The sequence below is a fragment of the Borborobacter xinjiangensis genome (assembly GCF_047739745.1).
Taxonomy (GTDB): Bacteria; Pseudomonadota; Alphaproteobacteria; order Rhizobiales; family Rhizobiaceae; genus Pseudaminobacter.
Genome location: NZ_JBLLVA010000012.1, coordinates 1 through 114,603 on the forward strand (window position 1 = coordinate 1; position 114,603 = coordinate 114,603).

The 114,603-nt window shown below is 58.6% G+C and carries 105 protein-coding genes and 2 pseudogenes (1 of these 107 only partly in view); 49 read left to right on the top strand and 58 right to left on the bottom strand.

Translation table 11 applies throughout. The annotated features are described in order from the left end of the window. Positions 1–640 (top strand): site-specific integrase (locus tag ACLKMW_RS14060; RefSeq protein WP_415725086.1); only part of this gene is annotated, 640 nt, incomplete at its 5' end. A 468-nt stretch (positions 641–1,108) separates the two neighbouring features. On the opposite strand, the gene repB (ACLKMW_RS14065) is transcribed toward ACLKMW_RS14060, so the two are convergent. From repB (ACLKMW_RS14065) to ACLKMW_RS14080, 4 genes are all read right to left on the bottom strand, one after another. Then, the gene (repB, locus tag ACLKMW_RS14065) at positions 1,109–2,134 is read right to left on the bottom strand and encodes a plasmid partitioning protein RepB (protein ID WP_415725087.1); all 1,026 of its coding nucleotides are present in this window, start codon (positions 2,132–2,134) and stop codon (positions 1,109–1,111) included. Then, on the bottom strand, positions 2,131–3,345 hold the full coding sequence (gene repA / locus ACLKMW_RS14070; protein ID WP_415725088.1) for a plasmid partitioning protein RepA: 1,215 nt from the start codon (positions 3,343–3,345) through the stop codon (positions 2,131–2,133). The genes repB (ACLKMW_RS14065) and repA (ACLKMW_RS14070) overlap by 4 nt, the downstream gene beginning before the upstream one ends. Positions 3,346–3,774: 429 nt before the next feature. Continuing rightward, positions 3,775–5,097: an MmgE/PrpD family protein gene (locus ACLKMW_RS14075; protein ID WP_415725089.1), complete on the bottom strand. Its 1,323-nt coding sequence runs from the start codon at positions 5,095–5,097 to the stop codon at positions 3,775–3,777. A gap of 16 nt (positions 5,098–5,113) precedes the next feature. Beyond that, on the bottom strand, positions 5,114–7,507 hold the full coding sequence (locus tag ACLKMW_RS14080) for a transketolase (RefSeq protein WP_415725222.1): 2,394 nt from the start codon (positions 7,505–7,507) through the stop codon (positions 5,114–5,116). 122 nt (positions 7,508–7,629) lie between these two features. Here ACLKMW_RS14080 and ACLKMW_RS14085 point away from each other — a divergent pair, with 122 nt between their 5' ends. The 3 genes from ACLKMW_RS14085 (at position 7,630) to ACLKMW_RS14095 (ending at position 10,230) form a co-directional block, all read left to right on the top strand. Then, a complete protein-coding gene (locus tag ACLKMW_RS14085) occupies positions 7,630–8,112 on the top strand; it encodes an Lrp/AsnC family transcriptional regulator (RefSeq protein WP_415725090.1) in 483 nt (160 codons plus the stop codon). 127 nt (positions 8,113–8,239) lie between these two features. Further along, positions 8,240–9,214 carry a GHMP family kinase ATP-binding protein gene (locus tag ACLKMW_RS14090; RefSeq protein WP_415725091.1) on the top strand — a complete coding sequence of 325 codons (975 nt, stop codon included), beginning with the start codon at positions 8,240–8,242 and terminating at the stop codon, positions 9,212–9,214. Beyond that, a complete protein-coding gene (locus tag ACLKMW_RS14095) occupies positions 9,211–10,230 on the top strand; it encodes a cysteine synthase family protein (RefSeq protein ID WP_415725092.1) in 1,020 nt (339 codons plus the stop codon). The genes ACLKMW_RS14090 and ACLKMW_RS14095 overlap by 4 nt, the downstream gene beginning before the upstream one ends. On the opposite strand, the gene ACLKMW_RS14100 is transcribed toward ACLKMW_RS14095, so the two are convergent. Beyond that, the gene (locus ACLKMW_RS14100) at positions 10,227–11,525 is read right to left on the bottom strand and encodes a threonine synthase (RefSeq protein ID WP_415725093.1); all 1,299 of its coding nucleotides are present in this window, start codon (positions 11,523–11,525) and stop codon (positions 10,227–10,229) included. The two genes, ACLKMW_RS14095 and ACLKMW_RS14100, sit on opposite strands and share 4 nt — an antisense overlap. A gap of 173 nt (positions 11,526–11,698) precedes the next feature. On the opposite strand from ACLKMW_RS14100, the gene ACLKMW_RS14105 reads away from it, so the two are divergent. Beyond that, positions 11,699–11,950, top strand: a complete 252-nt coding sequence (locus tag ACLKMW_RS14105) for a helix-turn-helix domain-containing protein (protein WP_415725094.1) — start codon at positions 11,699–11,701, stop codon at positions 11,948–11,950. On the opposite strand, the gene ACLKMW_RS14110 is transcribed toward ACLKMW_RS14105, so the two are convergent. Continuing rightward, positions 11,947–12,189: a helix-turn-helix domain-containing protein gene (locus tag ACLKMW_RS14110; RefSeq protein WP_415725095.1), complete on the bottom strand. Its 243-nt coding sequence runs from the start codon at positions 12,187–12,189 to the stop codon at positions 11,947–11,949. The two genes, ACLKMW_RS14105 and ACLKMW_RS14110, sit on opposite strands and share 4 nt — an antisense overlap. Before the next feature lie 67 nt (positions 12,190–12,256). Between ACLKMW_RS14110 and ACLKMW_RS14115 the strand changes: the two genes are divergently transcribed. From ACLKMW_RS14115 to ACLKMW_RS14130, 4 genes are all read left to right on the top strand, one after another. Beyond that, on the top strand, positions 12,257–13,045 hold the full coding sequence (locus tag ACLKMW_RS14115) for an autoinducer binding domain-containing protein (RefSeq protein ID WP_415725096.1): 789 nt from the start codon (positions 12,257–12,259) through the stop codon (positions 13,043–13,045). 256 nt (positions 13,046–13,301) lie between these two features. Then, entirely contained in the window at positions 13,302–13,985 is a 684-nt protein-coding gene (locus tag ACLKMW_RS14120) for an acyl-homoserine-lactone synthase (RefSeq protein WP_415725097.1), read from the top strand. Positions 13,986–14,681: 696 nt separating this feature from the next. Next, the gene (locus ACLKMW_RS14125) at positions 14,682–15,374 is read left to right on the top strand and encodes a winged helix-turn-helix transcriptional regulator (protein WP_415725098.1); all 693 of its coding nucleotides are present in this window, start codon (positions 14,682–14,684) and stop codon (positions 15,372–15,374) included. A 67-nt stretch (positions 15,375–15,441) separates the two neighbouring features. After that, the gene (locus tag ACLKMW_RS14130) at positions 15,442–15,996 is read left to right on the top strand and encodes a GNAT family N-acetyltransferase (protein WP_415725099.1); all 555 of its coding nucleotides are present in this window, start codon (positions 15,442–15,444) and stop codon (positions 15,994–15,996) included. Between the two features lie 32 nt (positions 15,997–16,028). Here ACLKMW_RS14130 and ACLKMW_RS14135 read toward each other — a convergent pair whose 3' ends face one another. From ACLKMW_RS14135 to ehuB, 5 genes are read right to left on the bottom strand one after another with little or no spacing between them, the layout of a single operon-like run. Next, complete coding sequence (locus ACLKMW_RS14135) at positions 16,029–17,036, bottom strand: succinylglutamate desuccinylase/aspartoacylase family protein (RefSeq protein ID WP_415725100.1); 1,008 nt, start codon at positions 17,034–17,036, stop codon at positions 16,029–16,031. A 22-nt stretch (positions 17,037–17,058) separates the two neighbouring features. Further along, entirely contained in the window at positions 17,059–17,802 is a 744-nt protein-coding gene (locus ACLKMW_RS14140) for an amino acid ABC transporter ATP-binding protein (RefSeq protein WP_415725101.1), read from the bottom strand. A gap of 24 nt (positions 17,803–17,826) precedes the next feature. Further along, the gene (locus tag ACLKMW_RS14145) at positions 17,827–18,486 is read right to left on the bottom strand and encodes an amino acid ABC transporter permease (RefSeq protein ID WP_415725102.1); all 660 of its coding nucleotides are present in this window, start codon (positions 18,484–18,486) and stop codon (positions 17,827–17,829) included. Next, positions 18,476–19,135: an amino acid ABC transporter permease gene (locus ACLKMW_RS14150; protein WP_415725103.1), complete on the bottom strand. Its 660-nt coding sequence runs from the start codon at positions 19,133–19,135 to the stop codon at positions 18,476–18,478. The genes ACLKMW_RS14145 and ACLKMW_RS14150 overlap by 11 nt, the downstream gene beginning before the upstream one ends. 13 nt (positions 19,136–19,148) lie before the next feature. Then, complete coding sequence (gene ehuB / locus ACLKMW_RS14155; protein WP_415725104.1) at positions 19,149–20,033, bottom strand: ectoine/hydroxyectoine ABC transporter substrate-binding protein EhuB; 885 nt, start codon at positions 20,031–20,033, stop codon at positions 19,149–19,151. Positions 20,034–20,267: 234 nt separating this feature from the next. On the opposite strand from ehuB, the gene ACLKMW_RS14160 reads away from it, so the two are divergent. From ACLKMW_RS14160 to ACLKMW_RS14170, 3 genes are all read left to right on the top strand, one after another. After that, positions 20,268–21,041 carry a GntR family transcriptional regulator gene (locus ACLKMW_RS14160; RefSeq protein WP_415725105.1) on the top strand — a complete coding sequence of 258 codons (774 nt, stop codon included), beginning with the start codon at positions 20,268–20,270 and terminating at the stop codon, positions 21,039–21,041. Positions 21,042–21,055: 14 nt separating this feature from the next. Then, positions 21,056–22,234 (top strand): M24 family metallopeptidase, encoded by a 1,179-nt coding sequence (locus tag ACLKMW_RS14165; protein ID WP_415725106.1) that lies wholly within the window; start codon positions 21,056–21,058, stop codon positions 22,232–22,234. A 344-nt stretch (positions 22,235–22,578) separates the two neighbouring features. After that, positions 22,579–22,902, top strand: coding sequence for a hypothetical protein (locus ACLKMW_RS14170; protein WP_415725107.1), 324 nt, complete (start codon positions 22,579–22,581; stop codon positions 22,900–22,902). A 1,171-nt stretch (positions 22,903–24,073) separates the two neighbouring features. On the opposite strand, the gene ACLKMW_RS14175 is transcribed toward ACLKMW_RS14170, so the two are convergent. Beyond that, positions 24,074–25,366: an Nramp family divalent metal transporter gene (locus tag ACLKMW_RS14175; RefSeq protein ID WP_415725108.1), complete on the bottom strand. Its 1,293-nt coding sequence runs from the start codon at positions 25,364–25,366 to the stop codon at positions 24,074–24,076. Positions 25,367–25,740: 374 nt separating this feature from the next. Between ACLKMW_RS14175 and ACLKMW_RS14180 the strand changes: the two are divergent. Continuing rightward, positions 25,741–26,277 (top strand): annotated as a pseudogene (locus ACLKMW_RS14180) (AAA family ATPase). Positions 26,278–26,422: 145 nt separating this feature from the next. Then, complete coding sequence (locus ACLKMW_RS14185) at positions 26,423–27,403, top strand: DUF5996 family protein (protein WP_415725109.1); 981 nt, start codon at positions 26,423–26,425, stop codon at positions 27,401–27,403. Here the strand turns inward: ACLKMW_RS14185 and ACLKMW_RS14190 are convergent, their stop codons facing one another. Beyond that, the gene (locus ACLKMW_RS14190; protein WP_415725110.1) at positions 27,404–29,959 is read right to left on the bottom strand and encodes a putative bifunctional diguanylate cyclase/phosphodiesterase; all 2,556 of its coding nucleotides are present in this window, start codon (positions 29,957–29,959) and stop codon (positions 27,404–27,406) included. 304 nt (positions 29,960–30,263) lie between these two features. On the opposite strand from ACLKMW_RS14190, the gene ACLKMW_RS14195 reads away from it, so the two are divergent. From ACLKMW_RS14195 to ACLKMW_RS14205, 3 genes are all read left to right on the top strand, one after another. Further along, positions 30,264–30,548: a GrpB family protein gene (locus ACLKMW_RS14195; RefSeq protein WP_415725224.1), complete on the top strand. Its 285-nt coding sequence runs from the start codon at positions 30,264–30,266 to the stop codon at positions 30,546–30,548. A gap of 374 nt (positions 30,549–30,922) precedes the next feature. Next, entirely contained in the window at positions 30,923–32,089 is a 1,167-nt protein-coding gene (locus tag ACLKMW_RS14200; protein WP_415725111.1) for an adenylate/guanylate cyclase domain-containing protein, read from the top strand. Next, positions 31,975–34,221: an ATP-binding protein gene (locus ACLKMW_RS14205; protein WP_415725112.1), complete on the top strand. Its 2,247-nt coding sequence runs from the start codon at positions 31,975–31,977 to the stop codon at positions 34,219–34,221. Before ACLKMW_RS14200 ends, ACLKMW_RS14205 begins: the two co-directional genes overlap by 115 nt. A gap of 201 nt (positions 34,222–34,422) precedes the next feature. On the opposite strand, the gene ACLKMW_RS14210 is transcribed toward ACLKMW_RS14205, so the two are convergent. Continuing rightward, the gene (locus ACLKMW_RS14210; RefSeq protein ID WP_415725113.1) at positions 34,423–35,574 is read right to left on the bottom strand and encodes an ABC transporter substrate-binding protein; all 1,152 of its coding nucleotides are present in this window, start codon (positions 35,572–35,574) and stop codon (positions 34,423–34,425) included. A 447-nt stretch (positions 35,575–36,021) separates the two neighbouring features. On the opposite strand from ACLKMW_RS14210, the gene ACLKMW_RS14215 reads away from it, so the two are divergent. The 3 genes from ACLKMW_RS14215 to ACLKMW_RS14225 are packed head-to-tail and all read left to right on the top strand — an operon-like array spanning position 36,022 to position 39,966. Next, positions 36,022–38,454, top strand: coding sequence for an ATP-binding protein (locus ACLKMW_RS14215; protein WP_415725114.1), 2,433 nt, complete (start codon positions 36,022–36,024; stop codon positions 38,452–38,454). After that, positions 38,451–38,816: a response regulator gene (locus ACLKMW_RS14220; RefSeq protein ID WP_415725115.1), complete on the top strand. Its 366-nt coding sequence runs from the start codon at positions 38,451–38,453 to the stop codon at positions 38,814–38,816. Before ACLKMW_RS14215 ends, ACLKMW_RS14220 begins: the two co-directional genes overlap by 4 nt. Positions 38,817–38,826: 10 nt before the next feature. Then, positions 38,827–39,966, top strand: coding sequence for an adenylate/guanylate cyclase domain-containing protein (locus ACLKMW_RS14225; protein ID WP_415725116.1), 1,140 nt, complete (start codon positions 38,827–38,829; stop codon positions 39,964–39,966). Positions 39,967–40,056: 90 nt separating this feature from the next. On the opposite strand, the gene ACLKMW_RS14230 is transcribed toward ACLKMW_RS14225, so the two are convergent. The 4 genes from ACLKMW_RS14230 to ACLKMW_RS14245 all read right to left on the bottom strand — a co-directional run bounded on the left by ACLKMW_RS14230 (position 40,057) and on the right by ACLKMW_RS14245 (position 43,748). Next, positions 40,057–40,428: a low affinity iron permease family protein gene (locus tag ACLKMW_RS14230; RefSeq protein WP_415725117.1), complete on the bottom strand. Its 372-nt coding sequence runs from the start codon at positions 40,426–40,428 to the stop codon at positions 40,057–40,059. Positions 40,429–40,448: 20 nt separating this feature from the next. After that, a complete protein-coding gene (locus tag ACLKMW_RS14235; protein ID WP_415725118.1) occupies positions 40,449–40,952 on the bottom strand; it encodes a YciE/YciF ferroxidase family protein in 504 nt (167 codons plus the stop codon). A 251-nt stretch (positions 40,953–41,203) separates the two neighbouring features. Then, on the bottom strand, positions 41,204–41,665 hold the full coding sequence (locus ACLKMW_RS14240; protein ID WP_415725119.1) for a DUF421 domain-containing protein: 462 nt from the start codon (positions 41,663–41,665) through the stop codon (positions 41,204–41,206). A 1,105-nt stretch (positions 41,666–42,770) separates the two neighbouring features. Continuing rightward, on the bottom strand, positions 42,771–43,748 hold the full coding sequence (locus ACLKMW_RS14245; RefSeq protein WP_415725120.1) for a GlxA family transcriptional regulator: 978 nt from the start codon (positions 43,746–43,748) through the stop codon (positions 42,771–42,773). 97 nt (positions 43,749–43,845) lie between these two features. Here ACLKMW_RS14245 and ACLKMW_RS14250 point away from each other — a divergent pair, with 97 nt between their 5' ends. Then, positions 43,846–44,394: a cysteine hydrolase family protein gene (locus ACLKMW_RS14250; RefSeq protein ID WP_415725121.1), complete on the top strand. Its 549-nt coding sequence runs from the start codon at positions 43,846–43,848 to the stop codon at positions 44,392–44,394. A gap of 553 nt (positions 44,395–44,947) precedes the next feature. Here the strand turns inward: ACLKMW_RS14250 and ACLKMW_RS14255 are convergent. The 4 genes from ACLKMW_RS14255 to ACLKMW_RS14270 all read right to left on the bottom strand — a co-directional run bounded on the left by ACLKMW_RS14255 (position 44,948) and on the right by ACLKMW_RS14270 (position 47,196). Continuing rightward, positions 44,948–45,220: a type II toxin -antitoxin system TacA 1-like antitoxin gene (locus ACLKMW_RS14255; RefSeq protein ID WP_415725122.1), complete on the bottom strand. Its 273-nt coding sequence runs from the start codon at positions 45,218–45,220 to the stop codon at positions 44,948–44,950. Further along, on the bottom strand, positions 45,217–45,702 hold the full coding sequence (locus tag ACLKMW_RS14260; protein WP_415725123.1) for a hypothetical protein: 486 nt from the start codon (positions 45,700–45,702) through the stop codon (positions 45,217–45,219). Before ACLKMW_RS14260 ends, ACLKMW_RS14255 begins: the two co-directional genes overlap by 4 nt. Before the next feature lie 19 nt (positions 45,703–45,721). Further along, positions 45,722–46,423 (bottom strand): thermonuclease family protein, encoded by a 702-nt coding sequence (locus ACLKMW_RS14265; protein ID WP_415725124.1) that lies wholly within the window; start codon positions 46,421–46,423, stop codon positions 45,722–45,724. Positions 46,424–46,626: 203 nt separating this feature from the next. Continuing rightward, the gene (locus tag ACLKMW_RS14270) at positions 46,627–47,196 is read right to left on the bottom strand and encodes a hypothetical protein (protein ID WP_415725225.1); all 570 of its coding nucleotides are present in this window, start codon (positions 47,194–47,196) and stop codon (positions 46,627–46,629) included. 211 nt (positions 47,197–47,407) lie between these two features. On the opposite strand from ACLKMW_RS14270, the gene ACLKMW_RS14275 reads away from it, so the two are divergent. From ACLKMW_RS14275 to ACLKMW_RS14335, 13 genes and pseudogenes are all read left to right on the top strand, one after another. Continuing rightward, complete coding sequence (locus ACLKMW_RS14275) at positions 47,408–48,289, top strand: lytic transglycosylase domain-containing protein (protein WP_415725125.1); 882 nt, start codon at positions 47,408–47,410, stop codon at positions 48,287–48,289. A 41-nt stretch (positions 48,290–48,330) separates the two neighbouring features. Further along, entirely contained in the window at positions 48,331–48,645 is a 315-nt protein-coding gene (locus ACLKMW_RS14280) for a TrbC/VirB2 family type IV secretion system protein (RefSeq protein ID WP_415725226.1), read from the top strand. Between the two features lie 4 nt (positions 48,646–48,649). Beyond that, positions 48,650–48,949 (top strand): VirB3 family type IV secretion system protein, encoded by a 300-nt coding sequence (locus ACLKMW_RS14285; RefSeq protein ID WP_415725126.1) that lies wholly within the window; start codon positions 48,650–48,652, stop codon positions 48,947–48,949. Positions 48,950–48,951: 2 nt separating this feature from the next. Beyond that, positions 48,952–51,366, top strand: a complete 2,415-nt coding sequence (locus tag ACLKMW_RS14290; protein ID WP_415725227.1) for a VirB4 family type IV secretion/conjugal transfer ATPase — start codon at positions 48,952–48,954, stop codon at positions 51,364–51,366. After that, a complete protein-coding gene (locus tag ACLKMW_RS14295) occupies positions 51,363–52,427 on the top strand; it encodes a transglycosylase SLT domain-containing protein (protein WP_415725127.1) in 1,065 nt (354 codons plus the stop codon). The genes ACLKMW_RS14290 and ACLKMW_RS14295 overlap by 4 nt, the downstream gene beginning before the upstream one ends. 11 nt (positions 52,428–52,438) lie before the next feature. Then, a complete protein-coding gene (locus ACLKMW_RS14300; protein WP_415725228.1) occupies positions 52,439–53,137 on the top strand; it encodes a type IV secretion system protein in 699 nt (232 codons plus the stop codon). Further along, positions 53,134–53,373 carry a hypothetical protein gene (locus tag ACLKMW_RS14305; protein WP_415725128.1) on the top strand — a complete coding sequence of 80 codons (240 nt, stop codon included), beginning with the start codon at positions 53,134–53,136 and terminating at the stop codon, positions 53,371–53,373. The genes ACLKMW_RS14300 and ACLKMW_RS14305 overlap by 4 nt, the downstream gene beginning before the upstream one ends. Beyond that, complete coding sequence (locus ACLKMW_RS14310) at positions 53,366–54,364, top strand: TrbL/VirB6 family protein (RefSeq protein WP_415725129.1); 999 nt, start codon at positions 53,366–53,368, stop codon at positions 54,362–54,364. The genes ACLKMW_RS14305 and ACLKMW_RS14310 overlap by 8 nt, the downstream gene beginning before the upstream one ends. A gap of 41 nt (positions 54,365–54,405) precedes the next feature. Next, positions 54,406–55,101, top strand: coding sequence for a VirB8 family type IV secretion system protein (locus ACLKMW_RS14315; protein ID WP_415725130.1), 696 nt, complete (start codon positions 54,406–54,408; stop codon positions 55,099–55,101). Next, on the top strand, positions 55,098–55,904 hold the full coding sequence (virB9, locus tag ACLKMW_RS14320; protein ID WP_415725131.1) for a P-type conjugative transfer protein VirB9: 807 nt from the start codon (positions 55,098–55,100) through the stop codon (positions 55,902–55,904). Before ACLKMW_RS14315 ends, virB9 begins: the two co-directional genes overlap by 4 nt. Further along, positions 55,904–57,121, top strand: coding sequence for a type IV secretion system protein VirB10 (gene virB10 / locus ACLKMW_RS14325; protein WP_415725229.1), 1,218 nt, complete (start codon positions 55,904–55,906; stop codon positions 57,119–57,121). Before virB9 ends, virB10 begins: the two co-directional genes overlap by 1 nt. After that, the gene (virB11, locus tag ACLKMW_RS14330; RefSeq protein ID WP_415725132.1) at positions 57,102–58,133 is read left to right on the top strand and encodes a P-type DNA transfer ATPase VirB11; all 1,032 of its coding nucleotides are present in this window, start codon (positions 57,102–57,104) and stop codon (positions 58,131–58,133) included. Before virB10 ends, virB11 begins: the two co-directional genes overlap by 20 nt. Beyond that, positions 58,130–60,198, top strand: a pseudogene (locus ACLKMW_RS14335) (type IV secretory system conjugative DNA transfer family protein). The gene virB11 and the pseudogene ACLKMW_RS14335 overlap by 4 nt, the downstream one beginning before the upstream one ends. 34 nt (positions 60,199–60,232) lie before the next feature. Here ACLKMW_RS14335 and ACLKMW_RS14340 read toward each other — a convergent pair. Next, positions 60,233–60,547 carry a hypothetical protein gene (locus tag ACLKMW_RS14340; protein ID WP_415725133.1) on the bottom strand — a complete coding sequence of 105 codons (315 nt, stop codon included), beginning with the start codon at positions 60,545–60,547 and terminating at the stop codon, positions 60,233–60,235. Positions 60,548–60,780: 233 nt separating this feature from the next. Between ACLKMW_RS14340 and ACLKMW_RS14345 the strand changes: the two genes are divergently transcribed. Then, positions 60,781–61,020: a hypothetical protein gene (locus ACLKMW_RS14345; RefSeq protein ID WP_415725134.1), complete on the top strand. Its 240-nt coding sequence runs from the start codon at positions 60,781–60,783 to the stop codon at positions 61,018–61,020. Positions 61,021–61,339: 319 nt separating this feature from the next. Here the strand turns inward: ACLKMW_RS14345 and ACLKMW_RS14350 are convergent, their stop codons facing one another. Next, on the bottom strand, positions 61,340–62,431 hold the full coding sequence (locus ACLKMW_RS14350; RefSeq protein ID WP_415725135.1) for a hypothetical protein: 1,092 nt from the start codon (positions 62,429–62,431) through the stop codon (positions 61,340–61,342). Here ACLKMW_RS14350 and ACLKMW_RS14355 point away from each other — a divergent pair. Both ACLKMW_RS14355 and ACLKMW_RS14360 read left to right on the top strand, forming a co-directional pair. Then, positions 62,408–62,920: a hypothetical protein gene (locus tag ACLKMW_RS14355; protein ID WP_415725136.1), complete on the top strand. Its 513-nt coding sequence runs from the start codon at positions 62,408–62,410 to the stop codon at positions 62,918–62,920. The two genes, ACLKMW_RS14350 and ACLKMW_RS14355, sit on opposite strands and share 24 nt — an antisense overlap. 63 nt (positions 62,921–62,983) lie before the next feature. Continuing rightward, the gene (locus tag ACLKMW_RS14360) at positions 62,984–63,160 is read left to right on the top strand and encodes a hypothetical protein (RefSeq protein WP_415725137.1); all 177 of its coding nucleotides are present in this window, start codon (positions 62,984–62,986) and stop codon (positions 63,158–63,160) included. A gap of 218 nt (positions 63,161–63,378) precedes the next feature. Here ACLKMW_RS14360 and ACLKMW_RS14365 read toward each other — a convergent pair whose 3' ends face one another. Then, the gene (locus ACLKMW_RS14365; RefSeq protein WP_415725138.1) at positions 63,379–63,783 is read right to left on the bottom strand and encodes a plasmid mobilization protein; all 405 of its coding nucleotides are present in this window, start codon (positions 63,781–63,783) and stop codon (positions 63,379–63,381) included. A gap of 346 nt (positions 63,784–64,129) precedes the next feature. Between ACLKMW_RS14365 and ACLKMW_RS14370 the strand changes: the two genes are divergently transcribed. Together ACLKMW_RS14370 and ACLKMW_RS14375 are read left to right on the top strand one after the other, a co-directional pair. Beyond that, positions 64,130–64,609 carry a helix-turn-helix transcriptional regulator gene (locus tag ACLKMW_RS14370; RefSeq protein WP_415725139.1) on the top strand — a complete coding sequence of 160 codons (480 nt, stop codon included), beginning with the start codon at positions 64,130–64,132 and terminating at the stop codon, positions 64,607–64,609. Positions 64,610–64,881: 272 nt separating this feature from the next. Beyond that, entirely contained in the window at positions 64,882–65,136 is a 255-nt protein-coding gene (locus ACLKMW_RS14375) for a WGR domain-containing protein (protein ID WP_415725140.1), read from the top strand. A 163-nt stretch (positions 65,137–65,299) separates the two neighbouring features. Here the strand turns inward: ACLKMW_RS14375 and ACLKMW_RS14380 are convergent, their stop codons facing one another. The 4 genes from ACLKMW_RS14380 to ACLKMW_RS14395 all read right to left on the bottom strand — a co-directional run bounded on the left by ACLKMW_RS14380 (position 65,300) and on the right by ACLKMW_RS14395 (position 67,561). After that, positions 65,300–65,428, bottom strand: a complete 129-nt coding sequence (locus tag ACLKMW_RS14380) for a hypothetical protein (protein WP_415725141.1) — start codon at positions 65,426–65,428, stop codon at positions 65,300–65,302. Continuing rightward, a complete protein-coding gene (locus ACLKMW_RS14385) occupies positions 65,425–66,324 on the bottom strand; it encodes an NAD(P)/FAD-dependent oxidoreductase (protein ID WP_415725142.1) in 900 nt (299 codons plus the stop codon). The genes ACLKMW_RS14380 and ACLKMW_RS14385 overlap by 4 nt, the downstream gene beginning before the upstream one ends. A gap of 341 nt (positions 66,325–66,665) precedes the next feature. Continuing rightward, positions 66,666–67,022 carry a hypothetical protein gene (locus ACLKMW_RS14390; protein ID WP_415725143.1) on the bottom strand — a complete coding sequence of 119 codons (357 nt, stop codon included), beginning with the start codon at positions 67,020–67,022 and terminating at the stop codon, positions 66,666–66,668. A 299-nt stretch (positions 67,023–67,321) separates the two neighbouring features. Continuing rightward, complete coding sequence (locus ACLKMW_RS14395) at positions 67,322–67,561, bottom strand: hypothetical protein (RefSeq protein WP_415725144.1); 240 nt, start codon at positions 67,559–67,561, stop codon at positions 67,322–67,324. A gap of 575 nt (positions 67,562–68,136) precedes the next feature. Between ACLKMW_RS14395 and ACLKMW_RS14400 the strand changes: the two genes are divergently transcribed. Then, on the top strand, positions 68,137–68,712 hold the full coding sequence (locus tag ACLKMW_RS14400) for a cytochrome c oxidase assembly protein (protein ID WP_415725145.1): 576 nt from the start codon (positions 68,137–68,139) through the stop codon (positions 68,710–68,712). Positions 68,713–69,382: 670 nt separating this feature from the next. Here the strand turns inward: ACLKMW_RS14400 and scpB are convergent. From scpB to ACLKMW_RS14430, 6 genes are all read right to left on the bottom strand, one after another. Further along, on the bottom strand, positions 69,383–70,063 hold the full coding sequence (gene scpB / locus ACLKMW_RS14405) for an SMC-Scp complex subunit ScpB (protein WP_415725146.1): 681 nt from the start codon (positions 70,061–70,063) through the stop codon (positions 69,383–69,385). Between the two features lie 3 nt (positions 70,064–70,066). After that, entirely contained in the window at positions 70,067–71,032 is a 966-nt protein-coding gene (locus ACLKMW_RS14410) for a DUF1403 family protein (protein ID WP_415725230.1), read from the bottom strand. A gap of 563 nt (positions 71,033–71,595) precedes the next feature. Further along, complete coding sequence (gene repC / locus ACLKMW_RS14415; protein WP_415725147.1) at positions 71,596–72,795, bottom strand: plasmid replication protein RepC; 1,200 nt, start codon at positions 72,793–72,795, stop codon at positions 71,596–71,598. Positions 72,796–72,951: 156 nt separating this feature from the next. After that, a complete protein-coding gene (repB, locus tag ACLKMW_RS14420; RefSeq protein WP_415725148.1) occupies positions 72,952–73,923 on the bottom strand; it encodes a plasmid partitioning protein RepB in 972 nt (323 codons plus the stop codon). 70 nt (positions 73,924–73,993) lie between these two features. Further along, positions 73,994–75,202, bottom strand: coding sequence for a plasmid partitioning protein RepA (gene repA, locus ACLKMW_RS14425; RefSeq protein WP_415725149.1), 1,209 nt, complete (start codon positions 75,200–75,202; stop codon positions 73,994–73,996). Between the two features lie 728 nt (positions 75,203–75,930). Next, on the bottom strand, positions 75,931–77,184 hold the full coding sequence (locus ACLKMW_RS14430) for a TadE/TadG family type IV pilus assembly protein (RefSeq protein ID WP_415725151.1): 1,254 nt from the start codon (positions 77,182–77,184) through the stop codon (positions 75,931–75,933). 199 nt (positions 77,185–77,383) lie between these two features. Here ACLKMW_RS14430 and ACLKMW_RS14435 point away from each other — a divergent pair, with 199 nt between their 5' ends. From ACLKMW_RS14435 to ACLKMW_RS14450, 4 genes are all read left to right on the top strand, one after another. Beyond that, on the top strand, positions 77,384–78,445 hold the full coding sequence (locus tag ACLKMW_RS14435; protein WP_415725152.1) for a hypothetical protein: 1,062 nt from the start codon (positions 77,384–77,386) through the stop codon (positions 78,443–78,445). A 582-nt stretch (positions 78,446–79,027) separates the two neighbouring features. Beyond that, positions 79,028–79,243, top strand: coding sequence for a hypothetical protein (locus tag ACLKMW_RS14440; RefSeq protein ID WP_415725153.1), 216 nt, complete (start codon positions 79,028–79,030; stop codon positions 79,241–79,243). Between the two features lie 768 nt (positions 79,244–80,011). Continuing rightward, a complete protein-coding gene (locus ACLKMW_RS14445) occupies positions 80,012–80,221 on the top strand; it encodes a cold-shock protein (protein WP_415725231.1) in 210 nt (69 codons plus the stop codon). A gap of 104 nt (positions 80,222–80,325) precedes the next feature. Then, positions 80,326–80,550: a hypothetical protein gene (locus tag ACLKMW_RS14450; RefSeq protein WP_415725154.1), complete on the top strand. Its 225-nt coding sequence runs from the start codon at positions 80,326–80,328 to the stop codon at positions 80,548–80,550. 655 nt (positions 80,551–81,205) lie between these two features. Here ACLKMW_RS14450 and ACLKMW_RS14455 read toward each other — a convergent pair. The 7 genes from ACLKMW_RS14455 to ACLKMW_RS14485 all read right to left on the bottom strand — a co-directional run bounded on the left by ACLKMW_RS14455 (position 81,206) and on the right by ACLKMW_RS14485 (position 90,950). Then, complete coding sequence (locus tag ACLKMW_RS14455) at positions 81,206–82,405, bottom strand: alpha/beta hydrolase (protein ID WP_415725232.1); 1,200 nt, start codon at positions 82,403–82,405, stop codon at positions 81,206–81,208. Between the two features lie 231 nt (positions 82,406–82,636). Next, a complete protein-coding gene (locus ACLKMW_RS14460; protein ID WP_415725233.1) occupies positions 82,637–82,906 on the bottom strand; it encodes a hypothetical protein in 270 nt (89 codons plus the stop codon). Between the two features lie 56 nt (positions 82,907–82,962). Further along, on the bottom strand, positions 82,963–83,760 hold the full coding sequence (locus tag ACLKMW_RS14465; RefSeq protein ID WP_415725155.1) for a DUF2092 domain-containing protein: 798 nt from the start codon (positions 83,758–83,760) through the stop codon (positions 82,963–82,965). Positions 83,761–83,960: 200 nt separating this feature from the next. Further along, on the bottom strand, positions 83,961–86,165 hold the full coding sequence (locus ACLKMW_RS14470) for a mechanosensitive ion channel family protein (protein WP_415725156.1): 2,205 nt from the start codon (positions 86,163–86,165) through the stop codon (positions 83,961–83,963). 421 nt (positions 86,166–86,586) lie between these two features. After that, on the bottom strand, positions 86,587–87,372 hold the full coding sequence (locus ACLKMW_RS14475; protein ID WP_415725157.1) for an outer membrane protein: 786 nt from the start codon (positions 87,370–87,372) through the stop codon (positions 86,587–86,589). Between the two features lie 280 nt (positions 87,373–87,652). After that, positions 87,653–90,031, bottom strand: a complete 2,379-nt coding sequence (locus ACLKMW_RS14480; protein ID WP_415725158.1) for an arylsulfatase — start codon at positions 90,029–90,031, stop codon at positions 87,653–87,655. Continuing rightward, positions 90,018–90,950, bottom strand: coding sequence for a formylglycine-generating enzyme family protein (locus ACLKMW_RS14485; protein WP_415725159.1), 933 nt, complete (start codon positions 90,948–90,950; stop codon positions 90,018–90,020). Before ACLKMW_RS14485 ends, ACLKMW_RS14480 begins: the two co-directional genes overlap by 14 nt. 523 nt (positions 90,951–91,473) lie before the next feature. Between ACLKMW_RS14485 and ACLKMW_RS14490 the strand changes: the two genes are divergently transcribed. Further along, the gene (locus ACLKMW_RS14490; protein ID WP_415725160.1) at positions 91,474–92,403 is read left to right on the top strand and encodes a helix-turn-helix transcriptional regulator; all 930 of its coding nucleotides are present in this window, start codon (positions 91,474–91,476) and stop codon (positions 92,401–92,403) included. Positions 92,404–92,856: 453 nt separating this feature from the next. On the opposite strand, the gene chrA is transcribed toward ACLKMW_RS14490, so the two are convergent. The 10 genes from chrA to ACLKMW_RS14540 form a co-directional block, all read right to left on the bottom strand. Beyond that, on the bottom strand, positions 92,857–94,257 hold the full coding sequence (gene chrA / locus ACLKMW_RS14495; RefSeq protein WP_415725161.1) for a chromate efflux transporter: 1,401 nt from the start codon (positions 94,255–94,257) through the stop codon (positions 92,857–92,859). Position 94,258: 1 nt separating this feature from the next. After that, a complete protein-coding gene (locus tag ACLKMW_RS14500; RefSeq protein WP_415725162.1) occupies positions 94,259–95,077 on the bottom strand; it encodes a chromate resistance protein ChrB domain-containing protein in 819 nt (272 codons plus the stop codon). Positions 95,078–95,614: 537 nt separating this feature from the next. Continuing rightward, positions 95,615–96,829, bottom strand: a complete 1,215-nt coding sequence (locus ACLKMW_RS14505) for an MFS transporter (RefSeq protein WP_415725163.1) — start codon at positions 96,827–96,829, stop codon at positions 95,615–95,617. Continuing rightward, positions 96,826–98,250 carry an NAD(P)-binding domain-containing protein gene (locus ACLKMW_RS14510; RefSeq protein WP_415725164.1) on the bottom strand — a complete coding sequence of 475 codons (1,425 nt, stop codon included), beginning with the start codon at positions 98,248–98,250 and terminating at the stop codon, positions 96,826–96,828. The genes ACLKMW_RS14505 and ACLKMW_RS14510 overlap by 4 nt, the downstream gene beginning before the upstream one ends. Continuing rightward, complete coding sequence (locus tag ACLKMW_RS14515) at positions 98,247–98,600, bottom strand: ArsR/SmtB family transcription factor (RefSeq protein ID WP_415725165.1); 354 nt, start codon at positions 98,598–98,600, stop codon at positions 98,247–98,249. Before ACLKMW_RS14515 ends, ACLKMW_RS14510 begins: the two co-directional genes overlap by 4 nt. 78 nt (positions 98,601–98,678) lie before the next feature. Continuing rightward, positions 98,679–99,101 carry an arsenate reductase (glutaredoxin) gene (arsC, locus tag ACLKMW_RS14520; protein WP_415725166.1) on the bottom strand — a complete coding sequence of 141 codons (423 nt, stop codon included), beginning with the start codon at positions 99,099–99,101 and terminating at the stop codon, positions 98,679–98,681. A gap of 20 nt (positions 99,102–99,121) precedes the next feature. After that, the gene (gene arsB / locus ACLKMW_RS14525; protein ID WP_415725167.1) at positions 99,122–100,210 is read right to left on the bottom strand and encodes an ACR3 family arsenite efflux transporter; all 1,089 of its coding nucleotides are present in this window, start codon (positions 100,208–100,210) and stop codon (positions 99,122–99,124) included. Positions 100,211–100,220: 10 nt separating this feature from the next. Further along, positions 100,221–100,727: an arsenate reductase ArsC gene (locus ACLKMW_RS14530; protein ID WP_415725168.1), complete on the bottom strand. Its 507-nt coding sequence runs from the start codon at positions 100,725–100,727 to the stop codon at positions 100,221–100,223. Positions 100,728–100,736: 9 nt separating this feature from the next. Beyond that, positions 100,737–101,069: an ArsR/SmtB family transcription factor gene (locus ACLKMW_RS14535; protein WP_415725169.1), complete on the bottom strand. Its 333-nt coding sequence runs from the start codon at positions 101,067–101,069 to the stop codon at positions 100,737–100,739. A 290-nt stretch (positions 101,070–101,359) separates the two neighbouring features. After that, positions 101,360–101,788 carry a helix-turn-helix domain-containing protein gene (locus ACLKMW_RS14540; protein WP_415725170.1) on the bottom strand — a complete coding sequence of 143 codons (429 nt, stop codon included), beginning with the start codon at positions 101,786–101,788 and terminating at the stop codon, positions 101,360–101,362. A gap of 66 nt (positions 101,789–101,854) precedes the next feature. On the opposite strand from ACLKMW_RS14540, the gene ACLKMW_RS14545 reads away from it, so the two are divergent. Then, complete coding sequence (locus tag ACLKMW_RS14545) at positions 101,855–103,072, top strand: MFS transporter (protein WP_415725171.1); 1,218 nt, start codon at positions 101,855–101,857, stop codon at positions 103,070–103,072. Positions 103,073–103,325: 253 nt separating this feature from the next. On the opposite strand, the gene ACLKMW_RS14550 is transcribed toward ACLKMW_RS14545, so the two are convergent. The 5 genes from ACLKMW_RS14550 to ACLKMW_RS14570 form a co-directional block, all read right to left on the bottom strand. Continuing rightward, positions 103,326–103,955 (bottom strand): RES family NAD+ phosphorylase, encoded by a 630-nt coding sequence (locus ACLKMW_RS14550; RefSeq protein WP_415725172.1) that lies wholly within the window; start codon positions 103,953–103,955, stop codon positions 103,326–103,328. Beyond that, positions 103,952–104,734 (bottom strand): hypothetical protein, encoded by a 783-nt coding sequence (locus ACLKMW_RS14555; protein ID WP_415725173.1) that lies wholly within the window; start codon positions 104,732–104,734, stop codon positions 103,952–103,954. The genes ACLKMW_RS14550 and ACLKMW_RS14555 overlap by 4 nt, the downstream gene beginning before the upstream one ends. Before the next feature lie 365 nt (positions 104,735–105,099). Then, entirely contained in the window at positions 105,100–107,235 is a 2,136-nt protein-coding gene (locus ACLKMW_RS14560) for a xanthine dehydrogenase family protein molybdopterin-binding subunit (protein ID WP_415725174.1), read from the bottom strand. Beyond that, on the bottom strand, positions 107,232–108,230 hold the full coding sequence (locus ACLKMW_RS14565) for an FAD binding domain-containing protein (protein ID WP_415725175.1): 999 nt from the start codon (positions 108,228–108,230) through the stop codon (positions 107,232–107,234). The genes ACLKMW_RS14560 and ACLKMW_RS14565 overlap by 4 nt, the downstream gene beginning before the upstream one ends. Positions 108,231–108,233: 3 nt before the next feature. Next, positions 108,234–108,848, bottom strand: a complete 615-nt coding sequence (locus ACLKMW_RS14570) for a (2Fe-2S)-binding protein (RefSeq protein ID WP_415725176.1) — start codon at positions 108,846–108,848, stop codon at positions 108,234–108,236. Positions 108,849–109,863: 1,015 nt separating this feature from the next. Between ACLKMW_RS14570 and katE the strand changes: the two genes are divergently transcribed. Together katE and ACLKMW_RS14580 are read left to right on the top strand one after the other, a co-directional pair. After that, on the top strand, positions 109,864–111,975 hold the full coding sequence (gene katE / locus ACLKMW_RS14575; RefSeq protein ID WP_415725177.1) for a catalase: 2,112 nt from the start codon (positions 109,864–109,866) through the stop codon (positions 111,973–111,975). A 29-nt stretch (positions 111,976–112,004) separates the two neighbouring features. Further along, positions 112,005–112,514, top strand: a complete 510-nt coding sequence (locus tag ACLKMW_RS14580; RefSeq protein WP_415725178.1) for a DUF6894 family protein — start codon at positions 112,005–112,007, stop codon at positions 112,512–112,514. 180 nt (positions 112,515–112,694) lie between these two features. Here ACLKMW_RS14580 and ACLKMW_RS14585 read toward each other — a convergent pair whose 3' ends face one another. Then, positions 112,695–113,816: an extracellular catalytic domain type 1 short-chain-length polyhydroxyalkanoate depolymerase gene (locus tag ACLKMW_RS14585; RefSeq protein ID WP_415725179.1), complete on the bottom strand. Its 1,122-nt coding sequence runs from the start codon at positions 113,814–113,816 to the stop codon at positions 112,695–112,697. A gap of 571 nt (positions 113,817–114,387) precedes the next feature. Between ACLKMW_RS14585 and ACLKMW_RS14590 the strand changes: the two genes are divergently transcribed. Continuing rightward, positions 114,388–114,603: the 5' portion of a SemiSWEET family sugar transporter gene (locus ACLKMW_RS14590; RefSeq protein WP_415725180.1), read on the top strand. It continues 105 nt past the right edge of the window; only the first 216 of its 321 coding nucleotides appear in the window; the start codon lies at positions 114,388–114,390; its stop codon lies off the right edge, out of view.

The following is a 114,603-nucleotide window of genomic DNA, read 5'->3' on the forward strand; positions in this document are numbered from 1 at the left end:
GCCCCTGCAGAAGGAGGCGATCCTGCCGGAGGATCTGATCGCCATGCTGGAAACGCTCGACCGGGGCTCGCTGCGCGGCCTGCGCGATCGCGCCATGCTGCTCGTCGGCTTTGCCGGGGCCTTGCGCCGCTCCGAGATTGTCGGGCTGGACGTCGGCCGCGACCAGACCGAGGACGGAAGCGGCTGGGTCGAAATCCTCGACAAGGGCATGCTGGTGACGCTGCGCGGCAAGACCGGCTGGCGCGAGGTCGAGATCGGCCGCGGCTCAACGGATGCGACCTGCCCGGTCGTGGCGCTTCAGACCTGGCTCTCGCTGGCCCGCATCGCCCATGGCCCGCTGTTCCGCCGCGTCACCGGACAGGGCAGGAAGACGGGCGCCGAGCGCCTCAATGCCCAGGAGGTCGCCCGCCTGGTAAAGCGCGCCGCGCTTGCCGCCGGTGTGCGTGGCGATCTTGCCCAGGGCGAGCGGGCGCAGAGTTTTGCCGGCCACTCGTTGCGCGCCGGCCTCGCCTCCTCGGCCGAGGTCGACGAGCGTTACGTGCAAAAGCAGCTCGGCCATGCCTCGGCCGAAATGACCCGCCGCTACCAGCGCCGCCGCGACCGCTTCCGTGTCAATCTCACCAAAGCAAGCGGGTTGTAGGTTGCGGCCAAAATCACGACAACGCCCCTCCTCTGCACCCAGGCGCTAAGTGTCATCAGTCTCAATATCGAGAACAGCTTACGATAGCGGCTGATAACGCGAGCGAACAGCAGCAAACGGTTTTAGGCTGCATGAGCACCGATGAGAATGTGGGAGCACGCCGGTACGCGCTTTATCCGCCAAGTAGAGAAATTGCCCGGCTGGGCCTGCGCAGGCTGCGCACATACCCGCCGGCATTGTCTGGTCTGTTCAGCCCTCCAATATGTTGCGGCTGAAATGATGGCCGCTGGGTGTCCGCCGAGGACGCGCATACTCTCGAAGTGAATTTCTCTAGCTATCCACTTGAGAAGGGCTTCCGTACCCTCGCTCGGGAGTTTTTTTCACATCGGTCTTGCCGAGTTAGCAGTTGTTTGTTTCACTCAGCCCTCGGAAACCTTGTCAGCTGACAAGGTTTCGCCGACATTCGAATTATTCCTGGCCTTCCTGAGCGAAGAATTTTTCCACCAGTGCCGGAAGTTCACCTTCTAGAAAGTGGGCAAACGCAGCGGCGTGCGGCTTCGATATCTTCAACTGCACCGCCGTTCCTGAATACAGCATCTTGCCAAAAGCCTCGCCTGACGGTGCCTTTATGAGCTGGGCTTCGGCAGATCCAGCCTGTGACGGTGATTGGGCCGCCGAGAACGCCAGACGAAACCGTTGATCCGACGGCTGAGCCAAAACCTTGTCAGCTGACAAGGTTTTGGTAATGCGCTCCACCGATTGCTTGTCGTCGTCTATGGCCCTGGCAAGTGCGACCCAGCGCGGACGACCGACCTTTTCTGCCCGGCCTATAATCTGGATGATCTCCAGAGGAACTGTCCGCATGACGTTCCTCATACGCGCCAGCTCAGGATCATCAATCGAGAGTGCGGCTCGAATGTCCTTCGCCTTGATGCCCGCCCCATCCATGCGCCATGCGAACAATGCCCTCTCGATCCAGCTCAAATCGACGCGAGCGGAGTTTTCGATACCCTGGACGACAACCAGTTCAGCATCAGTCAAATCTGCGAGGACAGCGCGAACCTTGATGCCCAGTTCGCGCGCGGCACGATGGCGCCTATGTCCGTAGACAACCTGATAACGGCCGTCCACTTGAGGGTGTCTCCGAACAGAGATCGGAACTTTCTGTCCGTCTTCGCCAAAACGTTTTTTGAACTCTAAAAACTGGAAATCGTCCGCATCCGGTAGGCGATCGGGAAACGGGGAGGGGTCCACCAGCTCCGGATCTAGTTCGAGAATGCCTCCGGCATCGACCAAAGCCTGTAGCCGGTTGTGCTCAAGTCGAAGCTCGTTCAAAGAACGCTGTGTCGCCCCGATTACGCCTGCGCCCACACGGGGGAGGTGCTGCTGCTGGGTGTCCGAGCGAGCCGATATGGCGTCCTCGGTCATGGGGGCAGGATCGGCGAAAGCGCCAAAGCTTGCCAGGATGGACTTACCGGCTCGTCTAGAACTCATTTTCGCCCCCAGCTACGGACAATCAGGTCCATGACCTGAGAATTTACCGCATCGATTGACTCGCGGGCACGCTTTACGGTTGCTGCCGAAACGTTGCCAGACTCGAGCTCATAGAGTGTGCGTTTGGCCAAGCCCGCCGTCTCGATCGCGGCACTTTCCACCGCTGTCGAAGTCAGAACGTCATTGCCAAAAAGGTGACGCAGCATCGAGACGACATGTACCTGGGAATGATCCATGGGATCGTGACGCGTCACGACATAGCGCAAGAAATCCTGATGCATATCGGCGCCCGCATCTCTGATGACCGAAATCAGATCTCCCATCATCAACAGGAACTGGCTCATCGACATTACATCGAGCATTGCCGGATGCACCGTGACCAACAGGCCTGTCGCGGCATAGATCGCACCCAATGTTAGAAATCCGAGGGAAGGGGGGGTGTCGAGGATCACGATGTCATAATTGTCTTCCACTTCGGACAATACGAGACGTAGCCGTTCGAAGAAAAGACTATCCGGGTCCGTCCGCCGGGACGCCAGCATTCGTGGCGTCTCGTGTTCATATTCCATCACCTCAATGTTTCCCGGAATCAGGTCTATTCCAGTGAAATAGGTCGTGCGGACGATTTCCTTGATTGGGCGTCTTTCTTCATCGTAGCGAAGCGCGGCATAGATGGTTTCGTTGTGGCGAACATCAATTTCCGGCTGTGCCCCGAACATCGCTGACAGCGATGCCTGAGGATCAAGGTCGATGGCAAGCACTCGATATCCATATAGTGCCAGATAGTGCGCCAGATGCGCACTGGTCGTCGTCTTCGCACTACCGCCCTTGAAATTTGCCACTGCGAGAATTTGCAAGTGCTCACCTTGCCTGCGATGAGGCAGGTACCTGAGCGCGTCGCCGGGTCTTTGCTCGGCAAAAAGCTTTCGCAGCTCATTTATCTGGGCCAAGGTGTAGGCGCGATGATTGTTTTCCAGCCGCGCGGGGAGGGGACCCTTTCCTTCGTTGGACATAAGCTTAAGCGTCGATTCCGGAATCAACGTCAACTTCGACACTTCGTGCGTCATGAAGTGTCGAAGGCCTTTTTGCGCATTTGGGGGATACATCTGCTCACGGCGCGCCTGAAGATGCTCAGACAGCGTCGTAGCGTGCCGCACAATCTTTTCGGCTGGATGTTCGTCCTGCGCCTTTGCCGCTGTGTACGCATTCATTATCGTCACTGTCCCTCTTTGTCGGCCTATCGGCGTTTTGTCGGCAAATAGCCGACAACGGGACACATTCTCGTTCAACATCCATTGCTTAATGGTTAACGGCCGGTTGCCTTCTTCCCGTGATGGCCGTCAAACAACAAGGTCGGGCGCTTCATGCATGTTTTCCGGCACTTAGAGGAGGCAGGCTCGGAACCTAACGAGTTGGGTCTCAAACAACGAACGTCTCAAGACAAAGTTGGGAGGCCACGAACCGCCGCCACGGACCGATATTGGCGTAAATTCGCGACTCAGCCGGACCCGGACAGCGCATGCGACTCAGCTGACCTTCTTCAGCCAGAATCCAGGTCCGGACAGATTGTTCGCCCAAACGAACGGACGCACTGCTGTCACGCAGTCGACGGACGCCTGGCCACCTCGCTTCTCGGAACGTTACACTAACAGATCCAGCAGCTGCTTGCTGTCCGACCGCCGTAGATTCTTCACGGCGGCCAGGAGGTCCCCGGTTCTGGAGCTGGCGTGGCAATCAAGATCGGCAAGCTTGGAGGCGATAGCTTCCGTACTCATTGGATTTGCCACATCTCCAACGGGGTAGTCGACCTGAACGCTTTGGTGCTTGCCATCGATCACCAGCGTGACCCGCGCGGGGGTGCGAGCAGGAAAGATGTTGTGAAAATCGGTAGATGAATAGTCGAGCCGTATCTTCTGGGCCAAGCCAAGAATACGCGAATCCTCAAGGCTATCTGGCTGAAGCGGTCGGAACCCGGAAGCTCCCGTTACGATTGCGAGAGCGGCCGCAAAGGGGATAGAAAACTGCGCATCCTCCAGGGAAGTAGGGGCTACGTTGTTGGGCAGCTTCTCCGCCTCCGGGAAGATTTCGACCGTAATGGATTGGAGTTGCGCCAAATTCCATCCACCTGCAGGTCTCAACTGCAAGATGGCATCGATCACGGGGTGCGTATATCGGCACGACGCATATGGTTTTTGGTAGGTTTCCGTGATCAGCCAGCGCACCGACAGGTCCTGGCAGATGGCTGCGACGTTATATGCCGCGGGTCTGTCGAGAAGATCGATCGACCCTGATGCACCTGCAGCCGCACGGGCTACCGCCACTGCAGCAGTAACCGTCGACCACGGGCTGCTACCCTTAACGGAACTGGCCAAGCAAGCACCCTGAGGCAGGTTCTGGGGTGCCTCCGCGCCAGCAATCGCAATCGCGTGCGCCATGCTGCTGTCCGATAAGCCATTCAACCTTCCAAGCGCAGCCGCGACGCCATAACAAGTCCAGATGCCGCTCGCGTAGCTGACTTGTTCGTATCGATGCCGACTTTGCCCAATCCTGAGTGCGACGTCATATCCAATGGCAATGGCTGCTAGGATGTCTTTTCCGGGCAGAGGCGGCGCTTTTTGACATTGCATCAGAACGGCTGGAACAATGGCGGCTCCCGGATGACCAGCCGCACCGCGATGCCCGTCGTCGATATCAAGAGCGCTAGCTGCTGCGCAATTTGCCAGAAGGGCGCCTAGAAAATGCATGGGATCGCTGTCGCAGAACCATGCCTTAAAGGCACCCTCACCAAAAATGTTGAGACCTGCACTTCGCATGCAGTGCGCGTTTTTTGTGCCGGCCCCACCAATAATGGCAGCGATCGTGTCGAGCAGCGCCCGCTCGGCTGCATCGAGGACCTGTTCTGGAACATCGTCAGTGGAAACACTCGAACAGAAATGCGCCAAGGTCTGCGATGTGTATTCCATAGGTGCTTTACCTTCTTCACGCTGCGAGATGACGTAGCGGACGCCCCGGTGCGATCGCTTCGGCCGCGCGGAGAATGGCGGCAGTATCCAGGCCATAGTGCCGGTATAATTCGCCTATCGTTCCCGTCTGCCCGAAGTGTTCTACCCCAAGTGAGCGAGTCCGATGGCCATGGACAGAACCTAGCCACGCAAGAGTGGCTGGGTGTCCATCCAGAATGGTGACAATTCCACAATGTGTCGGAACGCCCGCCAAAAGCCTTTCGACATGAGATTGGACCTCGCGGTTGCCCGCCTCTCTTTCCCGCCCTGCCGCTGTCCAGCCGGAATAGAGTCGGTCGGCAGATGTGATTGCGAGCAGCCCGATATCACGCCTGTCCTCGGCCAGTAGGCCAGCCGCACGGATCGCTTCCTGCGCTACAACTCCGGTGTAGGCGATGATGACCTCGGCATTGGGTCCCGGTCGCCTCAACCAGTAGCCGCCGCTCACGATATTCTTCTCGTCCCCCTCTGACAATTGACGCACCGGCTGTTCGAGTGGACGGGTCGACAGGCGCAGGTATACTGAACCGCCTGCATCATCTAAGAGCCAGGTTTCGGCGTTTCTGCTGGTTCCGCCAGAGCATTGCATGTAGTCGAAGCCGAACCGCATGATGACAGCCAGCTCATCAACGAAGGATGGCTCGAAGGAAGCGAGCCCGTCCTGTGCCAATCCTATCAGCGGCGTCGAGATCGATTGGTGCGCGCCTCCTTCGGGAGCGAGGGTTATGCCTGAGGGCGTCGCGGCGAGCATGAAGCGTGCATCCTGATAACAGGCGTAGTTCAATCCATCCAGAGAACGCTGGATGAAGGGATCATAGAGCGTGCCTACCGGAAACAGACGTTCACCAAACAACGAGTGCGACAAGCCGAATGCCGACAAAAGGGTCATAAGGTTCATTTCGGCAATGCCGAGTTCAACATGTTGACCGGCCGGGGACCCTTCCCACACAAAGGGCGATGCAATGCGTTCCTTTCGGAAGATGTCGTCTTCGTGTTGGCGGGCAAAAAGTCCACGCTTGTTGATCCATGGGCCTAGATTGGTAGACACGCTGACATCCGGCGATGTGGTCACGACACGCCGCGCGAAGTCCGTTTCCTGTCTGCCAATCTCGTTGAGGATCGAGCCAAAGGCTGCCTGGGTTGACTGAACGCGTTGTTGCGGAGCCGTAAGCCGCTGCGGAATAGCGATGGCATCTGCCTTACGATGCGAGCTTGCCTCGCAGCGCGCCGAAACTTCCTTGAGAAAAGCTTTCACCTCGGCTGCTGGCAGCGATAGACCCTCGAAGAGATCCCATTCGTGACCCTTCCTGATGTTCATGGAGGCCTGCAGTCCGCCGATCTGAGCGGGCGTTAACAAGCCGGCATGGTTATCCTTGTGACCGGCGAGGGGAAGCCCAAACCCCTTTATCGTATACGCAATGAAGCAGACGGGTCTGTCGCTGTCTCGATGCTTTCTGAACGTGTCAAGCAACGTCGCCAGATCATGGCCTGCAAGGTTTGTCATAAGGCAGGCCAGTTCATCGTCGGATCGGCGGTTGATGATATCGATCGCGCTGTTGCTGCCTTCCAGATCCTGGAGCAAACGCGAGCGCCAGGCTCCGCCTCCCTGGTAGGTCAGAGCAGAATAGACCTGATTTGGACATTCATCGATCCACTGGCGCAACCTGTCGCCGCCAGGTTCCAGAAATGCCTGCTGAAGCAGTGAGCCATACTTGAGCAGTTCCACCTGCCATCCGAAAGAGGTGAAGACCGCTTGCAATCTTTCGCAAAGCCCCTCCTGGATAACTGCATCGAGGCTTTGACGATTGTAATCTATGATCCACCAGGTATTTCTCAGGCCGTGTTTGCGTCCTTCGACCAAGGCTTCAAAGACGTTTCCCTCGTCCATTTCAGCGTCGCCGAGAAGCGCGATCATCCGCCCTTCCGGTCGGGAGACTGCCCAGTCCTTCGCCTGAACATAGTCCTGGGCGATGGAAGCAAAAAGCGTCTGTGCCACACCAAGCCCTACCGAACCGGTGGAAAAGTCGACTCCTGTCGTGTCCTTGGTTCGCGACGGATAGGACTGCGCGCCTTTATAGCCTCGAAAGTTTTCGAGCTTTTCGCGCGTCTGGCTCCCAAGCAGATACTTGATCGCATGATATGCAGGGCTGGCATGGGGTTTGACTGCAACGCGATCCTGCGCACGAAGGATGTCGAAATAGAGCGCTGTCATGATTGTAACCAGGGATGCCGAGGAAGCCTGGTGCCCTCCGACCTTGATCCCGTCCTCGTGGGGTCGAATATGGTTGGCGTGGTGGACCATCCAGGCGGCGAGCCACAGCACCTTGCGTTCAAGCTGTTCCAGGATTGTCAATTCATTCATTTCAGTCATCCTCCTCAACAACGCCGAGGCTAGCGTGACTGCATTGGAGAGCGGTGCTAAAGTTGAGCGGAAAAAGCCACCCAATTGGCGACTCCTGCCAATTGCGATAGAAAAATTGGTGAAATCTGCTAATGCACGATTTGGACGACATAGACCGAAAAATCATTTCCGCACTGCAGTCGGATGGCAGGCTGTCGATCCTTGCCCTCTCGGAAATTGTCAGCCTGTCGGCATCGCCATGCGCGCGACGTGTCCGATTGCTTGAAGAGGCAGGTGTCATCAGCGGTTACGTCGCAGTGGTCGATCAGGCGAAAGTCGGCCTGCCCATCAGCGTATTTGCATCGATCAAACTTGAGCGCCAACGGGAAGAAGAACTGGACAGGTTTTCGCAAGCTGTTTGCCGATGGCCGGAAGTGGTCGACTGCTTTTTGATGACGGGACAAAGAGACTATCTCTTGCGCGTCGTCGTTAAGGATCTTGAAGCTTACGAGCGCTTTCTGAAGGACAAGCTTACGCGGCTCGATGGTGTTGCATCCATTGAATCGAGCTTCGCCCTGGGTCACGTGAAAAGGTCCAATATGTTGCCGATCGTTGCCGATGGCAGGCGCGCCTAGAGAAGGCATTAGAGCGGCCCGCCGCACATTACGGCATCACACATTCAGCTCCAGTACCAGAATTCAGCGAGTGAAATCGCACTGCCTCTCTGTTCGAATGAATCAATCGTTGCGACAGGCAGATGCAATGAAGAAGCCGCTCTCACACACCAGCCTTGCAGCGTCTTCCGTTCCGGATGCCGCAGACAGGGTCGTCCAATCGGGACCGGGAATAGGCGAGGGCTGGGCTATCGCCCACCACGGCGAATTGCTGCAAGGCGTGTTCGAGAGTCACGATGGTCGACTTCATCGTGGTCTTGTCACTTTGCCGATGCCGGCCTTGCAAACCCACGCAGTAGCGCACCTGGATGGCGCCTCCGATATCTACGTCGAGCCCCCCGATCGCCACAAGGCTGCCCATGCTGCTTCAATTGTACTCGGCCATCTCGGTTGTCATGAAGGAGGGCGCCTCACGCTCGACAGCAGGATAGCTGTTGGGCACGGCTATGGGTCCTCTACCGCCGATGTGGTGGCCACGATCCGCGCGGTTGCTGCGGCCAAGGACGTAGCTTTGCCACGGCAGACAATTGCCGAGCTCGCAGTCCAGGCAGAAGGCGCCAGTGATGCCATTGTCTACGACGACCAAGCGATCTTGTTTGCCCACCGAGAGGGCTCGATACTCGAACATTTCGGGCCATCCCTCCCGCCGCTGCTCGTCGTTGGCTTAACAGAGCCGGGCGTAAAAGAAGTCAACACCTTGCGTTTTCCCCGTGCCCGCTATGGCAGTGAAGAAATACAGGTTTTCAAGGTGCTTAGGGGATTGATGCGGCGCGCTGTCGACCAACAGAACCCATGGCTTGCCGGGCGGGTAGCGACAGTAAGTGCGCATATCAATCAGCGCTACCTTCCCAAACCACAGCTGGCAGCGGTGCAGGAGATTGCTGAGCACCATCGCGCTTGCGGTGTCCAGGTTGCCCACAGCGGTACGGCAATGGGTATCCTGCTGGACCCGGCAATGAGAAACGCGGCGCGGCGTGCTCGCGAAATTGCCCAAGCGGCAACAGCTATAGGACTTGAAGCTCATCAAATCTTCCTGATCAATGCCGAGAAGCCGAGCCGATGAGCTCTAACACTGAATACCTGCGCGCTTGCGAGAGTCCGCGGTTTGCCAAACTGGCGCCCAACCTGCATGCTGCCTGCTTTCATCTCATGAAGCTTCAGCCTGCTCGCTACATTATCGAGCGGGCAGCCGCCTCGGGTCAGCTTGTACCGAGAGGGCGCATTGTCGAGACGACGTCGGGAACATTCGGGCTAGCCCTTGCCATGGTGGCTGCAACATTTGGCTACGATCTTACCCTGATCACTGCCTCAAGTTTGGTCGGTCCTTCCTTCATTCATCGCCTGGAAAAACTTGGCGTCGAGGTAATCGTCACGAACGATATCCGAGGCGACGGCAATCAAGTTGGTCGCCTTGAGCGGCTTCGCGAAGTAATGGCCGCTCATCCGCAATCCTACTGGCCGCAGCAGTATCACAATCCGGAGAACGCTTTGGCCTATGCGTCGTTTGCTGAGGAAATTGCGCGATCAATCGGCAGGGTAGACTACCTTGTCGGCTGCGTAGGATCAGGTGGGTCGCTGTGCGGTACGGGAGGATTTCTGCGGCACCTCTTTCCCACCTTGCAGGTAGTAGCAGTCGACACGCAGGGAAGCGTTCTTTTCGGGCAACGTGCACGCAAGCGCTTGTTGCGAGGGCTGGGCAACTCCATCCTACCCGCCAATCTCCGTCATCAGATCGTGGACGAGGTTCATTGGGTCGGTGCGCTTCCTGCTTTTTGTGAGACCCATGCGCTCTATCGGACGCATGGCATCTTCATGGGCCCGACCAGTGGGGCGGCAGTCTTGGTCGCAAGGTGGGTTTCGGCAAGCCATCCCGAAGCCGTCACGCTGGCGATCCTTCCTGATGAAGGCCACCGCTACCTGGAGACAGTCTACAATGATGACTGGCTGGCCCGGGTGCCCGGCTGGCCGATGCGGCCACCGAAAAATCCTGTGACTCTCACGCGCATCCAGAACACTGGAGAAACGGATTGGACACGCTTTTTGTGGCGACGTCGTTCACTGGGAAAGCTTGCACCTTAGACAGGGTTCTCAAAGTGATTTCGTCGGTAAAGGCTCTCAAGCCAAGCCATGGCATCATGAACTGAAACAAATGGCTTGGGGTCTGCCGCAGCTGCCTCAGCTGACCTATCAAGATCCTTCAACCCACTCGCAGTGACAATAGCAACCACCTTGTTCTCTCGTGCAATTATTCCCCGCTGTTTTAAGGATGCGATAGCTGACAAGGGCGTTACAGATGCCAGTTCCGCCAGGATACCCTCGCGCCGAGCCAGCTCCTCTTGCAGGGCGATGAGGTGATTGTTGTCGACGCTCACTGCGACACCATTGGATGCCCGCAAGGCAGCTAAAGCCTGGTAGGTGCTACGTTTGGCACCAATCGATACGGCGAGCGTTTCGAATTTTGCCGGCGCCTCGACGATAACATCGGAGTCCACTTTCAGTGTCGCCCCTAGGGACCCATGCACCTCGGCAGCGACAAAGCGCGGCAAGGCGCTGATTTCACCCGCCTTCAGCAATTCAGCAAACCCTTGCCAGAGGCCGACGAGCGCGTCTCCATAACAAACCGGAAGCGCGCACCAATCGGGAGCAATACCGCCAAGTTGCGCAACAAGTTCATAGGCAATGGTTTTGTAACCGGCGATGCCTGCGGGATGACTGCCGACTACCGGTTCGTGGAAAGGCGACGTGACGAACCAGCCCAATTCCTGGCTGGCTTTTTGCAGCAGGGGCCATCTGTCGGCCTTGTTGGCGAGCGTCAGGACGGTTGCGCCGTATTTCCGGACCTGCGCCAGCATAGGGGTCCCGATGCCAGCAAAGGTGACGACGACGCAGTCGAGCCCTCCCTTGGCCGCGTAGGCCGCGAGCGAGGCACCCGCATTGCCCGACGAGGCCGTTGCAACAACCCGGGCACCAGACAGGCGCGCCATTGAGACGGCGACTGTCGAAAAACGATCCTTGTGAGACCACGTCGGATTCCTGCCCTCGTCCTTGATGTAAAGCTGGTCCAGTCCGAATTCCTGCCCCAGTTGATCTGCTCTCAGCAGGGGTGTCAGTCCTTCGCCGAGGGAGATTGCCTTTTCGATCTCGCAGGGGAGCCTGTCGGCGTATCGCCAGAGCGAAGGCGTGTCGCCTCCCGGCAACCTCGTATCATCTGTCGAAATGACCTGCAGGTTTGATGCTGCGTCAGCAAAACAATGTGGACAGCCGCGGGAATCGATGTGCACATCAAACGGGAACGACGTTCCACAGCGGATACAGACGTATAGATGGGCACGGCCGATTGCTACGCCTTCACAGGCTTTCCCAATTGCTGTCATGGATTGATTAACTTCCCCCGCTGGTCGGGATTCGCGTGTTGCGAACCAGCAGAGATCCTTGCTGCACGTTACGTTTAAACGTCTGCAATGAACCAGTCGCGGCTGGGCATGTCAATGTAAAATGTTCACTATAGTGTGTCGCATTAAAGTGTACACGCCGCTGATTTGCCCTGATGGGCATTCGCGCGATTGTAGGCTTCAACGTACCGAGATTGCGGCGTGAGCGGGGACTGTCCCAAGAGGAACTCTCCTTCCGTTCCGGCTTCACACGAGCATATCTAAGTGGTCTTGAAGCTGGCCGTCGAAACCCGACGATCGATTCGCTTTCGAAACTAGCCCAGGCGCTGGACACCGAGATCGAAGAACTTATCCGACCCCCGTTTGCCGAAGCGAACCAGAAAACGCGCAACGGAAACGGCGGTTAGTCCGCGCGCTTTTCACCTTTTACTTGCGTCGGAGGGTTGGCAATCAGGCGTTGGAAGTCGACTCCTAACGCCACTGCCAGGACTTCCACGGTGTCGATGGTTGGGGAATTCTGTTCTCTTTCCAGCTTGCCGACGTAGTTCCGATCAAGGCCAGCCAATCTTGCCAGCTTTTCCTGAGACAAGGCGGAGCGTTGGCGTAATAACCGAAGGTTTCGGGCGAATACGGATCTCATTTTCATGAGATAAGGCCGCCCAACGAATACTGTTTTCGCCACCTACTTTAGTAATCATTCGGATGCGGAACCCTTGTCCGACAAACAGGCACGGACCTATTGCTATCAGGATACAAAATGGCCCGGCTCCGCATTGATGAACGAGAATGAACTGCTTGGCATCCTGAAGACGGTTCGAGAGATCGACGACGCGACGGATATCGACAACATAGTCGCTACGTTCTGTAATGCTTTGAAACGTTTTGGCCTTACCGCCTGCCTTGTCACCAACCTACCGCGCCCGTCTGATCGACGCTGGTACGAGCGGGTTATTTTCAATGGTTGGCCAATCGATTGGTATGATCGTTACACATCACGCCAACACTACCGCTTCGACCCATGCGCGGCCAAATCCCGGAACACGGCTTATCCGTTCGTCTGGAATGACATCGTGCACTGTGATCTTGCACCGCCAGCCCGCCGCGTGATGGACGAGGCGGCCGAACTTGGCCTTCGCAACGGCATTTGCGTTCCCATCCACGCTCCTTTCAGGGAACCGGCGGTCGTAACGGCAGCGGGATTGTCTCCCGAACTCTCACCATCGTGCGTTCGGATGATAGCATTGCTTGCAAGGGAGGCGTTCCGGGCCGTCTCGCGGGTCGGCGAAGACACAGAAGACAACGCATCAATACTGTCAAAACGCGAGTGTGAAATCCTGCAGTGGACGGTTCTCGGCAAGACTGCCTGGGAAATTTCATGCATCTTGAACGTGTCCGAGCACACGATCGCCACTCACCTGCGCAATATACGGCGGAAGCTCGATACAGCCAATATTGCGCATGCTGTCGTCGAGGCGCTACGCCGGCAGTTGATACAGCTTTAGGCTCGCCGGAGATTGGACGGACGCCCGCTGGCGATCCGGCCCTGCAACGCATATGCTTCTCACCGACAAGGCGGCCGCCAAAATGGCGTTGCGTTAGCCCGGTGTGATCCAGAGCGATCGCCCTGAGCACGCTTCGGATAAGGTAGCGCTGAACTTCGATCGCAAGTCTTGGGCGGGGTGGACGCGCCCAACTTAGGAGGGAGAAGATCTGTAATTCTGTTCTCCGATTTGCGACGGACAATCCCAGAATCTCGGTATGGCCAACACGCTGCCCAGACAAGAAACATGGCTGCAGGAGCTTGCTATGTTTCAAGTGCACATTGTCGACCAAAGCAACCAGACTGCTTACGCATCCTATATCGAGCAAATGTACCGGCTGCGATATGAGATTTATGTCAAGGAACGAGGCTGGCAGGAACTTGATCGCCCGGACAAACGGGAGATTGACGCCTTCGACACCTCAGATGCTGTCTATCTTCTGGGAATTTTGCCTGGCAGAGGTGTGGTGGCAGGATCTCGTTTAGTCCCCACGATCAGTCCACATCTCCTGAATGACGTTTTTCCGATGCTTGTCGAAGGAGAGGTTCCGCGCGCTTCGGATATCTTCGAATGGACCCGCATCTTTGTCGCGAAGGATTTTCGCGAACGAGGTCGGCCCAGCAAGGCGGCCGGAATGATGTATTGCGCCATTCTCGAGCACTGCTTGCGCAATAGCATTAGCCACGTGACGATTGTGTGCGAGCAATTCTGGGTAGCACGCCTGAGCGAACTCGGCTGGCGTCCTAAGCAACTTGGAAGGGCAGTCGAACGAGGCGGTGAGTCGTTAGTGGGGCTGATGGTAGAGATGTCTACTCACGCGCTCGTCACGACCCGCAAGTTCTACACGATCAACCAATCCTGTCTGGCGGATCCAACAAACCCGTTCGCGTCAAAACCATAGAGTATGGAGACCTGCTCGACAATGCAGTGTGCGGATACTTCAGTGTCCGCGGCAATGAGTTACGCGATAGAACGGCACCAGCGCTGCTCCTTGCGGCTCCATTCGCTGATGACCGGACCTGGCGTCGGGACTTCTTCCTTGAAGCGTTCGAGTATTCAAGTGGCCCGTGCATTTGAATACATGGCGCGCCGGCGCTTTGTGCGGCAGAAGGCGCTGGGATCGGCGGATGCGCTGCAGAAGGTCCTTTATTGCATGGCCTTGTCCATAGGAAGAGGCCAGATATTCACCTCTAGGGAGGTCGCAATTATTCAGCGCTCACTCGAAGGATTTGAGTGGTCTCTTAAGATTGATTTCAACGCTGACCGGCCCTCATATGTAAGCGTTCAACAGGTTGTCCATCCGAACTCTCCGTGATTCTCGGCGGCTTGGGTGTGCGGCAGGTGATCAGTCGACAGAGGCCGATGGCGGCGCGCAAGCCGCAGCCCCTATGCGCAAACGGTGCGCAAACGTGGCGCCGTATGCCACTTCTCTCAAAATCAGGCCGTCGTCCGATGGTTCGGCAAGGACGGCGGGCTCGCCCGCGGGTAGCGCGACAACTCCGTAAATGCGAGTGTAGGTTCTAATTGGCGAGTGGACGTGAGCTGTGCACTGTGCATTTCGCTAGTTTTGGCCCATGAATCCGGAGATGGTCAATCAATGAAACCGCTGATCCTGATCGTCTCTCAGGATCCGGAGTTTTTCCTGATCTTCAGCCACATACTGGATGCAGACGGTTTTTCATGCGAACTGGCTGCACGATCAGCTGCCGGTCGGCTGTGTGCTGACAAAAAGCCTGTTGCGGTCATTGTGGATTGCCAAGCGGATGACGAGTCCGCCCCTGCGCTTTGCAAGCAATTGAAGCATGGCGAAGCAACTCGACACATATCGATTGCCGCATTGGTTGCGCCAAAAGCAGACATCCAACACCTTGAACTCCTCAAGGCCGGGATCGACGAATGCTTCATCCGGCCGTTCGCGCCGGCAAATTTGCTTTCCTATCTGCGAACAGCGAGGGCAACGAGCCGCAGCCAGACCGATGGCCCGGAAAGTCTCAATCACGACGGGCTTCAACTCGATCTTGAAACCTATCGTGTCCGCTATGGCGATCGCGACATCCATCTGGCTCCAATCGAATTCAGGCTCTTGCGGCACTTGATGCGCTCACCGGGGAAAGTCTTCCACAGACAGGAACTGGTACAGGCTGCGTGGCCGGACAACCGGCAAGTGGACGCGCGCAGCGTCGATGTGCATGTCGCCAAACTGCGAAAGATGCTGAAGCAAGCCATGAATAAGGACCTGATCCGCACCGTGCGTTCAGCCGGATATGCTCTCGCCACAACTGACATGTGAAAAAGCGATCCCCGGTTATGGAGGCGCACCGTCCTGTGACAGTCCGGGCACTACCGAAATTGCGTGATTGCGATCGCTGCAAGCCGCGCAATCATGGCTGCCGATCAAAGAGGGGCTTGTGCCGCTTCAACTTAAATCGCTTACGATATGGGACAGCGCCGTCATAGCGGGGCTCATGTTGGACCATGTGCAAAGCCAGTTCGCTGGAGGGCCGCCAGCATCTGTTTTTCGGTCCCTTCAAAATGCCCGCTATCCTGACATGCAACATGCCTTTGCAATCGTGGAAGACGAGCAAGCTGTTGGCTTCTTCATTCTCAAGGAGCGCCTTGCCTTACCCGTTTGGGCAAGCGACGGTGCAATCACCATTCACAACTTCTCGATAGGCCAGCAATTCCAAGGCAACGGCTACGGTCGGCATGGATTGATCTTGGCAACACAATGGTGCGCAGAAAACCGGCCGCGAGCAAATTATATGGAACTCGCGGTCAACCTGCGAAACGCTGCAGCCATCCGGCTTTATATGAGCGTTGGGTACGTGGACAGTGGCAGGCGCATTGAAGGGCCTTTGGGCGAGCTGGAGGTGTTAACGTACCCCTTGTATCGTGTCCGGACACCACAATAGACGTGAATCCAAAATCCAGTGCGATCGTTGAATCAACCGGCGTCTGCCATCACCTTGAAAAGACAATCTCCTGGATTGGTAAGCGATGGTGCGCGCCGGCAGGCAACCACTCCCGACGCTTCGAAATGCAATGTTTCAGGCGGCCTCATTGGCCAATCGAAGTGATGTATTGAGCCGGCTACTTGCCCTGCCTGAACTTCCTCACCGAGTTTTGCTGCAGGCTCGAAGATCCCACGCGAGCGGGCGTAGACGAAAGCGCTTCGCCCGGCAACTTTCATCACGCGTGTCGCTCGCGCTTTTTCGATCACAATACGGGGCAGTATGCCGCAATGCTTGAGCACGCGTCTAATTCCCTGCTCGGCGAGCTCCAGGCCATTTCTGGACAGTGTGGAACCGCCGCCAAGTTCTGTGGTCAGGGCTGGAATGTTTTTATCTTGCGCCGCCGCTGCAAGCGTCGTCAGACCACCTCCACCAGCGCCATCGGTGACGAAGCTTATCGGTGCGCCGAAGACTTCCAGCAATTTGCGAAGCCGTGCGCTTTCTTCATCGGTCCGGCCGGGGCGCACAAGTGCACTGGGGACATACTGAAGCGAACGTCCGCCAGAATGCAGATCAATAACGACATCGGCCAGCGGAAACAGCACCTCGCTTACGTAGTGAGCGATCATCTGCGTTGGCGATCCGAACGCTCCTCCAGGGAACATCCGGTTGAGGTTACCTTCATCAATTGGCGAAACCCTGCGGCCCGCAACCACAGCTGGGTAGTTGAGGGCGGGCAGTATGATCAGTCGCCCGCGCAGGTCGCTTGGGCTGATCATCCTGGCCAGGTTGAGCAAAGCGACCTGGCCTTCGTATTCATCGCCGTGATTGCCTGAAACCAGCAGCGCCGTTGGGCCCTCACCATTGCGAATGCAAACCAGAGGGATGGGAATCCAACCGTAGGCCGAAACGTCGGTCGAATGGGGGAGCCTGAGGCAGTCGGTTTGCTTGCCCTCGGCGTTGAAGTCGACGGGCGTCCAGATCCTGGTTATGGCTTGCATGATGCTCGTTCCCAAGTAGATATCAGTGGAGAATTTTGTCGAGGAAATGTCTCGTCCGCTCGTTCTCAGGCGAAGAGAAAAACTTCTCAGGAGTCGCTTGCTCTACAATGCGACCCTGGTCCATGAAGATCACCTGATCGGCTACTTCGCGGGCGAAACCCATTTCATGAGTGACGCACAGCATTGTCATGCCGGTCTGAGCGAGATCGGCCATGACGTCCAGGACTTCCTTGATCATCTCAGGATCTAGCGACGACGTCGGTTCGTCAAACAGCATGAGCTGGGGGTTCATGCATAGCGCCCTCGCAATCGCGACTCGCTGTTGCTGACCACCGGACAGTTGGGCCGGATACTTCGAAGCCTGATCGGGAATTTTAACCCGTGTCAGATAATGTAGGGCAATTTCGTTTGCTTCACCTTTTGATTTTCCTCTGACCCGCCTCAACGCAAGTGTGCAGTTGGCGAGGACAGTAAGATGCGGGAAGAGATTAAAACTCTGGAACACCATGCCGGTCGTGCGTCGCAACTGTGCACTCTGTCCCGGATTCAAGCCCAGCTGACAGCCGTGCAGGGAAATGGAACCTTCCTGATAGGCTTCCAGCCCATTTATGCAGCGGATCAATGTCGATTTGCCGGATCCTGATGGGCCACAGATAATGACGCGGGATCCTGTGTTTATGCGAAGCTCTACGTCTTTCAACACGTGATAATTCCCATACCACTTGTTAAGCGCGGTGATCTCGACAGCATGAGGGGTGGAGTGCAATTTCGTGTGTCCTTGTAAAGTGGTCTAGCGGCGCGAGGACCGAAACATCCTGTCCTCAAGCCGTTTCACCGCGTGTGCGGCAACGAGAGCCAGGGCCAGGAACAGGAGACCGGCAACGGTCAGAGGTTCGGCGTAGCGATAGGTGTCCGAGGCGATGTCAAATGCGCGGCCCAGCATTTCAGGGACGGCAATGACGGCCAGGTAGGGCGTGGCTTTCAAGATGGAAACAAAATAGTTTCCAAGCGGCGCAGCTATGTTGCGCAGCATTTGCGGAGCCAGGACGAAAGCAACGGTGTCGAGGCGACTCAAGCCAAGGGCGACGGCTGCTTCCTGCTGTCCTTTCGGAATCGCATCGATGCCGGCCTTGAAGACCTCGGCCAGGTAACCACTGAAATAAACGCTGAGGCCAAGAACTCCCACCACAAGGGCAGGCAGCCGAATTCCATAGAATGGCAGGATAAAATAAAGCACATAGAGCCAGGCCAAGACCGGTGTCGAACGGATGAAGTCCACAATAAAGCGGCTTACCCAGCCGAGAGCGCGCCCGGTTCGGCGAGTGATTTCTAAGGTAAAGCCAAGCGCCACGGCGCCGACGCAACTTGCCAGAGCAACGCCCAAGGTTGTGCCGATCACACCCGTTATGATCGGAATGGTGGTCAGGGCAAATGCGAAATCATAGCTCACTTGGAAGCCTCCCGGCTATACCGATCCGCACCTCCACCCAGCGGCCAATCAAAGCTATCGGGTAACAAACCACGAAATAGGCGAGCAGTAGGGAGGTATAAATGCCTGCAGGATTGTACTCGAGTTGGGAAATTTCCTTGGCGCGGAAGGTCATATCGGTGAGTGTTACGAGCGATACCAGCGACGTTCCTTTCACCAGTTGGATGAGAAGGTTCATGAACGTGGGCGCCATCGCGACGAGGGCTTGGGGCAATTCCACCAGCATAAGTATCTTGCGTCGGGAAAGACCGAGCGCGCGGCCAGCTTCGACTTGACCGCGATCTATGGCCTGCAATCCCGCCCGCACCGCCTGGCTGGCATAGCCGCCAATGTTGAGCCCGAGTACCATGGCGCTTACCGTCATGGCAGATAGCTCGATGCCGAAAACGGGCAGAGCATAGAAGAATACAAACAACAGGATTATTACCGCGGAGCTGCGCCAGAACTCGATGATCGCAGTCACGAGCATGCGCAGCAGCCCGTTTGCAAGAAATTGCGCGATGCCGAAGACCAGTGCGAAGGGAATAGCGAAAACTAGGCCGTACAAGGTCACAAGTGCCGTGACACGAAACCCTTCGAAGATTCCGAGCCATATTTGAAAGACTGTCATCTGCGGGCCCAACTCAGTTGCTGTTGCCGCAGAGCTGGTCTGCGGTAAGGCCGGGTGGCACCGCTTCAGGATCGCCGAAACCATATTTGTTCATGAGCCCTCCCAGGGTTCCATCGGCTTTCAGCGTCTCCAGTCTCCTGTTGTAGATGTCGCGCAGCTCGCGATCTTCCAGACGGAAGGCAATGGCGGCGTAGTTCGCCGAACTCTCAGGCACGGTGAAAGGGCTTGCCCGCTCAAGGTCAGTGGCGCTGCCTTGCGAAAGAAGGCCGATAACCGTCGGCGAAGAGAACAATGTGACATCAATTCTGCCTGCTCGAAGCGCGGAAAGATTGGACTCCACATCCGGGAAAAGCAGCATGCGCTCTTCAGGGACACCGGCGGCGGCCGCGTGCTTGGCGGTGGTGCTGCCTCTTCCTGCCCCCATCACAATGTCTTGTCGGGACGCGATATCGCTGTAGCTGTGGATCGCTTTCGGATTCCCCGTCAAAACGATCGCGGCGTCCGGCACCTTGAGGTCAGGCGTGCCGAAGGCGACTTGTTTGCATCTTTCGGGCGTGATGGCGAGACCCGAGGCAATAGCATCGAACCTTCCCGCAAGCAGCCCGGGAATGAGGGCACCGAATTCCGTAACGCGCAATTCGATTTCCTTGACGCCTAGATCGGCGAATGCCGCCTTCATGAGGTCAGGGTGCCATCCGGAGAGCTCGTTAGTCTTTTCATCCCGATAACCCCACGGTGCGCGGTTGTGGATGCCGATGATCAACGTACCGTTTTGAAGAACGCGCTCCTTCGTACTCTGCGTCGCAGATGCCGGCGTGGGGTGTGCGCCCAGAACCAGCAGCAACGCAAACAGAAAGCCTGTTAGATTTGATAGGTGCGGGATGCTGTTTCTCATCATTTCTTCCTCCCGTTCAATGAGCCGGTATTGCGAATGTCGCCGGCTTAATGGGTGTCGCCGGGTCCGAAGCGATAATCAGCTCTGCTCCATTGTGGCGACGATGCGATTAAAGGTAGACTAGGTATACCAAGTGTGTCAATGTTTATGAACTCTAGATGAACTTTTTATGTCCTGCCGCAGATAGAGCGCTACGCGCGGTCGTCTGCAAAAGGGATCGCGAACAAAGGAAAAACGATGAGTGGCGTGCTACATGAAAAGATCCGCCGAGAGATTCTGCGGCGCGTCGATGACGGCACTTACCCTGCAGGAAAGCCGCTGCCGTCAACTGCGCAACTCGCCGAAGCCTTCGGGGTGAGCGCGATCACGGTCAAGCGAGCCTTGCGAGACCTCCAAACAACTGGCGTCTTGCGTGCAGTTGCGGGGCTTGGGACTTTTGTGCGCGAACGCAGCCGGTTCATCCGCGACCTCGGCTTCTCCTTCAACTCGCTTGAAGACGCCAGACGCCTCGGGCTCGATGTGACGATACAATTGCTCTCGATATCGAATGAAAAGGCCAAAGATCCCGCCTTTGCTATTTTCGACCCGCCGGATCGGCCCATGCTCTGCATTCGCAGAGTCATCAGCATCGGCGAAACGGCGGTGATGCACGATACGTCGTATTTGCCCGTTCAGTTCGACGAGGCTGTCATGGCCGTATTCGCCTCCAAACTCATCATGGAGGCGCTGGAGGAGCGTGACGTCCACTTTACCACGAGCAAGCTCCTGATAGACGCGGCGCCGGCGTCGCGAGATGCCCAGGAAGTCTTTGAGATCCCCAACGGCTATCCCATGCTGCGCAGGCTTTATAGGCTGGCGACAGAAGATCCGGCCCTTTTCGTGCTCGGCATCGCAGCCTCACCATTCGACCGATTGGCCTGCACTGTGGACCTGGACCTTAGCAAACGAGGACGGACTGGCCCCTCTCGCGCCGAGCGCAAGCGCAACAAACCAGATCGCTCACCCTCATAACGAAAGGAAACATAATGGAAAACCCAGTTGTGCCGGCGTCGCCGGTACCGGCGACGGATCCTGCTGAGCTGGACAACAGGCTGAACACCATCCGGCGAGAAATGGTTGTGGAAGGAATTGATGTTCTTCTTCTTACCGGGCAGAAGAACATTGAATATTTCACGGACTACAGGACGTTGTCCTGGGCATACAATGCCCGACCGCTGTTTGGTTTGATTGATGAACAAAGGTTTATAATCTGCGCCAATCGGATCGAGGCGAGGAATCTCGAATCGCAGGTGCGCCGTTTTTCAACGGTCTACTATCAGGGCTATCTCGCCGAAGGCGCGCAGACGTTGCTGGCCACACTCCCGGCCTACCGAGGCCCGGGGAAGCTGGGAATTGCCATTGATTGGGGCCAAGACATGTTCGGACGCGGATGTGTCGAGATCGTCGCAGACATGGCAGCACGCAGCGACGTGACCTTGAAAAGCGGCGCCACTGCATTGTGGCGCACACGTATGCAGAAGACACCGTTCGAGGCCGCGCTGAAAAGACAATCCTTTGCGATCGTAAACGAAGCATTCGACCGTGTTATCGCAGGGGCCCGCCTCGGTGTCTCGGAAGCAGATTTGTGCCGGACCCTCCAGGCACATATCATGGACAACGGAGCAGATCGTGCAGATCAGATTGCCATGATTTTCGGGCGAGGGGACTTCATCTACAGCAGGCTGCCGTCGCAGCGGCGCCTGGAAGTCGGGCATTATCTATGGACAGATTTTCGGGCTCCTTATGGCGGCTATCCAGCCGATCGCAACAGGATCGCCAGGGGTGGAGATCCAGAAAGTTGGGAGATGAAAGCCTATGAGACGACACGAAACCTGACGATTGCGCTTGCCCGAAGCGCCAAGTCAGGCATGACGTGCGGCGATCTTTTCGATGTCTTTGAAGATTTATGGCGATCTGCAGATTTGCCGCCGGCCTACGGCATGGTGTCGCGTATCGGGCACGGAGGTGGGCTGGAAGTGACAGAGCCGCCCTCAATCAGCAAAAATAATCCGCAAGTCATCAAGGAGGGAATGATTTTGCATTTGGAGCCTAAACTCGAACTCGATGGTGCGGTTTTTCAGTTCGAGGAGGTGATTTACGTTGGTGAGCAGGGAGTAGAATTTCTAAGCGAGATTTCTCCAGCAGAGCTTCCCGTCATTAGGTGAAGTGTGCCAATCGGCATCAATCTCGAGCACCCACGGTCAATCATGTCGGTTTGATTGTCCGGAGTATCCAGCAATCCAATAACCGCTTGCAACTGAGCAAATATCCACGGAACTCACCTACATTCAGCCGCGTCGGCTCCAGCCGCACGGCAAGCGCATCGACCGGCTGTTCGATGATTGGCGTGAAAGCGGAAAGCGCCGTAAAGGCAGGGCAAGAAAACCCCGCCGAAGAACTGCGTGGTTCGATTTCAACCCTGACAGCATTCTACGAAAGTTGAATACCTTCCATCTATTTCAAGGATACACCGTATAGCGCAGTCCGAACCGAAAGTCTGGAGATTGAGGTGAAGAAGAAGCATTTGTTCAGCAGCGGTGGTAAGCACATTGCGAGTTTGGTGGAAGGCTACCTGTATAGCCCAAGCGGAAGGAACATCGGTCGATACCTGGAGAAGGAACAAATATTCGTCGACAGAGGTGGAAAGTACCTTGGCGAGCTATTTGGTGAACATCGGCTGTTGAGAAGGTTAGCTTCGCCATATGAGGGTATCGTGTTTGACGGCTACGATGCACCCGGTGGGGTCGCAGACCCTGAGGCTCCTGGTTACTTTGGTAACATAGGTAAGATCACTGGATTTGATGACATTCCGCAGGAAGAGCTAGAGGCCTAGATGCCGTAATGGGACCGCGCTGCTCCAATAGCCAAGAAGGCGGCTGTCCCTCAGAGTGATGATGTTGAACGGGTCTGATTATGTCCGCCCCAAGCATCAAGCGAGGGACAACCATGGACTATCCTGCAAGAATTGATGTCTCGCTGGAACAGAGCAGCGTTTGCGTGGTGGATTTATCAGGCAAGATCGTGCGAGAGGCGACGCGGTCGCCGCCATGGTGGTAACAAGAAACCCGAGCGGCGACTATTGATGACCCCGCGCGGGAGCCTAAGGAACGGTTTAACGCTGTTTTCCGCATCGCGAGTGGCTTGAACGTCTCTAGAACAACGATACCCCTACGCCTGGTAGGCCTATCAAGGTTTGTGGTTTAAGAGGAAGCGCACTTTCCACTCGTTTCCACGGGCACTGGGAGGTCTAAACCATCCACCGAAATCAGGCAGTACGCGCTCGTAGACGCGCCATTCTGCCGATGCAGCTTAACAGTTCCGTAGCCCGGGTGCCCCATCAGGCTCGGCAACTTGGCTCAGGGCCGCAAATACTGCCGACCAGAATCTATAATCACCTAGTCGATCATCGCAGTGTGCCGTAAAAGCACCCCATGCAGCAGTCGTCAGGGCGGATGCCCCCAAAAGCCTGAGAGTCATTTCCGCCGCGGCTGCTGGATCGGCAAAATCCCACAACCCGGTCTCTTCAGATATTTTCCATGATTCCATGCCAGAACCTCCCGCGTCCGGCGCAGGAAGAGCTATGCATTACCGCCGGACGTTGTTGGGAACCCGCGTACGGGCCACGGTAAGAGGCTGGCGCCCAACTCCGTGCCGTCCCTGGCAGTGAAGCCATACATTGCAAAAACTGACACCTGATGCAATCTCGCTCTCATCGAACGAGTGGTCCGCTTCCCTCTAGAAGCTGAGATTGGCATGACATAAGGGCTGGGCTGCCAGTTTCCCTCCAACGGGCGGGCGCCAGCCTGCAACACATCTGATCACTTTGCGCTTCTACAATGGGGGTGAGAAGCCCCGAACAGCAGAACTGGCGCCGATTTAGCCGGTAAAGGAATGCCTTCTGCCCTCCGGCACCCAACGCACCCCATAACATTGCGCCCCCACGCTGTTGACTCGCGTCTAAATGCTCGCAGGTTTTTGAGGTGGAGCGTGAGCATCGCGACGGCCTAAATAAACCATGTCGCCACAAGCCCCAATGAGGCCGAAAAGATCGCGACCGTAGTAATCCATCCCAGAGCGTTGGTGGTGCGGCTGTTGACCTTGTCTCCCATGACCCTGGGATTGTTCGTCATAAGCATGATAAGAAGAAGTAGCGGCGGCGTGGAAAAGCCCTGCACGATGCCGGACCAGACGAGCGCTTTCATTGGATTAAAGCCCAGAAAGTTCAGCCCTACCGCGATTAATGTGAAAACGCCGATCGCGGCATAGAACTTTGGCGCCTCACGCGGCCTAGCATGGAGACTGTGCTCCCATCCAAGCGCCTGCGCCAAATCGTATGCGGCACCCGTCGTCATGACGGGAACTGCAAGGAAGCCGACCCCGATCACGCCTGCCGCGAACAGCACACCCGCGGCTGCACCTGCGAGTGGCTTCAGAGCTTCCGCTGCCTGAGCGGCGGTCTCGATGTCGTGCTCACCGGCCTCATAGAGTGTAGACCCGGTCGAAAGGATAATGAAGTACATGATCAGATTGGAAAAGGTCATGCCGATCAGAATGTCGCGCCGGGAGCGGCGCAGTTCACCTTCGGTGGCGCCCTTGCGCTCCTTCAATGCCGTTCTGCCTTCGGCAATCTCTTCCTCCACCTCCTCATTCGACTGCCAGGTGTAGAGATATGCTGAAAGGGTGGTGCCGATGATAGCGACCAAGATGGACAGGAACTCGCGGCTGAACTCGACCTTAGGAGCAATAGTGCCCCACAACACCGCTGCCATATCCGGTTTAGCCATGACGGCCGAGCCGACATAGGCAAGCAGGGCCAGTGCAAGCCAGCGGAAGATGTTGCGTATGAGTGTGTAAGAGCCCCAAAGCTGGAGAGCGAAAATCACGGCCGCAACGACGATTACGATGAGGTGAATTGGAACAGGAAGGAAGATGTTGATGGATGCAGCCATGCCGCCGAGATCGGCGGCTGCTTCAATCGTGTTGCCGATCAGCACGCCGAGGAGGACGGCCCAGAGCAGCCAGCGTGGGTAGAAGTCTTTGATGACATGAAAAAGGCCTCGGCCAGAAACCTGCCCGAGCTTCGACGAGAGATACACGACAGTGTACATCATCGGGAGCGTTACAGGAGCGGTCCAAAGCAGGTCCGGGCCGAAGCGCGCGCCGGCACTCGCATAGGTACCGATCGCCGAGCAATCGTCGTCAGCGGCACCCGTGATGAGGCCGAGCCCAAGTGCTCGCCCTATCCCGTCTTTCTTGTGTTCCTTTTTTGGACTGGCGTTACGATCGCGTTGCGTCATTGCGCCCACGCACTAAGAGCGTAATGCATAAGGACGACGAGAGGTCGAGAGCGATTATCCAATAGATGCACCGCAGAACGGGAGTGAAACCTGTTCGGAGAACGCCTGGCGGCACTTGAAACCTCGCAACGGGCCACTTTGTTCCAAGTTCCAGGCACGCGCACCAACCGCGCATTCGTCACGTCGCCAGATGAAGCTTGGCTTGAACGCTTGAGCTGTGTCTCGGTAAGCCGGAATCGATCAAACATCGACAAATCCGCCTGTCGCCACTTGAATCGCGACGAATGTCAGATGAAATCGGGTCCGCGAGGTCGCTACGCGCACCGCCGCGTGCCGCGAGAGCAACCGGCGAACGACCAGACCAAAAGCGCAAGATGTTCAAGCCCAAAGAAATCCTTATCCTGACAGGAACACCTGGTTCAGGCAAAACGACGGCCGCGAACAGCATCGCGCAACTGCCCGGCAGCCCGAAGGTCCACCTCCATTCGGATGACTTTTGGCATTTCATCAAAGCAGGTTCGATTCCGCCGTGGCAAACCGAAGTCCACAACCAGAATGCAACAGTAATCGACTTGGTGGCCGGGGCTGCGGCCCGCTATGCAAGGGCGGCTACTTCGTGCTGGTGGATGGCTTCATTGGAACTTGGTTTCTGGACGCGTTCCGAAACTTGGGATTGGCTCTGCACTGTGTCGTCCTTCGTCCAGATCTGGAAGAGGCAATCAGACGATGCCGCAAGCGAGGCGGCCATACCCTTTCCGATTCCATTCAATTTCTGCCCCGCACCAGCAATTGGGGGATCTGGCGCATAGGAAGGCCATGCGCTGTCGGTAGCGGGCCTGAGCGCTGACGAAACCTGCGACGCAATCGGCAAGGCGGTGGAAAGCGGGCGTTTGCGTCTGAGGTGCACCTGAGAGTGTTTGAAAGGGAATGTCCGTGCGGGCCAACAGCAGCTGGAACGCGGACTAAAAATCAGCTCGAATCCGGCTCACATAGTTTGGACATTGCTCTTTGCCAGCCTTCGGAACCTCTATCAGTGTTGGCCAACCTGGGAGTTGAATGGTGAAGCGTTTCCAAAAGGCCAAGGGCGTGCTACGTCACGCCATGCGCGACCAGTGGCCTTCAATCCGTTACGCGGAGTGGCGCGAGACCTGCACGGCGCTGCACCTATGGTGCCAGATCATAGGCAAGTATCGGCTCGCCCACACGCCATGGCTAAACCATTCCTGGCATGCCACTCTGTACGTCACGCCGCGCGGCCTCACCACAGGGCCTGTTCCGGATCGTGACGCGTTGGTGACCGTCAGCCTAGACTTCTGCGACTACGCTTTGGTGGTTGAGGCAGAAGGAGGCGCGCGCGAATCCTTTCCGCTTCAACCCATGAGCGTCGCCGACTTCTTCGCCGCGACCAAGGCTGCCATCCGGACGGTAGGCGGCCAGCCGACAATGCATGATTTCCCGAACGAAGTGGCTGACGCGGTGCCGTTCGCGGACGACGCTGCAGCAAGGCCCTATGACGCGGAGGCCGTTCGCCGCTTCCACCAGGCGCTGGTCAGCGTATCGCGGGTGTTTGAACAGTTCCGCACCGGCTTTGTCGGCAAGGTATCGCCTGTGCATCTCTTCTGGGGTTCCTTCGATCTTGCAGTCACTCGCTTTTCCGGGCGGAAAGCTCCGCTGCATCCGGGCGGGGTGCCGAACCTGCCAGACAGCGTATCGCGGGAGGCCTACAGCCACGAAGTGTCTTCGGCGGGGTTCTGGCCAGGAGGCTTAGGCGCGGAGGACGCGATGTTCTACTCCTATGCCTATCCTGTACCCGACGGCTTTGTGGAACGGAAGGTGGAGCCTGACGAAGCGTGGTTCGACCGCGAGTTGGGCGAGTTCCTCCTTCCTTATGAGACTGTGCGCCAGAGCAGCGATCCCGTAGGGACGCTGCTGCGCTTTCTGGAGTCCACCTACCGCGCGGCCGCGGATGCAGGGGAGTGGCCGCGAACCGAACTGGAATGTGAGCAAGGCAAACCGGGATCACCGCGGCGTGTATAGCTACGTAGCGGATGGCTTTGAAGCGGAAATGGGAGCAACGCGGTCCTCTCGAAATCCCGTTGAAGTCTTGTGTCCTGCAGCCCGAGAATCGGCTATCAGGGCCGCAACGTCGGCCGCCGGCCTGGGCCTGCTGAACAGATAGCCCTGAACCTCTGTGCATCCCTCCGCCCGCAGGCGCTCGAGTTGGTCATGGGTCTCCACGCCTTCTGCGGTGGTGGAAATACCAAGACTGACGCCAAGACTGGTCACGGCTCTTATGATTGCCACCGCTTCCTTTCTTTCTGAGAGCTCGCGTACAAAAGACTGATCGATCTTAATCTTGTCGAAGGGGAATTTATGCAGGTAGCCGAGTGACGAGTAGCCAGTGCCGAAATCGTCCATCGAAATCCGTACGCCCAAGCTTCTGAACTGGTGAAGGGTGGCAAGGTTGTCGTCATTGTCCTGCAACAGGACGGATTCGGTGATTTCCAGTTCAAGTCGGCTTGCATCCAACCCCGAGGAGGCCAGAGCGCTTACGACTGCGGAGAGGAGATTGCGGCTTCTGAACTGTGCCGGCGAGAGATTTACGGCAACATGCAAATGTTCTGGCCAAGTCGCTGCCTCCTTGCAGGCCTGACGCAGCACCCACTCACCGATCTGGACAATAAGCCCGATCTCTTCCGCCAGCGTGATGAACTCCGCCGGCGAGACCATGCCCCGCTCAGGGTGATGCCAACGCAGCAGCGCCTCGAAGCCGGTGATCGCGTTCGACCGGACATTCACCAGTGGTTGATAGAACAGCTCGAACTCGCCGCTGGCGAGCGCCTTGCGCAGATCGAGCTCGAGCAAACGGCGCGCCTGCAACCGCGCGTCCATCTCATGTTCGAAGAAGCGAAACGTATTGCGGCCGTCCGACTTGGCCCGGTAAAGCGCCATGTCAGCGTTCTTCAGCAGTATGTCCGGTTCGAGGCCATTTTCCGGCGCCACAGCGACACCGATGCTGGTGCCGATTACTATTTGCTGCCCGTCGATTTCGTAGGGCTTGCTGAGGGCCTCAATCAAGCAAACCGCGATGTCGCTGGCGGCGGTGGGGCCGGGGATGGAGGATCCAATTACCGCGAACTCGTCGCCACCTAGACGGGCGGCAAAGTCGGCTTCGCGCAAGCTGCCCTGGAGACGTCCGGCCACCGCCTGCAGCAGCTTGTCGCCGACCGGATGCCCTAGCGTGTCGTTCACGCTCTTGAAATGATCCAGGTCGAGGCACAGAACTGCAAGGGCCTCGCCGTTTCGCTGTGCGCGAACCAAGGCCTCCTCCAGGCGCTCGCGGAAGAGAACCCGATTTGGAAGGTTCGTCAGCGCATCATGATGCGCCATATGGACGATGCGGGCTTCCGCCTTGCGTTGCTCGGTCACGTCGATGACTGCAGCAAGGATTGCCCGACGTCCCTCGATGGTGAGCACACGCAGATAAGGATACACATCGATTGTGGTGCCGTCCGCCTTCAAATGGTGCCACGCACGACCGGGCTCATAGGCTTCGGCGACATTCTCGAGCACACGGCGAGCTGCGTCCCGTTCGTTGGCCGGCCGAATATCGAAGACTGACATGTCGAGAAATCGTTCGCGGCTGTAGCCGTAGTGCTGCACCGCTGCGTCATTGACCTGCAGGAAGCGGAAGGTATCGGCATCGAACAGCCACATCGGCACCGGATTGCCTTCGAACAGCAACCGAAACGATTCCTCCTTCGCCTTGATGTCACCAATGTCGGTCAAGGTGATTGAAAGCAGATCACCGATCGGCACCACGCCGACCTTGAAATGGCGCAGCTCACCTTCGACCGGATAGGTTGTCTCGAAGGATTTGCGCGCGCCCGTAGCCAGGGCAACCGACAAATGCTCTCTGATCCCGTATTGCTCAGGCCACAGATTGGTCTCGGTGAGCCGTTTCCACTGCAGCGCTTCGCGTGGCATGCCCATCAACCGCGTGGCGCCGTCGTTCAAGGCGATGATTTGAAAATCAATCGGCTCTCCGCTGGCGTCGCGAACCGCTGCAAGCGCCAGCATCCCCTCGTCTGTCGAGGCAAAGATCGTGTCGACGAGGCTGTAGCGGGACACATGTTCCTTGATGCAGACGAGGAGGATCGGCCGTCCCCACCTGCTTGCCAGTGGCAGCGCCATGACGTCGAACGTTACCACGGCGCCATCGAGCACCTTGTGCGCGACCGACCGCGCCGGCGCTTGCTGTCGCAATGCGGGCTCGATGACGCTGGTCAACGCAAGTGCGCAGTCGGGCTGGATTTGGCACAGCCATTGACGCTTGGCTGTGATGCCAAGCCATTTCTGGAAGATTTCGCCGATCCTGATAACTTCAAAGCCATCATCGCCGTCCTGTCGGACAACAGCGATCTGCTCATTTATGCGGCCGAGACCACCGAGTGCGACGTCCTCATAGGCCGGCAGCGTCTCTCCGTCCTTGAGCGCCGACCGCCATCGGCGTAGCAAAAGCTCGACTTCGAGGGTTTCAACCGATCCGAAGGGAGCTTCATGATCACGAAGTCGCGCCGAAACAGCGAGCATGAACCTGGCCTTTCGCAAGAGTGTCAGGCCCGACCTGTATCGAAAAATCGCCGCGCCAAACCGCTCCTTACCAACGCCGTTGCTAACAAAATCTAACCTGTGATGCCGAAGATGCAGCGCGACGTGTTCCGTGCTAAGCATTAGCTGATTTCGGCATTTTGAACCTTTCCAGGTGGCCATGATCCGAATTGGTCCGATCTCGCCGACGCCGAAGCACAATGTCTTGTCGAAGCGGTCGGTCCATGTCTGCTGACCGTTCATCACATCGGTTCAACGGCGATCCGGGCATTCCCGCCAAGCCGATATTGGGCCTTATGCCTGTCGTCAGCAGTCTTGCGGCGCCGAAGCTCGCCAGCGCGCGATAGAAGCGCTTGCTTACGAATGGTGGCGAGAACTGGGTTTGTCGGGACGGCGCTATTGCTCGAAAGCCAATGAAGCGGGACGCGGAATTATCCAGCTCCATTGCTATGCGGACGGCTCGCCTGAAACCGCACGGCATCTGGCGTTCCGCCACTATCTTCGTGAAAACCCAAAAAATTGCGGCCGAATACGATCGGGTGAAGTTAGCTTGCCAGAGCCAGCACCCTGACGACCCCATGCTTACGGCGACTCCAAGGGGGCCTCGATCAGGCAGGCAGAGCAGATGCGCTTGAGTGGTATAAGATCGGCTGATCAGAACGACGTTCTATGTCCGCTTACCATACTTATGTGACTTGAAATAGTCTTTCGCTCGCAATGAGATGAGTAGCGATTGGTGGCATTTGCCACTTGGTGCCGTGCTTGCTGCCAATATGGCGCATGATCTCCGCGAGAATGCTGCACGCCGTCCGGATAACGATGCCTGTGCGGTGGTGCCGACGGTGTCCAACCAAATGCGGTTGAACCCCTTGAAACGACGTCAAACTGTTCTTCGCGGCTGGATGTTGTATATTGGATAAAGGGTCGAACCCAGAGGGGGCCCTGATGATCATCACGTTATGGCTTGAGAACTTAGGGCTAGGGCAGTACGGGCCGGCCTTCGAAGCGAATGCGATCGACGTTGAGATGCTGCCCAAACTCACCGCAGAAGATCTCAAGGAGATTGGGGTAGCAGCGCTCGCCCACCGCAAAAAGATTCTCGAAGCGGCCGCAATACTTGCCGGGGCCTCCGATGTTGAGAATGAGTGCTTCGATGCACATCGATCCGCCCGCGATCCACCACGCGCCCTTGCCCGGCCGCGAGCGGCCGAACGGCGGCAGTTGACCGTGATTTTCATCGACCTCGTCGGCTCGACTGGCTTGGCCACGCAGCTTGATCCCGAGGAAATGAGCCGGCTGCTAAGACAGTTCCAAAATGCCGTTGCTGGTGATGTCGTCCGCTTCAACGGCTATATCGCCAAGTTGATGGGAGATGGGGTGCTCGCCTATTTCGGCTGGCCACAGGCGCATGAAGATGAAGCTGAACGCGCGGTTCGGGCCGGGCTGTCGGTCATCGAAACCGTCAAGGCATTAACCACGCCAGATGGTCGTCCGCTTTCGGTTCGCATTGGGATCGCGACAGGGCTTGTCGTGGTGGGGGACCTGACTGGCAACGGCCCCCTTCAGGAGAGCGAGGTGGTGGGTGAGACGCCAAATCTGGCCGCCCGCCTTCAGGCGCTCGCCGAGCCTGGAACGGTGCTGATTTCCGAACTCACGTATCGTTTGATCGGCAGACTGTTCGAAGTCAAACGCATCCGCCCCCAGAAACTGCATGGTTTCAACACCCCGACGATTTCCTATCAAGTCCTGGGGGAAGGCCGCGTCGAGAGCCGTTTTGATGCCCTCCATGCCGGAGGCACCGCTCCTCTTGTCGGGCGCGATCTTGATGTCGCGCTCCTACTTGATCGCTGGGAGCTCGCCAGATCTGGCGAGGGACAGGTTGTAGAGCTTTTTGGAGAGGCAGGCATTGGCAAATCGCGAATCCTCCAGGAACTTCGCGAGCGGTTAAAGGAGGAACCGATTACGATATCAGTCGATCTGACCCGCCGGAAAGGCAGTTGGCCTTTCTGGAGGAGGTGCTTGCCGTCACCCGTGACCCGCAACAGGCGATCCCGCTTATTGCGTCTTTGCTGTCGATTCCCACCGGTGACCGCTACCCCAACCTTGATTTGACGCCCCAGACGCAGAAAGCGCGCACGTTCGACGTTTTGATCGACCAATTAGAGGCACTGGCCCGAAACAGGCCGGTTCTCATGCTGCTTGAGGATGCGCATCATCTCGATCCGACATCCGCCGAACTCTTCGACCGGATCGTGGATCAGGCGCAGCAGCTGCCAATCATGCTAATCGCAACGCAGCGGCTGGAAGGCATGGTCCGCTGGAACGGCCGCCCGCATGCAACGCTGCTGACATTGAATCGCTTAAGCCGTGCGCAAGCCGCCGCCATCATCGCGGGAATGACGGGAGGAAAGCGGCTTCCAGCCTCCCTGCTCGAGCAAATTTTGTCAAAAACCGAAGGAATACCCTTATTCGTTGAAGAGCTCACCAAGGTGATGCTGGAATCCGGCCTGCTGACGGAGCGCGGCGAGGCTCTTCAACTGACCGGACCGCTGCCGCCGCTTGCAGTCCCAGCAACGCTACACGACTCCTTGATGGCCCGCCTTGACCGGTTGGCATCGGTGAGGGAGGTCGCCCAGATCGGCGCTGTCATCGGGCGGGAGTTCAGTCATGAGTTGCTTGCCGCAGCTTCTCGGCTGCCGGCCGCCGAACTAACACGGGCAACAGGCCAGTTGGTCGCCGCCGGCCTGGTGTTTCGCAGGGGTGGAGCCGGACAGACGAGCTATGCATTCAAGCACGCGCTCGTTCAAGATGCTGCTTACGGGAGCCTTTTGTTAAGTCGCAGACAGCAACTGCATGCGGTTATAGCGCAAACTCTGGAGGAACGGTTTCCGGAAACCGTGGCGGCGGAACCCGAAGTGATCGCGCAGCACTTCGAACGCGCAGATCTTCGGGAAAAGGCGGTCGAATATTACGAGTTGGCAGGACGAGCGGCGCTCGCGCGTTCTTCACTGTCGGAAGCGCTGTTGCGTTTTCAGCGCGCACTGATGGGTCTTGAAGCCCTTTCGCCATCCAACGAGCGTTCACGGCGCGAACTGTCAATCCAGGTCGCCGTGGGCAGTGCGCAAGTCGCAGCACACGGTTTCGCGGCGTCGGAGACGGGTGCGGCGTACAGCCGTGCTGAGGTGCTATGCGTGGAATTGGGCGAAGTGCGCGAGCGGTTCCCCGTCCTATACGGGCTATGCCTCTATCACCTTTATGCCGCCGAGCTTCCGGAGGCTCGTCGAGCAGCAGACCAACTACTGGAGTTGGCCCGAACCAGCAACGACCGCAAGCTGTCGTTTTTTGCGCACCGAGCCGCCGGCGTAAGCGCGCTGCCGGCGGGCGAGTTCTCCCGTGCGCGGGCGCACTTGAAGGAAGCCTTGGCTCTATATGATGCCAATGAGCACCGTTCGCCAGCTTTCGTTTATGCCTTCGACCCTCATGTGGTGTGCCTGGACTATCTCGCGCGAACGATGTTGCCGCTCGGTTTCCCTGAGCAGGCACTCGCGGCCAACGATGAAGCGGTCGCGGAAGCCAGAAGGATCGGCCACCGCAATAGCCTCGCGCTGCCATTGTTCTTCGGAGGCGTGGTTCACCAAATCCTCGGCGATCGCGAGGGCGTGCAGGCGCGAGCATCCGAGCTTTCTCAGATCGCGGTCGAAGCCGGCTTTCGCTTTTGGCTTGCAGGCGCTGCCATCCTCCAGGCTTGGGCCGCTGCCGAAGGGGGCGATGTCGAAGGCGGGCGCAAGGCCTTGCAGCGAGCGCTTGAGGAGTGGAGAAGCACCGGGGCCAGATACATGTTGCCCTATTTTGGCGCTCTCCACGCCCAAATTGAGCTCAAGGCGGGCCAGGCGGACAAAGCCGTTCGTCTGCTTGAAGAGGCTTACCAGGCCATTGAGGGGACAGGCGAGCGGTGGTTTGCGGCGGAGGTGCTGCGCTTTCAGGGGGAGGCGTTGCTGAAGCTTGGACCGGCAAGATTGCCGTTGGCGAGAGAACGGTTCTCGGATTCGCTGGCCACGGCCCAAGCGCAGGGCGCCCGGCTTTGGGAGCTTCGCGCCGCGATCGGTCTGGCAAGAGCAAACAAGGCCGAGCCTTTAGCAGTGGCGCGTGTCGCCGGAATCTACTCAAGCCTTACAGAGGGCTTTTCTCTGCCGGACCTCAAGATTGCTCAGAGCATTAGCAAGAAACTGCAGCAGCAACTTTAAGCAGGCTTGGTCAACGGTGGATAACATGCAACGTCAGAGCGATGCCCCCTACTGCACGTCATTCAACAATCTGTTATTCAAGGCTGGCCCCGCTTCGAACGCTGTACTGAACATCACCTGCGGCATGCAGATTAGTTTCTGGTGTGCACCCCGCATCAGGAGCCGCACCGACAACGGGTGCCTACAGACCTGGTGGTGCTTTCACGGCTTGCGGTTACCGACCAGTTCGAACTTGCCGTCCCGCACTGCAATGATCGCTACTTCCTTGTCGGGTGCGCGCGTCCGGTCCGAGAAGTCTGCCTTTCCGGTCACTCCATCGAATTCGGTGATTGTGAATATGGCTTCGTTGATTGCCCTCGGGCTAAGTTCACTCGCTTCGTTCATCGCTTCTGCCATGAGATACACAGAATCATAACCGAGGCCGGCGAAAGCATTCTCGGGTGGGGCTCCATATTCCATCGCGTAGCTTTTAATAAACTCACCCGGCTTGCCGGACTTAATCATTGCCATATGCGTGGTGAAGTACAGGTTCTGAGCGTTCTTCACGCCGGCGTTCTTGAGCAGGCCAGGATTGTCAAAAGCGTCGCCCCCGATGATCGGCTGCGTGATACCAGCCTCGCGCGCCTGTCGCACAAAGGTGGCATCATCACCGGGGTTCATAGCTGCGTAGATCACGTCTGGCGGCGGCTCGATGCTGCGGATGCGGCTGATATGGACGGAATAGTCCGACTCGCCCGTGTGAAAGCTACTTTCGCCGAGAACTTTGCCACCCTTTTCTTCGAACCGCTGCCTGAAGAACTGAGCGATAGCACGAGTGTAGGCGAAGTCAGCGTCGCGCAGCAGGAAGGCAGACTTGGCACCAAGATCATTTACTGCAAAATCGGCAGCGACGAAGGCCTGGTAGTCGTCGCCAAACGGCATCATGTGACCGAACTCGCCCACCTGCTCGGGCAAATTCGGCACCGTACCGCCTGTATCCAGATATGGGATTCCTGCGTCCTGGGCGATCGGCGCGCTGGCCAGATAATACTCGGAATCGGTGACTCCGATAATGGCTGTGACTTTGTGTTCATGGACAAGCTGCAAGGCGGCATTGGCGATGTCCGCCAGCGTGCTCTTCCCATCGTAGTGGATGAGTTCGAGCGGCCTGCCATTTATGCCGCCTCCCTGATTGATTTTCTTGACGGCAAGCCGAGCCCCCTTGAGCGCTGGTTCCTCAAGGGCACGGTAAGACCCCGTCAGGCTGTAGATCGCTCCGATCCTGATTGGCTCTTCCGCTGAGACACCGCCAATGGCTAAGACAAGCCACACCGCAAATGTCAGGACAGCACGCCTCGTCAGATTCTGCTGCATATCGCCCTACCATCCTCTTGCCGATGGCCATGGCCAGTGGATGATTTGCCTCGAGGCTAGTTGTCACCTTGGATCTCGGCGCGCCGTCGCAGCTCCCGCTTGGCGCGGCGTGTCGATCGTTGAACAACCGACGTCCGTTTGATCCTCTCGCCGCTATGGCCGACCGACTATTCATCCGCGTCAGTCCGGTGTAAAAATCTACACCAAGGCTCTTCTCCGGACCAGTCAAATCAATCAGGGTGCGGGAAAGCTGATTGCGGTTTGACCACGGCGCGGCCCGGGAGTGAACCTGCTTAGGTCGACGTTCATGCTCGCCGATCGTCTCCGGAGAGCAGCGAAGCTCGGGGGAGACCAGCGGAATCCCACAACGCCGAGATATGTCGAATTGCAGATTGCGGGAAGTAGCGCGTTGGAGCCCTTGAGCATCCCGCTGTAACGTCAACGGGCATGCCACATGTGCGCTTCCGTTCGCGAAAGGCGATCTGGATGTCAGTCCAGCTGGGACTTCGTGGACGCCTGCTTTTGGCGTTTTTTGGAATCAGCGCTGTCTTCGCGCTCGGCGCCGCTGTGGCGATGTACTCGTTCCTGGAGATCGGGAAGGGTCTCGACCGTATCACACAGCGACGAATTCCCTCGGCTTTTGGGTCTCTGGAACTCTCGCGCCAAGCCGAACGGATCGTAGCAGCAGCGCCGCCCTTGCTGACTGCCAGCTCTCCCGAGGAGCGCAAGCAACTCTGGGGCACGGTGGCCGCCGACATCGAGCGCCTAAAGCTGTGGCTGGTCGACATAAAGACAAGTGAAAGTGAGAGCTTCTCTCGCTCGGGCATCGAGCCCGCCGTGGAACGGCTGCACGCCAATCTCGCTTCACTCGACACTCTCGTCGGCCGGCGCCTGTCGATTGCTGAACAGAAGAAGGAGTTGCTTTCCCGGCTGTCCAAGACGAACGCCACGACGCAACGTCTGCTGCTTCCGCAGATTGCAATGACGCGCACAAAAATCCTTCAGTTACGGCAACCGCTGGATGACCCTAACGTCGCAGCTGACGAGCGCACCGCGACTGCAAGCGATCTATCCCAGACAATACAAGCCTTTATCGGGCTGCAGCAGGCGCAGGCTGCGGCGTCCGCAATCAACGACCTTTTGCTCAAGGCCGCCTCTGCCGAAAAACGCAAAGACTTGTTGGTGCTGTACTATCCGCTGAACGACATGCTGGCCATCTTCGAACGGTTGGTTACTCATGACCTATGGGTCGGCACCGCGGCCAGCCTGGATCCGAGTTTGCGTCCGCACCTAGTTTCCCGGCTCGATGAATTCCGCGACATCGTCGCAACGACCCCAGGATTGCGTGATCGCGAGTTCGAAATAGTAGCCAGAGGCGAGCGGTTGCTGAAGGACAACGTGCTGCTGTCCGGCAATCTCACTGCGGGCGTGGACCTGCTGGTTTCGCGCGCAAAAGAGGACATTGCCAAAGCTAGCCGCGAAGCCTCCGTGGCACGACAATTCAGCACCAATGTCCTTATTGCGGCGGTCGCTTTGAGCCTTGTCGGTTCGATCCTCATCGTCTGGCTCTACGTCGGACGCAACGTGATCGCGCGCTTGACCGCACTTAGCGACAGCATGCAGGCGATCGCCGGTGGGAACCTCAAGGCCGCACTCCCGGCGGATGGGGCCGACGAGATCGGCCGCATGAGTCATGCGCTTATCGTTTTCCGCGACACGGCCGTAGAGGTCGAGGAAAAGAACCTGCGTGAGGTGGCCGAGGCCCGTCAACGCCTCATTGACGCAATAGAGAGCATTTCGGAGGGTTTCGCGCTTTACGACGCGGAAGACCGGCTCGTCCTCTGTAACAGCCGCTATCGTGAAATCCTCTATCCGGGCATGGACAATGCCGTGGTATCCGGAGCCCGTTTTGAGGCGATTATCCGTGCAGCTGCAGAAAGTGGTCTTATCCAAGATGCAATCGGTCGCGAGGGGGAGTGGATTGCAGAGCGGCTGGAAGCGCATCGCAATCCAACCGGAACGCTCATCCAATACCGCAGTCATCGTCGTTGGATTCAAGTGAATGAGCGGCGGATTGCCGGAGGCGACACGGTTGCCGTCTACACCGACATAACCGAACTCAAACGCCACGAAGCGGAGCTTGAGATCGCACGTGATGAAGCCATGGCCGCAACACAGGCTAAAAGCAAGTTCCTCGCCAATATGAGCCACGAACTTAGGACGCCGCTCAATTCTGTTTTGGGCTTCACTGAACTGCTGGTTGACGGGATTTACGGCGAGCTGCCGGAAAGGGCCAAAGCGACCGTGTCGCGCGTGCAGGAAAACGGCCGTCACCTTCTGGGCCTCATCAACGATGTGCTCGATCTTTCAAAGATCGAAGCAGGCCAGCTTACGCTCACCCTCGAAGACTATTCAGTGGGGCAGATCGTTCGATCGGCGGTTACGGCGGTGGAGCCGCTGGCGCGTTCAAAGGGGCTTGCGCTCGCTGCGACCGTCCCTGGACATCTCCCGCTGGGCCGTGGTGACGAACGCCGTCTGACACAGGTCCTTCTCAATTTGGCGGGCAATGCCGTCAAATTCACCGAGAGAGGCGGGGTCGACATTCTTGCCGATGTTGTCAACGGACATTTCGAGATAACCGTACGGGATACGGGTCCCGGAATCGCACCCGAAGACCAGGCGCTCATCTTCGAGGAATTCCAGCAGGTCGACAGCAGCAGCACCCGGCAGAAGGGTGGCACGGGTCTTGGCCTCGCGATCTCGAAGCGCTTCGTCGAAATGCACGGTGGAACAATATGCGTGGATTCGGTGCCCGGTGCCGGCTCGACCTTCCGTATGACGATACCGATCAACGCAGAGGAGCGCGTGAAGGCGGCATGAGCAAACGAATCTTGATAGTGGAGGACACGGAGGACAACCGTCAAATCGTGCGCGACCTCATCGCCACAACCGACTTCGAACTGATCGAGGCGGTAGACGGTGCTGCAGGCGTAGCTGCTGCGGCGGCCCAGATGCCGGACCTTATCCTCATGGACATTCAGCTTCCTGTGTTGGACGGGTATGAAGCTGCTCGCCGCATAAAGGCGGATCCGGCGATCCGGCATATTCCGATAATCGCCGTCACCTCTTACGCGTTGTCGGGCGACGAGGCCAAGGCCATTGCTGCTGGGTGCGATGGTTACGTTGCCAAGCCATTCAGTCCGCGCCGATTGCTGGCAATGATCAATGAATTTCTGTCTTAGGAGGCTCCACTTGCACGATCCGCCTCGCATTCTCGCTGTCGATGATACGCCTGAAAATCTCGAAATCGTGCGCATGCGCCTGGAGGCGAACGGTTACGAAGTGGTGACCGCCGGAGACGGCGAACAGGGTCTCGCGGAAGCGCGCGTCCTAAAACCTGATCTGATCCTGCTGGACGTTATGATGCCGAGGCTTGACGGCATTAGCGTTGTGCGCGAACTCAAACAGGACGTGTCGTTGCGGTCGATTCCGGTCATCCTTGTAACTGCTAAAGCTGATACGCGAGATGTCGTCGAGGGATTGGACGCCGGCGGCGACGACTATTTGACCAAACCGTTCGAGCACCGGGCGCTGCTTGCGCGAGTGCGGTCGATGCTACGCCAGAAGGCGCTTCACGATACCATCGAGAGCCAGGCGCGCAGCCTCGTGGATCAGGCGGAGCAGTTGGCGGCGTGGAACCGATCCCTCGAACAAACCGTGGCGGAGCAGGTGACGGAGATCGAGCGGATGAGCCGACTGCGACGGTTTCTGCCCGCAGAAGTCGCCGATCTCATCATGGCAGCGGGCAACGGAGACCGGCTTCTCGAAAGCCATCGTCGCGAGGTGACCGTCGTCTTTTGCGATTTGCGTGGTTTTACTGCCTTCGCCGAGACGTCCGAACCTGAAGAGGTGATGACAGTTCTTGGCGAGTATCACTCTTGTCTGGGCAAACAAATCACCCGACACGGGGGGACTTTGGAACGGTTCGTTGGCGACGGCCTATTGGTCGTTTTCAACGATCCGCTGCCTTGCGCCGAGCACACCGAGCGGGCCGTCTTAATGGCTGCGGCAATGCGTGACGCAATTGACGAGCATTCAGAGCGGTGGCGCAAGCGAGATCACTTGCTTGGATTTGGCATCGGCATCGCCCGGGGCCACGCAACCATCGGACAGATCGGATTCGATCAGCGCTCCGATTATGCTGTCATCGGCACTGTTCCGAACCATGCGGCGCGATTGTGCCACGAGGCCAAATCGGGGCAGATCCTTGTCAGCCAACGGGTCCTCGGCATTGTGGAATCATTGGTTGAGTCGGCTCCTGTCGGCGAATTGATGTTGAAAGGCTTTCACCGCCCGATGTTGGCATACGAGATTATCCGGTGGCTTGGCTGACATACTGGCGACAGCCGCGAGTTTTTCCCCGATCCGGACCGACAGGTTCGGGCGGCGATGACAAAAGAGCGGCCGGCAAGAGGACGGAACCTAAGCGGACTCCTTCTGATGTTCACATGCTTTTTCGCACAGAGCCCGAAATCCTTCGACTTCTTCTACGGTCAAATGCTCGATTCCGATGAAACGGTTACGACCGCTGCTAACGCGTATGAGCTCGTCCAGTTTGGCCTGGACAGCCGTACCATCTCGATTCTGGGTATTTTGAATCAGGAACACCATCAGGAAGGTGATAATAGTCGTTCCTGTGTTGATGATCAGCTGCCAAGTGTCGGAAAAGTGGAAGAATGGGCCAGTAGCCGCCCAAACGACAACAATCGAGACGCAGGCTGTAAACGTGGCTGGGTTGCCTGCGCCTCGAGCAATAACGTTAGCAGCGGCGGTGAAGACCTTCTGAACTGTCATTGGCGTGACCGGAGATGCAATCAGGCCGCCTTGCCTAGCGCCTTTTCATTCACCAAACTGTCCGCAAGTCCGGTCAATGCCTCGTCCGTTTTGGATTCTTCGGTTAAAGTTGCGTCAAGCAGTTTTACTGCATCCTTCATCCCGAGCAACTCCGCCCAGCGCTTGAGTGTGCCGTAACGCGTGATTTCGTAGTGCTCGACGGCCTGCGCGGCAGCCAAGAGACCTGCATCGAGCGCCGGCGTTCCCTTATATTCATCGAGGATTTCCTCGCCTTCCTCGATGATTCCGTCGATGGCCGGGCAATTCTTGCCCTGGGCGCGCTTGCCAAGAATTTCGAATACGTCCTGCAGCCGCTCGACCTGCTGCTCGGTCTCGTCGCGATGCTTCTCGAAAGCCGCCTTCAGATCGGCAGCCTGGGCGCCTTTAGCCATTTTGGGCAATGCTTTCAGAATTTTTCGCTCGGCGTAGTAAATGTCTTTCAGGCTATCATGGAACATATCTTGCAGCGTCTTTTCTTTTGCCATGGTCCCGTCCTTGTTGTGAGAGGTTGGTTGTGAGGTTGGCCCCCGAATGAGTGGAATGAATGACCGGCAACTAGGTTCCGTATGGTAGCGATAGACAAAAACTGCCTCACCCCACGAAAGAAGGCCTGTCGCCTCGGCGCACGCCACGGGCCTTCGGGCAAACTGCCATTTCATGATGTCAACCATCATCAGCTCGGCGGCGAGTGTTGACTATGCGTCCAGCCAACGTCTCACACTCGTCGCTCCTCGCTCTAGCTGACCTTAACCACGCTTAGCCGACCATCGCTTTCTACGTGGGCGGATTTGACGTCAGTAATGTCATCCACGCCCTCCAGGCGAAGATGACCCAACAACTCATCCAGCGTGAGCGCTTCTTTCTTCAAGTTGGCAGTGATTACCCGACCGTCCTTGATGATGGGAAGTGGCGGCTGCTCGACCAGGCGCTGGAAAGCGGGAAAGAAATAGGACAGTTTGTTCGTCAGATAGTTGAGGCCTACGAAGACGCCTATTTGAACCGCTCCGTCTGTGAGGGAAGAATAATCTCCGAGCGAATGAGACGCGGCTTCCGTAATGAGAAGAAGGAAAACCAGGTCCATAGGGGCCATCTCGCCTCCGGTCCTCCGCGGCAGCACGCGGAAAAGGAACATGAAACCCAAAAACAGAAGCGCGCCTCTCGCGATAAGTTCCCACAACGAGGTCTCAAGTTCGAACATGTCTGATCAGCCTCCTAACCTGCTCCGGCCATTGGCGCCCTGTCTTAAAAAGCGGTAGATCACCTAGCGTTCCATCCGAATGAAGCGGCGAGCAGACCTCGAAAATTATTTCGCGCCGAGCCGAACTTCTTTGCTGGTCAAAGGTTGGAGACGATTGCAATGAGACTACCCCATGCTGAACAAGCCGTATCGATCCCCTTATGAATCAGTTGCCAAGGCTTGCCCCTTCAATGTGCCATCTGCAGTGAAGCGGGCAGTACTCTTCTTTTTGTGCAAGCACGTAGATGGGAGGGCTATCTCAACCTCGAAGCTTGTAGGCGAAGTCCGAAAGAGTGTGCCGACGTGCACACTGACAGACGACCAGATAGAGGAGTATGCCGTCCGAACGGCTGTTAGGGAGGATTTCACTGTAAAGTTTGATCGAAAGGCAAGCGGTTCCGCGCCATGGGATGCGTTTCTGATGCGGCAGTAGCGGAGGGCCAAAATGTCGCGACCCGCAATCGCAATCGTGGTGCTGGCTGTTCTGCTCGTCGCGGCTTTCTTGCTGTCTCCTCGATTGAGGAACACGAACCCGGATGCTTCCGGCGACTCGCCTGCAGCATCGCTCCAACACCGGTGACGTAGTTGCTCCAACGCGTTTATATCACGCATCAGCCTTCAGAAATATCGGTCTGTCGATCTGTCGGGCTTCTACGCTGCTGAACCTTTCTCTGCCTGATGACAATTTCCGGCTCTTCAGTCCGCAACGACATACTGTAGCGAGAAGGTGCGATCGAATAGACCGTTCACGGGTGGCTTGGGGATGGTTCGCTCCTGAGAAGATGGAGTTCTGGCGTCCAGCCACTTGACTGCACAAAGAGATCAAGGCCGACAGATTGGCCTAGCGGGACCAACTCGCCCTCACTAAACTCGCCGATGCCGAGGTCGGCGGAGCGCGTGCCTGTCCTGCAGTGGACGAGTACAGGACCGCCACCTGCGAAAGGACTTTCTGGAACGCGCGGCGGCCTTCGTTCACCTTGACCTGGAACGATTGGAATGTGCGAGTTAGCTCAGCCCTTCGCCTTTAGCGGTCTGGCGTTTCCAGGACCGCAGGCGTTCCCGGCTGCTACGCCCGAAAACGCCGCCGGAACTCGGTCGGCGTGAGACCAACGATCCGCATGAACACCTTCCGGAAGGCGCTGGGATCGGCGTACCCCACCTCCCAGGCAACCCGGTCGACAGCGAGCGTGCTGAACTGCAACAGTTCCTGAGCCTTGCCGACGCGGAGCCGTTGATAATACTCCGTGGAGGTCAGGCCGGTGGCCTTCTGGAATCTCCTCAGGAAGGTCCGCTCCTCCAGTCCCGCCTGGGCGGCGAGCGTCGGCAGGCCAATGTCTTTCGCCTCGGTGGCCTGCAGCCAGTGCTGCACCTTCAGGACGGCGGCATCGCCATGCGTAAACCGCGGCGAGAAGGTGCTGTAGTAGCGCTGCTCGCGCCCAGGCGGATCGACCAGCAAGTGCCGAGCCGTCTCGACCATGATCGTCGGGCCCAGGAACCTGTCCACCAGCTTCAGCCCCAGGTCCGTCCAAGCCATGACGCCGCCGGCGGTTATGACATCGCCGTCATCGATGATCAGGCGGTCGGTTTCCACATGCCCCAGGTCCGGGAACCGGGCTCGGAGTATCTCGCCATAGGCCCAGTGCGTCGTCACCGTGCGGCCCGCCAGCACGCCGGACTGGGCGAGCACCAGTGCGCCCGCGCAAACCGAGGCAAGCGTAATCCCTTCGCTATGCTTCTCCCTGAGCCAATCCGAATAGAGCGCGGCCGTCTCTCCCGAAACCGGTTCGCCCAAGGCCGGCGGAAGGATGAGAACGCTCGGCGATCCCATGCTGCCGGGATGGGTGTCGAACACTCGAACGGGGGACTCCGCCTCGCAGGACTTTTGCCAGTGGCTGACGCGCAGCAGCCGCGCATCGCCAGCCTTTTGCTTCTGTCCTGCAAGATCTTCGGCAACCGCAAACAGGTCGGTGAGGCCAAGCACTGCCGCTATCTGTGCACCAGGATAGATCACTATGCCGATCTCTGGCACGTCATCAGCTGCCATGTCGATATCGCCTCGCATTATGTCGGTAGCGCCAATTCATATCGGGTCCCCGCTCGCCCATATCCAGAGCAGTCCACCTCCAAGAAAAGGAATGCTTATGAAGAAGCGAGCGATTGTCGTCGTCGACCTCCAGAACGATTATTGGCCCTCCGGAAAGTGGCCCCTGGTGGGAATCGACGAGGCGGCTGCGAATGCAGCCAAGGTGATCGAGAACGCGCGAGCCGTGGGTGACACCGTCATCCACGTCCGCCATGAATTTGCCAGTCCGGAAGCGCCGTTCTTCGCTCCTGGTACCGATGGAGCGCAGATCAATCCCGTCGTCCAGCCGAAAGGCGACGAGGACGTGATCCTGAAGAACTATCCGAATTCCTTCCGAGAGACCGGTCTGAAACAGGTTCTCGACCAGAAGGGCATCGAGGAGGTCGTGGTCATCGGCGCGATGAGCCATATGTGCATCGCCGCGACAGGTCGAGCCGCTTCGGACTTCGGCTACAAGACCGTCGTCGTCCACGACGCCTGCGCCACTCGCGAGGTCGAATTCAACGGCGTAACGGTCCCGGCTGCGGAAGTGCATGCCGCAAACATGTCGGCGCTCGCGTTTGCTTATGCCGACGTAGTCGCAACGGACGAGTACCTGTCTCGCTGATGATCAGCTGAACTCGTCTGGACTTAGGCTCGCAGGGGGCGCTTGCCGTCGAAACGACGCGGCGCCCCTGCCACCGCTCTCTGGGCGATTTGAAGAGCTCGGCAATGTCGATGATCGGCAGCTTCTACGGCCTAGGAAGGGGAAGCCCTCACGCTCGTAAAAGCGGCGGGCATTATCGGCCTTGGTGTGAACACTGACCGCGAACGACGCGACCTCACTCACGACCGCCCTCAACAAGCTGTCTGCCAGACGGTGGCGGCCAGACCCGCGACCTTGGCGGCGTCGGACAACAGCCAGCCGGCCAAGACATATCACCGGAATGAACGGATAGCGCGGCAGCTTGCGCGCGATCTCAAACGGCTAGTCTCCGACATCTACTGCCATTGAGGACAAGGTGTAGAAATCCACGACGGCGGCATCCGGCGAGACCAGCACGAAAGCCGCCGCCATGTTCTTGCGAGCATCCCGGCCGGCCTGGCCTATAATGGCGGTCCAGCGCCTCGACCCCGCTGCCAAATCTCGCCCGTCGTGCTACTGACCGAGAAGTTCACTCTCAGGGTTTCTCCCGGATATATTGCCACGTCTCAGATGCCGATGACCCGACGGTAGCGCGCAACCGCATCGCGCAGGCGCGGTCATTAACTGGCGGCAGGCTGATCAACACCTCGATAAACGCCCGGCTGTCGCGCACGTTCAGGTTTAGACGTTGATGCTCCTCAATAGCGCGCCGCGCCGCTTCCTGCACAAAGGCATCCCAGCGATCACGCTTTGAGGTGGTGGTTGCGCCAAAAGCTGTCGTCAGCAGGCGGGTGACTGATCCGTTCACCGGCTGAGGCTGAACCAGTGGCGCGTAACCTGGCCATCCTGAGCCGGAATGTCAAAGTAGTAGGGCTCATTACGGAGCGGCCGTGCCTTGGAAATGGTCTTCCGACAGCCGTCGCGCTCCCGTTTGCGAACACCACATTGGTCGCGGATCTGGATGCAGAGATTGGGTGCCCTGCGATCGCCATGACGGTAGGTGCTGTATCCGATCGACCACCCCGCCGGGCAGGCAACGTACCGTTCGTAGCCAGGCCTGCCTGTTCCGGCTTCAGGACATGTTGGCCATTTGAACCCCCAATCATTCATGGCCGAGATCAACCGGGACATTGGCGCGTGGCAGGCCGGGACACTGCGCCATGACGGGTTGGACGAGGCTGCACACAACAGGACTTCGCATCCCCATTTGCTGGCCTGAACATTGGCCGGAAACGCGCCCCAGCCGCATGCCAGGACAGAGACGCTGGCGGCCAGCATGGCACGACGCATTCGATATCTCCTTAGGCTGTTATCGATCCGTGGTCTGGGGCCGCTTGCGAGCGTCTTCGAATGGCGGTGAAATTTCGCTCTCGCGTTCAGCAAGCAGGTTGAAATCGGCGAGCGGGCGGCGCGACAATGTCCTATCGACAGCCGCGCGGCGCCATTCCTCCATGTCGAGCACATAATGTGCCCACATTCCGTAGCGAGCGTTCATCGCACCGCGCTGCCAGACGAGATACTGGCGACGGAAAGGGGACGGGCCTACTACACGCGCCCATCCGACCCGCAGCATCTCGATCGCAAGATCACGACCGCCGGCGGTACAGGTGCCTGCAAGCGTTCCAGGTTCGACCAAGGACGAAACCTTGCACTCAACCAGCTTGGCCCCGATGCTGCGCTGCAGCCACGCCTTTGCTAATGCGCCGCAGGCCACAGGCTTCAGTATCGGAGTTTGACCATGCGCTTGCGGATCGAAGGCCCATTGGGGCAATTCGCAGGTGTCGATCCCTGCCAGCCGCACCCTAAGTGCGGGATTTGAAAGCAAGAGTGTGCGGCCGTCGAGAGCCGTGGCGCGGCCTGCAATGGAACTGGCAATGCCGGAGCCGAGTGATCGGAATGAAGATTGGATTGCCGGGTCGGTATCGGTCAGAGCGTCGGCAGCCACTACAGGTATTGCGCCAGCAGCGCTGAACTGCAGCGACAGGACAAGTGCGGCCAGAGACGCCTTCATCGTGCTGATCCTTTCATTTGCGCTGCCTGCCGAGCTAGATAGAAGAATGCTGAAGTCGTGAACTGCCTGACGCGGCATTTGCTCTCTCGGGACTTGAGCGCGTCACCCGGCTTGACTTCGAAGCGCCCTGAGAGTGGGGTCGGAGCCCGCCCGCACGGGAACAACCGTTCTGCCTGCAAGCGGCAGCGGAATTGCACGAGCTCTCACTGGCGCTGCACCCTCGGATCGGCCCACATACCGGAGCCCTGTCGGCCGATCTTTTCCGCCTCGACCAAGTCCGGGCGTGCGGACGAACCATCGGTCTTTTTGGTAATGCGGTGCGCACCGATTGAGACGAGTTGCTCTTCGAGCATGTCGATGGAATCGAGACTGCCGGGAAAGTGATAATAGGCATAGCAGGTCACGTCCTGGACTGGTCTGTTCTGCTCACTGAGAAAGGCCCTGCAGAACACGACCTTCGGTGATTTCAGCAGTACCGACAGCTCCCGACTGGCAAAGTCCACACAGGTCCCGGCATAGTCTTCACGCCGGTTGACCAAGTCGCCCTGGCAAGGCTCTATGCCGAACAGGCGCAGAGAAGTGTCTGCGTCGACACGAAACTCGGTCGCGGACGACACTTTGTAGCCCGAGGCCGAAGCGTAGCCTTTGCGGTCGACAACTTCACCCTGTCCATCATAGTACTCGATGACGAGCACCGACTTGCCTGGCGCAGCGAGCGAACGAACATAGGCCTCATCGATCGGCTCTGCCGGATGCGCCGCCGCAACCATCATAACCGTCGCAAAAAGCGTCGTACCTGCGCGTCCAATCCTCATCTTGTTACCTTTTTGCTTAATTATTCTGTCTGAGCGCTTAAATTCTAGCTTGACAGCCAGCTGAGATTCAACCAGTTTTTCAAGCAAATTGCTTCAACGAGTCTCACGGGAAATGGCCAAAGAACCGTTCGCGACGATAGGGGCACCAGACTGCTGCAGGAGGGCAGCAGTGGCAGTTTTTATGGCAATTGGGTTTCAGTCATCCTGGGCGGCAACGTCCAATGCGGACGAACAGATGTCGATTTCGCTGAGATTTCTGCGAACGCCAGTCGAATCGCAAGCGAATCCAACGCCCAGTATGAACGGTGGCGTCCACCGTCAGAACGAATATGCGGTGACGGCATCCGGCGCAGTCGTTCCGGCGCAATCATTCGCGGTCTCGCCTTTCAATGAAACCAAGTCGCGCCAAATTGATGGGCGCCGTCGAGCAGGAATTGCCAATTTGGAGCAGACGACCCCAAAAGATATAATCAAGCAAATTGATGTTGAGCTCGCAACCGACCCCAAGCCGGCGGCAAAGAGCGACGACTGCGGTCCATCTCCTTTCGCGCCCGAAGACGTCCGTGCCTTTGTGGTGCAGTCCGCTCGACGACATGGCGTTGATGAGGCTCTCGCAGTTGCGGTTGCTACCGTCGAAAGTGACCTCGACAGGAACCGGAATTCACCTGCAGGCGCTCGAGGGCCGATGCAGTTAATGCCTGTCACCTCTGCGCATCTGGGAGTGGCCGATCCGTGCGAGCCCATCGCCAATATCGACGCCGGCGTCCGCCATCTCCGCTCGCTTCTTGAGGAGTTCAGGAACCCGATCCTTGCCGTTGCCGCCTACAATGCGGGTGAGGCGAGCATCTACCGATACGGCGGCATTCCTCCATTTCCGGAAACGGTTAATTACGTCGCCAAGATCCTCAATCACCGGCTTGGTCTTCGAGCACTGCCCCCCGTGAACGTCAAAGCTTCCCCATCATTTTACCGGGCTCTGCGCGTACCCGAAGGCGGCGTGATCGTACCCGATAAGCGTCGGGAATGGGTAGCCGGTGTCATGCATTTCTAAGGACAGATCTCATGGAGAACTCGCTACAGCACCCGTTAAGAATGCCTCCGATGATGAGAAGGCTCGCGACAATCTCAGCCCTTTGCGCCGCCATCCATCTTGTTGGGGCTGATCTTGCGTTCGCGCAGAGTACCGGCCCCTTCGCTCCGCTCGAAACTGCCGTGCAGATGATCGTCGATTTCATCACCGGCCCCTTTGGCAGGCTGCTGGCCATCATTGCCGTCATTGGACTTGGTTTCCTAGCATTTGCGGGTCGGCTGTCGTGGTTCACCGCCGGTGCCGTCGTGCTCGGTATCGGCCTTGTCTTCGGAGCGCCTGCAATCGTCGACCAGATGATCTCGGCGGTTGGGAACTAGAGCGATGCATGAAATTGAAGATGACGAACCTCTTCTCACGCCATTGGTGATCGGCCTGACAAGGCCGCCGATGATGTGGGGAATTCCGCTGGTTGCCTTCTATATCATTGTCGGGATCGCGCTCATGGCCTTTCTGGTGACGGTCAGCTTCTGGTCCGTGGCAATCGCACCGGTCTCCTATCTGGTCCTTTTTGCCTTTTGCAGCCGCGACATCCGCATTCTCGATCTTGCGCAAGTTGCAGGGCGCCGCACGCCGCGCACGCCGAACCGACTTTTCTGGCACACCAACTCGTACTGTCCATGATCATGCTGAACGTCATTTCCAGTGAGCTCGGCTTTGGCTGGGCCCGTCGCCGCGAGCGATCGATGGCAACACATATCCCCTACCTGCGCCATGTCGCCAATACGGTGATTGGCCTGGAAAGCGGAGCGATCCTGTCTGTGATCAAGCTTGACGGGCTGTTTTTCCAGACTGAGGACCAGGCTGAGCTCAATATGCGCGCGAGCGTCCAGAACACGATGATCCGCGCGCTTGGCTCGAGCCGGTATTCGCTGTGGTCGACGGTTGTGCGCAAGCAAGTGAGGCCTTCGATCGGAGGCACATTCCGCAATCCGTTCTGCGATCTTCTCGACAAGCGTTACATGGCCGGCCTGCAAACGAAGCGTATGTTCACCAACGAGCTTTATCTGACGATCGTGCGCACCGGCATGCGTGGTGCTCTGGGCATGGCCGAAGCCGCTTCGCGTCTGTTCGACAAATCATCGGGCCGCGCCGGGCAAGCACAGCGCCTCCAAGAGCGGATCAACGAGCTCGAAGAGAGGGTTGGCAACGTCGTGCGCGATCTTCAGCGCTACGGCGCCAGACCCCTTGGCATAGTGCGCGTCAATGGCGAGCCTTATTCCGAGCCATGCCAGTTCTTCAACACATTGTTGACCTGCGGCGTCTCGCATCCGATGCGTCTGCCACGGATGGGAATCCGCAACTATGTCGGCACCTCCCGGCTGCACTTTGCGAAGCGGCTCATGCAGGTCCAGGGTCCGAGTGAAGCGGACAACCGCTTCGGGGCAATGGTGTCGATCAAAGAATACCCGCCTTTCTCTGGTCCGGGGTTGCTTGACGGGCTATTGCAGATGAACCACGAGTTCATCCTCACACAGTCATTCACGCTAGCCGACAAGCCGGTTGCACAGGAACGCATCTCGCGCCTCCAGCGTCAGATACAGGCCTCCGATGAATCCGGCAGCTCCGTCGAAACGGATATCAATTTCGCGCTGAACAGCCTTCTCAATCAGGAGGCCGTGTTCGGCTATCATCATTTCAGTCTGCTGTGCCTTTCGGGCAACCTGGCCGGCCTCGACAAAGCCGTTGCAGAGCTTGGCTCCTGCCTCACCGATATGAACATCACCTGGCTGCGCGAAGACCTCAACCTGGAAGCTTCGTTCTGGGCGCAGTTGCCGGGCAACCACGCCTACATCGCACGCTCGGCGATGCTGTCGAGCGCCAACTTTTCCGGCTTTTCTTCGATGCACAATTTCGCGACCGGCAAGGCGAATGGTGTTCACTGGGATTTGCCGATCTCGATCCTCGAAACGACGTCTCAGACGCCTTACCATTTCAATTTCCATCAGCGCGACATCGGTCATTTTCTCGTGACCGGCCCCACCGGCTCGGGCAAGACGGTGGCGCTCACCTTTCTGCTTGCCCAGGCATTCCGGGTCAGGCCCGAGCCGAAGGCCGTGTTTTTCGACAAAGACCGTGGCGCCGAGATTTTCATCCGGGCTGTTAGCGGGTCCTATGAGGTTCTGCAACCCGGGCGACCAACGGGCTTCAATCCGCTCCAGCTAGAAAACAATGCCTCCAATCGCGTTTTCCTGCTGCGATTGTTGAAGGCCATGTTACAGCCGGCAGACGGCGGCGGCTTCGACAGACATGAGGAGGACACGCTCGAACGCGCGATTGGTCGGATCTGCCAGGAGCCAGCCGACCAACGCACACTGGCCAATTTTTCAAACTTGCTGATGGGACGGGCACGTCCCGACGCAAACGACCTGCAGTCGCGTCTCAGGCCCTGGTTCGAAGGCGAGAAGGCCTGGCTCTTCAATGCCGCCCGCGATGTCTTGTCATTTTCGGGGCAGCGCATCTTCGGCTTCGACATGACGCACGTCCTGGACAGCGAGGATGTGCGCACGCCGGCGCTGATGTACCTTTATCATCGCTTGGAAGAGTTGTTCACGGGCGATCCGGTCTTGATCTTCATGGACGAGGGCTGGAAACTTCTGCAGGACCCGACGTTTTCGGCGTTCATCGTCGACAAGATGAAGACGATCCGGAAGCTCAACGGGGTCGTGGGGTTCGGAACGCAGTCAGCAGCCGACATTGTCCGCGCGCCGCAATCGCACACGTTGATCGAGCAGTCGGCGACCAATCTTCACTTCCCCAATCCGCGGGCAGACGAGGAAAGCTATAGGCACCGTTTCGGTCTGACGGCCAAGGAGTTTGCCTACATCAGGAATACGCCTCCCGAACAGCGCACCTTTCTGATCCAGCATGGCAACGATTCCGTCATTGCCCGGCTCGATCTGTCGGCAATGCCTGACATCGTGAAGGTCCTGTCAGGCCGCAAGGAGACGGTCGAAGACTGTGCGGCATTGCGTGCCAGGCTTGGCGACGATCCCGCGGCGTGGCTGGCGGAATTCTGCGGATGGGGGCCAGCGGCATGATAAGGCGCCTTCCCATTCTGCTTGCCTTGCTCTCATGGCCGGCTTTCGCCGATATCCCAACAATCGACCGGACTGTGCTTGTTGCAAGCGAAGCGCGTGAGCTCAGAACCGCAGAGATCGGCAGGGTGGATCGCGACCACTACGCAAAAGCCCAGAGCATTACCTGTTCGTTTTTTCGTCCAGGACAAAAAAACGATCCGGTTTCGGCCGCTCGGGCCAATCCCACGATTGTTGGTCTCGTAAGGCGTATTGCGCAGGAAGAGCACGTCGACGAGAACCAATTCCTGGCTCTGGTTTACCAGGAGAGCCGCTTCAACCCATGTGCGGGATCCAGCGCAGGCGCGATCGGGCTGTCGCAGTTGATGCCTGGCACCGCGAGCGACCTGGGTGTCAATCCCTACGATATCGAACAAAACCTGCGCGGTGGCGCCCGCTTCTATCGGCAGCAGTTGTGCCGCTTTGGCGGGAATGTTCCGCTGGCGCTAGCAGCCTACAATTCGGGTCGCGGCAATGTGCAGAAGTATGGCGGCATCCCGCCTTTCCGAGAGACGCAAACCTATGTCGCCAACATCGCCAACCAATGGCTTCCGGCCTTAGGCGGGTCGGACAATTCGGGCATGCCGGTCGCCTATGGTGACGGAACGGCGTTCGAAGCCGCCCGCGACAGCACCTTAAACGCAATGGGACTGACATCAGCGACAAGCGCAGGCTCTGGTGACGTCGCATCATGGTTCGCACAACTCGGTGCGCCGCCGACCGGTACAATCCAGGACAGTTGGGACCATAACAGCGGCGCGCGCAATGCTAATATTGAAATGCTCAATCGGCTGTTGCAGCTCGGCTCCGCTTTTGCCGATCTCGCCAACATTCGCAACGCGATAACCGTGAGTGACATGTCGGGCGCGCACCGCTCAAACCGCTACGATGGGCCCGGCCTCGACGACAAGCGCGCCGTCGCGAGGTTGTGCGACAGCTGGCAGGGGCTCGCCGAGGACGAAGAAGCCAAGGCTTGCACCCGGAAGCTCGATCTTGGAGCTGGACTACAGCTCATACCGGATTGATGGAGACGATCATGAAGCGAGCGTTAGCGATATTGGCGGCAACCGCAGTAATGACCTTGCCCGCTGCTGCGGACATCCCGGTCATCGATAAGACCAACTATACCGTTGCTCGCAAGACAGCGGACACCACGGCGAAAATCCTCGATACCAACAAGGACATTCTGCAAACCGTCGAAAAAACGCTGGAAGCCGTGACAGGCGCCCGCGGCAGCGAGGCCGGTTCGCTCCAGGATCTGGCGATCGGCAAGGGCTTTAGCGTCTCTTCCGTGCCGTCCTTCGACAGCCTACTGAAGAGCGGTATTCCCGATTTCGGGATGATGGATCCGCAACTCGCTGGGAAAGCCGCATTGTTCATCAACGGGCTGCAACTCGTCAAATCGCTCTCGGGCAAACAGGACAGCTCGCTGGCGAGCGACAGATCCTACGAAGAACTGATGAAGACGGTGCTCGGCGTATCCGCTTTGATAACGGGATCCCGGCAGGCTGTCGAAAGACGACACTCTGCTTTGGAAAGTGCAGGCCAGCAAATCGGAAAGGCAAAGGACATAAAGGGCTCGATCGACCAGAACACGCAATTGCAAGTTCAAACGGGCCTGACGCTTAATGAAATGATCGGCGTGCTCAATGCCGGAGTGCGGTCACTCCACGCGGAAAACCAGCGCCGGCTCACGGACATCTCGAACACGCGCAAGGCACTGCAATACGAATGATCCACCTGCGCTGCTCATACGCCGCTATCCTTGCCCTGGCCTTGCCGATCAGCGGCTGCGGAACGCCGAAGGAAAAGACGGCGCCCTGCAAACGACCCGCCAATTTGTTGAGCTTCGCTCCCATGAGCTTGCGTGAATGCGGTCCGGCTTTGCCGATGAATGCCGACCCGGCTGCCGTGTTGGCGGCGATCAATGCCCTTCAATCACAAGCGCGGTTGGGCTGGGCCGATGAATGACTTCATAGGTGAGTTGCTCGAGCGGATTGATGCTTCGGGTGAGCATTTTTCGCAGCGAGCCTTTGAGACGCTCAGTCAAGACATCGAGCCGTTGTTGCGCCTTCTCTTCATCCTTGCCGTTCTTTTCTATGGCCTCCATCTGATTATGGGTTCGTCCCGCATCAGCGTAGCGGAGATCATCGGTCGGCTGGCGCGCGTTTTCGCGATCATGGTCCTCGTTACTTCGTGGGGGAACTTCGATGCGCTTGTCTATGAGTGGCTGACCAGGGTTCCCGAGGCCGCCGGCCGGGCAATCCTGGCCGCGTCGGGAACCGGTGTTATGGAGCCGACAAGCGGGCTGTCGCAGATCTGGAAGACGGCGAACGTCGCTGCGGCCGCCTTTTCCGAGCAGGCAGGTTATCTGTCAGTACTGCCCGCGCTAATCGGCATGGTCATTATGCTTTTTGCCGGCTTGTTCGTGGCGGTCGCGCTCGGAATCCTAGTGCTAGCGAAAGTGATCCTTTGGGTTCTGCTGGGAACGGCGCCGATCTTCATTTCGTGCATGTTCTTCAACGTGACGCGAACTTACGCGATGGGCTGGTTCAACCAGTCACTGCTTTACGCGCTCATCCCGCTGTTCGTCTATGTGATCGCTGCATTTCTCATCGCTGCGATGGAGCCGGAACTGACCAAAATCGATCAGATTTCCGGTAGCCGTGAACTGAAGCTGAGCGATCTCGCAGCCTTCATCATGCTTTGTATCGCCGGCAGTTTTGTCCTGCTTCAAGTCCAGTCGCTCGCACAAGGAATAGCCGGTGGGCTGGCCGTGCCACTGGGGGCACGCTCGCGACACTTCGCAGCGACAGGTCTTCATTGGAGCCGCGCAACTATTGGGCAATCGGCCTCGAAATCTCAGGCAGCCGTCCAGCGTGTCCAGTCTCGGCTGCGTTCATCTGCCGGCGTCGCGATACAGCACTCGATCCGTCTTAATGGAACTCCACGGCGCCCCTGAAGATCACCAACGAAACCAGCGACAAAACAAGCAGGCAATGCATGCCAAAGAGCCCTGAGCAGTCACTGCATTCTTATTTCCAGCAGGGAGATATCTGGGAACTGGAGATCGTCAAACGTGCCAAACGGTCAGCCTACGTGGCATGGTCAGTAGCACTCATCTTCGCTGGACTTGCTGCGCTTGAATTACTGGCGGTCGTCCTGTTGCTGCCACTGAAGAGCTTCGAGCCCTACGTGGTTACAGTCGACCGGACCACCGGGTATATCGAGATCCAGTCCGGCTTGACCCGTCCCTCGAAGGTGACGGAGCAGGAGGCCGTCACCCAGGCCAATGTGGTGCGTTATATTCGCAATCGCGAAGGCTACGACCCCAACGCAATTCAAGAGTATTTCGGAATTGCCGCTCTCTTGTCGACGGGCGAGGCAGCGCGTGACCTGCAGGCTCTGTTCAGTTCGGTTAATCCGAAGAACCCCGCCAAGCTCTTCGGCCGCCTGAAACGGGTACTCGTCGAGGTGAAGTCCGTGACTTTCCCGAACACGAGCACAGCCATCGTTCGCTTCTCGAGCGTTGAGAAGAGCGAAACGGATTCGGTCGTGCGGCATTGGATCTCGGTCGTCCGGTTCCGCTATACGGATACGCCGATGCGCAACGAGTGGCGCTTCGAAAATCCCCTTGGTTTTCAGGTCTACTCCTATCGCCGTGACCAGGAGACTGTCGCGCCGGAGCAGGCGGAATGAAGATCTCGTTTTTGGCGGCGCTTGCAATGATTGCGGCCGCGTTTCCGGCACCGGCAGCCCAAACCCCGCAGGCCAGCGCTCTCGATCAGCGCATCACAAGCGTCACCTACCAGGAAAACAATGTCGTGCAGGTTTCCGCCACTTACGGCATCTCGACCATGGTCGTCTTTGACGAAGACGAGAAATTCGAAACGATCTCGTTAGGCGATACCGAAAGCTGGCAGGTCGTGCCGGCGGACAAAGGCAACATCCTCTTCATCAAGCCGATGGCCAGGAATGTCACGACCAACATGAACGTCGTAACGACAAAACGCATCTATTATCTTGAACTGCGCGATTTTGCGCCAGAGGACGAGCGCCAGGTCTTCGGTATTCGTTTCATTTATCCGGAAAAGAACCTTAATGCGGTCATGCGCAGGCAAGCTGAACACCGTGCTGCCTGGCCGAACATATCCGGGATGGATAAGGCCAACGTTAATATCGATTACTCATTTTCGGGCGATGCGCGGCTGAAACCTCTGATGGTTTTCGACGACGGCAAAAAGACCTTCTTCAAGTTCGGCACGCGCGTACCTTCTATTTTTGCCGTGCATGCGGGCTTCTCTGAGACGCTTGTCAACTTCCGCAGGGAAGGGGACTTCATCGTGGTCGACGGCAGCGCACCCCAGTTCACGCTGCGTGACGGCGGCCAATGGGTCTGTATTTTCAACCTGCGGCGGCCAACCCCTGGTGAGCCTCATGCCGATACCCTCGCGCCTGTCGTGGATCCGGGAGCAACAAAGCGGCACTGGAGCGGCAATTGATGCAGCGCGCTCGGGAGCTCGAAGTGCTGGAGCACAATGATCTTCCTCACGTTGCCGATCGCTCAGCGCGCCGCAATCAAGTGCTGGGTGGCGGAGTGCTCGTCCTATTCGGCGTCATTGCTGCATATCTCGTGATCACAGGTCCTCAACAACCGGTGCATGATATGCTGGATGGCGAGGAGGAGTTCGCGACGACCGTCTTCCGCCCACCGGTATTTGCAGGGCAGGGCGGGCCAGATCCCGCACCGGCCTCTCCTGAAGTGATTGAGTTGCCGCCACCGCCACCTGACCAGGAAAGGGAGAACTTCGACACTACGGAGTTTGACGTTCCACCACCTCCGGCCCCATCAGCCGCACCGCCGTCTCCCGAGGTGACCGAGCCGCCCGAGGCGGCGTTTCCGGGACGCTACCGCTCAGCCATGATCGTGTTCGACGACAAGGCGACAGAAGACAGTAAGCAGGGCTTTCCAGGCGAGGAACCGGCCGGTCAGTCTGAAGTCGGAGACGATCGTGCAAGCAAGTTTCTCGCCGCCGCTGCGAACAATGGCGATCGTTTTGCGCAGGCAGTACAACTCGCGCGCATCGACGCGCTCGTTCCGGAAGGGACGCTCATTCCGGGTATTCTCGAAACCGCAATCAACAGTGATCTGCCAGGACAGGTTCGTGCCATCGTTTCGCAAGACGTGTATTCATTCGACGGCCGCCGCATTCTGATCCCGAGCGGCACGCGGCTCATCGGCGAATACCAGTCGGAGATCGTCCAAGGGCAGACCCGAATCTTCGTGGTCTGGACGCGGTTGCTGAGGGACGATGGCGTTACGGTCAGGCTGGACTCCATAGGCTCGGACAGTCTTGGACGTGCAGGCTTGACCGGCAGCGTCGACAAGAAGTTCCGGGAGCGATTTGGGGCAGCGATCCTGCTTTCGATCGTCGGTGGCGGTACGAGCTATCTGGCTGGCGACGGCAGCAGGGCGGCAACACCGGGCAATGACGACGAGCGTCAGGGGGAGATTGCGCGCGCCACGATCTCACAGACCTTCTCGGACATGGCTAATCAGGCGCTTGGCGAAAGCCTCAAGATCCGGCCGACCATCAGTGTGAGCCAGGGCGAGCGTTTGTTCGTCTTCGTTCGTCAGGACCTCGACTTCTCCGGTCTGTACACTGATCCGGTAACCGAAGCACTTGGGGAAATCCGTCGTGAACACGGTCTCGACTGATCTCGCTTGCGGCGATCGATATTACTTTCTGAATCGCGCGTTGTCGCCACTGAAGCCATTTCTTGAAGATCCCAAAGTGGTGGAAATCTCGGTCAACTGCCCCGGTAAAGTTTATGTCGAACGCCTGGGCGTCGAGCATATGGAGTTTTATGAGCTGCCTGAGCTCACAAGCACAGAAATTGTCAACGTCGGCGAACGTGTCGCGGCCGCAAGCGACCAGTTCGTCAGTGCGGCCACCCCGCTATTGAGCGCGACCCTTCCCTGCGGTGAGCGCATCCAGATCGTTCTTCCTCCAGCCGCCCCCCAAGGCGGTGCGATTTCGATCCGCAAGCAGGTGATCAGCAACTTCTCACTGGAAGACTACCGGGACCATGGCGCTTTGGAGGGCGTTTGCGTGGCGCTTGGCAGTGTGAGCGAAACAGATCGCCTGTTGATCCATCATCTTCGCACGCAAAATATATACGGCTTTATCCGCTCAGCTATCGAAAGCCGGGTGTCGATCCTGATCAGCGGCGGAACATCGACCGGAAAGACAACGTTTCTCAACGCATGCCTGAAAGTTGTTGGCCCACGAGAACGAATCATCACCCTGGAGGATACCAGGGAGTTGTACCCGTCACAGCGAAACGTCGTACATCTGGTCGCCTCGCGCAGTGAACAGGGCACTGCAAACCTAAGCTTTGAATCCCTGCTTGAGGCCTCGCTGCGGATGCGGCCGGATCGTCTCCTTGTCGGAGAGGTAAGGGGGTCTGAAGCCTTTGCTTTCCTGCGTGCCATCAATACGGGTCATCCGGGCTCCATGTCGACGATACATGCCGACACACCGCTGGGCGCTTATGAGCAGCTAGCAATGATGGTGATGCAGTCAGGTCTGTCATCGGCCTACCCAAAAGCGGACCTTATTTCATACATTCAGAGCGTGATCCCGATCGTCATCCAGCTAAGGCGGGATGGTGGTCGCCGCAGCGTTTCCGAAATCTTCTTCGCACGCCACCGAAGGAGGAAACCATGACAGGACCGCTGCGCGTCTGCTACCTGATTTTCACCTTCGCGATCGGCTGTGTAGTCTGGATATTAGCTTACGGACTTGTGTTGCAGGTATTATATAGAGACGATCGTATTTTGCGTGCGACCATTGCCACAAATCCCTTCGCGCCGTTTCAACAACTGATTACCTATTCCGACAGTTCAGCACTGTGGGCAGTTGCGTCGATCGCGGCAATACCGGCTGTCGTCGGCGCCAGCATCATCGCCTGTGCAGGCCTTCGCTCGCAATCGAACCCGCTCGGAGATGCGCGCTTTCAGAACGCCGTGTCGCTGCGGCGCGGGAAATGGTTCCGGAGAAAAGGGCATATTCTGGGGCGCTTCAAGCATCGGATCCTGCGCGTCAATGATGATCGGCATCATCTTATTATTGGACCAACTCGCTCGGGAAAAGGCGTCGGCTATGTCATACCGAACGCCTTGACCCATGAAGGATCCATGATCGTCACGGATCTCAAGGGGGAGATTTTTCGCAGCACCGCTGGTTATCGCAGGTCTAGGGGCAACCAGGTCTTCCTCTTTGCGCCGGGTTCGGCTCGGACACATCGCTACAACCCGCTCGACTTCATCAGGCCTGATCGCGGTGATCGCACCACCGACATCCAGAACATCGCCGGCCTCCTGATCCCGGAGAATATGGGATCAGAAAACGCTATCTGGCAGGCGACTGCCCAGCAGGTAATGGCCGGTGCGATCAGCTACGTCAAAGAAAGCATCCTTTATAAAGGGCGAAGGAATCTCGCCCAAGTGACCTCATTCTTCAACAGCGGGATAGATCTTCAGACTCTAATGGCCACCATCAAGGAGAAGGAACCGTATCTGTCTCGTTTCACGCTCGAAAGCTTCAATTCCTACATTGCACTCTCCGAACGTACGGCAGCTTCGGCGCTTCTTGATGTTCAAAAGGCTCTGCGACCGTTTCGAAACGAAAGGATAGCAGCGGCGACCAGTATCACCGACATGGATTTGCGCGCCATGCGGCATCGGCCAATCTCGATCTATCTTGCGCCGAGTATCACCGACATATCGCTGCTGAAGCCTTTGCTTACGCTCTTTGTGCAGCAGGCGCTTGACACTTTCTTGCTCGAACACTCTGCTCGCTCTGTTCCTGTGTATTTCCTTCTCGATGAATTCCGTCAGCTCCAGAAGATGAGTGAAATAACCACCAAGTTGCCTTACGTGGCCGGCTACAAAATCAAGATGGCATTTATCATCCAGGATCTGAAGGCGCTCGACGAGATTTACGGCGAAACGTCACGCCACTCACTTATGGGGAATTGTGCGTATCAGCTCGTCTTCGGCGCCAATGACCAAGTTACAGCCGAGAACGTCTCGCATGGCCTTGGCAAACGCACTGTTCGCTATTCGACGGAATCACGAACTATTGAGCTAATGGGCCTCCATCGCCGGACAACGGTTGAGCAGTTGCGGGAACGGGATCTAATGATGCCGCAAGAAATTCGCCGAATGCCAGCTGACAAGATGATCATCCTGCCAGAAGGGCAGGAGCCGATCCTCGCGGACAAGTTTCGATTTTTGCCGCGGCCCAGTTTGCCGAACCGGAAGCTTTTTCGCGGAGGAATGTTCCGGTCATCCCTGCGCTTGAACTTCTGCAACCCGGTCCAATCTCGGCGGTTACGCCCGAGTACGTAAGTACCAACTCGAACCAACATGCGAGAACGCCCGCATTCACCTCGGGCCGTCGGTCCCGCTCCGATATGCCGAACGGCATTGCAAGTAGCGAAAAGCGCCCGAATCCTGAGCATAGGATGGACTCAATTCCCAAACAGGGGAGACGAAGCTGCTGTGAAAACTTGAAGCAGCCTGCAGTTGGGGTTTTGGCCAGGTTGGATCGAAAATCGGCTTTGTCCTACGAAACGACGCAAACGGCAGCAGCAATTGAAGCGAAGTTCGTATCGGCCAAGCGGAGACTAGAGCAGTTGGTTCGCCAGAAATCGATGATGTTGTCGCAACACCATTCGACCAACTGGTCAGAGATCTTGAGTGCGACCATTCCTGATGATCTCGATTAGGCCGAATGCCTTACACCCATACCGATCGCCGAGCTCATCTTGGCAGCAACTGGTCGAAGTCTCCAGCGTTCCGACCAAGCGGGTGTCCACTTGTCTGGTGGCTCCCACGGGCCCAGCCAGCGGCGTCTTCTCCATTGCCCGGGCTTGGCTCGAGAACCCCGAAATCACCCGACTTTGTCCCTGGCACTAGTGGCAGCTTGCCCTCCGCCGCCAACCCACGGCGAAGCAGCTCTCGAACCGCAGCGGCGCGGCTTGGCATCCGTTGCTCGAAGCGCCAATTTTCTAGTGCCTGCAATTCGTCGGAGGTCAGCATGATCTGCAATCGTTCTTGCCGTTCTAAATCCGCCACTGCCGCCTCCTGGTGCAGATGAGTAAATACAGTTTTTTACTAATAATTACGTTCTTCCCCATCTGCGCACAAGAGCGTCATTTGGCACTTAGGGGCGCATGGCTCAACAAGATCATAATGGCCGGAGTGAGCCACGTACTAACTATCTGTTTTTATTTATTAAAAACGAGTTTCCCGTTGCTTATTGAGGTGTAAGGGCGCATCATGAGTTGAGGCGTCGAAAGGAGCCAAAAATGAAAAGGCTCGATCTCACGGAGTTGCGAAGCGACATCGCAATACTCGTTGAACAGGCTATAGTATCGGATCGCATCGTGAACGTACCAGTGATTGCCGAAAGAATCAGGCAGCAGCACGAGCATCTTAACATTGCACTAGAAGACATCGAAGCTTTGGTGCTTCAAAGCGCTCAAATGTGCACGTTTCCGATTGAATTCGACGGGACAGCGCGGGACGAATACGACGAACAGCCATAAGAGCCCTCCCGGCTTCAAGAAGCACTCGCGTGAGCTTGGTCACCGCGGCACTTGTGGCAAACGACAGGGGAACCTGCGCATGCACCCTGTCGGCCAGTACATTAGTCTGTTCCTCGGTTGAGTTGATGGATAGACAAGCAGCGTAGGCGTGCCGCCACGTTTGTCTGGCCATATGCCGACTGGATCAGGGCGCATGGACGATGTCCAGCCGGTGCAGGTGCTCAGCCATCGACGAAGGCAAGCGGCGGAGCAATCGCAACGGATTTCAACCAGCGATGTTCGAGCTGAACGAGCTACCCTGCTGTCTAAACGTGTGATCTTAACGCTCGTAGTCGTCCCTTTCGTGCCGTTTCTCTATTTCGCGCTCCAGCTCCTCCAGGTGTGGGCCGTGCTGCTCCGTAGGACCGCACGGCGCGCGCTCGAGCTCGCCAGAACGAGTCGTCCGCTCGGTGATATCTTGTGCTCCCGATGCAATCGTCTCATCAACTCGATCGACTTCCTCCCGCACGGCCCCTACTTCGAGCACCGCGTCCTTGCCGCGCTCGACCACCTGCTCGCCATAACGGGCAAGCCAGCGGGCCCATGCCTCGTTGTCGATTTCCGCCCGCCCTTCGGCTGGCACTCGCGCCGCGCGCTCCCTGAGCTCGAGATATTCCCGCCGGATCTCCACGACATCACGCGCGGCCGCGGCGATCTCGTCATAGTCCTTTGGCTCCGACGGGCCGATGTTCGCCTCGAGGCTGGCGAGCACCGCCTCGACACGCTTCTCATAAGTCGCGAATTCGGAGTGCGTCATCTGTTGTACCACGGACGCCTCGATTTCGCCGAGGGTGTTCAGCATTACCATACTGCTTGGCGCATGGGCTGCCGGAAGCCGATTTGTCGGAATCTTCTCAAGGTTACGTACCGCAATATTGATGCGTTCTAGCTGCTGCTCCGCGTATCTTGCGAGCTCCTTGTCATCGACGTTCCTGGCAAGATCGCGCCATGTCTCCATGGCTGCAGCAATATAGAACCGGCTGCGCTCGGTTGTGGTCGACGTCTCGGTGTTCTCGCGCTTGGCATCGTAGCGGACTTGCGCGGCTTCGCTGGTGCCTTCATGCTCGGTCCGTCCAGCGTAGCTGACCGGGCGGACTTGGTAGCGCGTATAAGCGGGCGGATTTGCCTGATCCCGCCGGTCGGTCAGTTCCATGTCGATGCCATGGTCACGTGCCTTCTCCGCCATAACCGCCCGCCACTCGCGAAACACTTGCGGGCTGGTGACGATGCGCTCCCCGAACTCTGCGCGCATCGTGATAATGGCATGGGCATGGATGTGCGGCCGCTTGCCGCCTTGTGCCACCTCCTTCGGATCGTATGAAGGGTCGTGAACAGCGAAGACATAGCCGTGGCCGGCGAACTGCTCGCCCAAGAAATCTCTGACAGCATTCTGGAAACCGGAGAGGTCGGTGCCGGAACGTGCCGAGACTATCAGATGCATGACGTCCCTGCCCTTGCGGCTGTGCAACTCGTGTCGCCAGTCTCTCTGGACAAGTTCGCCTGCATCTTCCCGCGTACTGATCACGCGGCCGGCTTCGTCGCGAACCTCCCCGTCAAATCGCTCCACGAGGTCACGCACGCGCGCCGTCGCGAAGCGCACGCCATTGGCATAGCCATGGAATCGGAAACGTGCCGTTATACCTTGTCCGAATTCGCTGTCCTCGAACCTTTGCTGGACAATTTCAGCCGCTTCGCGGTCTCCTGTCAGCCGCTCGCCAGAACGGTCGCGCAACACGACGACGCCACGCACAGCAAGTTCGTCGCCCTCCCGCTCATCGACAGCGAAGACGAAGCGGCGATCGCCGAGTCCCATCCGCAGGATCTGACCAACAACCGCATCACGGTTTCGACCCTCGACTGACATAGAACCGACCGTGACGACAAAGACCGCCACGTCCCGGCTGTCGGCACGCTTGTCGAAGAGATGCTCCCACCCCGCTCGTTGTTCGGCGAGCGCGCCTGCACCGAGCACGCGCTCGCCACGCTCGTTCTCGACAGCAAGCTGTCCTTCGCGGGCAACGTAGCTTATCATGGCGTCGACGCGCCCTGCACCGCCATAGGAGGCGAGCTTGACGACCGCCGGCTGGCTGCCGCGCGCTAGCGCCTTGAAACGGGTTTGCATCGCACGACTCGCCAGCCAGTCCGGTCGCCCGGTGGGGCGCCTGCCACCGCCAAAAGCCGCATCGGGCAGAAGCGCCGCTCCACCCGTTTTCCGCCCGTCCCAGACGACCTTAGGAATTTGGCCCGCCCGAAGGTCGCGCAGCAGTGCGGCGCGGCGGCGCTCCCATTCCCATTCGAACGCTCCGGGCAAGAACTCCATCAGCCAACCTTAGGACGGCGGGCGGCGGCGGCGTTCTTCGTCATCAGAGCCAGTTCGGACACGACAGTCGTCGCTATAGCCCGAGCGTCATCAATCGCTGCGGCAAGATAGGAGCAATCAACCGACCGACCCGCGTTGAGCGCGCGGACGACCTGGTTGAGGTTGTTGCCAACGGAACGCATGTCCTGCCCCAGCAGCTGTATAATTGCTTTATCGGCCGGGCACAGGAAGGGCTTTTCGCCCGCGCCTTCCAATGCAAGCGCGCGGACGAAAGCGGAAACAGAGAGGCTGGCGCGGTCCGCAGCCGCCTTGACAGCCGCGAACTCGGCCTCGGAAAGGCGGACGTGAGCGATCTTTTCGCGTCTGAAGCGCTTTCTGGAAACCAACCCGTTCGACGCTGGCATCGACCACCTTCCTAGTGCATGCGGCCGCAGGCCGCTGATCGAGGGCTTGTCCCGCGATCGTCAGGAAAAATGTATCACATTTTTCCGTATCCTGCCAACCAATATGCTTATAAATTGGTCTGCTTCGACGGTATGCCTCATTTCTTCCAACCAGTATGATTGAAAACATTTTGAACACAGGCGCATTTGCTCATCCGTACAGCGCTGGCCAAAGCAGGAACTCAATTCCTTGGAATGACAGCGCTGTTCGCCTATAAGAGCTGACTGAGTCATCGAGGCAAAAGGCTGATCAGAGCGACCGCGTTCCCTAGACTGGACCGTGCGCTGTCTGGCAATCGGGTGGTGAATGGCCGTCAAGGAGTTGGGAGGGTTTCGCGCTGAGCGAGGCCTTGTCGAGACCAGCGAACCGGAGTTCGAAAGGCCGCTCTGGCGAAAGCCCGGCTTCGATGGTGTTGTTTCGCTCGATGGCATGGACAGGGCCCTTAGCGAATTCCTCGCGAGAGTACGTCGCGAAGCCGGGTTGACCCGCGAGCAGTTGGCAGAACTGCTAGGGATTTCTGGACAGGTCTATGGTCGATATGAGCGAGCCGACTCGAAACTGAATGTCACACGCTTGGTCCACCTTTGCGAGATACTCGGTTTCGAACCAACAGAAATGATCTACGCTGCGGCTCCGCATTTGTTTGGCGATACGCCGAAAGCGGCTCGGGACCGGCTCGATTTGCTACGCCTTGTGTCGCGGATGAGGCCTGAGGCTGTCGAGTCGCTGCTGCTGCTTGTGAGCGAGTTGTCTGGTGAATCTGGATATGCCGCCAGGAATACCTGACAGTTAGCTATTGCTCTTGGGCTCGTCTCGGCGGCGTGCCGACAGGCGACCCAATGACGCCGCTTCCGCTTTCCCGCCCGCTGATCCATGGCACAGGGTTACACGCGAGTTCGACGAGGGCGACGGTGTTTAGTCGGCCGCCAACCTGCACTGGGAAAGTCACCTACACTGATCGCGAGTCTGTCTCGATCATCACCGACATGAATCGGTCAGGCAAAACTGATTCATGTTATGCGTTGGACGACGCTTCCGCAGGAAGCGAGACTCGGGCCATGCAGAACAGGAAAGTAGGACCGCTCCATCTCCGGCGCATCGACCCGACGCAGAACATGCGGCGCTTCTATACGCTTTCGCTGCAACCGACGCTGTTCGGCGGAGCGTCCGTGATCCGCAACTGGGGCCGTATCGGAACGGCAGGCCAATCGATGATGCAAACCTTCGATCAGATCGAAGACGCCATCAATGCGCTCGATTGTCTCGACCGCAGCAAGAGACGCAAAGGCTATTGCGACGGCAGTTCAGAATGAATCCTATGTTCGCGGAATGCCGGCGTTTGATGAGTAGGTATGAATTGCGATCGGCGGAATGCACGGCCATGTCCTGTCGCGCAAGCGCTCGGCTTTTTGACAGGTGAGGGGGGTCGGCGCAGGTACTGGCGGCGAATGCCTGCTTTGCAAACTGACAGCCGCGTCACTGGCGGATCGTTCCGCCTTCGATAGCGGCGAATAGAGCACTCAGTTCGACCACCATTTCACAGCCGGCGAATCCCTTGCCCGCCGTGAAAACGCGTCCGATGGAGACTCCTGCGGCTTGCTTCACGAGGATTCCGTATCCTTTGGACGTTCACGCTCGCGAAGCGTGTTGTGGATGTGGGTTGCGGCCAAAGCTGCATGGCCAAATCCTACCGCTATCTGGTTGAGGGCCTTGGCCACATCGCCGATCGCATAAAGACCAGGCACCGATGTCTCAAGATGCGGGTCGACCAGAACATACCCTTCGTCGTCGCAGTCGGCGCCCAACGCTACGGCGAGTTCGGAGCGCACGTCGCAGCCCATCGCTGGATAAACCACGTCGATTTGGCGCCGTGGCGAGCCGTCCGCCATCACGACGTCGAATCCAGGATGTCGAGGGATCAAATCGTCGACTTTGTCCCATACTTCTATTCCCGCGGCCGCGGCCTTGCTGCGCATGACATCGGAAGCATCCTCTGGAGATTTGCAGAGCAGGATTACATGCGAACTGTAGTCTCTCAGGAAGAGCGCTTCTTTCAGTGCGAGTTCCTCGGGGCCGATGATGCCGATCCGTTGCCGTCTCACCTCGTAGGCGTCACAGACGGGACATAGGCGTACGCTACCGGTTGCTATCGCCCCAGGCAGCGAACTGATCTCAGGCGCTTTATCCACGATCCCCGTCGCAAGGATCACATGTGACGCTTGCAAAACTCCAGAAGTAGTCGTGAGCGTGAACGTCCCATTGTATTCGACGCCTTGAACCGAGCCCTCGACCACGTATGCGCCGTAAGCCTCGGCCTGACATCGCAAGCGTGCGAGCAAGTCGGTCCCGGTTATTCCATCCGGAAAACCCGGGCAGTTGTTCGTTTTCGGAATGAGTTTTGCACGCCCATGCCCTGCGTCGAACACCACGACAGACCGTAGGAAGCGGGCGAGATAAACTGCCGCAGTTAGACCTGCTGGTCCACCGCCGACAATTGCCACATCAAACTTGTCTCGGTTGCTAGACCAGAGCATGAGACAGAACACGCGCACGAGGTTGTTGTTTCTCGTAAGGCCACAAGCGTGAGAGACAAACTCGCTTGCGCAAGTTCAGATCGCTCCTGGAGAAAAGCCGTTGGTGTCGTTGTCCAATGGTTCGCACTGGATTCAGGCACAGCAACCGACAAGGACAGTCGACGAACTGAGGAGGGTTCGGCTGGCATATAATGCAAAGGGATGGTCCGCGCCGTCCCAACCAGCAGCCACTGCGGCCTTTAAGAGCAAAACTGGGAGCGATAGAATTCATGATTGTCGGTTCTGCTGTTCTGTGGCCTTTTCCTGTATCAAGACGGGAGAATGAAAACGGCTGCCGCCAGCGCAATAACCAGTAAGAGCGCAATGCCGACGAACCAAATACGCGGTAGAGTCGATTCTCTATTCTCCTCGAAAGATCGCATGGCGGTGTCCTGTGAAGACGAATTGGGATGTGGGCGAAAGGCGTTCAAAGGGTCCACTGAGGGTTTTTCGTCTCTCGGTTTAGGTTCTGGCGTACCTGCCGCCTCAGCGTCGGTTTCGAGCGGGGCGGCCGCAGGATCAAAGCCGGGCACCTTGTCGCCGCTGCAGCCTTTCTGAATGTTGCCTCTCACTTGCGCCGCTTGCTTGTTGGCGCCTTGGTCTGCCGGCTCGCTGTGGAGTACCATTCCAATTCCTTCCCGCATTGCTCCAAAATGTCAGATGTTCGTCGATTAGATGCACCACTCTTTGGAAAGCTTAATTAATTACCCGCCCGTTGGGGCGCGCCGTCCAGGCCGGTATTATTGCCACCAAGCATCCTTGCCGCGCGCCTCGTGCGGCGTCGACCTCTTGCGGGAAGCCACTGCGGTGGCCGTAGTCACTGTTCATAGCTGTCGTCATCACCGGACATCTCGGCTCCGGTGAGAAGGGCAACGCCAGGCGGATGGCTCAGTTCCAAGTTCGATCATTATTTCCCCTGCCGAACTCACCCTTCCAAGTATCGCTTCAGCGCCGTGATATGCTTTGGGTCGATCAGGTGACCTGAGATCACAATTTTGACGACGTTCTCTCCCTCGCTCAGAAGCCGCTCGGCTTCATTGCAGGCGTGAATGGCGCCTAAGCATTTGTGCTCGATCGCGCCGCCTGTTCCCACAAATGGCGCCGTAAAGACGCTAGCTGGCCCACCCCGGTCGATAAGATCAAATTCTAGCGGTTCAAGGGACATGCGCGATGATCTCCGAAGGTGGTCGGCAGTCTTTGGCTTATCTCAGCGGTACAGTTGCGACGCTTTCCTGATAAATCTTTTCGAATTGAACATACCGGACCAAATTCGGACACTCGCAACGGTCCTCGAGGAGTCTTTACCGATCTGTGCGTCCGAGTTCCCGTCGAAGTGCGTGGCCATCTTACGCAGATTAACGCGAATGCTTATCGATCATCGTAGCGCTCTGTTTGTCAGCAAACGTCAGGCGCAGCGAGAAGGTTCCTGGCTGTGTGCCGATACAGGACACGGTTACGCTCGCTAAGCCAAGCGAAGCAATTCTTTCGTCCCGTCGGAACTCTGAACTTGAACCTTGCTGCCGCGCTTCGCGATCCTGTTGGGATGAGCCAAAAATCTTGTTTCTCCAAGCCCCACAGGCGGCATCGCCCATTTCGGGTGTGCAAGCGCACATGAGAGCAATGCGAAGGATTTGGAGGTGGCCTTCACATTCTCCACGGGCGCGAACAAGGGCCATGAGGCGGCGCCTCTGGTGGTCGGCAGTACGATGTACGTCGTGAGGCCTTATCCGAACATCCTCTATGCGCTGGACCTGTCTGAGCTTGGCGCCCAATGAAGTGGAAGTTGAGCCTCGAAGCGGCGCTCGAGCGTGGCGCGTTGCATTACGCTCAGCATGCAAATTTTCTCGGAACAGCGCTGCTGTTCTGCTGGGTTGTCCTGCCTCACCGCGGAATGGAGCCGCGCCTGGGCTGCTCCGTGATGAACCTGTTTGTAACCGCCATACAGGCCTGCTGGGCGTTCTTCTCCTGGTGTCACCCCGGCTTTGGTATCCTGCCAATGCCGGGGTCTCGGAACTGTGGGGCGTCACTCCCCTGGAGGACCAGCAACTTGCAGGTCTAATCATGTGGGTGCCGGCCGCCGGCCTTATCTATGCGGGCGCGGCTTTGCTGCTCGCTGGGATCTGGATAAGGACGAGCGGAAAATCGGGGGACATGATCTATGTTTCCGTCTTTCCTAAGCTGCTGATGCGAGTGGCTCTTACAACTCGTGGGTATGGCGCTCTGTCGGATAACCCGTTCCCTGCGTCGCGAACCCGCGAGGAAGGGACAGGCACTCATCGTCAATCCTCCGCGGCGAGGATCAGCACTGCGCATTGATGAAGTCGGGATGCCCGCAGGACTTCAAGAGTGGCATCCCTTGGCGGCGCCCGATGAGCGCGTGCCGCCTCGCGGGCGACGGGCATGGACCGGGCCAGTAGTCGCCGTGTTTACGATTCTTCTTGTCGAAGCAGCTTGGTGGCCGCCGGCTCGCGAGCGTCGTATCCGCGATGAAGCTAACGTTGCCACCGGTGGCTTGGTGGTGCGCGCTATACCTGTATGCTGGCGAATGGACGTGCAGGATGCCATACGACCAGCGGCGTGCCGGCGGCGCAAGGTAAGGTCGGGCCGCCTCCCGACTCTTTATCTGGCGGGGAGCCTGCCCAACAATCTCCAGAACATGATCCGTTGGCTGCGCTTCTCCCGCGCCATCAATACGCGTACCGCAATGCCATCGAGGGGCATTTCGAAGCAGGAGGACGCGCGACATCGCCGCTTACCTTTACGCGCTGCGCTAAACGTCAGCACACTGCCTAAAAGCCCGACCGTTGTTATCGCAATCGTAAATCGGCCATGCTTGCATTCACGGCGAGAGCACGAAACCATATTGCCGCCTTTTTTGCACGTTGCCGGCGCCGAGCAGGCCGCGTCAGAGCACGACGGAGACGCTCCAACGCCTGCCTGTTGGAGGTTTCGGATTTGAGTAGCGGCAAAAGCGACTTGATGAGGTTCACACCATATCGTCGTCGTAAATCGCGCTCGCTTCACCGGCCAACAACCTTTCCTTGCTGAGCAGGCCGGCGTCTTCGAGCGCTTCCATGTCGGGCAGGTCGCGCAGCGTGTCGAAACCAAAGTGACTGAGGAACTCCTTCGTGGTCACGTAGGTGTAGGGCGCACCATGCTGGGGGCTGCGCGGGCCGGCGGCGATGAAGTTCTGGGTTCGAAGAACGCTAATCAGATCGCGGCTCACCTCCTTGCCGAACAGGGTCGACAGTTCGCCGCGGGTGATCGGCTGGAAATACGCTATCGACATCAGCACCAGCGCCTCCGAGCGCGACAGCGGGCGGGAAATGTCGCGCTTTCCCGTTGCCGCGCGGATGACGTCACCGAATGCCGTCCTGGTGCGGTGCTGCCAACCGCCGGCGACAGACACCAGCTCGTAGGGCCGACTGCGCAGTTCTTCCCGAATGTCGTCGATGATCAGGTCGAGATTGCAGCTCTTGCCGACTACGCGCGCCAGTGTATCGCGCGTGACGGGCTCTGCTGCCGCGAAGATGACCGCCTCGACCCGGCCCATCCACTCGCGCCAGCGCAGTTGCGGTGGCAAATGCTCAAGCTCGACGTCCAGCAGGTGGCGCTGTGCCTCCTCGTCCCGGCGCCCGTCAGTCGCTTTCGGCCGTTGCTCCGTCATGGTCTAGAGCCCGTAGAGCCGGAAGCTGGCGCGACCGGACAGCTCGCGTACCGCGCCAAACGCCTCAAGCCGTGTAAACAATCGCCGCGCCGCGAAGCGCGATAGGCTTTTCGTCGTCAGCGTGCCGGGCACCGCATCGTCGTCGAGCAGCCTTTCAATCACGGTCCCGGCCCCCTTGGCGCGCAGCTTCGGCACGACCTGAGCCAGCCGCCCAGCCCGCCGCGAAATCTCGCCGCCCAGCCGACACGCCTCCGCGGCACCTTGCGCCAGGGCTAGGCACACCGCCTGATCGAATTCTTCCTCCCCTGGTCGGATCCGGTTGCGGCGACCGCCGCCAGCTCGGAAGGCCGGCGAGAAGACCTGCCCCATCAACAACGGCACCGGTTTTGGCCAACGCAGGCTTTGCGCGAGGCCAAGATCGGCCAGCCACCAAGCCAGCAGTTCGGCCTGCGGATCGGCAGTGACAACATGGCGGACGATAGCCGCCGCCGTGAAGGGACCCGGTTTGCTGTCATCCGATCGGCGGCGCTTTTCGAGTTCTTGTGGTATTGCAGCCAGCGGCTCGCTCCACTGCAGACCGAGGTTGTCGACGATATCTGCGAGGGCTTGAGCATCGACTGCCTTCGACGTCGGCCACGACGCGAGTTGCCGCCAGACGCCATAGATAGCACCGGCCGGACCGAGAGTTGTAAAATCATCGGCCCGGCGCAGATGCCAGACATCGCGTAGCGCGGCCTGGTCCTCGCCGCGTCCGGCGAGCCGACAGGCGCAAACAGCACTGTTCAGGGCCAGCCGCTGGCGCCAGGCGCCCGGGGGTTCGGCGCGCACCAGATGATCGAGCGCCGTGAGCGCCGCGCCGGCCATAAACCCGGCAGCCGCTGGATCGGCCGCCGAGGGCTGCCGCAACGCCCAGGCCGGGACCACGGGAAGCTGCGGCGTGGAAAATGATGATGGTACTGCGGTCGCGATGTGGTCCGCGCGGCGGGACGGTATTGCGACTTCGTCGGGCCTTGACAACCCTGACGCCCCGGTACCGGACTGGCCGGCGGCTATTGGCGCGGATGCAGGCGGGGCGGAGCGAATCATCGCTGCGATGGTAGCGCATCGGTGCGCCTGTCGCGACAGTTTTCGCCTGAAACCGCACAGGTCGTCTGATCGTAGTAACGACCGATAATCCTCGCAAATTGGATCAGAGGCAGAGGTCGTTGAAGTTGCGAAATCAGCATCGCAGAAAATTACCCCGAAAGGCAAGTGCGGTGTCGTTGCGCCTGCAAGAGACCGGGATGAGCCGAATTGATAAGCACGATGCGCGTCACGACACTCCGCACCACCAGGATCACACTGCGTTTTCTGCGAACCCCTGCCTGCCGAAAGCTTGGCGACCTCGCCGGCATGCTGTCGTAGCGCGCAAAATCTCAATCCGATCCCGGCCGCTGCCCCCTTCAGTGTTAAGGAGCTTCTCTCGGCCCGACCTGCGATGAGGGCAACCCGCACGAATGCGCCTTTTCCGGTACGATCCGACCAGAGCCACTTCATCCGGACATACGTGAGAAGCCACTATTCGCCTTCAAAGCCGCCATTAGCATCGGACCGGCAGAGAATTGGCCCGCCTTGGCTCTTTCGGTGAGCACCCGCAGGTACCCCCCCGCCGAATTGATGTGTTGGGCCCGTTGAAGGATGCACGCGACCACCACTGCCGCAGTTTCCTGGCCCATGATATGGCAGGCGTCCTCATACGCCGAGGGCGAAACGCCCAAATAGCCCCTTACCTGCGCCGCCGTTGCCATGAAATCACGCCAATTAACGATCCCGTCGGCAGCGTAGTCCACTATTTCCGGGCAGGCTTTCAGCACCAGGCCAAGCGGGTATCCTTTCGCCGTCGCATCCTTTTGTTTTTTCGGCCCGACCGTCGCCCTGCTTTGTTCGAAAGCCGGTTCAAATTCAAAAATAGCGTTGGTGTTTGAATCAGATTGTTGCCGGCCAATATGGGACTCATTGCCATCCGAATATGCGACATTCATATGCGAATTCAACAACATATCCACTGCTTCCCGAATTCCCTGCAACTCTGCCTCGATCCGCTCGAGTTCCGACGTTGTCGCCCGACGAGGAATTGAGTCCACGGTAGCCCGGAACCGCCGCCAAAGAGCGTTCCAATCGCCGTCAACCTCTTCCTCGACCGCAACCTCGATCAGTTTGGAAATATCCCGCCTGTGAAGTGTGATCCGCTCGCGCATCAGCTTCAGCGCACGGTTCTCCGTACGGACGCGCTCTGCAGCCGCTGCGAATTCATCGGCGCGTACCAATAAAGGCGCCAGAGAGAAGCCGAAAGCGTCCTCAAAGTCCCCTGCCTTCCCCTTGCGCGCGTATCGTTTGCCATTTGGACTATCCCGACGCAGGACAAGGCCGCAGCCTATCAGCGCGGCCAGGTGTCTCCTGAGCGTCGTGTCGGCCATTCCATGAGCACGCAGCGAGAGCTGCTTGTTCGACGGAAACACGATTAGACCGTTTTCCTCGCTCAAATCATTGTCTGGATAGAAGGACAACAGACCTGCAAGCACAGCGAGCGCGCGGTCCCCGACACCGATGATGCTTTTGCCTTCGCACAGGTCACGGTACACCTGCCATTTGTCGACGATCTTCCCCTCTGGGATCTCATGCAAAGCTTGTCGTGCGTGCAAATGGGCAAGCGTCATCGTTCGCCCACCAAAGGGCGTTGTTCCCAGTTCCATTCTCTCTGCCTTCAATCAGGCAAAAGAACTCTGCTCGCCGAATCGACGTTCAAACGCTTGACAGTGATTCGTGGAAATGCGATTCTCGGACTTGCTAGAGTTTGAGAAGGGCTTCCACGACGAAAGTCGCTCGGGGGCCTTTTTCTTTTGCGGCTTCTAGTCTCCTTTTTCGGATTTCCTGAACGCCTCGTAGAGGTCGCCAAGTTTCCCGGAAATGAACGATGCGAAACGAGAACCATCCGCCGCCCCAAGAGCAAGCGTGGCCGTTTTCCCATTGTCCTTGAGCGTAACTGAAACCGACTTGTCGGCGGGAGCCCAGGATCTGACAGAGGGTTTCGGACCAGTCTTGCGAACAGGCTTCCCTTTGGCATTCAACGCCCCAAACAGCCGCTCGAAGCGCTCGCTGCTTCCTAGTTCGCTGAACCCTGGCTCTGACAAGACCTCGCTAACCACTTCGGATTTTTTTCCAATGAGTAGGGACAGTTCCACCCACCGCTCGCGGCCCACCGCCGGAGCTGGGCCAATCTTCTGGATTATGGCTGATGGAATTCTCGTGATAACGGAAACCATCTTTGAAACAGCTGCAGCATTGGCGGCCAGCGCTGAAGAAATGACGTCCCGTTCGTAACCAAGATCTTCGAGGCTCTTGGCGAAAGACGCCCTTTCGATAAATGTCAAATTTGCACGAGCGGAATTTTCCTGCCCTTGCGCGATCACATGGGTCTTGTCGTCGATCGCTTTGACGACAGCTCTTACTTTCCGACCCAGTTCCTTGGCTACCCGAACCCGTCGATGCCCGAAAACGACCATATAGCGGCCATCCTTTCCAGGATGCGGACGCACCAGAACCGGCGTGTCCTGCCCCCTTTCTCGGATCGCCTCGACCAGTTCCCGATACTGCTCCTGATCGTCTCCTAGTCGGTCAGCAACGAATGAGACCTCGATCGTACCCGGATCGAGTTCAACAACTTGCTCCCCTTCCAAATAAGCATCGGCCTGCTTGGCCAGTTCACTAACTGACCTTATCATCGACTTCGACGCACCCCGCATAGGGTACGCGCTTGCAGCCGTGGTCGAACCCTGGATGTTCTCGTCAACGAGACCGGCGAGTAAATTTTTTCGAGCCATTCAACTGCTTCCGTTGTGGTCTACTGCATTGAATGCGTTTGCAGAAAACGTGTTTTTGTCAGCAGACAACTCAACGCCCCCATGCGGCGTGAACCAGACCGGCAATCTCGCCGTTTACTGCGTCCAAGGCGTCGATCGCCCGTTCATACGTCGAACGAGTCATCGCGCTCTTTTCGACCTCATAAAGTGTCTGTTTCGTTATGCCTGCGTCAGAAATGGCAGTCGATTTCAGCATTTGGTTTTTGAGGATGAATTCCCCAAACAATGTCTGCAGAAATGCTACCATCTGGGCCTGCGGCCCGTCAGTCGGCTCGTAGCGGGTCACCAGGTAGCGATACCATTGAAGATTAACTGCGGCGCCTGCTCCACGAATTGGCTCAAGAATGCCGCCCAGCATCAGCAGGAACTGGCCCATGGACATAACATCCAACATCTGCGGGTGGATTGTTATCAGGACAGATGTGGCCGCGGTCAAAGCCGTGATCGTCAGATAACCCAGCTGGGGTGGGCAATCGATCACGACAACATCGTACCTGTCGTCCACTTCCGCTAAAGCGGTCGAAATGCGGGTGAAGAACGCTTTGCCTTCATTGGAACTGCGATCCGACATGGCCAGCGGAGTGTCATATTCGAATTCCTGAAGCTCGAGGTTTGCCGGGACGATGTGGAGGCCAGGGAAATTGGTCTCCCGGATGATTTCCGAAAGAGGCATCTTTTCAGCGTCGTAGCGGATCGCATCGTAAATCGATGGGATCTGATCCAGTTCGGGCTGAAAGCCGTGCAAGGATGAAAGCGAAGCTTGCGGGTCAAGATCGACTGCAAGAACACGATGTCCGGTTAGCGCCAGATACTGAGCAAGGTGTGCTGCGGTCGTTGTTTTGCCAGATCCTCCCTTGAAGTTCACCACAGCTAGAATTTGGAGCTTCTCATCCAAACGACGATGCGGAACATACATTCTCGCATCTGACCGCCCGTGCTGATCGAGATATTGACGTAGCTCAAGCATTTGCTCTGCGGTGTATGATCGCCGACCGGAAGACGATGTTTCGGGAACAGGGCCTTTGCCTTCCAAATGCAACTTTTTCAAATGGCTTTGGGAGACACCGAGATATGTGGCAACCTCTGCCAGAGAAAAGGCACGGAGAGCCTTCTTCGCGTGAGGCGGAAACCGTTGCACGCTAAGCAAATGCAACTTCTTTGAAATTTGATCCCCCTGTTCGAGAATGTGCTTCTCGAAGTGCAGCGGGAATTTCGTGCCTATCGGCGAACTCACGTTCATTCGACCAAGTTTTCCCAAAAACGATTTTAGACGGAAAACCGCCACGTAACCGTGATCATGCCCGATTCGGTCGCTCCGAGACAAGTTTTAGAATTTCAAGAAGTTAGTGGCCTCGATGTGCACGGCGTTCAGTGTCGCTGTCGCGATTCTTCCATTTGATTACATTACATAAATTGTTGTTTTTGTCGGCTGACAACAAAAGATAGGCGGATTTGACGTTAGAGCGCCAGCAAGCTGGGCGATCACGGGGACCAATTCGCTGATTTTCCCATTGGATGAAGCGCTGCCATATGGGCCGAGGAACGCAGCAGAGTCAGCAGAGATAGGGGAGGACGGTATCAAAGCGTTGGACGTGCTTTGTAACGGACGGACGGCCACAAGGGCCCTGGCGGAGGGGAGTGGTCCTAAACGTCGAAGGATTGCTGCTCAAGAAGCAAGCGGTACCATGAACCGGATCGATTGGCCGACATCAAAAAATGTCGAGGCCGATCGTGATCATCGCTTTCGACCGTGACGAGAGGGCGAGCTTCAGCCTGCAACCGATCCATAAAGCGGCGAAGATAGAGCGATCCGGAGTTTTCAACCCTTGTTGCCAAGCATGGCGGCATGATCGCCTGGGCTGTGAAACTGACCCGACTTGAGGCAAGTACGGAGCGCCGAGACGCTTTTAATCGTCGGCGAAGTACCGAATTCCGCGTCGGCAGAGAGCCCCAGATTGGCACAACATTCTATTCCACAAGCACAACTGACCGGCTCGCATACATTTCGCGATCTGCAAGTGCCGCTCCGCAGTCGGATTTAACCACGGAGTTGCCGGTCATCGTCACGGTGTCGCCGACTATGCGCACACAAGCATTGCTGCCCGTGTCAGAGTTGCCAGTGTAGGTGATGTGAGCGTCAGGGGCATAGACGAACCCGTTTAATGATGTGCCGGCGCCGCCATTGAGGGTCATTGGCGTGGTGTTTCCCCGCTCTTGGTAAATCGTGATGCCGCCATAGGGACCGGTCGTTGGCGGTGAAAGGTTGATAAGCTGATTGGCATTGATGTTGAGTTCGGCGCCGTCCACGAGAAAGATGGTAACTCCTGCGCCGGTGAGACTGCCATTGCCGCCGAGACTGATCTTGCTGCCCCTAAAAATATAAACACCCGGCTCAAGCGTCACCGTTCCGGTGACCGCTTTGTCACAATACGTGCCAGGCACAAGCGTAATAACCTTGCCGCCTTTCATCGGGGTGCATGAACCATAGGGTGGAGGTTCTATACCCGAGAGGGGGTCAAAAGAGGGGTATTGGTCGGGAAGCGGCCGCGGGCAATGAAACTGCGAATTGGAATCGGATAGACCGACGATGCCCCCGGTAGCAATCGCACATTCGGCGCGCACCTTTGCAGAGCCACCTCGGTAAAGAGAATCCGTCGCGTCAGAATTCGAAGCGATAACACATCCGTCCATTGCAACATTGGTCGAGCCTTGGATATCGACTGCCCTCGACGCATGGGGGCTCAAAGCAAGCACGCATGCTTCCTGACCCGAAAACACTTTTGCCTTGGAGATGCGGTAGGCGCGCCAGTCTATACCGCCAACGAAGCCTGGGTGGCTGATGCTGGAAGAAACGGTGATCAAATGCGCAATGCCAGATCCGTTCACGCTGGCGCTGAAATTGCTCTTTGATTCCTCATAGCCCAACTCCGTTGCCTGCTGATCAAGGAGATTGAGGTTGGCCTCGAATATCCTGTAGCCAAAACCCTGTAGTTCAGTCTTCGTCATTCCTTCGAAGTATTTCGTGCCAATAGCCAGTGCCGTGGCATCTAACGCTCCTTGCAGTTTCGTGGCCTGGTTGGAGGTGCTCGCGAAATCAACAACCCCGGCAACGCCAACCATAATCGGCACGATGGCAATTGCCGTGAGAGCTGCAAAGTTACCCTGCCTCGAGTTCCAGAATCTTCGCAGCACGATGCCCCCCATAGAAAATCGGTCACCCATCAAATACTGTTCGGCTTAAGGGGAGATTGAAAGTGGGGCTAAAATTAAAGTAAAACTCAACACGTGCGGCGGGTCGGCCTTGCAAGGTTTTCCAGGAAACGGTGTGTCGAGTGCAAGTCGCCGTGACGCGTTGATTTATTGGAAATCGTGGCAGCTCGTTCTAGTTCTATGCATGGCGGGGCTGCGGAAGGATTAAACGATGAATCGAGCAACGAACCTATTGCTTGGCGCGGTATCGGCTCTGGCCATTACAGCGCTGCCTGCTAATTTCAATACGATTTCCATAGGCGATCTTGGCCCCGCTGCCGCTCATGCGAAAGGGGGCGGTGGCGGTGGCGGTAACGGCGGCGGAAACGGGGGCGGCAACGGTAATAGTGGAGGGAGCGGAACGGGCGGCGGTGCGGAACATGGCAAGTCGGCCGATCGTCACGACCACACGAAATCATCTCACAGTAGCAAGTCAGTCTCTCGCTCAATTGGCAAAATGTTTGGCGCAGTTTTGGGCAAGGAACGGTCTCGCGTAAAAAAATCCGCCGCGAGCACAGCAGCAACCCGTACCAAAACGACAAGATCGGCGAACAAGGCCGTCCAAATGGAGAGGCTTCCGACAACGGCGCCCGTCCCGGGCGCCAAGCCGAAGAATTTCCACGCCACATTAGCTGGCCTCAACTCGCTGAAGCGCAACTATAACGCTTATCTGAACACCGAGTCGCCTCGGATGGCCGCCATCTCTGCTTTTGTGATGGCATCGGCTAATCTCGACTTGGCGCAGGAGAATGTCGTCGAAGCGGCTGGCGCGCTCGCGGAGGCACAAGCCAGCTTCGCTGCCGCTGTCGAAATGGCGGCTGTAACGCCCTACGACGGTGCGGTTGGCGCATATGACAACGCGACGGTGGAAAGCCTGAGGGCCCGGTTGGCAGATCTGAAAGCAGCGACTGTCGCGCCTGAAGATCTCGCTGCCTGGGAGGCTGAGGTGTCGACGGTGGAGGCTTTACTTGACAGCGCTGAGGCCGACGCGGTGGCCAGCGCGAAAACATCACTTGATGAAGCCGAACTGGTCGCCAATGCCGCTGAAGTAGGCACGGACGACGAAGCACTCAAGGCTGCCCTGCTTGATGCCGCAAATGAAAACCGGCTGTCAGAATATGGCGACGACTATGTCGATGATGAAATGATGAGTTGGGCCAGGGATGTGCTCGGTGTCGGTGACGCTTACGGCAAAATCGATCAGGTCCGCGAATCGATCGAAGCCAGGGACTAAAGCGATCGAGCTAGTACCGAACAAAATCTGCCGTCTCACGCGAGAAAGACGGCAGATTTCATGGCCAACTTACATACAAAGTCGGCAAATCTTCCCGCCATGCTTTTCCAGATTTGGGACCAAGTATTTCGAGTCGTGATTACGCTGTGCGAAGCTGATTACCGGGGGGGCATGGTCCGTCCTTTCTACTGGTAGCAAGTATCTGCTGGTGTTGGACTGTTGCGATCGGACGGTCGATTTGGCTGGCGAAGCGAGTCCTCTTGCTCGAGCAACCTAGCGCTCGGAAGCGGATGGCCGGCGTCGGTAGGACACCGATCGGATCAACGGTTCTCGCGCTCGTTTCCGATCGCAGCCGCCTTGCGCTCTCGACTTCGGCAACCGCAAGAAGGCCCTTGCTGGAAGGTGGAACGCATTGGCGACGCTCACCCAGGCGCCGTGATTGATTATCGGAATTGAAAGCTCCATAGGGCGAGCCGCGTCGCCGCTATCCTTTGTGGTTGAACAATTTCAGCGAGCGCTAAAGGAACAAAAGCAACGCAGACGAATTATCGGCCTGGGTTTAGGCGGACTTGGGAGGGTAGAATGCGGGTACAGGTAATGCCGGCCAAGCGAAGCGGTAGTTCTAAAACGATTTTTGATCGTCCAGTTCGAGAGGAAGACATTCACCCTGGAGAAGATGACCACGTTGCGGTTTCGGTGCTTGCAGATGGCATCTATCGGGATAAGTCCAAATACCGCTACACATTCGAGCTTTCGGAAGCGGAAATTCGCGCGATTCTCGCAGCTAATGCGCGATGAGGCTGTCTGTCGCTATTAACAATGCTAATAATACCTTAAGGCTGGAATAACCTACCGGGTTAGCGGGAACATGCGGTAGTCCAACGCGAGCCAACGCGCCGGCCGCAAGGTTCCCGCTCCGCCCCCCTGCCAGTCCCGATATGGTAGCAACTCTGGATATTGGCTGCAGTTCTCCTTGTCTGCATGGCGCACCGCCGACCCTCTGCGAATCCCGATGGCCGGGCCCTCTTTTGTTGAGAGCGGGCTCGCCGCCTCTCCACGCAACGAGGAGGCTCGCTTGCGTACGTTAACTCATGTGTTACGAAATCATCGGTAGCGCGCAAAGTTTCCTCTGCGACGGGACTAGTAACCTTGTTTGATGCGGAATTCACTCAGGACTGTCTAAGTGGCAGGCTGGGTCTGTTCAAGGCGGTGGAGTCATGGCGATACCCCCCGCTTTCTTGTTATCCGTTCAGTCTTTGGGCCCCCTCGGAAAGACGTTGATGTTGAAATGCGCGGACGTCACGTTCATTGCTTAATCCTCTGGCATTGGGAGCGGAGCCCCACAACCAACATGCCGGTCCCGACCGGCACCTCAAGCAAGCATTGACGGACACCGGCCTTGTAAAAGCCATGAACAGCGCTTACGTAGGAAATTCGATCTTGTTGACGAACTTTGTTTCTGCGCTACGGCGCCTCTAACGATCTTCCTTCTCAATTTCGAAAGACTACGACGTTTGGCACTCGGCCAAGCGGCGCATTTCTATGCCGATTTGAAAGGAAATGGTCATGACAACCGGAACAGTAAAGTTCTTCAATTCCACAAAAGGCTTCGGCTTCATTCAACCCGATGACGGCTCTAAAGACGTCTTCGTTCATGTCTCGGCTGTTGAACGGGCAGGCATGAGCACCATCGTTGAAGGGCAGAAGCTTTCATTCGATGCAGTTCGCGATAGCCGCAATGGCAAGACCGCTGCGGAAAACCTGCAAGCCGCATAAGTCATTGCCTTCAGCCTTTGACCACGGATGTACTGGCACTGGCTGTTAAAGCAATCAGAGGAAGGTCGGGAGCGTCCCGACCTTTTTTCATTTTGGAGACAACCATGGACCCCTCTGAAATAGCCGCTGTTTTCCAGCCAAGACCTTCCAAACTAGAAAGCAAGGCTGACCTAACCACCAAGATCGCTCGCCAGATACTGGATGATGAAACTGCAAAACGTGAAGCCAAGACAGAGCGGCTTCGATTGGCTCGGCTTGCGCAAGAGCCGCTGGAGCCTGCCAAGTCTCGCAAAGTGGTCGCTCGTAATAGCACACTCCGAAAACGTTGATTTGCTCGAAAATCACGCCGCATCCGAGGCGCCAACTGTCGCGCGAACGCCCAAAAATAATCGAGCATTATTCTGCCCGCGATGGGACTGGGGGCCGTCCGCGAACTCTTCTCGCAACGTTTAGGCTCCCTTGCTTGGCTCAATTTCAAAATCACCGCCGCTCGCTCGCGCGGGGGCAGAGTCCGCAGTCGAACTAAGGTCCGCCCCAGCGACGGGACTCCTTTATTGCTGAGAAAGTGGTCTAGTACTCGCTAAATGCCGTCTGCCTCTGGCCAAGGCTTTCTTGAGTGGGTGGGGTCGCATTCATCTAGTTGCGTGCGGCCATGAGCTATTGCGTCAGACATCACAGATAAAGCGCCAGCTTACGGGTGTTTCGATCCCCACAAGTGAAGCGGACATTCACGTCGGTGTGGAGAAGGGGTCAGCTGACCAAGCAGCGGTGTTGGCAACGCCATTGTCGCCCCCCGTTAGGCGCACCACGCAAAGCAAGATATCACCCCCAGACTGCGAAGGAGAGCTCGTCGTGGGTGTATGCCAGCCAAGTAGGACGCGCTATGCAATGGCGGGCGCAAAACACGATGCCCGCATTGCTCAAGCGAAATTCCTGGAGCAACGATGGTCGCCGATAGACCCGCTTTCATACCAAGGGATTTGCTTACTTGGGGGATACGTCCAGCGCTTCGACGTGTTTACCGTAATTTTGTCTGGTGTTCGGATCAATGATCGCCACCGGAGCAGAGATAACCAAACCGGCGGCGGTACCGGCCGTGTGGGCGGCGCCCGCCGCCGCAGAGACGATCGTATCGCCAAGTCCATGTCGGCTGTCCGTTAGCGTTTGTCCGGTGGAGAGGCGCGCGCCAATCAGTTGGACGATTTCCGGGGACTCGGCAAACTTGCTGTGATGCAATTCGTCGCCGGCCCGGATCTTTGTAAGATCTACGACCGCGATGTTGTTCGCCGCGAGTTCTTCCTTATAGGGTGACTGTTCCGGATCAATGGCTCCCAGTCGTGAAACGTCCCCCCATACGCGCCGGGAAAAGGCTAGCGCGCGATCATCGCGCGACACGAAAAGGGTAAAGCGAGGCCGCTGCGTCCCCATGTCTGCAATTTGCGAACGGAAGACGTCAACGTCCACATCGGGCGCAGCGAGCATGACATTCTTGAACTTGGCCGGCAGTCCGCCATTGCGAATGGCCATCTGGCGCAAGGATTCCAGAGCCAACCAGTTTCCCATTGAATGAGCGAGGATCGAGACCTCTTTGATTTCCGCATCGCGAGCGAGATACTGAAACAAATTTTCAACCGCATTTCGGGTATAGTTCGTGCTTTCCCGATCATATCCGTAGGCGAGGAGACTGCCACGAGACGGCCACGTCGCAAGGACCGGTACGCTGTGCATGTTTGAATCGTGGACGATTTGCGCGAAGCGGAAAACAGCATCATCGAACTGGTTGTTGAATCCGTGGATAAAGACCATGACGCTGCGGTCCGGGCTCTTACTCGCTTTCTTGTTCAGCCACTTCTCGGCGGTCCTTTGGTCGACTTGTTCAGCCTTGAGTGTCGCAAAATCCGTGGTCGGATCCGGCGGGAGCTCTCGAGGCCAGGCAACCTCGCCGACCTTGCGAACGTCCTTGGGAGGGATCGACACCGTAATCTCCGCGAATGCGGGAGCGAGTGCGCGCTCCCCGTTAAACATCTCACCGGGATTGACGGAACGATTACGCATCGTGGTGACAAGCATTTCGACGCGGTCGCTCGACGGCGAAGCAGCAACAGGTTGAAGCACGCCAGCCGGTCGGCTTGCGCAGGCTGTCAGCGAGGCGGCAACGAGAGCTGCTGCTGCAAGTTCGGCCATGGCGAACTGTCGGATAAGGCTGGTCATCGCATGGGTCCTTCCGCCCCTAATTACAGCCACACGCATTTCTTGGCGTCGAGCGATCGCGAAGTCTTAAGCGCGGTTTGTCACGTGTGCGATCAAGCCGACAGCGTCCCCAAACGGCGTGTGATCGCCGTGAAGGGTTTGCAAAAAATCGGCGGTCGGTAGCCGCCGAACGCTGTCCGTCAGCGTGAATCAAATGTGCCAAGCTCAGTCGACGTAAACCACCACGTAGCGTCCGCCATATGGTTGGTAGTAGATCCCTCCGCACCGCCAGACGACAGCGCCGTTGATGCTCATTTTGGTACAGCCAGCAGGGAGGGTAGCGGCATATATGGACGAGCGACGGATCACGCGCCTGGTGGTGCGCCTTGCGACGCCGGCGACACTGCCAGGCGTTAAGGGACGTCCCACAACCGCGTGCGCTGCGGATATGAATGAGCCGAATGGCGTCGGCACGAGACTATCGACGCCGAGCATGCTCAAGCCGACGAGCGGCGTTAGAAGGAGCCTGATGCGCAGCTTGGACATCGTCTTCATTCCCCCACCTCAAGTAAAAGTTCGCCGATGACATCCGCATAGACCTGTTCGACCTCTCTGGCGCCTGCGGGTGGAGCGAATGTGAATTGAACCGAGTCGACATCGTTACTCTTCCAATTGGTCAACCGCAGGGAATACTCCGGCGCGCCGGTCACCCACTTTGTCGTGATCACGTATTTAATCGGGAGCGGGTTCTCACCCTTGCTGATCCAGATTTGCCAGTCGACGACATCTGTTCGGAAGGCCAAGTGATCGCATTCAATGCCGCCGACAAACGCTGAACCGACGACCGTTCCCTCGATCACGCCCTCGGTCAGGACGGCATAGGGATCGCTGGCCAACAGATCGGCTCCCGGCGCGTCCAAGCCGGTGGCGGCACGAAACTCTTCCGTCGCCTCTTCAATGCTCGGCCCCGGACTCTCTAGTTGAAGGTAGACATTTAGCGCCTTGCCGTAGAGCGAAATGGTTTTCCCGTCGAATATCAGCTCTGCATCATCAAATGGCCCCCTGCGCGTTATGCGCAGGCCCTTGGCACGGTTAAGGGCGAGGGAGCCCGACGCGCTGTACTGAATTTTTTGACCCTTGAGGTCGATGATCTCGTGATCGGCGTCATAGTCAGCGCTGAGCCTCGACATTGTTTTGAGATTGTCGCTCATTGCGACAAGGATCTTGTCTGCTGCCGGGTCGATCTGCTGTGCGGCCGCCGGATACGCTGCCAGTGCTGCCATGAGGGCCGATGGCAACATGTAGCGTCGCCCAGCCGTGCCGAGCCGTTTCAGTATCGATCCACTCATTTTCTCCCCTCGAGAATTCGCTTCATCTCGCGTTCCACCCGGTAATGTGGCCCGCAACGATCTGGTCTGGGATGACAACGCGGGCCATTCCAACGGGCATCTTGCTATGACAGTGGACGTCTCGTCTTGCCATTTTGCGCCAACCTCTCAACCATTGCTCAGCGTAGGCAGGATGGCCGCGCGTTCCGAAAACTCATGAATTAGGCAGGCGGTGATCCGGCTGGAGTAGCGCTCGCGCTTATCACCTGCTGCCCGGCAGCAATCTGGGACGACGACTGGCCGTCCGCGACCTTGATGGTGGGATGCGCAAACTCAATGTCGTTCTCTTCGAACGCCTTCTTGATCAGCGGAAATGCCTTCCTGCGCACCATACTTTGAGAGCCCGGCTTCGTTGTCGTCTTCAACTTGAGTTGGATGCCGTAGGTGCCGAAATCGCTCACCGCCTGCATCTTCAAAGGTTCGATAATTACCGGCGCCAGTTCCGGGTCATCCATCAATTGTTCGCCGACCTGCTTGATCACCTTGCGCGTCTTTTCAAGATCGGTGTCATAGCTGACTGTGATAAGAAGCTTGTCGACCGCATAATTGCGGCTGACATTTTGGACCGCGCCGAGCGCGCTGAAAGGAATGGTGTACACTGGCCCATTGTGATGCCGCAGCCGCACCGATCGCAGGCTGAAAGATTCCACGGTACCGGTGTAGCTGCCCGAGACAATATATTCGCCGACGCGAAACGCGTCATCCAGCAGATAGAATATGCCGCTGATGATGTCTTTTACGAGCGTCTGGGCGCCGAACCCGACTGCCAGGCCAACGACACCGGCGCTTGCGATCAAGGGAGCGATGTCGATGCCAAGCGTAGACAACGTCATGAGCAAGGCAAGCGTCGCAAAGACTACCATCGTGAAGTTTCGCACCACGGGCAGGAGGGTCCGGAGTCTTGCTTGCCGGCTCCCAACCGGCGAGCCCGCAGACGCACTTTCATCCACCCGTGCGATTTTCAGGTCGATCGCGGTCCGCGTAAACTGCCAGAGCACGTCAAAGCCGAACAGAATGGCAAGAGCTGTAAGAAGCGCTCGCGCGATGTTCGCGATCGGGTCGCCTCCGGCCGCCAAGTGCGAAAAGCTGATCTCCCAGGCTCCGGCGAGGATCCACAATGCGATTCCAATCAACGCTGCTCGAAGCAGCGTATCGAAGACCACGATGGACGCGGAGGCAATTGCGCCCGTCCCATCGTCATGCTCCGCGGGAAACAGATGCCGCGTCACCTTCCTCGCGGCTCTGAGCGCGACCGGCGTCAGAACACCGATCGCCAACAGCCAGAAGAGACGCATCGCATCCGCGACCCACAGCGTCCACAGCACGACCAGGAAGACCGTGGCGAGCCACCGGTATGCTAAGTGGGGGCGGGTTGGTTTTTCAGGTGACGAATCCATTCGCGGCGTCCGCCAGATCGCCGCCAACCCTATTGCGAGCAATCCCAGGCCCAGCACGTAGGAGACAAGGTCCGTCGCGAGTGGGTCCATACCAGTGAGGCGCGTCGCTTCTGCAAATGCACTGCCGAGAGCAAACCACCCGACTGCGGCGACCATCCAGAAACAGATATGGTCTTTGTCCGCACGATATCCTGTCGATGTTTGGTCCTCAACAGACGCCGCGATCACGGATGCGATCGCTCTCGACAAAACCCATGCAGCACATGCTGCAAGGAAACTCAGCAGGACCGCCTCCGATAGCCGATCGCGGTCGAGCAACAAGAACGGAGCGAAGCATGTAACACTAAACACCAACACTCCTACCAGTTCGCGGAGAACCGACGCTCCCAGCCGCCGGCGTCGCTTTGAACCGAGGCTCTGCTCCTCAACATCTGTCGGTCGACGGTCAGGCTTAGCGCGGCTTTTCGCGATCGCCTGCGAACCGAACCCCAAGCCGACAAACAAGAAGAACGTGATAAAAGTCGAGAACAGGCCCGATGCGCCACTAGCATCACGCAGCCTTTGGGCGGCCTGTCGTATCTCGGTTCCGAGTTCGGGTACGACCCGTAACAATTCAGCTAAATGAATCCGGATCGCGGTGAGGCGCTGTGAAAACGCCCGCCCGAACGAGGGATCCTTTATCGCTGCGCGCGATTCGTCGGGTGCCGCTGCTGGAGCTTGCTGCCTGCGGAGCCACTCCTGAACGTCTGCCTTCCCCAACAGCCTTAGAAATTCCTGCACATCGGACGATTGGTCTGCGGTCTTGGCAGGAAGCCCGTGCGCCACCGGGGGTAGCGCCAAAAGCAGCATGAAAACGACCGCCGCGAGACGGAAAGATTCGGCTAACGGTGCCAAGAACATCCCGAGCTTGCTCGTTCCTGGACGCCTGGGGCGATCAATGAGCACATTGGGGACGTTCTGAATCCGCATCCGTGCGCCGCAAGTTGGTGCCTGAGCGTGCTTATCATTTTACGTCTCCAGGAAACAGCACCAAAGCAAGGCTGCTGAGAAGGGAAGCAATTTCATTGGTTCTATCCTGCCATTTCGAACGGGCTCAGCGCTATCGGCGTCTATATCGACGGATTGCAATGGGCGCTGTAGATCTGCTCGCGCTTTGAGGCACTGCAGAACGTCGCCGTCGCTATGGACATGGGACGTAAACTTCGCCAAGAGAATTCCCCTATGCTGCGAGCCTACCCCTCATTCATTGCTCCTGTCGTTCCTATCAGATCAGCATCAGATCAATCTATTCTGGCATTCATTTCCTGTCGCACCGATTGCAGTGTCGGAGAGCCGTGAAACCCGTGGACGGTTACGGCGATAGCGCCCAAAACCGCATTTCGCCGCCAGGTTAGAAACGGATTGTCAAACCCGCGATTGGGCCTTGCTGCACAACGTCAAACAGAAAGCCGTCGTTGCTGTAGTCCACCCCAAGCGCCCGGTAACCGAATGTCGCGGAGAAGGTCTCATTGATGTTGTAGCCGACGCCAGCCATGACGTCCCAATCTATATCTGCGCCGCCAGCACCGACCAACCCCCATCCCATTGCATAAAATCGTGGCGTGAAGGCGTAGTTGCCGCGCACCCCGATTAGCCCATCCACCCAGGTCGCGCTGTCGCTGCGGGTCTGGCCGTCGAGGAACGCTCCGCTAAAAGAGATCTCGGTATCTACAGACCACACGCGTACGGCGCCGACCACGTCCAGTCGGCCAGCTGACCCTTCAAGAACGGAGTAGCCCGCACCCGCCAGTCCAGCAAAGCTCGAAGTGTCGACCTCCACAGTGGTTGCGGCAATGCCCAGCGGTGTTGCGGCTCCGCTGGATAACTTCGTGTACATCAGATCGCCAAACAGGCTGTAGCGCCCGTTGCGAGCCTCGACGATCAGCATCGCGGCAAAATCGAGATTGCTGAAGATGTCGCTGAAGCTGGCGTCTATTTCGACAACCGGCAGATTGAACTGTGACGTCTGACCGGACAGACCCGCCGCCCAGAAGTAGGGCGTCACCGAATAAGTCCAGCCCTCCTCAAGCTTGGGTGACGCGTCCGGTCCTGTGGCGGATATCAGATCATCCGCGGCCATTGCGGGGGTTGATGAAAGTGCCGCCCAGATGAAGCAGGCTTTAACAACGCTTTTCATGGACGGTTCCTTCGTGCGTCTACGTGTTTCGAACAGTAGCAGGGCAGGGAGACCGCCGCTCAGCCATATCTCACGCACCTTATGTTGCCCGGACAGGGGGACTTATCATTTGGTGCCATTGGTGCTCATGGTGCGTTAAAAATTCAATCTTTTCTGCAACAGGTCTCTGCACGACCGCGCTATTCGCTAACAACTTCCTCGCAGAACGAGGAATGAAGTGGCAACCAGATGGTCGCCGCTTCATGGTTTGGTTGGATGCGTAAGCTCCCAGAGTTTCCATTCACTTCAGATACTCGATTTTCACCTGTTCGATCTTGCCGTTGAACGCAAACGGCTTCCGGTCGAAATATGTGAGCGAAACTGGCGAGTAGCTGTCCCTGCCCACGTCAAACGCGTCGTTGGCGGTAAACGTAAGGGGAGCTGAGCGGGGCACCTGGCCTTTTGCCACCTCCTTGCCATCGACGCGGATGACAACGTCGAGCGGTGCCGCGTGATCGTTGCCTGCCTTGCGGGTCTCGACCTCGATTTTGACCTTGCCGCTCGGCAACGGCTCCGACGATTCAAGGCGCGTCCGTTCAATCTCGAACAAATTGTATTCGTAGTTGAGCTTGCCGTCTTCCGCCCAAAGCGCGAGCCCGCCCGAGAAAGCGCCAAGAGCATACAAAACCCCGGCGGAGTCCGGCCGCAGTTCCGCGTCGATCGTCACGAGGTTGCTGCGTGCTCCAACTTTCGGAGCCGTAAACTCGGGAACGCCGACGACCTCCTGTGTGAACGCAAATTCGGTCGCGGGATTGGACGGCGCATCTTCCGGATGGAAGACCGCTGACCACAGGCCACCACCGACGGGAAATACCTTGTTTACTTCCGCGTCCCTCGCGAACGCCTTCTTGAGCTCGTCGACCTTCTCCGGATGTTCAGCCGCCACGTCCTTCGCCTGGGAATAGTCCTTGCTAAGATCGTGAAGCTCCCAGACGTCGTTGTCCGGCGACCATTTGAAGATGGCGGGATCAAGCCCGGGCGTCCAGGGCGTGCGAGGCCCGAATACAGAGGCTATCCAGTCGTCCCGGTAGTAGGCGCGACTGCCCATGATCTCGAAATATTGACTCTTCTTCTGTCCCGACGCTCCAGGGTCGTCGAAAGTGTAAGCCATGCTGACGCCGTCGAGCGGATCCTGGCTGATGCCATCCACCAGCTTCGGCGGGTGGATGTCCAGAATGTCATAGATCGTCGGCACAATGTCGTTGACGTGGTGGAACTGCGCGCGTGGCGTCTTGTCCGGCTTGATCTTGCCTGGCCACGAGACCACGAGTGGTGTACGGGTGCCGCCGAAATGGGCGGCGACCAGCTTGGTGGACCGGTGTGGCGTGGAGCCGGCCCAAGCCCAGCCGGCGTGATACATGTTGTCGGCTTTGGGCGAGCCAAGCACGTCCATACCGCCGAGGTCGTTCATCGCTCGAATATGGTCCTTGATCTCGGTGCGGATGCCATTCTGAGCCAGCAGCTCGCTGATAGAACCGTTTTGGCCTTCCGCGCTTGATCCGTTGTCACCCCATACGTAGAAAATAAGCGTGTTGTCGCGGATGCCGAGTTCGTCGAGCGCATTCAGCAATCTTCCCGCCTGCGTGTCGGCGTGTTCGGTATATCCGGCGAAAACCTCCATCAAGCGGCGCTGGAAAGGCTTCTCGTCCTCCGGAATGTCACTCCAGCCTGCTAGTGTGTCCGCACGCGGAGTGAGTTCCGTATTTTCCGGTATCCATCCCAGATCCTTCTGGCGGGCGAATATGCGCTCGCGCATGGCATCCCAGCCGTCATCGAACTTGCCTTTGTACTTGTCAGCCCATTCCTTAAAGATGTGGTGCGGCCCATGCGCGGCGCCGGGGGCCCAATACATGAAGAAGGGCCGGTCCGGCGTCAGCGCGCGAACCTGTTTCATCCATGACACCGCCTTGTCCGTCATATCCTCGGTGAAATGATAACCTTCCTTCCCATGAGCGGGATCGACACGGACGGTGTTCTCAACGACGGCAGGCTCCCACTGCGAGGATTCGCCGGCAAGGAAGCCGTAGAAGTAGTCGAAACCGATCCCCTCGCCAGCGGGCCAGTCGGTATAGGGTCCGACAGCCGTCGTCTCATTGGCAGGCGTGTTGTGCCATTTGCCGAACGCCCCGGTCGCATATCCGTAGTAGCCGAGAACTTTCGCAACGGTTGCGGACGTGCGCGGTATCCGCCCGGTATATCCGTCCCAGTCATTGGCCAACTCCGCGATCTGACCGCTTCCGACGCGATGATGGTTGCGTCCGGTGAGTAGCGCTGCCCGCGTCGGGGAACACATGGCGGCATTGTGGAAGCGGTTGTAGGAAACGCCTTCCTGGGCAAGTTGGGTCAACGTCGGCGTTTCGATCACGCCGCCGAACGTGCCGGGCAGCGCCGGCCCTACGTCGTCGAGCATGATCACAAGGATGTTCGGCGCACCGGCAGGAAGATGCGACTGCGCCTGCAAAGGACTGTATGTCGATTCGGCTATGGTCGAACCAGCCTTACTCCCTGAAGGCGTGGGCGGGAAGGGCAGCGATTCCTGGGCAATCGCAGGCGCACCCAGCAGCAGGGCCGCCGCGCTCGCACCCAGCCATCGCGCGCTCAAATGCCTAAGAAACTTCATTGTGTCCTCCTTGTCTGACAACGCATCTGAAACCGACGTGACTCGTCGACGTATCAATCGCCTCTGCATGCCTCGCAGCGGGGCGGTAGCGGCGACAGTAATTGGGTGCACAAAGATGCGAGCCTCCCTTCAAAACCTTCCGCGGAATCCTGATCTCGGGCTGGCATGGATCGTAGCTACCGGCCTCGCCGCCGCCACGTGGATTTCGGGGGATGCAGCAAGCCTTCGAGAGGTCGGCCTCGTGCCGCGGAGCATACCAATCCGACGTCCATTCCCAGACGTTGCCGATCATGTCGTAGAGGCCGTATCCATTGCGCGGAAAGGCTCTGACAGGAGACGTGTACACGTACCCGTCTTGTGCGTGATTGGCCGTAGGAAACGGCCCTTGCCATGTGTTTGCCATATGGCGACCGCCCGGCGTTAGTTCCTCCCCCCAGGCGAACTCAACCCGGTCAAGTCCGCCTCTCGCGGCAAATTCCCACTCGGCTTCGGTCGGAAGATCCTTGCCCCTCCACCTGGCATACGCCACGGCGTCGTGGTGTGAGATGTGGACGACGGGGTGATCCTCCATCCCCTCGAGACTGCTGCGAGGACCGTACGGGTGTCGCCAATTAGCGCCTTCCAGAAAGGACCACCATTGTGTCCAGTCGTGTAGATCGACAGTTCCAATCGACGGGCGAAAGACCAGCGATCCGGCATAAAGCATCTCCGGTTGAATGCCGGGATAGTCCTCAGGATTGGGCACCATCTCAGCGAAAGTGCGATAGTTGGTTGCTGCAACGAAATCGGAGAATTCGCCATTCGTGACTGGCGTCTCGTCGATAAGGAAGCCATCGACGTGAACGCGGTGAGCAGGGGCCTCTTCTGGATAGTGCCTATCAGAGCCCATCCAAAAGGTTCCGCCTGCTACGAAGATCATGCCTTGCTGTCTGGAGTTCGGTAGCGAGCTAGATCGAGCGATTTTGGTAAGCACAGCGACACCTGTTTGAGCCCGGTTGCAGGGGCCGCTGTAAGAGGTCACCCCGCGCAGCTCTTTCCTACAGTCTGCGGATAGGCTTGACTTATCATTTCACGCCAAGCCAGGCCTGGGCTTTTCGTCCCTGCGACGCTCGCTGAACCGTGGACAGGATCGATGTCGGTCGCAACCTGTGATCCAAGTTTCTTGGAAAGGCTGGCGTCCGCCGGAGAGCGCCTTGGGCCGAGCGGGCTGCAAAACCGACGAGGTCGCGGCAGCCGCCTATTCATAGTGGATAGAGCGCATCTTCGTTCCAATCGCGATGTGCATGCCGCTTGCCACACCCGTCGGCGCCCGATATGTAAAAGTATTCATTATGCGCCAAAGTCGGGTGTAGGAGCTTCACATAGCCGCGGTCCCTGTGATCTCCAGCCATGTCCTGCATGGTCTGCCCGCGTTCATACGAGCCGAGATCGGGGAGAGAGCGTTGCGGCACGCCAATCGCGCCGCCGGTTTCGACGTCGAACTGATTGAGGATGGAAATTTCTACATTCCCCAGCAGTCCGTGGTGGGGTTCGTCGACGCGATGGCGCGGGCGGTCGGCGACACCAATCTCGGACTTCTCCTCGTACCAAACATGAACGTCGCCGCTTACGGCACTTTCGGACGGTTTGTGACTGAAGCGGACAACCTCGAGCAAGCGATCGTACGAAGCATTGCGGCGCTTCACTATCATAGCACCTATGACGGCTTGTCTGTCACAACTACTGCCGATGAGCTACGCCTTGGTTATACATTTGCGTTGGCCGGTTCTGAGGGATATGGCGCTGTCGCCTGCGCTGCCGCCGGCGAACTGTTGAGCTTGTTCAAGGCATATTTGCCAAACTATTGGCGCCCGCTTCGCGTTGAGCTTGACATCCCCGTGCCGTGCCATACCTCCCCTTTTGAAGATGTATTTAAGTGCCCTGTCATATTCAATGCACCTGCAGTGGCGATCGTTGCCGAGCGGCATTGGCTGATGGCGGCGCCCCGACGACCATCGCGGTCGATCGTGACTCTCCACGATGTCGCGCGCGACCGGCCTGGCGGGGCGCCACGCAGCTTGCTCGACATCGCCGTGGCTCAGATTCGTGCCCGCCTTCTTACGGGCGACGTGTCCATCGACGATGTTGCACGATCCCTGGACACTAGCATCCGAACGCTTCAGCGTGAGCTTCAACACGCAGGTACCGACTTTCGCAGCCTGACGACTTCGGTAAGAACTCAGCGAGCGACGGAAATGTTGCGCGACGGTTCCGTATCGATCACCCACATTTCGGAAGACCTGGGCTATTCGTCTCCAGCCGGATTCTCGCGTGCCTTTCGGAAGGCGACCGGTTTTGGACCACGTGAATTTCGCGCCAAAGAGCGGGGCTAGACTGCCATGCGATATTGCTGTCCTTAAAGGTGCTCGTGAGGGCGCGCGATTTCGCGGCCAGAGGCCCATGTCACCTCGAGTCGCGAAAGAGGGTTGAGTTACTGGTTTGGGCACCTCAAGGGCATTCTGGAGCTTAACCGACTGATTACGAGGACGAGCGGGTGCCCACGGCGAGTTCGATCAGCAGTGGCCCAGAACCTCCAGCAACCCGCCCGCGCAGCATCATGTCCTCGTCGCCGTGGCGATAGCGGCGGCCTCCTTCTCGCCGGCGCTTGAGGGTCCTTATTTCGCGTTCCCTGCCTGCCTCCACAGCCGTCACCAAAGTCAATCATAAGGTAATCCCCGTGGGGCGTAATCCTCCTGATCCACAAGGATGCGGAGTCCTGCGCCATCTGTGTCTGGTACTGGTCCATCGGACTCGATCTCCGCCGCGCAGCGGACCTTGCTTCTGGCTTAGACCGTCCCACCTGCGAGGTACCAGATCGCTCCGGCTAGCGAACAGCCCAGCAGCAGCCGGATCATTCCGGCCCGCCAGCCGAACGTCGCAACTATGGCGGCAAGTGTCAGGGCCGCCGCAGGTGGCCGGACGCTCTGCCACACTGGTACGCTTACGGCAATTCCGTAGCCCTGCCACTCGATCACTTGGGCAAACAGCACGTGAAGCGCGAACCACACGGCGAGATTCATGATCACGCCGACCACCGCGGCCGTGATGGCCGAAAGCGCGCCGGTCACAACGCCGTTTCCGCGAAGCGTCTCGATGAATGGGGCTCCGAGGAAGATCCACAGGAAGCACGGCAGGAAGGTCACCCAGGTAGTCAGCACCGCCGCCAGCGTGGCCGCCACCATCGGATCGAGTGCGCCCGGATTCCGGTAGGCTCCCATGAATCCGACAAACTGGACGACCTGGATCAATGGTCCCGGCGTCGTTTCCGCCATCCCCAGTCCGTCGAGCATCTCGCCCGGCCGCAGCCAGCCGTATTGCTCGACGGCTTGCTGCGCGACATAGGCTAAAACCGCATATGCGCCGCCGAAGGTCACCATGGCCATCTTGCTGAAGAAGACGGCGATCTCGCTCAAGATATTGTCCGGACCGAAACAGCCAAGCAGCAGCGCGACCGGGAGAAGCCACAGCACGAGGAACACGCCCGACACCCGCAAGGACCAGGCGAGATTCGGCCGCGCATGCGCTGGCGTTTCCTCGCCAAGGGCCGACTCGCGGTCATCGAATACATGGCCAGAACCGTTGTGCCCGCCGCCGACATGGAACCTGGACGAGCCGACCCGCCCGCCGACCAAGCCGATCAGCCCCGCCGCAAGAATGATCAGCGGAAATGCGACATCGAAGAAAAAGATGGCGACGAAAGCGGCAACGGCGATGCCGACCATGACAGAATTCTTCAAGGCGCGCTGGCCGATCCGGGCCACTGCCTGGAGCACAACAGCAAGTACGGCCGCCTTGAGGCCGAAAAACAGCCCTTCGACAATTCCGACATTGCCAAAGGCGGCGTATACGTAACTGAGCACCAGGATCGACAGGAAGCCGGGCAGGACAAAGAGCGCCCCGGCGACCAGCCCGCCTCTGGTTCTGTGCAACAGCCAACCGATGTAGATTGCCAGTTGCTGCGCTTCGGGTCCCGGCAGCAGCATGCAGTAGTTGAGGGCATGCAGGAACCTTTGCTCGCCAATCCATCGCTTCTCCTCCACCAGGAGCCGGTGCATGACGGCGATCTGCCCAGCGGGGCCGCCGAAGCTGAGCGCAGCCACCCGCACCCAGACCCTGACCGCCTCGCCAAAGGAGATGCCGTGGGTCGCTGCATGTTGCGGGGCCGCCTGTTCGAGCAGCGCAGTCATCTTAGGCTCCCGGCTTGTTCGTCGGCCAGTTGTGGGTTTCGTCGGTGGCATCGCGGCACCATCGATAGAACGCATCATAGAGAGCCATTCCGGCTTCCAGCTGGGCGAGATCATCGGCGTACATGCGCGACAATCCGAGCGACGCCGCGAGCAAGCCGGGGACCTGCGGGGCAAGATCGAGCCGCGCCGTGTCAGCACCGCGGACGATCGTTGCCAGCCGAAGCAGCGGTTCGGTTTCAAGGCCGAATTCCTCGACCATGACGTCGAACGTGCAAAGTTCGCCGCGATGGCTCCAGAACACGCCCTCGATGTCGAAGGGCTCCGCTTCGAAGCGCTGGCCGACGGCCTTGACCTCGGAGGGCACAACATAGAGAAACACGGCGTTTGGATCGACGAAGCGGCGGATCAGCCAGGGGCAGGCGATCCGGTCGATCTTCGGCCGCGCCCTGGTAACCCAGACGGTGCGGCCGTTGGCATCGCGCAGCGGCAGTTTTGTGCAAGGCACCGCAGGCAGGTCGGCTGCGGCCCAAGCCTCGAAGCCGCCGTCGAGGACGTCGGCCGGCACGCCCTCGGAACGGAGCCAAGCCGCGGTGCCGTGGCTGAGCTTCAGGCCTTGCTGGCAAATGACAATGACCGATCGTCCCGCCAGCTCGGCGCGCCAGCTCTGGATATCGGCATGGCTGCGCCGAATCGAGCCGGGGATCAGCCGGGGATCCTGAGCGAAATCATCGTCGTTGCGGACATCGATCAGCGCCGGCGCATTCGGCGTGCCGACGAGACGGACAAGCTTTTCGACCGAGATGGTGGTGGGGGATGGCATGGCGCGTCCTTCCGTGTTCCGGGTTGCTGGACGCGATTCTTGGGCCGGAGCCTCGTGGGGAGACCGCAATCCCCATAGCCGATTCAATCGCTCCGATCGTGGCTCCTGTCAAGCAATCCGGCGTTCAGCCAACGATCTTATGAATGGCAACGGCGATCAGGATAATAGCCGCGGTCGCTTCGATGAATCGTGTCACCCGCACGATGAGGCGGGACAGACTGCAGAGCCCCGCATCAGCTGCCGTCGAAAGAACACCGTGACCAAGGCCGCCGTGCCGAGGGTAAAGGCCCCCCCGCATTATGGTCACAGCGAAGGCGGCGCCGGCTCGGGAACGCCGCGCGCGATGGCGAACGTCATCACGAAAAGGGGTCAGCGGACAAGGGATGAGACCCGTCATGACACCAAAACGCCGCGCCTTTCCGTGCTTCCGTCAAACCGTGAAAGAGTTTAGCCGGCAACTGCGAAGAAGTAGCCATAGGTTGACTGGCAGATTCGACCCGTGAGGGGTCGTTGCCGCCGATGTCTCCGTTCATTGGCTCACGTTCTTGTCCTGGCTGCTGCGAACCAGAACCCACCACAGAGCGTCAGCGATCCGGCGAAGATGGCAGCGAGCACCGCCCCATAGCCGCCGCTCGCCTGCCAGATGATGGCGGCGGCCAACGGCGCGATCGCCTGCATGATGTTCATCGGCGCGACAAGCGCCCCATTCACTGCACCGTAGGCTTCGCGTGTGACCATCTCGGGAACCGCAAGCCCCCGAACAATCGTGATCATGCCATTGGCAGCTCCATAGAATGCCGCGATCGTGGCGATGATTGCGACCCCAGGAGGCGCGTATGCCAATCCGATTACGGCCAGTGGGAAGACGATCACGATCGCCGATCCCAGCTTCCGGACGGGCGCCTCCGAAGCGAAGGCTCGGATCATGAGGCGGCCCGCCACCTGCGCGGGACCGATGACAGCCAGAACCATCACCACCCCTGACGAGTCCAGCCCGCGCTCGAGCAGCAAGGGATAGAAGTGGTAGGTCAGCGACGAGAACGCCGCCGCATAGGATATCCAAGCCAGCATGAGGCCCCAGTAGGCGGGCTTGTGCATCGCCGCTCGGACCGCCGCCCGCCCGGCGAGCGGGGCTGCCTCATCGGGACAGAGGATTCGGGACTGGGCGTCCTTGGCGGGATTGATTGCAAAGAAGTACAGGCCGCCACATATGACGGCGTTCACGGCGGCCATGCCCAGGAGCGCGCCACGCCAGCCTTGCCTCTCGATCAGGAGCTGGATCACGGGAATGAAGACCGTGCTGGCGAAGCCGCCCCACAATGTCAGGGCCGTGATGCCCTTGCGCGCGCCCAGCGGTCCGACCCGGCGTGCGATTACGGCAAAGGCTGGCTCGTAGAGCGTCGCCGCCTGCATGCAGCCGAGGACCGCGAGGATCGCGTAGAAGGCGACAAGACTGGTCACCTGCGACCACGCGGCCAGCAGCAGTCCCGCCGCCACGGACGCTCCGGCCATCAGAACGCGACCGTGGCCGCGGTCGATGGCGGCCCCAACGGGATAGGCGGCGATACCTGCCAGCAACATACCGCAGGTGGCGGCCCCGTAGATTCCGGCCTTCGACCAGCCGAGATCGGTCCGCATCGCCTCGGCGATCAGGGGGAAGCCGTAGAACAGCGTTCCCCACGAGCAAAGCTGTGCCGCTCCGAGGGCACTGATGAACCAGCGGGTGTCCCCGGCATTCGGAACAGCCGTCAAGCGGCGCTCCGGCAGCAGGAGCTGGCGGCAGCCGGGACGACTGGCTTGTCCAAACATCCGCATCCGGCGTAGCCGTTCTCCTTGGCGATCGCATCGTCAGCGCAGCATGCGTCCGCACTTGCAGGGGCCGAGCCGCCGCAGCAAGGCGAGGAAGATGCGGAGACGGGCGCGCTGCACACGCCTGTCTCCGGGAGGACGAGGCGGACTTCCCGGGCGGCCGCGCGGTCGCCCGCGATCTCTGCTACCACGGACCTGACCTGCTCGTAGCCCGTGGCCATCAGGAACGTCGGCGCGCGGCCGGATGACTTCGAGCCGACGATCACGAGCCCGGGTTCCGGATGGCTGAGTTCGTCGATACCGTGCGGAGGAACGGTTCCGCAGGAATGGAAGTTGGGGTCGATCAGGGGCGCGAGTGCTGGCGGTGCCTCGACGGCGGGATCGAGGGCTAGCCGTAATTCCCGGAGGAACGAGAAGTCGGGCCGGAACCCGGTCACCACGACGATGCGGTCGACCTCCTCGGTAACGGGCATGCCGTTCAACGTCGCCTCCACCAGAAGATGTTCGCCCCGACTTGTGACCTGGTGGGCCGTGAACGGGGCAAGCATGCGCAGCCGTCTGGCCTCGATCGCGTCCCTGGCGGCGAGGCCGAGCGCTCCACGTTCGGGGAGCTGGTCGTTCAGCCCTCCGCCGAAGAGCTTCTCGATGCGGTTGCGCCGAAGAGCCCAGAGCACTTCAGTGTCCGGAGCGTTCCCCTGAAGTTCCAGCAGGGCCAGCGCGACGTTGACGGCCGAGTGGCCGCTGCCGACGACGAGGACCCGCTTGCCTGCATAGGACTCGCGCTCCGCTCCAGCCACGTCGGGAATTCCGTAGGCGATCTGGTCCGAAGCCTCGGTTTCGCCCGGCACGGGGAGACCGTCCACGCCCATGGGATTCGGCTTCGACCACGTTCCTGAGGCGTCGATGACAGCCTGGGCGAGCAGGCGGTGCTCTCCCGCAGCATTTCGGTACCGGACGACGAAGGGAGCGTCGGCCCGTCCTTCGTTTGACATCAGGTCATGGCCGAGCCGCGTGATCCCAGTGACCTCAGCGCCGAGCCGCAGATCGGCGGCGATGGCAGGGACGCGGGAGAGCGGCTCCAGGTAATCCCTGACGATCTCCTCGCCAGTCGGCAGGTGACCTCCGGAGGGAGCGGCAATCCCTTCTGCGGCGAGCAGGTCGCGTGCCACCTCGTCGACATTGTAGTCCCAGGGCGAGAAGACGCGGACTTGGCCCCACTCCAGGATGGCCGCGCCGACACGGCCGCCCTTCTCGAAGACGGCAGCGCGCAAGCCTCGCTCCACCAGCCTCGCGGCTGCCGCCAGGCCGACGGGGCCGGCTCCTATGACCGCGACAGGAAGATCGCGTGCAGGGATCGCGTTCATGTCTGTTTCCTCGGCTGGTGAGCAGGTTCGCAGGCAGTCCTGCGGCGGGTTTCAGGCGGGCAGGTTCCGTCCGCGCAGCATTCGTCGGCGAGGAAGCCGATGAGAGACTGCATGGCGGGATAGTGGGCGCGGCAGATCAGCGTCGTCGCCTGCCGCTCCTGTGTGACGAGTCCCGTGTCGACAAGCCTCTTCAGGTGGTGCGAGAGCGTCGACGCGGCAATGCCGAGCTTCCCCTGGACGCCGCCGACAGGCAGGCCTTCACCGCCCGCGCGGACCAGGATTCGGTAGAGCTGCAAGCGAGTCGGATTGCCGATCGCTTCGAGCTGGGATGCTACTATTTCGAGCTTCATGGAAATACACTGCCGCACACAGAAGGCGCGGTCAACTCAATTTCGGTGTTTTTCGAAATAAGCCCTGCTGAAAGATCGCTAACGAACACGCCTGCCATCGCTGTCGATCACGACCTCACCGTCCTCTTTCGTGAAGGGACCGATGTCGGGATTTGGCAGAATGTCGAGCACAGCCTCGGACGGCCGGCAGAGCTTCGTGCCGAGAGGCGTGACGACGATCGGGCGGTTGATCAGGATCGGGTGCGCCACCATGAAATCGATCAATTCGCCGTCGCTCCACCTTTCGTCGCCGAGGCCGAGCTCGACATAGGGCGTTCCCTTCTGGCGCAGGAGGTCGCGCGGTCTCATCCCCATCGAAGAGATCAGACCGACCAGCTTCTCGCGGGATGGCGGCGTCTTCAGATACTCGATCACTTCGGGCTCTTCGCCGGACTGGCGGATCATCGCAAGCGTGTTGCGGGCCGTGCCGCAGTCGGGATTGTGGTAGATGGTGATCGACATTCCTCGCCGCCGGGTCAGGATCAGGATGACTGTCTCACGGCCGCGCCGCGCTCGTACCAGCTCTTGGATCGGTTCACGATCCAGACGACCGACAGCATGACCGGAACCTCGACCAGCACGCCGACGACGGTGGCGAGCGCAGCTCCTGACTGAAGGCCGAAGAGCGAGATGGCAGCCGCCACTGCCAGCTCGAAGAAGTTCGAGGCGCCGATCAGGGCGGATGGTCCGGCGACGCAGTGGCGCTCGCCCGAGATCCGGTTGAGCAGATAGGCCAGGCCCGAGTTGACGTAGACCTGGATCAGTATCGGCACGGCGAGGAGCGCGATCACCGTCGGCTGGGCGATGATCTGCTCGCCCTGGAATGCGAAGAGCAGCACGAGAGTCGCCAGCAACGCGATCAAAGAAAGCGGCTGCGTCCGGACGAGCAGGCTGTCGAGCGAGGCGTGGCCACCTGTAGCGAGTAGCCGCGACCGGAGCACGTGGGCGACGATCACAGGCAGTACGATGTAGAGGAGGACCGACAGGACCAGTGTGTCCCACGGGACGATGATCGCCGACAGGCCGAGCAGCAGCCCGACGATCGGCGCGAAGGCCACCACCATGATGGCGTCGTTGAGCGCAACCTGGGAGAGCGTGAAGTTCGGCTCGCCCTTCGTTAGAGCGGACCAGACGAAGACCATGGCCGTGCATGGGGCGGCCGCCAGGATGATCAGTCCGGCGATGTAGGAGTCGATCTGATCTGCGGGCAGGTACGGTCGGAACAGCCAGCCGACGAAGAGCCAGCCAAGCAGCGCCATCGAGAACGGCTTGATCGCCCAGTTGATGAACAGCGTGACGCTGATGCCGCGCCAGTAGGTCGCCACCCTGGCCAGCGATCCGAAGTCGACCTTCAGCAACATGGGCACGATCATCAGCCAGATCAGGACAGCCACTGGCAGGTTGACCCGCGCCACCTCGGACTTCGCCACCGCGCCGACCAAGCCGGGCATCAGGTAGCCCAGGGCGATGCCGGCCACGATGCAGAGGACGACCCACAGGGTCAGGAACTTCTCGAAAAAGCCGATGGCCGCTGGCGCCCCGCTGGACGCGGCCAATGTCGTATCTGTCATGATGAATCCTTTAGCCGGGCATCGGGCGCGACAGGCTGATTTCGCGCAGTTTGGTCTGGAGCGACATCCTGTCGATCGACGCGAGCGGCAGCGACAGGAAGGCGGAGATGCGGTTGGAAAGCTGCCTGTAGGCTTCCGCGAAGGCCAGGTGCTTCTCCGCGTCCGTTCCTTGAGCGGCAGCAGGGTCAGGGATGCCCCAGTGCGCCGTCATCGGATGGCCGGGCCACAACGGGCACGTTTCATTTGCGGCACTGTCGCAGACGGTGAAGACGAAATCCATCTTTGGCGCCTCCGGCGTCGCGAACTCATCCCAGGATTTCGAACGCGCGAAGGACGTGTCGCGCTTCAGGTTCTTCAGCAGTTCGATGGCGAAAGGATGCACCTCACCCTTCGGCTGCGAGCCAGCCGAGAAGGGACGGAAGCGGCCTTCGCCGTCCTTCTGCAGGATCGCCTCAGCAAGGATCGAGCGGGCGGAGTTCCCGGTGCACAGGAAGAGAACGTTGTAAGTCTGGGTCATGAAGAAGCCTCAGCAGCGGCAGGTGACGGCATCGATGACGGGACGGCAGAGTTCCGGAGCACCGTCGCAGCAGTCCTCCATCAGGAAGGCAAGCAGGTCTCGAAATCCGGTCATGTCTGCGGCATATCGTATGGTACGGCCGTCGCGCTCGGCCTTGATGAGCCCGGCCTGTACCAACACCTTCAAATGCGATGACGTGGTGTTCTGGACGGTGCCCAGCCGCTCACCGATTTCGCCCGCCGGGATGCCTTCGGGACCTGCCATCACGAGCAGCCGGAAGACATCGAGACGGGTTTCCTGACCAAGGGCGGCCAGGGCTGCAAGGGACGATTTTTTATCCATGTATCTGCCTTATTCGATATGTCGACGAGATAACCGACATGCATTGAAGCGTCAAGTCACGGAACATCATCTGTCCGTGCGAGCTGACCTCGATCCATGCGATGGCGATATTCGGCTCGGGATGCGCGAGGCAGCCCGGAAGGGCTCGGGACAAGGCTCTCAGTCGAAAGGCGGCTTGACCTGGCCGAAACCAGACGGGCATCAAACGGCCCCCTTAGGGACTTCGCGGCAAGTCTCCTACGGTACTATAGGTCAAACCAAGAACCGCAATTGCCGGTATCCGTTCTGACCTACGCACCCCTCCTCATAGCAACTTTCCTTGGCTTTACGATTTTGGACGCTGCAGTTAGGAGCTTGCGGAATGTCGGGCACTCAAGATGGCTCGGCGCCTTGCAGTCGGCGACATGTCGAAGAGTATCGCGCAGGACGCGCAGCTTAGCTATCTGTCTTCCTAACTCGTCCGCCTTCGCGCGAAGTTCCTCTCGCGGCAACTCTAACCGGCCGTCATGCCCAAGGATTACGGCAATCTCGGCGAGTGAGAACCCTGCCGTTCTGCCGAGCGCAATCAGGGAAAGCTTTAGCAGCACGTCACCATCATATTGTCGCCGTAATCCATGCCGGCCGAAGGAGTGGATCAGGCCGATTTCCTCGTAATATCGTAACGTGGAAGGCGGTACGCCTGCGCGTGCAGCTACCTCACCAATATCCATCATTTTCATGCTTGACCTCAAGTTGGCTTGAAGTGGCAGTATCTCTTGCGGTGACGATTTCGCAAGGAAAATAAGATGGAAAGCATTTCAAGAACGACCGAAATGGCGGTCTGGCGGGATGGCCGAGCAGTCGCGCTGTTGCTGGCGGCAACCCTCACGGTGATGGCAAACGCAACGATCAGCCCCGCTCTCCCCGGATTGCAACAGCTGTTCGCGAACGACCCCCACTCGGCATTGCTGACGCGGCTCCTGGTCACGGCCCCTTCGTTAAGCATCGCGCTCTTGGCTCCGTTGGTGGGGGTTGCCGTGGACCGGATCGGACGACGCGTTCTGCTACTTGCCGGAATCATACTCTTCGTGATCGCAGGCAGCGCCGGGTTGTATCTTCCTGATTTGCCAACGATCTTCATGAGCCGCATCGTCTTGGGGATTGCCGTTGCGTTGATCATGACTGCGCAGACCGCCCTTGTTGGCGACTACTTCGCTGACGAGGCCCGAAATACCCTGATGGGATTGCAAATCTCGGCTCGAAACTTTGGAGGCTTGACGTTCATCCTTCTGGCGGGTTTGGTCGCGGCAGTATCACCGCGATGGGCTTTCGGTGTGTATGGGCTCGCGCTGCTCGTGCTTCCGATTGCGTGGATGGTGATCGTCGAGCCGCGGCGAGCGCTCTCGGTCCGCCAATCAGGCCCAACCTCCGGATTCGAGGAGCAGCGGAAATGGCGCCTGTCATTTTTGGGTCTAGTCATCCTTCAGTCGCTGACGAACGCATTCTTCTTCATCATTCCGACGCAGTTACCATTCTTCCTCGATTTCCAGGGATATAACAGCGCCGCCATGACGGGAATGACGCTCAGTGTGCTGATGTTCAGCGGTGGTAGCGTGGCGCTGGTCTACGCCCGAGTCCAACGCGTCATGGGCTACGCCGGTGTCTATGCGGCGGGGTATGCTGCCATGGCGTCTGGCTTCCTGGTGCTGGTGATCTCGGGAACGCCGTTGCTCACCTTGGCTGGCGCCGCTTTGATCGGCGCGGGTTATGCGGCGATTTCGCCGACATTTGTCGCGCTGACGCTTGCTCTTGCGCCGTCGAACCACCGGGGACTGGCTGGGGGCGTGCTGACGGCTTCGGTGTTTACAGGCCAATTCATATCGCCGCTGCTCAGCACACCTGTGATTATGAGCACGAGTTATGAGGGGCTGTTCCTGTGCACAGCCGTGCTACTGGCCAGCATGGCAGTGATCGCACTGGGCGCCACACTCCTGCGAGCCCGCCAAATGCGGCCGCTCATATGATGGGCGCCCAGCTATCACTTCAGACTGCTTGAACTTGCGATAAGCCCGCGCGCTGAGCCGATCTAACATGCGCGCGTTCAAAAATGCTTGCTCAGGATCAGACGAAACAGAGCTTACACGAGTTGAATGTCCGCTGGGCGAGATCTGGGACCAGAACCTACCTGGTCGCTTCCGCACCGAAGCTGATGTCCAAACCCTGAAAATGAGATTAGCCGAGTGCAACAACCAAGTGTCCAATCTCGCAAAGAGGTCGCTATAGGACGAGGACGATGTCGCTCCGGTCGGCAAAATCTCGAAGATCAGCCATCTCATCCGCCTCGGCCCAAATGCTCGTGCTCTCGATCACCTGGATATCGCTGTCATCGACGCGGTCCCCGAAAAACAGGAACGATAGGTCGGGATCGCACCGTTTGGATGTCCAGACCAACCCGTCTGCATCCCGGCGGCTCTGGTGTATGGCCAAAGCCCATTGGCTGGTGACGGGGTAGAAGAAGGCTGTCGTATCGATCAGGTCCTGTCGTGTGATATTCCACTTGGCAAGGTCCGGCGCGAACAACGGGACGAGAACGAGTTCCCGCTTTATCCGGACCACGGCATGATTCAATGGCTTTATGCTGTCGGTTCCAACGGTCTTGTCCGGCTGGTCGAAAGGGATGTCATGGAAGATCGTCTCGTGGACGGCGCATTCGAACGAAGTCCCTGCATACTGGGTGGGTATCTTCCCGGTCGGCAGCTCGAGCGGAGCGAAGCGGCTTCGACGGCCCAGACCAGGATTAAATCCGTTTGCGGCGAATTGGCGGTCGTGGACTTGGTGCAGTTGTGCGCCTGAAGCGAGCCTGTACGTATTGGATGCCGGAAAAGGGTGCGGCGGCCGATCTATCATCCAATGATCGGTTCCGCCTCCTCGGCGGCCGCCCCGCCTATGGCTTCCACGTCATCCAAGCATTCCGCTGGTTTCCTGCCATTCAGCCACCCGTTCGGTGAGGTGAACCAGAAAGCCATCTGCCACCCCGACTTCCGCTCACTCAGGTGCTGGAGCACCCGCGCAACTGTCGGATGCGGTTGCCCGTCCTGGAACTGGAACGCTGGGAACCACTCCGCGCCATTGTACCTGATGGAGAAGATTTTCCCGCTGCCCTTCCAGCGAGAGGTGGTCATGCTCTGGTTCTTGGAACCATGGCCTGCGGCTTCGGAGACCTGCTTGCTTGTCAGGCACGGCCATGCTTCTAAGAAACGAGCCCTGGCTCTGGCGTTGCTGTCCAATAGAAGCTGCGTGGCGTCGGTGTCGGGCGGCGAAGGCATGTAGACAGATACCAGGGCGTCGATCTTCTCGTCTGACAGCTGCCTCTGCCGTGCTTCGACTATGGAGGGAACGCGCTCCATGATGTCACGCACCGTCTTCCGAACCAGTGGATTCTCGTGCTTGAGAACTGCAATTACCATATCGGACGAACTCGCCTTTTTCGTCGGCGCCATTGTCTTGGCGATTGCTTTTTGAATGCGCTTTCCGATTGCACCGAGCTTGGCGGGCTTTCCTTTCCCGGCGATGCGTACTCTTCCCGGGGTATTTCTCGCTGTTTTCTCGATCGGCTCCAGTCCGGCCTGCAATGCCAACGCGAACTCGTCTCCGTTAAATACGTACACGCTGCGCTGCTTTTCCATGTTGGTCGCCCGTCCGGGTACTTACGTTAGCATTCTAAATACTAACCTAGTTCACCCCCACCAGAGTTTCAACCCTACTCTTCTGGCGCGAGTGTGATCTGGCGAAGATCAAGTTCGGCACGCTAATCGCTGGTCCAGAAAATCGGATGCGTGCTGTGGTTGCAGACTTCATGCCAACATCATGAGCGTGATACGTGCCTGAGAGCAAGAGTGCATCGGCAGCTTCGAAAACGCACGCAAAGATACTCGAAGTGGGTGGAGTAAGGTCAACTGCGGAACGGCAGCTTACCGCAATGTGCGTGCCCGAGCGGTTGGCTGCTTATGTGGTTTGCGCCCCTGCATCTGATGCGAAGCATTGTGCTCTTTTAGAGGAGCTTGTCGGGCGTGACGGGCAGCTCTCGGATGCGCTTGCCGGTAGCGTGGAAAATCGCGTTCGTGACCGCAGGGGCGACGCCGACCATCGCGATTTCGCCCAGTCCCTTCACGCCGAGCGGGTTCACGTGCGGATCATTTTCTTCGACGAAGATCACATCCATGACCGGGGGCGCATCGGCATGAACCGGGACCGCGTATTCGGCGAGGTTAGCGTTCATGACGCGCCCGTTGCGCGGGTCAACGACGGAATGCTCCATGAGCGCCATGCCGACGCCGCCAATCATGCCGCCGATGCATTGGCTGCGGGCCGTCTTAGGGTTGACGATGCGGCCAGCCCCATAGGCGCCGACAATGCGTCGCACGCGCGTCTCGCCAAGATCCGGATCGACCGCGACTTCCGTGAACACGGCGCCAAAGGAGTGCATGGAAAATCGCTGGCTCGCATCGCCTGGTGTCGAGTCTGCCGTCGCCTCAATCAGTTGGCCGATACGGCTCATCGCCTCCGCAAGGTCATTTGCTCCGCCGCGGGCAAGCGCATCCTCCCTCGCCTTGCGGCAGGCTTCCTGTACGGCGCTGCCGACGCTCGCCATGGTCATTGAGCCACCATGCGGGGGCGTTTTCGGCAGCCGACTATCGCCGAGGCTGAACTTCACCCGCTCGAGAGGTAAGCCGAGTGCCTCGGCTGCCACCTGGGTCATCGATGTCCAGGTGCCCGGGCCCATGTCGCTGGCCGCGCTCGCCACCTCGGCGGTGCCATCCGGCAACAGGCGCGCCATAGCGGAAGCGGGCGCAAAATTCATCGGGTAGGTCGCGCTCGCCATACCCCAGCCGATCAGCAGCCGGCCATCCCGCATGGACCGCGGTTCGGGGTTGCGCCCGCTCCAGCCGAAGCGCTCGGCGGCAAGTCGATAGCATTCTCGGGTTGAGCGGCTCGAGAAAGGCAGCTTTTTGAACTCATCAAGCTCCGGCTCATTTCGCAGCCGGAGTTCGATCGGATCGCTGTTTAACGCCACGGCAAGCTCGTCCATGGCGGCTTCGAGCGCAAAGACGCCGCTCGCCTCACCTGGAGCGCGCATATAGGTCGGCGTGTGCACGTTCATGGGCGCGATACGATGGCGCGTGTAGACGTTCGGACAGGCATGGAGAAACTGGCTTGCACTCAGGAGCGCCTCCGAGAATTCCTCGTAGGTGGACGTCTCCTCATGTCCATCGTGCAAGATGGCGGTGAGGCGCCCATCGCGCGAGGCGCCGAGCGCGATGCGCTGGACCGTGTGCGGGCGATAGCCGACGCCGTAATACATTTCGCGTCGGGACAGCACCAGCTTCACCGGGCGTCCAGCTACGCGTGCGCCGAGTGCCGCCAGCGTCACATGCGGCCAGGTGCGCAACGCCGCGCCGAAAGCGCCGCCGACAAATGGCGAGACGACGTGGATGTTCTCAGCCGGAATGCCGAACACGGCCGCGATCTCGTCAGCCACGCCATGCACGTACTGCGACTTGTCCCACAGCGTCAAGCGGTCGCCCTCCCAAGCGGCAATGGTGGCGTGCATCTCGATCGGATTGTGGTTTTCCCGCGGGATTACATAGGTCTGATCGACTCTGACCTCGGCCGCCTCGAGGGCGCGATCGGGGTCGCCACGCCGCGTCTCCGGTGGCTGTGTGGAGCCTTGGTCGGTCTTTTGCTGCGTCGGCAGCACCGGCTCGACCCGGGCAATATCGGTGGTTCCGGCTTCGGGTGCATAGGTGACCCGAACCAGCATCGCTGCGTGGGCGGCCTGCTCGAAAGTTTCGGCGACGACGAGGCCGATTGGCTGGCCTTGGTGGTTCACCCGGTCGTCCTGAAGCACGTGCAGACGCTCACCGACCACCGGGTCTGTAAATCCCTTGTGCGAAGCGTAGGCCAGCTTGGGCGCATTGCGAGGGGTGAGAACGGCGATGACGCCCGGCGCTTGCTCTGCTTCCGCTGTTTCAATCGTGGTGATATGGCCGGCCGAGACCGTGCTGCGCACGACCGCCGCGTAGGCCTGGTTTGGTTGGTCGAACTCGGCGGCGTAGGTCGCCTGGCCCGTGACCTTCTGTCGCCCGTCGACGCGGCTAATGGACTTCCCGATGAGGGCGGTGGTCATGCGCGTGCTCCCGCGGTTTCGACAGCGCGAACGATGGCGCGCTGCATCAGTTCGATCTTGAAATCGTTGTGGCCACGTCCCTGTGCACCGGCGGCGGCGAGCGCCGCGGCCTTCTGGAGCGGCGCGAGGTCGAGGCTGGCACCACCCAGCGCAGCCTCGACCTGCGGAACGCGCCACGGCTTCGTGCCGACTCCACCAAGCGCGATGTGCGCTTGTTGGATGCGGGTCCCATCCATCTCGAGCGCCACCGCGGCGGACACGACCGCGAACTCGAAGGAGGCACGGTCGCGCACCTTGAGATAGTGCGAGCGCCGCGCTACCGGGCTGGCCGGCACCACGATGGCGGCGATTACCTCACCCGGCTCGAGCACCGTTTCGATGTGCGGTGTGTCTGCGGGCAGGCGGTGGAGGTCGACGAGCGGAACGGCCCGCTCCCCATCTGCGCCTTTCACCTCAACCACCGCATCGAGCGCAACAAGCGCCACCGCGAGGTCCGATGGATGGGCGGCAATACAATTCTCGCTCGTGCCAAACACCGCATGCCAACGGTTTTCGCCACCGATCGCGGCGCAGCCGGAGCCTGGAGCCCGCTTGTTGCAAGCTTCATACCCGACGTCGCGAAAATACGGACACCGCGTGCGCTGCAAGAGGTTGCCGCCAATCGTCGCTTGATTGCGCACCTGGGGGCTTGCCGACTCAAGGAGCGCCTCGGAGATGACGGGGAACTGTTCGATCACGCCAGGGTGCGCCGCCACCTCGGCCATCGTGGCTGCGGCGCCAAGCCTCAAGCCCTGCGGGCCGACTTCTATTCGGTTATCCAGAAGACCGGCAAGGCTGACCAGCCGCTCGGGCCGGCGGACATACTCCTGCAGAAGCTGCACCATATCTGTGCCGCCGGCGATATATTCGACAGGCGCGTCGTTACGCCCAGCTTGGGCGCGCAAAGCGATCGCGGCTTCGAGATCGCGCGGACGCTCAAGGAAAAAGGGGTGCATGGGTCAACCTCCTCCGACCGAGCTGGACACTGTAGCGGCATCCAGGATAGCCGCGACGATGTGGTCGTAGGCGCCGCACCGGCACAGATTGCCGCTCATCCATTTGCGGATCTCTTGCGGCGAGCCGACATGGCCTTCGCCGATGCAAGCCACGCCAGCCATGATCTGCCCAGGCGTGCAATAGCCGCATTGGAAAGCATCGCGCTCGATGAAGGCGACTTGCAGTGGGTGCAGTTCCTCCCCCTGGGCTAAACCCTCGATGGTCGTGATCTCACGTCCCTCCACCAGGGCAGCGAGCGACAGGCACGATTTCACGCGCTTGCCGTCCATCAGCACTGTGCACGCGCCGCACTGTCCCAGGCCGCAGCCCTTCTTCGAGCCCGTGAGCTGCAGGTGCTCGCGAAGCGCGTCGAGCAGCGTCGTGCGGGGGTCGAAGGTCAGCCTTTGCTCGGTTCCGTTAATGCGCAGCACGAGATCGAGCGGAGCCGGTGCCGGCACCGTATCTTGCGCCGCCGCCGGCGACGTAAATTCAGGCATAAGGTTTGCTCCCGCAAGAGCGACGCCAGTCACCGCTGTGCCTGCCAAAAGCTCTCGCCTCGTCAAATCATAACTGGTCATGTCTTTGTCCCTTGATTTCGCTAGAGCGGGTTTCACCGGCCACTCATTCGAACCGGGAGCATCGATGGAGTGGCAGGTCGTTGCTCTTGCAGGCGGGACCGGCCATCGGGTCCCAACAATGGTTGCGGGCCGATGTTCCCGGCTGCAGCCAATTTTTTTCGGGTGAAATCCGGATTTGGCATCGCCTGGCTATGAGCGGGCGATTCAGGTATCGGCGCTGTGTCCGTCGCTGTCTTCCTCAGGCACCAGATCGCGATCGGCTGCCGCCGCCCACGTACCCTTCGAGTCTGGTCGGGCCGCAGGCGTTCGATGATGGTAGTCGGCTCATGGCCGCGCGATTGTACGGCTCGGGCCAAGTCGTCGCTTACCATCAGCCTTGCGCTAGTATGGCGGTCGGGCGCTCGAGCCGGCTGCCGCACATGAACTCGGACGCGATCAGAACCGCTACGCACAGCGCCATCGACAGCACCGCGCCCGACGCGGCGCAGTCATCTAAAAGGCGATGTCGTAGGTGGTTTCCATGGCAGGCATCCCTCCGGGGCGGCAGGCGGTCCGTTCACACCGCCAGTACACGCTCGCTCAGGAAATAGCCTCCTCACGTCAATCGCGTTGGAGGGACCAATCCACTGCACTTATCGATCCAGGCCACAAATAGCGATGGAACGATCTTTTTCAAAAGGTCGCGAGAAAGATTATCGGCCCTTTGCGGGGAGCCGAAAACGCGAGGCTCATTGTGGACTCTTGCTTCGTCCACATCACGCAAAGCGCACGGCAACCGCGTAATGCAGGAATGAGCTCAATCAAGTCGCCGCGACGACGCGAGGGTTGTGGGTGCCTGGAAACCCGCGTGCGGCAGGATCTCACGCGATCCAGGAATTTCGATGGTGGTTGTCAGCTTCAGATAACTTCACCGGTTTGCGTGGTTCTTGCACAGATGTTCTCGGGATCAGGAACCCAACGAGCATTGCGGCATTGTGAGAGACTACTCTCAAAGCCTCTCCTCAAGGAAAACAGCATGGCCAAGAATTCGGGACGATTGTCGGACAAGCTCGCGACAATTCATGATCAGAGGCTCGAGCGCGGGCAGGGTGGGGAGCTGCATCAGATAGCGGAAGGTGATACTCCCATCCTTACGACCGCCCAGGGTGGCCCGGTCTCCGACGACCAGAACTCGCTGAAAATCGGTGCGCGCGGTCCCACCGTCCTGGAAGACTTTCATTTCCGCGAGAAGATTTTTCATTTCGACCATGAGCGCATTCCCGAACGCGTGGTTCACGCACGCGGCTACGGTGCCCACGGTTTTTTCGAGACATATGAATCTTTAGCCGCTTACACGCGGGCGGACATCTTTCAACGGCCTGGCGAGAAAACTCCGGCCTTTGTCCGCTTTTCAACCGTCGCCGGCTCGAAAGGTTCTTTTGACCTGGCTCGCGATGTTCGCGGCTTCGCGGTGAAGCTCTATACCAAGGAAGGCAACTGGGACATCGTCGGCAACAACATCCCGGTCTTCTTCATCCAGGATGCGATCAAGTTTCCCGACATGGTGCACGCGGTGAAGGAGGAGCCGGATCGGGCCTTCCCGCAGGCGCAATCCGCGCATGACAATTTCTGGGACTTCATCTCGCTCACGCCGGAATCGATGCACATGATCATGTGGATCATGTCGGACCGAGCCATTCCGCGCTCGTTCCGATTCATGCAGGGCTTCGGCGTTCATACGTTCCGGCTGGTCAATGCAAAAAGCGAATCCACCTTCGTCAAGTTCATCTGGAAACCGAAACTTGGCATGCAGTCGGTGGTATGGAACGAGGCGGTCAAGATCAATGGCGCCGATCCGGATTTTCACCGTCGTGACCTGTGGGATGCGATTCAATCTGGAGACTTCCCCGAGTGGGAATTGAACCTTCAGCTGTTCGACCAGGAGTTCGCCGACAGCTTCGACTTCGACGTGCTCGATCCAACCAAGATCATCCCGGAAGAGGTCGTTGAGCCCATACCTGTTGGGCGTCTGGTCCTCGACCGCATGCCCGACAATTTCTTCGCCGAGACCGAGCAGGTCGCGTTCATGACGCAGAACGTACCGCCCGGCATCGACTTTTCCAACGATCCGTTGCTCCAAGGCCGCAACTTCTCCTATCTCGATACGCAGTTGAAGCGGCTGGGCAGTCCGAACTTCACCCACATTCCGATTAACGCGCCTAAATGTCCGTTCCACCATTTCCAGCAGGACGGGCACATGGCGATGCGCAATCCGGTTGGCCGGGCAAACTATCAGCCGAACTCGTGGGGTGAGGGACCACGGGAAAGCCCGCAAAAAGGTTTTCCGACATTCGCCAATCCCGAGGAAGGCCACAAGGCGCGGCTGCGCCCGGAAAGCTTTGCCGATCACTACAGTCAGGCGCGGCAGTTCTTCATCAGCCAAACCGCGACCGAGCAGCGGCACATCGTCATGGCGCTGACCTTCGAACTCAGCAAATGCGAGAACCCTGTCATTCGCGAGCGAATGGTTTCGCATCTGCTCAACATTGATGAAACGCTCGGTAGTGCGGTGGCCGACAAGCTGGGCATCACCAAACTACCCAAGCCGGCCGAGGCGGCTGTGCCGCCGCGCGATGATCTTGCCGCCTCCCCCGCTTTAAGCATCATTGAAAACGGGCCCGAGAGTTTCGCGGGGAGAAAGGTGGGCGTACTCGTGAGCCCTGGCGCCGATGCCGCTTTGCTGAAGAAGCTCCGATCGGCGATTGAGAAGGAAGGTGCGGTGATGGAGGTCATCGCACCGAAAGTCCGTGGAGTCGAGGCAGCAGACGGCAGTTGGATCGAGGCCAAGCACATGATCGACGGCGGACCCTCGGTTTTGTTCGACGCCGTGGCGCTGATCCTCTCTGAAGAAGGCGCGGAGCGCCTGACGGGTGAGGCCGCCGCGCGAGACTTCGTCGCCGACGCCTTTGCTCATTGCAAGTTCATCGGCTTCTGCGCCGGCGCCATCCCGGTGCTGCAAAAGGCCGGCATCGACCCGGACGCCGACGAAGGTCTCATCAGTCTCGATGATCCGCAGATGATTGCCACATTTATCGAGTCCTGCCGCAGGCTTCGTCTTTGGAGCCGGGAGATGGCGGTCAAACTGTAACCGGTTCTGACCGACTGAAGGAGTTTTTGATGCAGATCGTTCGAACCGAGGTCGCACGGGCGACTGGCCCAACCGGTGAGCCGATCCTGCGGGTTCTCTTTTGCGGCGAAGGCGGTGACTGCGTCACTGTCGATATGGCAAGGATCGAAGCGGGAAACGACCAGACGGCGCTCGAACGGGCACGGGCAGTTCTGGTCCAGACCGCCACTTTCGGTCTAGCAGCCAACGATTACGACGCTAGGAGCAACGGTAATTTCGACGAAATCGCCGTCACCGCGGCCAATGACGAGAACGGCGGGGTTTACATCTTTGAATATCGTGACGGCGAGAGCAGCCGGCAGGTGCCGCCGTCCTGGATGCCGAGCTATGAAGCAGCGTGCGAGGAGGCGGTCCGCTGCGCGATCGAACTCCTGACGGATCGGCAGCCCGGTACAGACGATCTTTCAGCCTGGCTGGTGCGCGTGCGCGACGAGAACGGCAAACTACTCTGTGCCATCGACGTGCAACAGGCGGAGGTGGCTCGCCAAATCGGACAATGATCCGTCTCGCTGGTTCGAACCACACCGACAGTTCTGCTGATTGGACTGTGCGGGTCAGGGTCGAAGGCATGACGAGTGTCTCCTTCGAGTCCACTACGGCGTTCCCACGGTTGAGTTGCGGCTCTAAGGCTCGCTCGGGGCTCGTCTCGAGTAGTCATGCAAAGTGACGTCGCGAATGGCCTAGCGCATCAAGCCGGCTGCCCGAAGAGCATCCTCGATGAGCTGCTGCACCCCCGACCCCTTCGATGCCGGATGGCGCCGATGAACAGCCGACCCGTCGGATGGTTTCGGCGGCGGTCGTTTGCCTGCCGTAGAGGCCGACCGCACATAGGTGGCCTTGCCATCGGACTGCGCGATGCGCCAAAAGCGCGCGATCTCTCGCGTGGAGGAGATGCCAACATCGAGCATGTAGGGTCCGGCTACGCCAAGGCCGTCGCCAATCGGTGTGCCGTGGCCGATGCCGGCGATCATGTTGATCTCGATCACCGCGTCGCCGGATGGGTCGCACCAAACCTGCTTTGCAATGACGCCGGTGGTCTTCGAGTAGGTCGGCCTCTCATCGAGCTTGTGCACGCCGCGCCACTGGCCGACCATGGATTCGGCGTTCGAGGGAACTACGGTTTTGTCGGCGCTGCCGTGCCAGATCGAAATTCTCGGCCATGGTCCCTGGTGATCGGACGCGCCGCGGAGCGCCCGCTGCAGCACCACGTGCGACGGACCGCCGTGGCCGCGCATGCGGTCAAACGCCTGCGAAATCGTCGTTGCGCTGCCAAAGGGCAGGCCGGCGATAATGGCTCCCCCGGCGAACACCTCCGGGTAGGACGCCAGCAGGGCCGCAGCCATCGCGCCTCCCGCCGAGAGTCCGGTTACGAAGACGCGGTTGCGATCGAGGCGGTGGATCAAAACCATTGCATCGATCATCTGGCGGATCGAAAGTACCTCGCCAGAACCGCGCCTCGCATCGCCAGGCTGAAACCAGTTGAAGCACAGGTTCGGATTGTTGGTGCGCTGCTGCTCGGGAAAGAGCAGCGCGAAACCTTCTTCCTCGGCGAGCTCTGACCAACCGGAGTGATGGTTGTAGCCTGCTGCAGTCTGGGTGCAGCCATGGAGCACGACGACCAGCGGCGCGCCTTGCGGCAGGTGTTTCGGAATATAGTATTTTGCCTGCAACACCCCTGGGTTGGAACCGAAACCTAACAGAGTGGCAAGATTTTCGGGCGGACAGTCATTTCCGGCCGTGTAAGACGCATTTTGTGCTTTCAGCGCGCCGAGCCGCGCGATCGTATCGGAGAGTTTTCGCAATGGAGCCGTCCCTGTTGTGACGCCCGGAATTGGACGGCAGTACTGTGTAACGTACTTGGAGCAATATCGTTGCTGCACCGCACAATAGCAAGGAAACGATTGAAGAGAACCCGGCCCGACCTTTAGAAGCAACAATGTACACGGCGAAGCTGAGAGCCCGATCTTCGCCGAACTCACACGGATGATCGGGTTATCAGCCGCACAACGACCAGCATTAAGGTAGGATAGACCCTCGCAGCCATCCGTCGATGTCAGTCCTGTTGCCGCAACTGCTCCAGCGGGTCGGGCCCCGAGCTACCGCGGGAGAAACCAGGACCGTCGAGCGTCAAGGGATATCCAGCTTGCCAACCGGCGGGCGTCGGCGAAGATAACCGGGGGTAAAACCGCCCAAGTACGGCGTGGCTGATCAGGGCGGCCGGGCCGCCTCGATGATCAGGCAGTAGAATAACCTGCAATGACCGCTCGCATCGTGATCAACCGCCGTGGACCTCTGACAGAATGAAGTCGCGCGGCGGGTGAACGGACCGCAGCCACCGCGTTGAACGAAACGCCATCAGGACAGTTTGGTTACATGGAAACAGTCACTCTCGTCGGCTATCTCGCAGCCCTGTGCTCGATGACCAGTTTCACTCCGCAAGCCTGGAAGATCATCAAGACCAGGGACACGGGCAGTATCTCTGCACCGATGTATGCCATCACCGCTTTGGGATTCGCCTGCTGGTTGGCATTCGGTATTATGAAGAATGAGTGGCCCATCATCATTACCAATGGTGTTTGCCTGGTCCTT

Excerpts from the sequence above, each read along its gene's own strand:
- repB (WP_415725087.1), bottom strand. The coding sequence starts at position 2,134 with ATGAGTTCTAGACGAGCCGGTAAGTCCATCCTGGCAAGCTTTGGCGCT.
- repA (WP_415725088.1), bottom strand. The coding sequence starts at position 3,345 with ATGAATGCGTACACAGCGGCAAAGGCGCAGGACGAACATCCAGCCGAA.
- ACLKMW_RS14075 (WP_415725089.1), bottom strand. The coding sequence starts at position 5,097 with ATGGAATACACATCGCAGACCTTGGCGCATTTCTGTTCGAGTGTTTCC.
- ACLKMW_RS14080 (WP_415725222.1), bottom strand. The coding sequence starts at position 7,507 with ATGACTGAAATGAATGAATTGACAATCCTGGAACAGCTTGAACGCAAG.
- ACLKMW_RS14085 (WP_415725090.1), top strand. The coding sequence starts at position 7,630 with ATGCACGATTTGGACGACATAGACCGAAAAATCATTTCCGCACTGCAG.
- ACLKMW_RS14090 (WP_415725091.1), top strand. The coding sequence starts at position 8,240 with ATGAAGAAGCCGCTCTCACACACCAGCCTTGCAGCGTCTTCCGTTCCG.
- ACLKMW_RS14095 (WP_415725092.1), top strand. The coding sequence starts at position 9,211 with ATGAGCTCTAACACTGAATACCTGCGCGCTTGCGAGAGTCCGCGGTTT.
- ACLKMW_RS14100 (WP_415725093.1), bottom strand. The coding sequence starts at position 11,525 with ATGACAGCAATTGGGAAAGCCTGTGAAGGCGTAGCAATCGGCCGTGCC.
- ACLKMW_RS14105 (WP_415725094.1), top strand. The coding sequence starts at position 11,699 with ATGGGCATTCGCGCGATTGTAGGCTTCAACGTACCGAGATTGCGGCGT.
- ACLKMW_RS14110 (WP_415725095.1), bottom strand. The coding sequence starts at position 12,189 with ATGAAAATGAGATCCGTATTCGCCCGAAACCTTCGGTTATTACGCCAA.
- ACLKMW_RS14120 (WP_415725097.1), top strand. The coding sequence starts at position 13,302 with ATGGCCAACACGCTGCCCAGACAAGAAACATGGCTGCAGGAGCTTGCT.
- ACLKMW_RS14125 (WP_415725098.1), top strand. The coding sequence starts at position 14,682 with ATGAAACCGCTGATCCTGATCGTCTCTCAGGATCCGGAGTTTTTCCTG.
- ACLKMW_RS14135 (WP_415725100.1), bottom strand. The coding sequence starts at position 17,036 with ATGCAAGCCATAACCAGGATCTGGACGCCCGTCGACTTCAACGCCGAG.
- ACLKMW_RS14150 (WP_415725103.1), bottom strand. The coding sequence starts at position 19,135 with ATGACAGTCTTTCAAATATGGCTCGGAATCTTCGAAGGGTTTCGTGTC.
- ehuB (WP_415725104.1), bottom strand. The coding sequence starts at position 20,033 with ATGATGAGAAACAGCATCCCGCACCTATCAAATCTAACAGGCTTTCTG.
- ACLKMW_RS14160 (WP_415725105.1), top strand. The coding sequence starts at position 20,268 with ATGAGTGGCGTGCTACATGAAAAGATCCGCCGAGAGATTCTGCGGCGC.
- ACLKMW_RS14165 (WP_415725106.1), top strand. The coding sequence starts at position 21,056 with ATGGAAAACCCAGTTGTGCCGGCGTCGCCGGTACCGGCGACGGATCCT.
- ACLKMW_RS14175 (WP_415725108.1), bottom strand. The coding sequence starts at position 25,366 with ATGACGCAACGCGATCGTAACGCCAGTCCAAAAAAGGAACACAAGAAA.
- ACLKMW_RS14185 (WP_415725109.1), top strand. The coding sequence starts at position 26,423 with ATGGTGAAGCGTTTCCAAAAGGCCAAGGGCGTGCTACGTCACGCCATG.
- ACLKMW_RS14190 (WP_415725110.1), bottom strand. The coding sequence starts at position 29,959 with ATGCTCGCTGTTTCGGCGCGACTTCGTGATCATGAAGCTCCCTTCGGA.
- ACLKMW_RS14200 (WP_415725111.1), top strand. The coding sequence starts at position 30,923 with ATGATCATCACGTTATGGCTTGAGAACTTAGGGCTAGGGCAGTACGGG.
- ACLKMW_RS14210 (WP_415725113.1), bottom strand. The coding sequence starts at position 35,574 with ATGCAGCAGAATCTGACGAGGCGTGCTGTCCTGACATTTGCGGTGTGG.
- ACLKMW_RS14215 (WP_415725114.1), top strand. The coding sequence starts at position 36,022 with ATGCCACATGTGCGCTTCCGTTCGCGAAAGGCGATCTGGATGTCAGTC.
- ACLKMW_RS14220 (WP_415725115.1), top strand. The coding sequence starts at position 38,451 with ATGAGCAAACGAATCTTGATAGTGGAGGACACGGAGGACAACCGTCAA.
- ACLKMW_RS14230 (WP_415725117.1), bottom strand. The coding sequence starts at position 40,428 with ATGACAGTTCAGAAGGTCTTCACCGCCGCTGCTAACGTTATTGCTCGA.
- ACLKMW_RS14235 (WP_415725118.1), bottom strand. The coding sequence starts at position 40,952 with ATGGCAAAAGAAAAGACGCTGCAAGATATGTTCCATGATAGCCTGAAA.
- ACLKMW_RS14240 (WP_415725119.1), bottom strand. The coding sequence starts at position 41,665 with ATGTTCGAACTTGAGACCTCGTTGTGGGAACTTATCGCGAGAGGCGCG.
- ACLKMW_RS14245 (WP_415725120.1), bottom strand. The coding sequence starts at position 43,748 with ATGGCAGCTGATGACGTGCCAGAGATCGGCATAGTGATCTATCCTGGT.
- ACLKMW_RS14250 (WP_415725121.1), top strand. The coding sequence starts at position 43,846 with ATGAAGAAGCGAGCGATTGTCGTCGTCGACCTCCAGAACGATTATTGG.
- ACLKMW_RS14260 (WP_415725123.1), bottom strand. The coding sequence starts at position 45,702 with ATGCGTCGTGCCATGCTGGCCGCCAGCGTCTCTGTCCTGGCATGCGGC.
- ACLKMW_RS14265 (WP_415725124.1), bottom strand. The coding sequence starts at position 46,423 with ATGAAGGCGTCTCTGGCCGCACTTGTCCTGTCGCTGCAGTTCAGCGCT.
- ACLKMW_RS14270 (WP_415725225.1), bottom strand. The coding sequence starts at position 47,196 with ATGATGGTTGCGGCGGCGCATCCGGCAGAGCCGATCGATGAGGCCTAT.
- ACLKMW_RS14280 (WP_415725226.1), top strand. The coding sequence starts at position 48,331 with ATGCCTCCGATGATGAGAAGGCTCGCGACAATCTCAGCCCTTTGCGCC.
- ACLKMW_RS14285 (WP_415725126.1), top strand. The coding sequence starts at position 48,650 with ATGCATGAAATTGAAGATGACGAACCTCTTCTCACGCCATTGGTGATC.
- ACLKMW_RS14290 (WP_415725227.1), top strand. The coding sequence starts at position 48,952 with ATGCTGAACGTCATTTCCAGTGAGCTCGGCTTTGGCTGGGCCCGTCGC.
- ACLKMW_RS14295 (WP_415725127.1), top strand. The coding sequence starts at position 51,363 with ATGATAAGGCGCCTTCCCATTCTGCTTGCCTTGCTCTCATGGCCGGCT.
- ACLKMW_RS14300 (WP_415725228.1), top strand. The coding sequence starts at position 52,439 with ATGAAGCGAGCGTTAGCGATATTGGCGGCAACCGCAGTAATGACCTTG.
- ACLKMW_RS14305 (WP_415725128.1), top strand. The coding sequence starts at position 53,134 with ATGATCCACCTGCGCTGCTCATACGCCGCTATCCTTGCCCTGGCCTTG.
- ACLKMW_RS14310 (WP_415725129.1), top strand. The coding sequence starts at position 53,366 with ATGAATGACTTCATAGGTGAGTTGCTCGAGCGGATTGATGCTTCGGGT.
- ACLKMW_RS14315 (WP_415725130.1), top strand. The coding sequence starts at position 54,406 with ATGCCAAAGAGCCCTGAGCAGTCACTGCATTCTTATTTCCAGCAGGGA.
- virB9 (WP_415725131.1), top strand. The coding sequence starts at position 55,098 with ATGAAGATCTCGTTTTTGGCGGCGCTTGCAATGATTGCGGCCGCGTTT.
- virB10 (WP_415725229.1), top strand. The coding sequence starts at position 55,904 with ATGCAGCGCGCTCGGGAGCTCGAAGTGCTGGAGCACAATGATCTTCCT.
- ACLKMW_RS14345 (WP_415725134.1), top strand. The coding sequence starts at position 60,781 with ATGAAAAGGCTCGATCTCACGGAGTTGCGAAGCGACATCGCAATACTC.
- ACLKMW_RS14360 (WP_415725137.1), top strand. The coding sequence starts at position 62,984 with ATGCTCCCACCCCGCTCGTTGTTCGGCGAGCGCGCCTGCACCGAGCAC.
- ACLKMW_RS14365 (WP_415725138.1), bottom strand. The coding sequence starts at position 63,783 with ATGCCAGCGTCGAACGGGTTGGTTTCCAGAAAGCGCTTCAGACGCGAA.
- ACLKMW_RS14370 (WP_415725139.1), top strand. The coding sequence starts at position 64,130 with ATGGCCGTCAAGGAGTTGGGAGGGTTTCGCGCTGAGCGAGGCCTTGTC.
- ACLKMW_RS14375 (WP_415725140.1), top strand. The coding sequence starts at position 64,882 with ATGCAGAACAGGAAAGTAGGACCGCTCCATCTCCGGCGCATCGACCCG.
- ACLKMW_RS14390 (WP_415725143.1), bottom strand. The coding sequence starts at position 67,022 with ATGGTACTCCACAGCGAGCCGGCAGACCAAGGCGCCAACAAGCAAGCG.
- ACLKMW_RS14395 (WP_415725144.1), bottom strand. The coding sequence starts at position 67,561 with ATGTCCCTTGAACCGCTAGAATTTGATCTTATCGACCGGGGTGGGCCA.
- ACLKMW_RS14400 (WP_415725145.1), top strand. The coding sequence starts at position 68,137 with ATGCGCTGGACCTGTCTGAGCTTGGCGCCCAATGAAGTGGAAGTTGAG.
- scpB (WP_415725146.1), bottom strand. The coding sequence starts at position 70,063 with ATGACGGAGCAACGGCCGAAAGCGACTGACGGGCGCCGGGACGAGGAG.
- repC (WP_415725147.1), bottom strand. The coding sequence starts at position 72,795 with ATGGAACTGGGAACAACGCCCTTTGGTGGGCGAACGATGACGCTTGCC.
- repB (WP_415725148.1), bottom strand. The coding sequence starts at position 73,923 with ATGGCTCGAAAAAATTTACTCGCCGGTCTCGTTGACGAGAACATCCAG.
- repA (WP_415725149.1), bottom strand. The coding sequence starts at position 75,202 with ATGAACGTGAGTTCGCCGATAGGCACGAAATTCCCGCTGCACTTCGAG.
- ACLKMW_RS14430 (WP_415725151.1), bottom strand. The coding sequence starts at position 77,184 with ATGGGTGACCGATTTTCTATGGGGGGCATCGTGCTGCGAAGATTCTGG.
- ACLKMW_RS14435 (WP_415725152.1), top strand. The coding sequence starts at position 77,384 with ATGAATCGAGCAACGAACCTATTGCTTGGCGCGGTATCGGCTCTGGCC.
- ACLKMW_RS14440 (WP_415725153.1), top strand. The coding sequence starts at position 79,028 with ATGCGGGTACAGGTAATGCCGGCCAAGCGAAGCGGTAGTTCTAAAACG.
- ACLKMW_RS14445 (WP_415725231.1), top strand. The coding sequence starts at position 80,012 with ATGACAACCGGAACAGTAAAGTTCTTCAATTCCACAAAAGGCTTCGGC.
- ACLKMW_RS14450 (WP_415725154.1), top strand. The coding sequence starts at position 80,326 with ATGGACCCCTCTGAAATAGCCGCTGTTTTCCAGCCAAGACCTTCCAAA.
- ACLKMW_RS14455 (WP_415725232.1), bottom strand. The coding sequence starts at position 82,405 with ATGGCCGAACTTGCAGCAGCAGCTCTCGTTGCCGCCTCGCTGACAGCC.
- ACLKMW_RS14460 (WP_415725233.1), bottom strand. The coding sequence starts at position 82,906 with ATGCTCGGCGTCGATAGTCTCGTGCCGACGCCATTCGGCTCATTCATA.
- ACLKMW_RS14465 (WP_415725155.1), bottom strand. The coding sequence starts at position 83,760 with ATGAGTGGATCGATACTGAAACGGCTCGGCACGGCTGGGCGACGCTAC.
- ACLKMW_RS14470 (WP_415725156.1), bottom strand. The coding sequence starts at position 86,165 with ATGCGGATTCAGAACGTCCCCAATGTGCTCATTGATCGCCCCAGGCGT.
- ACLKMW_RS14475 (WP_415725157.1), bottom strand. The coding sequence starts at position 87,372 with ATGAAAAGCGTTGTTAAAGCCTGCTTCATCTGGGCGGCACTTTCATCA.
- ACLKMW_RS14480 (WP_415725158.1), bottom strand. The coding sequence starts at position 90,031 with ATGAAGTTTCTTAGGCATTTGAGCGCGCGATGGCTGGGTGCGAGCGCG.
- ACLKMW_RS14485 (WP_415725159.1), bottom strand. The coding sequence starts at position 90,950 with ATGATCTTCGTAGCAGGCGGAACCTTTTGGATGGGCTCTGATAGGCAC.
- chrA (WP_415725161.1), bottom strand. The coding sequence starts at position 94,257 with ATGACTGCGCTGCTCGAACAGGCGGCCCCGCAACATGCAGCGACCCAC.
- ACLKMW_RS14500 (WP_415725162.1), bottom strand. The coding sequence starts at position 95,077 with ATGCCATCCCCCACCACCATCTCGGTCGAAAAGCTTGTCCGTCTCGTC.
- ACLKMW_RS14510 (WP_415725164.1), bottom strand. The coding sequence starts at position 98,250 with ATGAACGCGATCCCTGCACGCGATCTTCCTGTCGCGGTCATAGGAGCC.
- ACLKMW_RS14515 (WP_415725165.1), bottom strand. The coding sequence starts at position 98,600 with ATGAAGCTCGAAATAGTAGCATCCCAGCTCGAAGCGATCGGCAATCCG.
- arsC (WP_415725166.1), bottom strand. The coding sequence starts at position 99,101 with ATGTCGATCACCATCTACCACAATCCCGACTGCGGCACGGCCCGCAAC.
- arsB (WP_415725167.1), bottom strand. The coding sequence starts at position 100,210 with ATGACAGATACGACATTGGCCGCGTCCAGCGGGGCGCCAGCGGCCATC.
- ACLKMW_RS14530 (WP_415725168.1), bottom strand. The coding sequence starts at position 100,727 with ATGACCCAGACTTACAACGTTCTCTTCCTGTGCACCGGGAACTCCGCC.
- ACLKMW_RS14535 (WP_415725169.1), bottom strand. The coding sequence starts at position 101,069 with ATGGATAAAAAATCGTCCCTTGCAGCCCTGGCCGCCCTTGGTCAGGAA.
- ACLKMW_RS14540 (WP_415725170.1), bottom strand. The coding sequence starts at position 101,788 with ATGAAAATGATGGATATTGGTGAGGTAGCTGCACGCGCAGGCGTACCG.
- ACLKMW_RS14545 (WP_415725171.1), top strand. The coding sequence starts at position 101,855 with ATGGAAAGCATTTCAAGAACGACCGAAATGGCGGTCTGGCGGGATGGC.
- ACLKMW_RS14550 (WP_415725172.1), bottom strand. The coding sequence starts at position 103,955 with ATGATAGATCGGCCGCCGCACCCTTTTCCGGCATCCAATACGTACAGG.
- ACLKMW_RS14555 (WP_415725173.1), bottom strand. The coding sequence starts at position 104,734 with ATGGAAAAGCAGCGCAGCGTGTACGTATTTAACGGAGACGAGTTCGCG.
- ACLKMW_RS14560 (WP_415725174.1), bottom strand. The coding sequence starts at position 107,235 with ATGACCACCGCCCTCATCGGGAAGTCCATTAGCCGCGTCGACGGGCGA.
- ACLKMW_RS14565 (WP_415725175.1), bottom strand. The coding sequence starts at position 108,230 with ATGCACCCCTTTTTCCTTGAGCGTCCGCGCGATCTCGAAGCCGCGATC.
- ACLKMW_RS14570 (WP_415725176.1), bottom strand. The coding sequence starts at position 108,848 with ATGACCAGTTATGATTTGACGAGGCGAGAGCTTTTGGCAGGCACAGCG.
- katE (WP_415725177.1), top strand. The coding sequence starts at position 109,864 with ATGGCCAAGAATTCGGGACGATTGTCGGACAAGCTCGCGACAATTCAT.
- ACLKMW_RS14580 (WP_415725178.1), top strand. The coding sequence starts at position 112,005 with ATGCAGATCGTTCGAACCGAGGTCGCACGGGCGACTGGCCCAACCGGT.